The organism is Actinomadura rugatobispora (assembly GCF_042656285.1).
GTDB lineage: Bacteria > Actinomycetota > Actinomycetes > Streptosporangiales > Streptosporangiaceae > Spirillospora > Spirillospora rugatobispora.
Window position 1 is genome coordinate 56827 of the sequence record NZ_JBHSON010000004.1, and the last position, 107910, is coordinate 164736.

Here is a 107910-nt window from a genome sequence, read left to right on the forward strand (position 1 = left end):
TTCTCCTCGTCCGAACGCGCGAGCGCGACGACCACCGGGGCGCCGACGACGGTCAGAGCCGCCGCGCCGATGCCCCCGGCGAACAGAAGCGTACGGCGCCGAATGGCGGCGGGAATCGCGGGAGAGCGAGGCCCCTGTGGCGCGAACCCGGCATTGAACGGCGGAAACGACGCGTCGGGCGGAGTCGCCCCCACACCGCGCGGGGATGCCGCACCCGGGATTTGCCCGGGCGGCGTGAGGGTTTCGTGGTGAGGGACGGGCCTGGGGAATGCCGGAGGGGACTGCCCCTCCGACTGGGCGGCTCTCGCCCTGATGAGACTGGCGATGACGGGCGGCGGCCATTCCCGCGTGTCGGCCGCCTCAAGCCGCTCGAGAATTTCGGTGACCGTGACCCGGTCGGCGGGACTCTTTTGCAGGCAGGCCTCGATCAGGCCGCGCAGCGATTCGTGGACTCCGGTGAGATCAGGTGATCCGTCGATGATGCGTTCCAGCAGCTCGGAATCGTCCTTTCGACCGAAAGGGGGGTGGCCGACGGCGGCGTAGGCGAGCACGGAGCCGAGCGAGAAGATGTCGCTCGCCGGCCCGGTGGGCCATGCCCGGGCCTGCTCCGGAGACATGTACGCGTAGGTTCCGAGCACCCTCCCGTGGGTGGTCATACCCCGGGAGCCGAGAGCACGGGCGATACCGAAATCGATGATCCGGGGCACGTCGGCCGCGAGAACGATGTTGCCCGGCTTCAGATCACGGTGCACGAGCCCGCACTTGTGGATGGCCGCCAGCCCTTCGGCCAGACACGCGCCCAGCGTCTGAACAGTGTCCGGCGGCAACGGGCCGATCGTGTCGACGGCGTCGTACAGGGACGGGCCGTCCACATAGGCGGTGACCATCCAGGGCGGATCCGCGCCGGGGTCGGCGTCGATGACCTGGGCGGTGTAGTGCCCGCCCACCCGCCGTGCGGCTTCGACCTCCCGTGAGAACCGCCGCCGGAAGTCGGGGTCGTCCGCGTACTGGGCATGGATCAGTTTCACCGCGACCCTGAGCCCGGCGCGAGATCGTCCGAGGTACACCTGACCCATGCCACCCCGGCCCAGGCGGCCCAGCAGCAGGTAGTCGCCCACCTTGGCCGGGTCGCCAGGCTGCAAAGAGTCCACCAACGGCCCACCCTCAAGACGTAGGAGCAGCGGCAGGGGAATTCTACTGATCGCCCGGCCCGAGCATGAGGCCATCACCCTACGCCCCTCGTCGCCCGGAAACCTCCACGTGATCTTTTGGCGTGCCGCGATAGCCGATTTCCAGGCCGCCCCGCGTCCATTCCTCAGAGTGGCCCGTCCCGGCCGGGCAGCGCATTGTTGGGCAGTGGACCACTTTGGAGGGTGGTTCAGCGGTCGAAGCGCCAGCGTGTGGCGCCGAAGGGTTCGCTGGTGGCCACTCCGAAAGCGGTGTGGAAGGTGAACCGGTACAAATGCCACGGCGGGGGCCCCGCGCTCTGCGCGCTGTAGGGGGCGGTGAGCGCGTCGCCGTCCACCTCCGCGGGCCAGCCGCCCTCCCGGTACCCGGCCGCGACGCGGGCCAGGATGCCGGAGTCGACGGTCCTGGCCGCCTCGCCCTCCAGGACGAGGTCGACGCCGGTCAGCCGGACGGAGATCGTGCACGCCGGGTTCGCCGCCAGGTTGCGGGCCTTGCGGGTGCCGGGGCCACTGGTGAAGTAGAGGTCGCCTTCCAACCAATAAGCTCCGACGGCGGCGGAGTGCGGACGCCCGTCCGGACGGACCGTCCCAAGGAACAGCGGGACATCCGCCCGGGGCAACTCTGCCGCCAACCGGTCGTGCGCCGTGCTCCATGGCAGTGGACCAGAGCCGTAGATGTCGAGATTGACGGCCTCAGCGGGATCGCGATCGGTCATGTCTCCGCCCCTCCCTCACGAGTACTGACAAGAAACAGACCAGCGCCAGGCCCAGAACTCATCGCTGTAACGCCAACGTGGGCAACCCTCACGCCACAGCATGGACCGGTTCGGGAGGGGTCTCGACGTGGCGCCTTCACAATGGCGCACATGACAGATCCCAAGCCCGGGACGTCCCCACGCGTCCCCAATCGAATCAGGTGTGTGGTCGCACTGCTGGGCCTGCACACCGCCGTCCTTGCCCTCGGCACGTCCGGGTTGTTCATGGACGCCTCGTCCAAGCACGAGCATGGCCAGGACGGTGCGGGCCCGCTCATCATGCTGGGGGTGATGTGCGTCGGTCTGACCGCCGCCCTGGGGCTCAGCGCCGTCCAGGTCATGCGCGGCGTGCCGTGGGGCCGCTACCTCGCGCTCGTGCTGGAGTCGCTGTTCCTGTTCGGTGCGTTGATCCAGTTCACCGTGCTGCTGACGGCGCCGGATCTCATCGGCGGTGTCGTCACCGTCGTCACCCTCGCCGTCATCGGCGCCGTCATCTGGCTGCTGTCAGGGACATCGCGGGAATGGTTCGAAACAGGCAGCGTCCAGCCTCGGTAGGACGCACAGGCGGCCACGCGACGCGACAGGCGCTCCTCCGTTCCTACAGTCGGACTTCCTTCCCGCCGTCCTGCGTGAATCCGGCGACGACCTCTCTGATATCGACCTTTTCCAACTCCTCCACGAGGGTCCCCAGCATTTCCTTCACCCCGACGACCAACTCCCCAACGTTGTCCACATTCACATAGGGGTAGGTCATGAACGCGGAATTGCCTGCGACGGCCGATCGCACCACCTGCTGCACCAAGTCCCCCCACATACGAGGCCGCACCACCACTGACAGGTGCAGCGACACACCACCCTCCGCCATCGCGACATGCGGAGTTCCGTAGGGCATGTACATGACGTCCCCGGGTTCCAGCACCTCGCTGAACAGCGGGTCGCCCAGGTCCTCCCGGGAGAACTGGGCGGCGTCCCCCTTCCGCGTCTCGGGGAGCCCCCACACCTGCCACCGCTTCCGGCCGTGCAGGTGCACCACGAACACGTCCACCGGGTCATGGTGTGGACGGAAGCCCTCGGTACCCGACGGCGTCAGGAAGGCCACCGCGTCGCATCTGGTGGAGAACTTGGCGCCCAGCATGGTCGTCAGTCCCCGCACGCCCGCGTGGAGGTGGTTGATCGTATTCCACGTGATGGTCGCCCCGGACCGGAACAGGCCGAGCACCTGCTCCGCCACCACCGCGTCGGCGAAATACTCCCCCTGCACCCGCAGCAATTTCGTGTAGCTCATGGGATGCACCGGATCGCCGTCCTTGGTGACCCGCACGTAGGGCAGCCGGGCCGTGCCCGACCGCAGGAGCTCGTCCAGGTCGGCGACCGTCAGCAGCTCCGCATGCCGCTCGAGCAACGCGCCTGGCCGCAGGATCGGTCTCTTGTTGAAGACGGAAGAGAAGAACTCGGATTCCTCACCCACGAGTTCGGTGAACTCCGGTACGTACATGGGTCCCTCAACCTCCGGTCCGGCCTAGAGAACAACGGGCAGGGCGTTCGGCGTCCGGTAGATCTTGCCGTGGAAGTACGGCTCCGGAGCCGACGGATCGAGCCGCAGGCCCGGCAGGACGTCCAGGACCCGGTTCACCAGTGCGACGACCTCGAACCTGGCCAGGTGCATCCCCAGGCACAGGTGCGGCCCGTGCCCGTAGGTCACGTGCTGCAGCCCGTCGCGGTGCATGTCGAAGACGTCCGGATCGGCGAACCGCGCCGGGTCCCGGTTGGCGGCGAGGAAGGACGTGTACACCACCGCACCGGCGGGCACCGTGACCCGGCCCAGGGTCGTCGGCCGCCGGGCGATCCGCAGCCCGCCGGCCACGGCGGGTTCCCAGCGCATCACTTCCTCCATCGCCCTCGGCAGCAGCGACCGGTCCGCTCGTACCTCGTCCAGCAGCGCCGGGCGCTGCAACAGGGTCAGCAGCAGGCTCGCCGCGGCCCGGTGGGTCGTCTCGATGCCCGCCGGGATCAGCAGCAGCAGGAACGACACCAGCTCTTCGGTGCTCAACCGGCGGGGTGCCCGGATCGCGAGCAGGTCGCCCAGCAGGTCCGGCCCGCCCCGGTGTGTCGTGACGAGCTCGGCGAAGTATCCGGCCAGTTCCGTCCGCGCCTCGGCCACCTCCCGCCACTCCGAGGACACGTCGATCAGCCGCAGGGCCAGCGCGCAGAACTTCTCCATGTCCGCCTCGGGCACGCCGAGCAGCCCGCCGATCACGCGCACCGGCACCCACGAGGTCAGGTCGGCCAGCAGCTCCGCTCGTCCGGTGAGCCTGCCGACCCCGGCGGTGACGACCGAGTCCACCAGCTCCCGGTAGCGGCGGCCGACGACCGACGACCGCAGCAGCGGCGCGATCAGGCCCCGGTACTCGGAGTGCTCGGGCGGATCGAGTTCCAGCATCGTCCGCCCCGCGAACATGCGCATCTGCGGCGCGTACGCGAGGTTGGAGAACCGCGCCGGATCACCCATCACCTCGCGCACCAGCGCATGCGTGAACACGTAGAACTGCCGGGACGCGGGGGATTCGCCGGTGGCGGGCACGTCGACGGCCGCGACCGGGGTCCCGGCGCGCACCTCGGCGATCAGCGGGTGGATGTCCTGGTGGAAGAGGTCCGCGCCGAGGAACCGCTCCAGCGCCGTCATGTGCCGACTCTCGGGTGCGCCGGGCCGAGCCGGTCATTACCGAGCGCCCGTTCAGTGGCCTCCCACAGTCGCCGCGCCAGCGTGGGATCCCGCCAGCGTTTGAGGCTCCGCACCCGTTTCGTGCCGTTGAACAACGCCCCCGGGTGGTTCACCCCGTCCTCGCCGGTCGCGAGATCGGCCAGGGCCAGGGCGGCGGTCTCGACCGGTTGGAACAGGAAGGGGAACGCCCGGCGGAACGTGCGGTACGGCAGTGATCCGGAGGCGAAGGTGGTCCGCACCATGCCCGGGTGGCAGCACGTCGGGACCGGTCCGGCCGGACCGGTGAGGCCGGCGAGGTGCACCGCGACCAACGCGTTGGCCTGTTTGGACGCCTTGTAGGCACCCCAGCCCGCGCGGCGGCTGCGCGTGCGGTTGAGATCCTCGGGGTCCAGTCCCTCGGCCAGCAGCGAGCCTGTCTGCACGACCCGGCCGCCTGGGCGCGCCGACAGCAGATCCCACACCAGGCCGGTCAGCAGAAACGGCGCCAGATGGTTGACCTGGTTGGTGATCTCGTGTCCATCCCCGGTGAGCTCCCAGCGCGTGGTGTGCACGCCCGCGTTGCTGACCAGGACGTCGATCCCCGGATAGTCCCCGTGCAGGACGCGGGACAGCTCCTCCACGTCGTCAAGGCGCGTGAAGTCCGCGCGCACCGGGCGCGAGGGCGTCGGCGCGACCTCGTCGACCGCGCGGGAGGCCGCGAGCAGGCGTTCCTCGTCGCGGCCGACGAGCACCACGTGGAGGCCCCGCCTGCCGAGTTCCAGGGCGGTCGCCGCGCCGATGCCGGCGCTGGCGCCGGTGACCACCGCAACCGTGTCCGTCATGTGCTCTCCCAGGGGGCTGTTTCGACCGTCCAATGGTGTTCCGTCTGGCCCGCGAGCACGTACCGGTACGGCAGCCAGGCGTGCCCCGTCTCGCCCCAGCCTGTGCCCCAGCTGTTGCGGACGCGCAGGGCACCGCGCCGGTCGTCGTATCCGACGGCGAGGACAACGTGCCGGGCGTGGTGCTCGGCGCCGGGTGGCAACTCGGGGATCTCCCCGGTCTCGCCCGCCGGGGCCTGCACCGGGTTCAGCGGGTAGTCCACCGTCACCGGTGCCCCCGCCGCGAGGTGCTCGCGGACGCGTTCCAGGCGGGCTCGCCCGGAGGTGCCCGCGCCGTCGAGCCTGCGGTAGCCGATGCCCCGGTATGCCTTGGCTTGGACGAAGGCGTGCGCGTCCGGCATCCGGTCGATCGCCGCCGCCGTGAACGGCCAGCCGGCCTCGTCGGGGATGCCGAACCGCCGCCACGCCGCCAGGCACCAGTCCACCCGCGAGCCCTCGCCCCGGATGAAGTCACCGACGATCCGCGAGGTGAAGTAGTTGAACAGCACCGACGGGCGCCGCACCGCCCCGGTGAGCCGATGCGTGTGGAAGGCCGCCAGCGTCGCCGTGACCGCCGCCGCGCACGTCGGGTACCACTGGTGGTCCTCGACGGGCGGGAACGCGGCGGGGTCCAGGGCGACGCGCTCTGGGAGACCGGCGCCGGCGATCATCGGCCGACCGCGGCGAAGTGCTTGTCCCGCACCAGGACCGCTTCGTGGAAGCGGCGCAGGCCGGCCGCGCCGTACTCGCTGTCCGGCGGTTCCTCCAGCGCGAAGGAGCCCGGCGTGGCGCTGCCGCGAACGAGCAGGGCGCTGTCGGGCGCGGGGAGTTGCCGCAGTGCCGGGCTGATGTAGTCGATGGCGAAGCACACGCGGTCGGTCGTCGCCGTGCTCGGGCCGGAGGAGTGGACCGTCGTGGGCGTGTGCAGCGACGCCTCGCCCGGCGCCAGCAGTACGTCGACGCCGGCGGCCTCGTCGATGTCCATGTCCACCTCCAGCCCGTACGGCCCGCCGCTCGCCCGGTGCGGCACGAGCTCGCTGTTGTGCGGGCCGGGCAGGAAACGCATCGTGCCGTTCTCCCGCGTGGTGCCGGTGAGCGCCAGCCACACCCGCACCGCGTTGCCGCGCGGGTTGGTCCAGCCGTAGTGCAGGGCGTCCTGGTGCCAGGCGAGCCGTCCGGCGCCGCCCGCCGGGCGGGTGAACACGGTCGTGGACCACACCAGGACGTCCGGGCCGATGATCCCGGTGACCATGTCGAGCAGCCGCTCGTCACGCACCAGCCTGTCCGCCCACGGCGCCAGCAGGTGGAGCTTCGGCGAGTTCCACCGCTGCGCGACCCGGCCGCCGACCCGGCGGGAGATCTGCTCGTGCCTGCGCACGGCGGCCAGCAGTTCGGCGGCCTCCTCCGGACGCAGCACCGGCACCGGGAAGGCGTAGCCGTCGGCCAGCAGGCGTTCGCGCAGGTCCTGCGCCGCACCGGTCATCCGCGCACCCCTGAGGGGGCCTGTCCGGCCGTGAGATCCGCGCCCATCCGCTCCAGCAACAGCAGTGCGTCCGCGCGTTTGGTGTCCGGTGCGCTCGTGCGCAGGTACGCGGCCAGCGCGTCCACCTCGTCGGCGGCGAACTCCCGCCGCAGCTCGTACAGCACGGCGGCGGCGGTCCGCCTCGGGAAGTACATCTCCTTGGCCACGCGCAGGAACCGCTCTCCCAGCTCCGGGGTCGCCGCGTCCGCGCGCACCGCCGCCGCGATCGCGAACCGCAGGTTGATCAACGGCTCGGACACAGGTTCCAGCGTCTCGGCCGAGTAGGTGATGGCCACCTCATCGTCCTCGTCGGTTTCCCCGGAACGGAAGGCCTCGAAGATCGCGCCGATGCCGACCATGCCGTACGGGGCGCACTCCACCCCGCGCAGCGCGCCCATGCTGGAGGATCCGTAGACCGCCACGCCGGCGTCCAGCGCGCGCAGGATCTCCTTGGGGGAGATGGACAGCGACTGGAAGAACCGGCCGTCGACGATGCCGATCAGGTCCGGCCGCCGGGGCCGTGCCAGCAGCCGGTCCACGTCGCCCTTGCCGACCGGCGGCAGGTACTCGGCGTCGAGCACCCGCGCCGCGTCCGCGTGACTCAGGCTGGTACCGCAGAACACCACCGCGCGCATCAGACCCCCCTCCCCGCGGCCGCCTCGGCCGGGCGGGCCAGGCCGGTGACGGTCTCGTTCCACAGCCGGGCCGCCCGCGCGCCCAGCCTGCTGTGGTCCACCGACCAGGACTCCAGACCGGGGACGATCACTCTGGCCACCGAGGCGGGCACCGTCGGCGGGGACAGGTCCACCACGATGGCCCGGTCGAGTCCGCAGGCCACCAGCCGGTCGAGCAGCAACCGCAGGTCGGCGGTGACGTCGCCGGAGGGGTGACTGGGCACGTCGGCCGCGGTGGTGAGCACGTCGGTCGGCTCCCACCACCAGCCGGACTTGTTGATGGTGGCGGCCCGGTGCACGTGTTGCAGGTGCTTGGGGACCTCCTCGTCGGGGGTGCTGATGTCCTCGCGCATGGCCTGGATGTCCACCGCCCGGCTCTGCGCGCACTCGGTCAGCGCGCGGATCATCGCCACCTCGACGTCGGGGTGCGTGCCGAATCCGCCGTGCCCCTGCGCCTCCAAGGTCGGGCCGAAGGTGTCCACCGTGGCGCACCAGACGCTGGGCACGCCCAGCTCCGAGGTGATGTCCACCATCCGCACCTCGACGCCGGCGGCGCGGAAGCGGGCCGCCACCTCGGCCACCGCGGGTGGCAGCCGGTCCATGTCGAAGTGCGGGTGCCGGGACCGCATCGCCGCGGTCACCGCCTCGGGCTGGCGGGGCACCGATGTCCCGGTCCGCAGCACGCCTTCCAGGTAGGTGGTCACCAGTTCGGCCAGGGTCATCGAGTCGCGTTCGATCAGCTCGCACAGCGCGTGGGTGACCGCCTCCTCCAGGGTGTTGCCGGAGGCGAGGCCGTTCGTGGAGGCGATGTGATAGACCGGCGACTCGTGGTATTGGTCGCTGTAGGTGGTGCCGTGCATGGCGACCATCACAGGCTCCCGCCTGACGAGGTCGTAGCCGGTCAACCAGGACACCGGCAGGTCGTCGTGGTAGCGCGCGTGCAGCCTGGTGTTGCAGTCGGCCGGGTTGAGCACCGCGGTGCCGCCCTTGACCAGTTCGTTGTAGGAGGCGATGGCGGCGGGCGTGCGCGGCTGCCAGGCGGCGAACCGTTCCACCGCCTCCATCACCGCCGACACCTTGGCGTCCACCGGCCGCAGGCCCTTGCCGTTGTAGACCGAGATCAGGTCGCGCGAGCGGGGCGCGATCGCGTTGTACACAGGGATGCCGATGGAGTCCAGCCAGGTGATGTTGGCGACCCGGGTGACCCCGACGTGCCGCAGGTACGGCCAGATCCGGGCCGCGGTCTCCTCGGTGGCCACTTCGCGGTGCGTGCCGCTGCCGGCGAACTTCGGTGCGTGGTCACGAATCCTCACGCCGTCACCTCCTCCAGCGCCGCCGACCCGGCGAGTTCGACGGCGGCACGGCCGTCGCCGGTGTAGTGGTACGCGAGGGTGACCGCGGTGCCGGGCACCACGTCGACCGGCCGGGGGAAGGCCCACCCGGCGGTGAACCAGTGGCTCTTGGCGCAACCGCCCGCCGGGTCGGTGGACAGGGTCGTGCCCGGGGACAGCCGGGCCTCGAAGTGGATCATCACACCGTTCGCGGCCCCCGCCTGGTCGGCGACCACCTCGGCGGTGCTGGTGAACGCGCGGGCGCGATGGTGCAGGTCCACGTCGAACAGCGGGACCGGCGGGGACAGCCGGGCCCACCGCGCGGCGACGTCCGGCGGCTCGTAGAACCCGGCCACCCGGTCGCGGTCGTGCTCCAGTACCGGCGAGAAGTCCATCCCGTAGCGGGCGTTCCACTCCTCGACGTGCTCGGGCACCACCCGGTGCGCCGCGACGAACTCCGGCGGCAGGCGCACCAGGGTCGCGTAGGCGGTGATCACCTCGGGTACCAGTCGCGCGCCGGGGACGAGCAGGCGCTCGCGGGCGTCCTGCACGGTCTCCCAGATGGCCATGTCCAGCGCGTCGTTGCCGACGATGTCGGTGGTGAGCACGTCGGCCTTCTCCGGCAGGTCGACCGAGGACGACCAGTCGCGCAGGAAGGTGATCCGGTCGGCGAAGCCGTTGCGCTCGGCCACCGCCCGTGCCACGCCGATCGACTGCGCGGGCTCGACGGCGTAGACGAGCCGGGCGCCGGCCTGTGCGGCGGCCACGGCGAGGATGCCCGAGCCGGTGCCCAGGTCCAGCACGACGTCACCGGGCTGGACGACCTCCTTGACCGCGCGCACGAACAGCCGTTTGCGCATCGGGTCGTCCAGCATCCGGATGTTCGGGTAGGCCATGCCGTAGCCGCCCATCGGGAACACCAGGTCGGTGAAGCCCAGCCGGTGCTCGGTGGCCAGCACCCCCGCCGAGACCAGCTGGCTCAGGGTGCTCACCGCCTCGTCCAGTGCCCGCGCACCGGCCAGCCTCGGTGCGAGCAGGCGCAGCGCCTCTCCCACGGTGCGCGATCGCCAGAACACGTCCAGCAACGCCAGCGCGTGCGCGCCGAACTCCGACACCACCCTGCCGTGGTGCACGCGGACGGTGTTGGCACTGTCCAGCTGGACGATCAGGTCCGGTCTCCTCATGAGCACCGTGTCCTTGGTGATCATGGTCGCTCCTCTCCCCAGGGTGTTGCCGTACGGGTGGCGATCAGCGCGCGCACCAGCGGGCCGCGGAAGTCGCCGACCGAGCCCAGCTCCAGTTCGGACGTGCTGGTCGAGATCCCCTCCTTGGGGTCGACGACCTGGTGGCCGTCCGCGACCAGCTGGGCGACGTTGCGCCGGGTGGCGGGCTTGTTCCAGGTGATCTCGCTCATCGACGGCGCCAGGATCACCGGACAGCTCGCGGCGGCCACGACGGCGGTGAGCGTGGTGTCGGCGATACCGTTGGCGATCTTCGCCAGGGTGTTCGCGGTGGCGGGCACCACGAGCACGACGTCGGCGCGCGCGGCGACGCCCACGTGCGACCTGGTGCCCTCGGGCAGGTCGGACCAGCCGGTCACGACCGCGCAGTCGGCGACGGCGGTCAGCGACGCGGGGGTCACGAACCGCTGCGCCACCTCCGACAGCACGACGCAGACGTCGGAGATGCCGAACCGGGTGCGCAACCACATCAGCAGGTGCGCGGTGCCCAGCGCGGCGACCGAACCGCTCACCCCGAGCACGATCCGCGCACCGGACAGGTCGATCTTGTCGCCGTTCACCGGTGCGCCACTCCCGCCGGTCGCAGTTCGGCCCAGCAGCGCTCCACCGAGGGCAGCGCGGCGGCGGCGCCGGCCAGGTCGCCGCCGGCCCATACGCCCTGCGCGTAGTGCTCGACGATCCGGCGCGCGACCGCGTCCCACAGCGGCGGGAGGCCGGCGGGCGCCAGGTCGCGGTAACCGTCGAGGAACGCCTCCACGCGCGCCCGCGCCACCGGTGCCGGGCAGTTCACCAACGCCGCGGCCTCCACGATCTCGGCGAGGAGATGTGCCAGATCCCGCTGCGGGTCGCCGATCCCGGCCTCGCGCCACGCCAGCGGCACCGGGCCGTCCGCGCACGATCCGGCGGACAGCCGGCCGTGGACCAGGGTCGCGGGGCCGGAGGCGGGCGGGCGGGCCGCGGCCGCGGCCAACTCCGGTGCGGTCTCCAGCGGAAGCAGCGCCCGATGCGCCCGCACCTCGGCGGCGACGGCTTCCTCCGCCAGCCAGGCGGGGCCACCGCTGCGGTCGGGCAGGGCGGCGCGCAACTCGTCGGTCAGCGGGGTCCGGTGCACCCTGGCCGCCAGCGCGCCCAGTGCACGCAGGGTCCGCGGCCAGTCTGGGTCGTCCTCGGCGAAGGCGGATGTCAGCATGCGGTCGCTGAGCAGTGCCGGGGACGGCACGGCGGGCCACACCGCCACCGCGGCCGAGTACGCCCACGGCACGTGCGCGCCCGGGAAAGCCTCGCGCAGCAAGGACAACTGTGCCCGGCCGAGGTAGTGCGGGCCGGGACGGTGGAGGCGTTCGACCCATTGGAAGCCCGACCGCGTGCGCAAGCACAGCCGATCAGCGATGGGGCCGCGGATGTCGCGGACGCGCTCGGCGCCGGTCACCGCACCGCCTCCTGGTTCAGGTAGGGCGTGCGCACATCCAGTCCGGCCGCCCGGTACCGGGCGGAGATCGCGCCGAACCGCCCGGCCGGGGTGCGCACGCCGGCGTCGAAGGCGTCCAGCAGCCCTTCGGCCACCAGCAGGCTGCGGTGCTCGCCGAAACTCATGGTCCCCTCGGGGAGGTCTGGATCCTGCGCGAACGACATGCCCCTGGCCAAGCGCAGGGCGAAACGCGGGTAGTCCTCACGCAGGTCCGCCTCGTGCGTGCGCCGCAGGTCGGTGAAGAACTCGCGGTGCCGCTCCCAGTGCGGGCGTTCCAAGTAGACGACGAAGGAGTCCCGGCGCAGCAACGACGCGGGGTTGTTGACCGTCTTCGCCTCGAACGCGATCCGGTGCCGGTTCAGCTCGTCCAGCACCGACTTGAGCAGGGCCGGCGCCACGTCGGGGTTGCCGAGGCAGAAGTAGATCCGCACCAGGTCGGCGCTCTTCGGCCTGCCGACCTCCCCGACCACGCAGTACCAGCCCGGCACCCGGTAGGGATGGTCGGTGCGGAACCGGACGCCGACCACCTGCCCGGTCTGTTCGGCGGGCTCCGACAGTTCATGCCGCCGGGCCAGCAACGCCAGGCCGTCGCGGGCCACCACCGCGTCCGGCCCGCGCAGCTCGGTGACGGTCCAGCCGTCGGACCACTGCCCGAAGCCCTCGGCGGCGCGGGAGAGCCGCTCGGCGTGCTCGCCGTCCTCCAGGTCGTGCACCGCGCGGGCGGCGTGGCCGCCGCCGAGGAACAACCGCGCCGAGGGCTGATCGCCCGCGTGGTAGAGCAGGTACACGGTGCGGCACAGGGGAACCAGCAGCGGCCGGTCGGCCGTGGTCTCCAGGTCCCTGGGCGGGGTGAACGCGCCGAGTTCGCGGTGCCGGAACTTCTCCGGCGACTCCACCACCAGATCGGCGGCGATGGCGCGGAACAGGTCCTCGTGATCGGTCACGGCGCACATCCGGTGGACAGGCGGCCGGCCAGCGTCTCCGGGCGGCGGAGCAGGCCCTCGGCGAGCAGCAGGCACAGGTGCCCGGTGCGGCCGAGCGAGCCGAACAGTTCCAGACGGGCCCCGGCATGCTGCAGCAGCACGAGCCCGGCGTAACGCACGACGGCGCGCACCGCGTCACGCCCGCCGGGCGTGCGGGCGAAGTAGGCGGCGGTGAAATGGTCGGCCGTGCGTATGGCTCCGGCGGGCAGCGCGGGACGGGTGCCGGGACTCGAGCGCAGTGCGTGCACGATGAACTGGGCCACCAGGTAGCCGACGTCGTAGCGCGGGTCGCCGACGGCGGCGAACTCCCAGTCGATGATCCGCACACTCCCGCCTGAGCCGAAGAGCACGTTGTCGTCGCGGAGGTCGAAGTGGACCAGCGAGCGTGCGTCCCAGTTCCGGTGGAGCTCGGCGAAGCAGTCCGAGAGCCGCTGCATGGCGCGGATCCAGACGTCGAACTCCGCACCCACGCCCCGGGAGTACTCCTCGACGGTGAGCAGCGTGGTGCGCGGCGCGGGGACGGTCATCCGCATGTCCGGGTCGGCGAACACCTCGGCCGGCCACGGCGCGTCGTGCAGCCCGGCCAGGGCGGTGGCGAGTGCGTCGATCTGGCCCGGGCCCAGCATGCCCGCGCCCAGCAGGTCGCGCAGGCTGAGGGCGGGGTGGACGGCGTCGTAGGCGCGCACGCGTCCGGGAGCCCCCAGCGGCACCGGGCTGGGCAGGGCCCGCCGGGTCGCCGCCGCCAGCGGGGTGGTGTGCAGGAGGTCCAGGATCTCGGCTTCCCGGTCGCCCGTGCGGTCCAGGTCCTCGTCCGGCCACTTGAGCACGATGTGGCGTCCGTCGGCCAACCCGACCAGCGCGACGGGGCGCCGAGAGACGCAGGGCCGCACCCACGCGACCGGGGCGTCGAACTCCAGCCCGCGCACGCGGTCGGCCACTGCGGAACGATCGGCGGTGTGCTCGGCCGGGGGCTTCGGATGGGCGACCGGACGCCGGGTGTGGAAACCCAGCGCCCGGACCCGCATCCGCTCATCGTGATCGATGGTCGGATTCATGCGAAGGCCAGATCAGCAGTGCACGCCGATGGTGACGGCGAAGCCGATGACGCTCTGCTGCACGCCGCTCGCCGCCGTGACGCTGGCCTTTTCCTCGAGAAACTTCTGCAGTTCCTCATCGCTCAGCCCGGAGATTTCGGCGAACGACAGGTCGACCTCGCCCAGCTCGGCGTTCGCCACGTCGTCGGCCTTGATCTGCCGGACCAGTTCCTCGATGTCGGCCTCGGGAACCGACGCGGTCACCGCATCCTCTTTCTTCTCCATGACTCCCCATTCGGCAGGAGCGCGGCGGTCGCGCTCTCCTGACCAGAGTGTCGCCACACGCGGGAGTCGTCCAGATGATCAGTGGTGACTCTTCTAGGAACCATCGCGAGGGCCCCCGGCGGCTTCCATAAAGGCGGCGGGTCGCCGGATGATTCAGGTCACCTGAGCTCGGATGAATCGTACGGCGGCTGCGGGATCATCCGCCCAGAAATCCACCTGGCGCACTGCTCTGCGGCCGCGCAGACCGAGATCGACCTGGTGCTCACGGTGCAGGGCGACAGAAACGTTGGTCGCCCCCGAGACCTCCAAAATCAGCACTCCCTCGACGACCTCCGCGGACCGCCGCATCGAGCGTTGCCGCCGGGAAATGGTGACGGTCTTGATATCGGCGACCGGCACCCGAACATCCAAGAACGAGCAGTAGCGCAGCCGCAACCGGCGAGGGTCGACGCTGTGCGGGTACTTGTGCATCGTCGCGATCAGCGCGAGCAACCAGATGGCACCCAGCACGCCGAGCACGACCAGCACCAGCCGCAGGAAAACCCACGGCACCGCTGACTCCACCAATACGATCTCCAGCGGACTCAGCACGAACAAGACCCACATCATCGGGCGCAGTCCCCTGCTGTAGTGAATTGCTTCGCCGTCCGCGGGCACATCCCGGCTTCCCCTCACCACAAGCCAGAGCGCCCGGATCATCAGCAGGTCGTGCTTGACCACCGAGGCCGCGAAATCCGGCATCACCATGCGCAGCGAGGCGGCCAGCGCATCGGCGCCGTCCACACCCGCCGCCCGCGCCCGGCGCACCGCCCGCCACAACAGCCAGATCTCGAACAGCACCAGGACCAGCAGCGTTCCCTCGACAACGGCCACGACCAGCAAGCCGGCGCCCAGCCCGACGGCCCCGGAGAGCAGCAGGACCACTTCTGCCACGATGACGACCGGGACGATCCACTTCGTCGCCCTGGCCAGGCCCGGCTGGTCCCGTCCGCTTCGCACAACACCCGCTCTTTCTCTGTGAATATCTGGGTCATATGTTTCTCGCTACAATTTCCGGACGCGACTCAATGGTCCACCTACCGCGTTGACGCGTCCCCAGGTATCGACGGTGAAGCCGTCTCCGGTCGCCACGGGCGATTCGGCAGGGCACTGGCCGCCAACCTGATCTCCTCCGGCGAAGCCCAGCCGACCTGCTCGGCCTGGACGCCGCCCGCACCGCCCACCAGGGAGTGCAAAAGCTCAGCGGCTTTCCCGGGGGCGAGGCAGCCGAGCGTGATGCTCAGCGGATCGAAGCGAGCGTGCACCATGGTCAGCCGCTCGCGACTGGTGATCGCCACGCTGCTGCCGCCCGAGCCGGGCAGCAACGGGATGACCTGCTCGTCGTCCACCGCACCGTCCAGCACGACCAGCGTCCTGCTGCCGTGCAACAGCGAGCGGAACAGGGCGGCGCACTCCCGCACGTCCTCGGGTACCCGGTGCGGCTCAACACCCAGCGCCGTCACGAACCCACGCAACACGGCGGCGGGTTCCACCCGCCGCCCCCCGCCACCCAGGTCGGCGAACAGCGTGCCGTCCGGAAACTGCTCGGTCTCCTCGGCCGCCCAGCGCAGCACCAGCGCGGTCTTGCCGATCCCCGTCGGGCCGTGCACCGCCAGGATCGGCACTCCGGCATCCACCGCCCGACGGCTGCGCAGCCAGGCCCGCGCCCTGGCCAGCTCCGCCTCCCGCCCGACGAACCGGTAAGGTCCGGCCGGCAGCTGACGGGGCCGGGGCCAGCGGCCGCGCGTCTGCTGCGCCCGCTCGACCAGCGCCGCCAGTTCGCTGTCCGGGCCCAGGACCTCGTCGCACTGCTCGGCCAGCCGTAGCGTGAGCACCTTCTCCCCACGCTCGATCTTGCTCAGGTAGGTGTGGCTGTAATGGGTGCGCCGCGCCAGTTCACGAAGTGAGATGTTGCGTCGTAGCCGGGCACTGCGCAACTCGGTGCCCAGTGACCGGCAACAGGCCATGACCTCGTCGTCGAGGGCGCTCGACCGTGTTGGCGTCTCCATACGAAATCTTCTTCCCCCAGATGAGATCGTGTGGTTGAGCGGGAGAGCATGTAAGGACATGCGCGACGGCCGTTTGGCCGTCGCACTGCGCTTTTCTCGGAGCCCACCCACCGCTACCGCAAATTTCAGAACACCGATTGGTGCGCCCCAGGAACGGATCTTCCGAGAAGCGGCAAGAGCCTACGTCCGACCCCCATGGCGATCATCTGCAACGCATCCGCGAGAGGTGCACACTCGGGCATAAGGATCTCCGGTTGCCGTTCTCGGGGCACGCCGGGTTTCATGCAACAAGAGGAAGCAGCCCCGCCCAACCACCGACGATGCGGGCCGACGCGATGAACTCCGTATGACGAAAAGGCAGACCAAGCAAGCACAAAAGCGGCCGTAGATCTCGGGGAAGCCTGACCTGGACCCCGCGAACACAGGCCAAATATCGAGATCTACCGTTTTCAACAAAGAAATGGAATTCTCAAGAGACAGTTGATCCCCTGCTGACATCGACAGGACGTGCTCGCAACACGCTCCTGAGAAATATTGACTTCATCGGAACAGTGCGGAAACTCACCCGCCCCTGGGCAGTGGCGGCAGCTTGAGGGGAAGTCACTGAAGCCTCGCCGCGAAACTCAATCCTCCGAGTGTCTGCACTGAAAATTCAGTCTCGGGGGCATGGTGCGGATAGTTCAGGTGTTGCTGAACAAAGGCTTGGATGCTCCACTCCCCTTCCGTCCTCACAGACGGACGCGGACCCCGCGAACGCCCTTCCACCGTTTTCTAATCTGCCGGGCATGGCCGCGCCAGGACAGATACCGGGCATTGAGCGGCCCTCCCGCCTCCAGGCACCGGGTGTGCCGGTCTAGTCACGTGGCCGGGCTCCTGAGTGGCCCCACCGGCTCATGTCTTTCAGCGGCGTCGGGGTCCAGATGTCACGCTGGGTGGGCGGGGTTCCAGGCGCGGTGATCCCGTTCAGTGGCGACTCCTGCAGCCGTACCTTCACCCCAGTCGGGCGGCGAGTCGTCCCGCCACGTGGTGGCCCAGGTTCGTGGCGCGAGCGAACAGGGGTTCGTCCCGCCCGGGTGTCGACGCAGGCCATCGCCGCGGGCGCCATGCCGATGCCGCGGTCGACGACCGCGATGTGATGGCCGGACGGGTCCATCCGCGTCCACACTTCCACCGGCGAGCCGGGTGGCGAGAAGGCGAGCGCGTTCTCGATCAGTTCGGCGAGCAGGTGGGAGATCTCCGCGGTCGTTCCGCCCTTGAGCCGGGCGGGGTCTCCACGCCGCAGCTCGAGCCGTTTGCAGTCCTCGACCTCCGCGAACGCGCTCCGGAGCTGGGCCACTTGACACGGTCGGTCGCCTTGCGTTCCAGCAAATCGGAGTAGGCAGGCTGAGCACCCGCGTTCACGAAGCGCAGGGGAATACTTCCCTGGGGGCCATAGCCCCTCACCCTTCCAGGGGTCAGAGCCTCCACCAAACCCGGGGCGCCCCGGGCATGGACCGCAGCGGTCAGTGCTGAGGGCATGGTGCCGCCGGCTTCGGAGGCCATCGCGGAGTCGGCAACCCCCGATTCTGGCTGCAGACCCGGTCACAGCCGGGTCACAGCTTTGGGCACCGTGGTGTGACTCCTCAGTCGCTAGAAAGTTTGCGGCGATGGATCATCACGGAAGGAGAAGGCCGTGGCCAGGGAACTTCGGACTGATGACGGAGGATCGGACCGGCGTTCGCTGTTGCGGGGCGCAGCCGTGGTGGCCGGTGCCGCCGTGGCCGCGCCGCTGCTGGGCGAGGCGGCCACGGCCCAAGCCGGCGGCGGTGGACGGCTCGGCCACGCCGACACGGCGCCCGGCCAGATCCCGCCGGACACCCGTCCCGGCGGCGCCTACGACCGGTACATCGCAAAGCTGGCCGCCGAGGACAAGTTCTCCGGAGTGGTACTGCTGTCGCACCGGGGCCGGACGGTGCTGTCGCGCAGCTACGGCATGGCCGACAAGGAGAAGGGGATCCGTAACCACGAAGGTGCCGCGTTCAACCTCTACGGGGGGCCGTTCGTCAGCCTGTCCATCGTGCAGCTGGCGCAGCGGGGCAAGGTGAAGCTGTGGGACACGGTGGGCACCTACCTGACCGGTTTCGCCAAGGAGATCGCTGAGCAGGTGCGCGTCCACCACCTGCTCATGGGCACCTCCGGGTTGTCCTTTCCGGAGCACGACCACCAGCGCATCTTCCACAGCGAGCAGGAGCAGCACGAGTACTACCGGCAGTACACCCGGCAGGCGAAGCTGGTCGCCTCCCCCGGCGCGGGTTCGGACAAACCCGGCTGGGGTGCTGATATCACCGTGCAGATCGTCGAGGCCGTGACCGGCATGACGTTCTGGGACTACGTGCACGAGCACATCTTCGAGCGCTGCGGCATGACCGGCTCGGCGTACTACACCAGGCCGCAGTGGCTGGCCGACGAGCACATCGCGCACTCGTACATGAAACAGGCCGACGGCAGCCGGGTGGACGCCGTCCGCAACCTGGACAAGGACACCTCGAGCCCGGGCATAGCGGGCCAGAACAATGCCCGCAACTTCGTCCCGGACGGCGGGTTCGTCACCGCACCGGACATGGTCCGGTTCGCGGAAGCGTTGTACGACGGCACCGTCCTCGCCCGGGTCTGGGCCGACGTGTTCACCTCGGTCAAGGCCCCCAACTTCCGAGGCTCCCCGGGGTTCAGCACCTACGGGTCGACAGCCCACATCGTCGAAGGCCAGTGGGAACTCGCGCGCAGTGGCACCTACCCCGGCAGCTCCACCCACTGGAGCATCTACCCGGACACAGGGTGGGTCGGCGTCGTCCTCAGCAACTACGACGGCGTACCGATGCAGGAGATCATCGGACAGCAGAGGCAGGCCATCACCGGGGCTTCACCCGGCGACGGCGACGGAGGCGGCTGACGCGCGGCCACAGCATGGCTGACCCGCAGTAAGAGGCCCGGGCTGGTAAATCCACCGGCTCGGGCCGGGTTGATTCCGCGGCCGGGCAACCAGATCGCCCGACGAATCATCGTCTCCGGCAGCGGCATCGGTGATCCTCATGCCCGGCGCCGACCCGGCGAACCATGGCTGATCGCCACGGTGTCCGGTGTCGGCGGCGCCGAGCGCCGGCTGGCGCCGCTGCTGGCCGGAATCGCCAGCGCGAGGGTCTCCGCGGTCAGGGGCAGCCGGCCTGGTCGCGGCAGCGTGGCGGCGCACGAGCCGCCCGGCGGGCGCGGCGCGCCCCTTGAGGTTCGTGCGCGCGACGCGCGTGGCCAGCTTGTCGGCTACCGCATCGACGTGACCGATGGCGATGGGGTCAGCAGGTGGGGCGGAAGCGGACGGACGAGTTCGGGTCTGCGGCGGCCGACGGGACGGGTACGGGCATCGCGGCTCTGTCGCGGTGCGCTGCGCTTGCTGCACGCCCGCTTGCGTGGGCCCTCGTCTATGACTCGCGCCGCCCGGGGCTTCGCCCGGTTCTCTTGACGGGAGAGTACTCGCTGATGCAAAGTTGTTTTCAGAAGCGAGACTCTGGAGGAGTCGTGGACCCACAATCCCCCGGCGGGATGCTCGACGAGGTGGCCAGGCTGCGGCGGCTCACCCGCGCCCAGGCACGCGGGGCGGCCGTCCCGCTAGCGATCTTCGGACTACTGACGCTGGTCTCGATCCTGCTGTACTCCCATCCGTTCCAGGCCATGCAGCTGCATCCGGACGGCAGCGGCTCCAGCAAGCCCGGCTCGATGAGCGGCTATGCGGGGCTGAACGGGGTCGACCGGTCGGCAACCCTCTCGATCGCGTTCTGGGTGATCACCGGGCCGCTGAGCTACCTGGCGTGCGCCTGGTGGTACCGGCGGCGGGCCGCACGGGTCGGCCTCACCATGCGATGGCGGCCCTGGGTCTACGTGGGCACGCCGTTGTTCGCCGTCTTCCTGTTCGCCGTGTTCGCCCAGGGCCACAGCCTGCCCAATTCGCCCCCGTTCGACTTCGCGGGGGGCCCGGTGGTCAGTCCGCTGCTGGCGATCGCGGCCGGATTGCTGATCCTGGCCAGGGTCGAGCGGAGCCCGGGCGTCGCGGTCACCGCCCTCGCCTACGGCGGCCTCTGCATCATCATGAACGGCTACGGCCTCGGCCAGATCCCCCCGTGGATCATGCCGCCCTACGGCGGCATGATCGATGGGCTGATCAACCCGGCGCCGAACCTGATCCTGCTGGCCTTCGTCCTGCTGATCGGCGCGCTAGCCGTCCATCTTCGGGCCCGGGCACGGCTTCGTTCGGCCATGGCCGCAGCCCAGAGCCCGGCATGAGCGAGCCTGCCGGCCCTGAGACACCGCACCCGACGCAGGGCCTCAACGACACCGTCCACCACCGCACCCGGCTCGGCATCATGGCGGTGCTGCACGAGACCGACCGCGCCGAGTTCGGCTACCTGCGCGACACCCTGAACCTCACCGACGGGAATCTCTCCCGCCACCTGCGCACGCTGGAGCAGGCAGGCTACATCGAGATCCACAAGGGCTACCACGGGCGCCGCCCCCGTACCTGGCTCAGCCTGACCACCGAGGGTTCCCGCGCACTCGCCGAGGAACTGGCCGCCCTGCGCGACCTGGTCGCCCGGCTCGACGGCACCACAGACAGCAAATGAGCGTGGCCGACGTCCATGAACGCCTGTCCGGGAACCTCCATCAGCCCCGACCACCTGGCCGCAGGCAAGTTCCACGCCGCCTCGATAGGGGGAAACGGACGTTGGCATGTACGGCCGGCATCGACACGAACGTCCGGCGCCGCCGACCTTCCACGGCAAGCCGCATCATCCCGGGTGCCGACAAAGCCACCGATGTGATCACGGCGGCCTGCCAGGACACAGTGTTGGCCGCAGCAGTCAGGGCTGCCCCCAACACACCTTGCGAAGTCCTGGTCGCAGCCGTGCGTGCACGGAGTCCTCACGATTCGACGTCGACGCCCGTGACGAACCGTGCCTGCGGGGAGCAGAGGAAGGCCGCGGCCTCAGCAATGTCGTGCGGGATCCCGGTGTGGCCGACCGGGATCTTCGCGATGAGCTTCTGCTGGGCCCGCCGGTTCATCGAGGCCGGCATCGGCGTGTCGATCAGCCCGGGTGCGATCGCGTTCGCCGTGATGCCGTGCCGGGCGCCCTCCAGTGCGACGGTCCGGGTCAGCCCGACGATTCCGGCTTGGCGACGTGGCCGAAGTTCCCGCGCCAGGTCATCGAGGACGGCGAGAGCACCCGGCCGTAGCACTGCTCCTTCATGATCGGCAGTACGACGCGGATGCCGTAGAAGGCACCGGCGAGGCCGGTGTCGACGACGGCGCCGGTCCTCGTCGGAGATGTCCTCGGCCCGGTTGTCACGGATGACCGGCGTTGTTGACCAGAATGTCGATCGCCCCAGTTCCGTCACGGTACGCCGTATCCACTGCTGGACCTGTGCGGAGGACCTCACGTCGACGGTGGCCGCATGGGCGCGCACCCCGTGGTCCCGCGCGATCTCCTCGGCGACTGCGTCGGCGTCGGCCAGCGGGACACTCGGCCCCTCGGCGGCGAAACGCTCGGCCATCGCATTGCCGAGTTCCCGCGCGGCGCCGCTGATGAAGGCGACCTGGTCAGCGAACCTGGGCATGGCATCCCCTCCGGCCGGTGAAGAACCTCTCGACGTTCTCGGCGACACTCGAGTCGTCCCAGTGCCGGGCGAACACGTCCAGTTCCGCCTGAAGGGCCTCGCGGACCGGCAGGCCTTTGGGGCCACCCCGGCGGCGCGTCAGTTCGGCGGCGGCCGTTCTGGCCTTGTCACGCACATCCACCGCGTGCAGCCATCCCGAGTTCGCGAACCGTTCGGCCGGTATGGATGGCGGTCAGGATGAGCCACCGACCCCGCGGGGCAGCCGGACGCTCGATGCGGCTGCGGGCACGAGCCCGTTGCGGACGATGCGATGACGATGTCACATGCCGGCGCGAGTTCGATCCCACCGGCGACGGCGTGCCTGTGCAGCGCCGCCATTACGGGTTTCGGGCACCGTGCGAGCTCCGTGACGCACGCGGACACCTCGGCCAGGAAGTCGACCGGCCTTCCCCCGTTCCGTTCGATCGCGAGCAGATGCCGCGGATCGGCTCCTGCGCAGAACCCGGCCGCGGAGGCCAGCACACGGGTGCGAGGGTCGCCGATCGCGGCACGCACTGCCTTACGCAGCGTCCGGACAAGTTCGCCGTCCATGGCGTTGCGGCGCTCCGGGCGGTTGAGGATCAGCCGGCGTAGGGGGCCTTCCTGTTCGGTCAGCACCGTCCGGGCCGCGCACAGCAGTCGGCGTCGCACCTTTCCGCTGGGCGTCTTCGGCAGCCCGTCCACGAACCGGATGCTCCGTGGATACGCGTGCGCGGCGTGGCGTTCCTTGACGAACTGGCGGAGTTCGTCGGCGAGACCGGCGCGGGGAGGATGCCCCCGGGCGGGTGACGACCATCGCCTCGATGACCTCTTCCCCGTACCTCGTCGGGCACGGTGAACACGGCGCACTGCGCGAGGACGGACTCCACCTCGAACGGGCCAATGTGTACCTGGCCATGATGATCACATCGTCGTCCCGTGCGGAGAAGGCGAACGCGCTCTCGGTGTCACCGCGCCAGATGTCGCCGGTGACGTACCAGGGTTCGCCGCCCGCGAACCTGCCACCGGAGTCGGGGTCGCCGACGCAGGCCGCGCCCTGCTGTCAGCCGGACTGCCCACCAGGGCCATCCTGCCCCGCGGCGGCACGGCGCCGCTGTTGGACCCGCATCCCTCGCTGCTCGCCTCCCTGGACCGCGAACTCGACAGGCTGGACATCAAGATCGACTGCAAGCGCCGCGCCGGGGACACGCTCGTCTGCCGGAACCGTGGTGCTCACCGGAGTGCGGGTGCGGAGGATGAACGCGGTCATGGAGCCGTGGGTGCGAACCTGCCGCCGTGAACGCGCCCTTTGCAGTGGCCCGGATGCGTCCGATACCCGGCTCACCCCGTACCACGAGTCCGGAACCCGTACCGTCCGCCGCCCGAGCATCGCCCCTCATCGAGAGGTGGACGACAGATCGACCGGCCGATCCAGCGGGGGCAGCGGCGCCCTACGCTCGGCACGTGAGCCACCCCGCACGCGCCGCCGTGCTCGAGGAGAAGACGGTTCCTTCGTCTGGATCGGCGTCCAGGTCGGGCCCCGTCCCGACGACGAGGTCCTGGTCCGCCTACTCGTGACCGGCGTCTACGTCACCGACGCCCCGATGCGCAGGGGACTGATGTCGGTCCCGTTGCGGGTCGTCGTCGGGGCCCGCGCCGCCGCCCAGCGTTGGCGCACGAGAGGGCGCAGTTCACGATGACCGGAGAAGCCCGTCCGCGGGGACATGAACACCACGACCGCCACCCTCTCGTGGCGCCGCGAAGGACGTGATAACCGATGACCAGCCCTGCCACGACGAGCTGGCCGAGCCTGCGGGTCTCGGACTGGACCCCCACCCGCGACACCCTGCACATGTGGACCCAGATCGTGGGCAAGATCCGCATGGCCCACACTCCGCTGGTCAACCACTGGTGGCAGGTGACCCTGTACGTCAGCCCGCGCGGGTTGACGACGTCGGCCATCCCGCACCGCACAGGCGCCTTCGAGATCGAGTTCGACTTCGTCGGCCACCGGCTCGAGGTCCGCAGCAGCGACAGCGGCACGCGGAGCCTCCCGCTCCGGCCGATGCCGGTCGCCGAGTTCTACACCCGGATCCTGGACACGCTCGACCAGCTCGGGATCGAGGCACCGATCCGGCCGCACCCCAACGAGGTCGAGCCGGCGATCCCCTTCGCCGAGGACCACGTCCACGCCTCCTACGACGGCGAGGCGGCCGCCCTGTTCTGGCGACAGTTGCTGCAGGCGAACCGGGTGATCGGCGAGTTCCGGTCGCACTTCGTCGGCAAGGTCAGTCCGGTGCACTTCTTCTGGGGAGGGATGGACCTCGCCTGTACCCGCTTCTCCGGGCGGGCGGCTCCGCCGCACCCTGGTGGAGCACCCAACTGCGGGGACTGGGTCATGGTCGAGGGCTACTCCCGGGAACTGTCCAGCTGCGGGTTCTGGCCCGGCGGTGGAGAGGAAGGCGCCTTCTACTCCTACGCCTACCCCGAACCCGATGGGTTCGCCGATCAGCCGATCGGCCCCGAAGGGGCCTACTTCAGCACCGAGTTCCAGCAGTTCCTGCTGCCCTACGAGGCCGCCCGCGCCGCACCCGACCCCGACCGCGCGGTCGCCGAGTTCCTCCACACCACCTATGAAGCCGCCGCGAACCGCGGACACTGGGACCGCTCCGCGCTGGAAGACAACCCCTTCCGGTGGCATCGAACCCCTGCACCTCAAGGTAACAAGGATGCCTGACCGGGCCGGACCGCTGGCCCCACCGCGGGCTCGATCCTGACCGCTGCCTCGCCGTCCGCGACCTGACGGCCTTACGCGGCCGCTACGCCATCGTCCGGGGAGGCGATGGTGCACGCGAGCCCGAGCAGCTCCCCGTGCAGTCGCGGCCCGGGTACGAGGAGTGACTTCCAGCATCGGGACGGCAGATGAACGATGTCGCCTCCACCGTCCCCGGACACCTGGGAGAACGGGCTGTTCCGGCCTCCTGCGAACACTGAACCGCGGGTCCTCGTTCACCGGTCCCGTGACGACGAGCCCGCGCAGCACTGGGCGACACGGGAGAAAGGACCGACACATGCTGCTGGCGCGGCTCCCGGACGGTCGGGATCTCGAATACGAATCGTTGGGTCCGGAGTCGGCCCCGGTCGTCCTGTTCCATCACGGGATGCCCGGTTCCGCGGTTCCCATGGACACGGTGCTCGCTCCCGTGCTCGAGCGAGGGTTCCGTGTGGTCACCTACTCCCGGCCGGGCTACGGCCGGTCCACCCCCGTCCCGGGCCGGACAGTGGCCGAGACGGCGGCGGACTGTGCTCGCCTGATCGACCACTTGGGTATCGCTCGCTACTGCGGTTTCGGTTGGTCCGGCGGAGGCCCTCATGCGCTGGCGAGCGCCGCGGTGGACGCCCACCGTGTCTCCGGTGTTCTGATCAGTGCGTCGTTCGCTCCCCCCACCGCGCCGGGTCTCGACTTCGTCGCCGGCATGGGCGAGCAGAACGGCATCCAGTTCAGGAGCCTGCAGGAGGGCGATCGGGCGGCACGCGCGGTCGTGAGCCGGATGGCGGCCGCGGTCCGTGGGAACCGGCCCGAGGACGTCACCGCGCAGCTGTCCTCCCTCTTTCCGGATGTGGACGTCTCCGTGATGACGAGTGGCTTCGGCGCGGACAACGCCGCGAACATGGACCACGCCCTGGAGGCGGGGAACGAAGGGTGGCTCGCCGACCTGAAGGCGCTGGGCGGCGACTGGGGCTTCGACCTCGCCGATGTCGTCGCCCCCGTCGAGCTGTGGCACGGGGAGCTGGATCGGATGGTCCCCGTCGCCCACGGCGAGTGGCTCTCCCGCAACCTGACCGATGTCCGAGCCCACCTGGAGCCTGACCACGGTCACGTCTCGCTCACCGTTCAGAAGGTCGGATCGATGCTGGACGCCCTGACGTCTCGTCTCAACCGATGACGTGAGAAGAAGCGTCCGCTCCGGCGGTCAGGTGATCGCCCCGGCGATGGCGAGGACGAGGAATGAGGTCATGTCCAAGGGCTCGCAGGTGCGTCATCGATCATCGGCACACCGCCGGGTCAGTCACCGGCCGTGCTGAACCGCAGGTCGCCCGCGAAGTCGATCCGGGCCAGGTCGGCGCGGGAGGTGATGCCCAGCTTGGTGTAGACATTGGCGAGGTGGTGGCCGACTGTGCGAGGGCTGATCAACAGTTGCGCCGCGATCTCCCGGTTGGTCAGACCGTCCGCGGCCAGCCGCGCGACCCGCAGCTCCTGCGCGGTCAGCCCGGCTGCCGTTGGAGGACCGGGTACGCGGGGGGCGGCCGGTCGTTCGGTCAGGGCTTGCTCGCGCAGCGCCCGCGCCCGCAGTGGTTCCGCACCCAGGCGGTCGAAGGCCTCGGCTGCTCCGGCGAGTTGGAGGCGGGCATCGGCCCGGCGGCGCGCCCGCCGCAGCCACTCCCCGTACAGCAGCAGGGTGCGGGCGTACTCGAACGGATTACCCGCCGCTCCCACGACGTCCAGAGCGGCTCGGAACGAGGCCTCGGCCGCCGATCCGCCCTGGACGAGGGCGCGGAGACGGTGGCCGGCCGTGCGGGCCCACGTCGCACCCGTACGCTGCGCCCACTCCTCCACCATGACGACCTGAGCCTCGACGACGTCAGTGTTCCCGACCTGCACCGCCGCCTCGACGGTGTCCACGGCGGCGAACAGCGCGCAGGTGGGGTGAGCGGCCTCGTGGCCGGGCTCGGCGAGACACAGCAGGTCGTTCAGGGCCTCCTGGGGACGACTGTCGAACAGCGCCGCGCGGCCGCGGTACCAGTACGCCGCGGCGCTGAGCGCCCGTACCCCGCGCGGAACCGAGACCTGCAGGATCCGGGTGGTGTGCTCGGCGACGGCGCGGCTGTCGCCCTGGGCGGCGGCCAACGATCCGAGGGTCGCGTGGCACTGCGTCGCCACGTGATCCGCCCCGGCCTCCTCGGCCAGCTGCAGCCCCTCGGTCGCCGCTGCCTCGGCGGCACCCCACCGGCCCGCACCGAGGTCGAGGACCGCGGTCTGAGAGCGCACCACTGCGAGTGCGGCGAGCTCGTGCCGACGCCGCAGCTGTGCGGCCTGCACACGCAGCACGTCGAGCAGCCCGTCCTCGATGCCCCAGGCCTGGACCAACGGTACGGGCGGGAGCAGTTCCCACGCGGCCGTGCCGAGCCGGCCGACCGTGCCGCTGGCCATGCCCAGGAGGGTGGGGGTGACCTCACCGGTCTCGTCGTAGCAGGACCACCAGTTCCGCAGCACGGGCAACAGCTCCGACAGGGCGGGATCACCGTCGGCGTCCACGGCCCGCACCTGCTGGAGCGCCTCCTGCTGTAGGTCGGGCCGGCCGGCCGACCACGCGGCGCGGACCGCCAGCGTTCCCAGTTCCACCGCGCGGCGGGTCTCGGGGACCACGGCCATGTCGCAGACCAGGTAGCGGTGGGCACGCTCGGGCATGCCGTTGGCGAACTCGAGGATTCCGCGCAATCCGCCGCTCAGCCGGGCGACGGGAAGCTCACCGCACAGGCCCTCGGCGTCCTCGAGCAGCTGCCGCGCGGTCTCGGCCCGGCCGGCGTCCCACGCGGCACGGGCGGCAGCGGCCAGCCTGCGCCCAGCCGCGGCCGGCGTCGGCGAGAGCTCCGCGGCCCGGCGCAGCGTGCGGGCCGCCATCGGACCCGCGCTGCGTCGCAGGCACTGCTCGGCGGCCTGCTCCAGCAGTGTGGCGACGTCCTCGTCCGGCCCGTCGGCGGCGGCGGCCAGGTGCCAGGCCCGTTCCGCGGTGGCGTTCGCCGGCAGGGCGGTGGCCAGCGCCCGGTGCGCGGCCTGCCGGTCCAGGAAGGGGGCGCCGTCGTAGACCGCCGCCCGGATCAGCGGGTGCCGGAACTCCAGCCGGGCCCCCGAGACGCGGAGCAGCCCGGAGCGCAGGACCTCGTCCCAGGTGATCGTGTCGACCCCCCACGCGGTCCCGGCGCGATGCACGACGTGCCGGTCACCCCGGTCCTCGGCCGCGGCCAGCAGCAACAACGCCCGAGCCGGCGGCGTCATGGCCGCGGCCCGGGCGGCGAACGCCCGCCGCAACCGCGGCCCCACCGGCATCAGATCCCCGGATCGCGCGAGCGGCGCGTCACCATCGGGCTCGTGCTCGAGGGTGGGCAGCTCGTGGAGCGCCAACGGGTTGCCGCCCGCCGTCCGGATCGTGTGGTCGATCAGCGCCTCGTCGGCCCCCGGAACGGCGGCGGCCACGAGCTTCCGGGCGTCGTCGTCGGCCAGGCCCAGCACCTCCAGCGCCGGCAACCCTTCCCACGGTCCCGAGGCGGGATCCTCGTGCCCGGTGAGCAGCACCACGACCCGGTCCGTCGTCACGCGTCGCGCCAGGAAGCCGAGACACTGCGCGGTGGCCTCGTCGACCCACTGGGCGTCGTCCACCACGACGAGCACCGGTCGTTCCTGAGCGAGTCCGCTGACCAGCGACAGCACGGCCGCGCCGATGAGGAACCGGTTGGCCGTGTCCCGGCTCAATCCCAGCGCCCCGCGCAACGCCGCGGCCTGCGGGGCGGCGAGCGTCTCCAGCCGGTCCATGACCGGCCACAGCAGCTCGTGCAGCGCCGCGAACGCGAGCCCCGCCTCCATCCGGGAGCCCCGGCACCGCAGCACCGTCGCGTCGGACGCGGCCTCGACGGCGTACTCGAGCAGGGCGGTCTTGCCGATACCCGGCTCGCCCCACAGCACGAGCCCGGAGCCCGCGCCATCCGCCGCCCGATCCAGCAGCCCGTCGAGGGCAGCCGTCTCGGCGTGCCGCCCGAACAGCTCCATGTCCCACCCCAAAATGTCGCGCCGGGCCGCGGTGATATACCCGTTTCGAGGCTACAGCCCGTTCTGGCCATCGGCGGCAACCGATTGACCAGCCGATCCGGGCAAGGCCGCGGTGCGACGACACTCGTTCCCGTGATCCCTCCGTGTGGACGGCTTCCGGCAGGTCGGCTCCTCCGCGACCACGGCCGAGCCGGGGAAGTTCGATCAGCGGTTCCGGTATCACGTCGGCGCCGAGTACGTGATCGTCGCCCCGGGTTCGGGGAGCCGGCGGCCCGCCTTCGACCACGACCGGCTCGCCATCGCCCTGTCGAGTGGCGCCGGGCCGGGACCCACTGGCACCCCGGCCCGCGCCGACGAGCCGAGCGCCCCCGACTAACGCCCGCTCGAGCTCAACGGACCATGCCGACCTCTCCCTCTCAAAGGAGAACCTGGCCAGCCCAGGCGCCTACCAAGCCGCATCAGCACGCACGCCGCGGCGAAGCGACGGACACACGCGCCAGTTCGTCTCGGGACCCGGATCGACCGCCGGCGGCCTGCTGCTGGTCGGCACCGGTTACCTCGTGGTGGAGACCCTCGTCGCTCTGCTCTACGCCGTCCTGGGCTCCCAACTGCGGCGCATCGTGATCTCCGCCCGCGCCGACCGCCTGGTGGCGCGAGTCACCGGTGTCTGCCTGATCGGCTTCGCCGCCTACCTCGGGACGAGCCGGCGACCTACCTGAGCAGGTGGTGTCACGGCGCCACGCTCTTCCTGAACCGTCTCCAGTGGTGCGTCCTGCGCGCAGACATCAGGCTGGGGGGACGTCGCTGTCGGAGAGGATGTGGCCGACGTTGGCGACGAGGGATCTGCTCTTGTCCTTGCCGACGGGGACGAGGCTACAGCGATCGCAGTATGAGGGACAGGCCGTAGTCGAAGCGTTCGTTGAACGAGGCGTCCCCCAACTGCGGCAGCACCTTGGCCAGTGAGGGAAAGCCGCCCGTGCCGACGGCCTCGGCCAGGCGGCCGTCTTCCGATAGTGGGGCCGCCTGTTCTTCTTGGGCCAGCCCCAGCGTGAAGTACACGATGGTCCAGCAGGTCCAGGCCGCTTTCCGCGCGTCGAGGCCGCCGTCGAGCAGGGCCTCGACCATGGTGTCGGCGAAGTGCAGGGTCGCGGGTTCGGCCGCGTAGGTGCCGGTCACGACGGCGGCCCCATCGCGGTGCGCCAGGAGCGCGGCGCGGTAGCGGTGTGCGAGCTCGTGCACCCGTTCCTTCCAGGGGGCGGGGAGATCTCGCGTGGACGCCTCGCCGACGATCGCGTCGGCCATGAGCTCCAGCAGGTGGGCCTTGGACTTGGCGTGCCACAGCACGGTGTTCATCCGTACGCCCAGGCGCTCGGCGATGGCGCGCATCGACACCGCCTCGATGCCCTTGTCCTCAAGGATCTCCAGCGCCGTCCGGACGACCGCCTCTTGCTTTTTGGTCACCGACCAAGTCTATTGTTGGTCACTGACCAAGAGGAGGGTTTCATGGACCAGGTCATCGTGGTCGGAGCGGGCCCGGTGGGACTGTGGCTGGCCGCCGAGCTGCGGCTGGGCGGCGTGCAGGTCATGGTGCTGGAGGCCCGGCAGGAGCGCGATCCGCATTCCAAGGCGCTCACCATCCATCCCCGCACGCTGGAGATCCTGGCCTTCCGCGGCATCGTGGACCGATTCCTGGCCGAGGGCCCGCGCATCCCCAGCGGCCACTTCGGCGGGCTGGACGACCGCATGGACTTCAGCGTGCTGGACACGCCGTTCCCCTTCACGCTGGCGCTACCGCAGGCCCGCACGGAGGAGCTGCTGGAGGAGCACGCGCTCGCCGCGGGCGCCGCGGTACGGCGCGGCCACCGTGTCACCGGCCTCGCCCAGGACTCCGACGCGGTGACGGTGACCGCAGAAGGCCCGGCCGGGCCGTACACGCTGACGGCCTCCTACGTCGTGGGCTGCGGCGGAACGGCCAGTGCCGTCCGCCAGGCGGCGGGCATCGGCTTCCCCGGCACCGGCACCACCGTGTGGGGCTGGCTCGGCGACGTCGTGCTCGACCGGCCCCCGGCGGGCATCGCCAACCTGTCCGGCCCGCACGGCGGCCTGATGATCGCTCCACTTCCGGGCGGCGTCCACCGGATCGTCGGCAGCGACCCCGCCGGTGTCCGGTCCGACCGGCCGGGCGAGCTCACCCTCGACGAACTGCGCGCCAAGGTCACCCGCATCGCCGGCACCGACCACGGCATGGGCGACCCGCGATGGCTGTCCCGCTTCGGCAACGCCACCCGCCAGGCCGAGCGCTACCGGGCCGGCCGGGTCTTCCTCGCCGGGGACGCCGCGCACATGCACTTCCCGACCGGCGGCGTCGGCCTCAACGTGGGTGTCCAGGACGCCACCAACCTCGGCTGGAAGCTGGCCGCGACCATCACCGGGGCCGCAAAGGACGACCTCCTGGACACCTACCGTGCCGAACGCCACCCCGTCGGCGCCGACCTGCTGGTCAGCACGCGGGCGCAGACCGCGCTCATGACGGCGTTCACCCCCGAAGGACAGGACCTGCGGGCGCTGCTCAGCCGCCTCATCGCCACCGTGCCCGAGTTGTCCAGGGAGCTGGCGGAACGCTTGTCGGGACTCGCGGTCGCCTATGACCGCCCTCCGGGTGCGCATCCGCTGATCGGGAGGCGGGCACCCAATCTGCGGCTGCCGGACGAACTGTTCACCCTGCTCCACCCGGGTCGCCATGTGCTCCTGGACCTGACGACCACACCTCACGAAGGATGGCCGGCGGCCGCGCTCATCCGCCCCGACGGCCACGTGGCCTGGGCTGGCGACGACCCCTCCAAGGCCCCGCGAAGCTAGACGGCTCCTCCGGCCCGTTGCCGCCGGGCCGCCGACCATGCCTCACCGGAGGCCACCAGCAAGACTTCCACCGCCGCTGCGCGTGGGCGTACGAAGAACCGAGCCGTCCGGCGAAGGTCAGCCTGCCTCGATCCATCCGCGCCGCGACTGCCCGCCCGGCTACTGCCCACTGCACCATCCGGCACACCGCTGAGCTGATTCTCCCGAGCGGCCCCATCCGGACCACGTGCCGTTGCAGTACAAGCCCGCGACCGATACGGCGACCGATTCGCAAGCGCGGGCGGCCGACGTAGGTTCGGCCACGCTGAAGCGGCCTTTGGCCCACATCCCGATAAGGGAATCGACTACACCACCCGGCACGTCCTCGAGAAGAAGACCAGCAACGGCAGCTATGGAGGGAGCGGCCGGCTGGAGACACCAGCCAGACCGAGTACCACTCCGCCTGGAACGGCCCGGCCCCGACTACCGCTTGCCGGAAGGGCCCCCTTCCACACCTGACGCAGTTCGACCGTCATTGCGCACCGAGACCAAGGACCAGGACATGGCAACCGTCACCGTCGGCACAGAGAACAGTGCCCCCATCGAGATCGCGTACACCGACCGCGGCAGCGGCCAGCCCGTCGTCCTGATCCACGGCTATCCCCTGGACGGGGCGAGTTGGGAGCGCCAGGAGCGGGACATCATTGACGCCGGCTACCGGGTCATCACCTACGATCGCCGAGGCTTCGGGGATTCGACGAAGGTGGGAAGCGGTTACGACTACGACACCTACGCCGATGACCTCAACGTCCTGCTGAGAACCCTCGACCTGCGTGATGTCATCCTCGTCGGCTTCTCGATGGGAACGGGAGAGCTTGCCCGCTACGTCAGCCGCCACGGCCACGAGCGCATCGCGAAGCTCGCTTTCCTCGCTTCGCTCGAGCCGTTCCTCGTCAAGACCGACGACAACCCGACCGGATTGCCCCAGGACGTCTTCGACGGCATCGCGAAGGCCGCGCAGGACGACCGCTTCGCGTGGTTCACGCAGTTCTACGAGAACTTCTACAACCTCGACGAGACGCTCGGTTCGCGCATCAGCCAGCACGTCGTGACCGCCAACTGGAACACCGCCGCGAAGTCGGCGCCGGTCGCCGCGTACGCCGTCGTGCCGTCCTGGATCGAGGACTTCCGCCGCGACGTGGAAGCCGTCCGCGAGAGCGGGAAGCCGGCGTTCATCCTGCACGGGACCGCGGACCGGATCCTGCCGATCGACGCGACCGCCCGACCGTTCCGGGATCTGCTTCCCGAGGCGGAGTACGTCGAGATCCCCGGTGCTCCGCACGGGCTCCTGTGGACGCACGCGGACGAGGTGAACAGGCCGCTGCTCCGCTTCATCGTCGAGGGCTGAGACACCGGTCGCCGACGATGGCCGGCGGCGAGGGAGGAGATCGACATGATGAGGAGCACGCTGCCGGGCGGGCTCGAGGGCTCGCGCATCGGCCTCGGGGCCATGGGGATGTCGGCGTTCTCCCTGCGGTTCATGCCGGCCGGGTGGTCTGTCGACGGTAGTGGACGGTCCGGGCCCCGGCCTGGTGACGTCGTCGCCACCGCGACCAGCGAAGCCGGTGCATGGGACGGACGACGCGCGCGGTGAACGGGCGCTGGGTCTCGTCGCGGGCCGGCATTTCTCCCGGGGCGGGTTCGCGAGCAGGCCGAGGGCCGACTCCTTGGCGTGCCGCCTCGGCTCGGCGGGGGCGAACCGAGGCGGCGAAGCGGCCCATCAGGACCTCGGACGGTCGCTGCCGGCGGGCAGCATCCACGCCGCGCCCCTGCGGACTGGCCGCACGCGTGTCCGTAGCGCCCACAGACCAGGGCCGAGGAGGAGGCGGCCTGCTGTTCGATCGGTCAGGCGGGCTGCTTCTCCATATGTGCGAGGACGCGGTTCGAGATCCGGGCGAGCGTGCCGAGTTCTTCATGGGTGAGGGCGTCGATGAACAGTCGGCGGACGTGTTCGACGTGCATGGGCGCGGCGTCTTCGATCGCCTTGCAGCCGGCCGAGGTGGCGACGATGAACGCTCCGCGTCCGTCGTCGGGACATTCTTCCTTGGTCACCAGTCCGCGCTTCGTCATCCGCCCGACCTGGTGGGACTTCGTCAGGCCCATGAAGCGCATCCGCCCGCCGTCGATTTCGGTGAGTTCGGCCACCACGATGTAGTCGGAGGCGGACATTCCGGAGTCAGCCTGGACTCGGTCCGATGAGCTTCTCCTGCATGCGAATGAAGCTGTCCCAGGCGGCTGTCTGCTCCGAGGTCGGCCAGCGAGACGTTGCGTTCAACGAGATTGTTGACAGCTCTTCCATCCGGCAGGCGTGGCCGATTGTGAATCAATGCTCAGAACGTCCGGGACGCCGCAAGCATCGGATTCGGCTCGCCGCAGGCATCGAGATTTCGATGCACCGCCTGAGGCCCGTGGACGCAAAGCGCTAGAAAGGGAATCCCATGAGCACCGAGAACAAGGCTGGACTCGACGCGCTGCTGACGCCCGAGGAGAGCGTTCTCGTACTGATCGACCACCAGCCGTTCCAGTTCGCCAACCTGAACAGCCACGAACCGACGATGGTCGTCAACAACGTCATCGGACTCGCCAAGGGCGCCAAGGTGTTCGACGTCCCGACCATTCTGACGACCGTTCTGGAGGAGCGCGGCGGCCTCCTCCTCCAGGGTCTGCAGGATGTGTTCCCGGAGCAGAAGCCGATCGACAGGACCTTCATCAACACCTGGGAGGATCAGCGCGTCGTGGATGCCGTCAAGGCGACCGGACGCAAGAAGCTGATCATCGCCGGCCTCTGGACGGAGATCTGCGTGGCGATGCCGGCCATACAGGCCGCGGGCGAGGGCTTCGAGGTCTTCGCCGTCACCGACGCCTCGGGCGGTGTCTCGAAGGAGGCGCACGACATGGCCGTACGGCGCATGATCCAGGCGGGCGTGGTTCCGATCACCTGGCTGGCCGTGATGAGCGAGTGGCAGCGCGACTGGGCCCGCGAGAAGACCATTCCGGCCGCCACCGAGGTCATTCTGCAGCACACCGGTGCCACCGGCGTGGCCTTCGCCTGGGAGACGCAGCTCCTCGCCGCAGGGCGCACCGGAGGCGGCGCCTGACATGACGACCGCCCCGGCTCCCATCCGTATCGGGTACTGCCTCTCGCTGACCGGCTCCCTCGCGGACAACAGCCGGTCGGCCCGTCTCGCCCATGAAATCTGGCGCGAGGACGTCAACGGCCGAGGCGGACTGCTCGGCCGTCCTGTCGAGTTCGTCCGCTACGACGACCAGGGGAACGCCGACCTTGTTCCCGGGATCTACGAGCGGCTGACCGACGAGGACAAAGTGGATCTCGTCATCGGCGGATACGGCACCAACACCCTGCTGCCGGCGATGCCGCTGATGGTGGAGCGGGAGCCAACAACGCGCTTCTCTATCCGAACTACTTCGCCATGATCCCCACCGGGCCGGACCCGAATGCCGCACTCACCGAGGGGTTCTTCGCTCTCGCCGCGGAGCAGAAGCCCCGACCGGAAACCGTGGCGCTCGCGTCCGCCGACGCCGAGTTCTCGCGCAATCCAATTCAATGCGCCAAGACGAATTCCGAGAAGTACGGCATCAAGGTGGTCCACCAGGCCATATATCCGCTGTCGACCGAGGATTTTACGCCCGCCATCGACGCGGTCCCCGAAAGCGGCAGCGATCTGTTGTTTCCGTGTTCCTACCTGGCCGACTCGATCAACCTGGCAGGTACCATCCGTTCTCATCCCTTCCGGCCGAAGATGGTCGGCGGTGCCATGATCGGCCCACAGAACACAGCGGTGAAGACGACGCTCGGCCCGTTACTCAACGGTTTCGTGAACTACGAGTACTGGGCACTGCTGAACACCTATTACCGGTGAACCCGGTGTCGACCTCCTGGGGCACCACATGGCGCCACTCGCCTATGCCCAGATGCATGTGGTCACCCAGGCCGTCGAAGCGACGGGTGGCTTCGACGACGCGAGTCTCTCGGCGTACGCACGGAAGGAACCGTCATGGGCGACGTCCGGCTCGGGGCCAAGGGCGAGTGGTCGGAGCCGCGTGTCCTGCAGGTCAGTTCCAGGGAGTTTCCGGTCAAGAGGTCGGTCAATTCCAGAACGGGACGAGGCAGATCGTCGCGTCCCCACCGGAAGCGTCTTCCGGAGAGCTCGTCTTCCCCTAGGCGAAAGCTTTCGCTGCGGAATGAAGGCGGCTGACCACAACCTTCCGGAAAATCGCTCAGGACTAGGATGTTGCCCATCTTCTCAAGAACGCTCTGGTGTACCAGATTCCCGTGAACGCTCACTTCAACGTGGGGCGCTGAAATTGCGGTGAGCGGATGTTGCCGCACTCGCAGGGTAGACAAGTTGATGCATCCAACTGGATTGACTCAGCGTGGAGCAAGGTCCACGCGGAAGGCACATGGAGGACACGTGGCAGTTGAAGTGAGTGACGTTCCCGAAGCCAAGCGGTACGAGGCCCGGGTCGAGGGAGAGTCCAAGGTCGCGGGCGTCGCGGAGTACATCCGCACGACGGAACTCATCGCGTTCGTGCATACCGAGGTCTCGCCGGAGTACGAGGGCAAGGGGGTCGGGGCGGCACTGGCTCGCACCGCCCTCGACGAGGCGCGCACCGCGAACCTGCGGGTGCTGGCCACCTGCCCGTTCATCGCGGGGTGGATCGCCCGGCACCCTGAGTACCAGGACCTGCTGTATCAGTCCCGCAGCAAGGTCAGCGACTGAACAGCCGGGCATGGCGGCGACGGAGGCAGATATGAGCAGGAGAACCGAGAAGAAGGCATACGAGGGTCAGTCGATCACCGTGACATTCGAGGCCAGGCGCTGCTTGCACGCCGCCGAATGCGTCCACGGCCTGCCAGAGGTCTTCGACCCGGGCGAGCGCCCGTGGATCCGGCCGGACGGCGCCGAGGCCGAGCGCCTGGCCGAAGTGGTGCGGCGCTGTCCCTCGGGTGCGCTGCAATACGAACTCGTGCACGGCGGGGCGGAGACCCCGGACCGGCCCACGCAGATCACGCGCAGTTCCCTCGGGCAGTTGATCGTGCACGGCGAGTTGACCGTGGACACGGCGGAAGGCCCACGCACGGAGACCAGGGTCATTCTGTGTGGCTGCGGGCAGAGCCGCCTTCAGCCGTACTGCGACCACGCGGGGCCCTGCGGTCAGGCACCGTCGGGCTGACCCACCCCCCAGACGAAAGAACCAGGAATCGAGCAGCGGTCATCGATGCCTCCGGCCTCGGTGAGATCCCGGACTCGATCGAACTCGCCGGCGGCCCGGAACGTCTCCTCTCTCTCGTGGCCTTCAACGCGGCCGGGAGCGGTATCCAAATCCACATGACCGAACCGGAAGTCGGCGGGCCCCAGCGCTCAGGGGCATCCTCGCCCTCATCGATGCGGGGCGGCTGCGAGTCCGGATCCAGCGGACGTACCCCCTAGGCGAGGCGGCGGCCGCGCTCAAGGTCAGCAAGTCGGGGCACCCGGGAGGCAAGTTCGTACTGCTCCCTGCGTAAGGGCGCGACACCCCGCGAACAGCGACAGCACGCACTTTCGAGTTCAGTGGCCGGTCAAGGGGCGCACGCCCATGGTCTTGGCGAAGTGGCGGCCGGTCAGGCTGCAGGGTGACGCCACGACCTGCTGCGGGGTCCCGGGTGGCATTCGATGCGGGCCGCTGCCAGTCGGTCATCGGACTCGTGCTTGCCGTTACCGCACGTCGCGCACACTCCGGCCGCTGGTCGGTCAAGCCTGGGACGCGGCGATCTGGTTCACCCGGCTGCCACGTGCCCGCCCCGGGCCGACCACCACTGCCCTCGCCGGCACCGCAGGGCTGGGAGGCGTCCTGGCGGCGCCGGTGGCTGTGGGCCCTGACGCTGTCGGAGGCCTTCGTGCAGGGCGCGTTCATGTCGGCCCGGTGTATGCCCAGCAGGATCTGAGCGGCTCCCAGGATTGGGGCCTGATCAGCCGTTTCCTGGCCGCCGGAAGCGCAGCCGGGGCCCGGCTGGCCGGCCGGATCACCATCCACCGCGTTCGCGCGGGGACCGATCACCATAGGCACCGCCATGCGCCTTTGCCTCTCGTGCTCGGCAGCGTTCTGCTCGGCGCCTTGTTGCAACCACCTAGCCAGGTGTCGAGCGCCAGCGCATGGCGATGCGGGACCTTGGCGTCGTTGACCTGGCATCGACGGTGGGCCGGGTCGACTCCGGTGGTGGACCGGCCGGGGTTTGGTCATGTGGCGCGCCGGGCCTGAGGGGCGTGCGCCCACCGCCTGTTGGGCGGTGGGCGCACGGTTTGGCCGGTCAGGTGGGCTTGCCGCCCTTGCGGGGGCGCTTCTGGCCGCTGGGAATGATCTGTCGGCGGGTGGTGTCGGCCTGGTCTTGGATGGTGGCCAGGATGTGTGCGGGGAGGTGCCGGGCGCGGAAGTGGTCGACCATGCGGTCGAGGGTGGCGTCGGCGGCGGTCTGGTCGCCGGCCTTGGCGTGGACGGTGGCCAGGCGGCGCATGGCGGCGTTGAGGGTGATGCCGTTGAGCCCGCCAGGACCGGTGGAGGCGTCGACGGCGGCGGTCAGCTGGGTGATGGCGTCCTTGGTGGCGGGTTGCCGAACGTGGATCTGGCCGTCGCGGAGGTGCTGGTAGTGGCGGCCGGCGTTGGCTCCCTGGGCGAGGCGGGAGTAGACGGCCAGGGGGTGGCCGGGGAAGCGGTCCGACAGTTCGGCCAGGGCGTCGTTGCCCGCCTGCAGGGCGGCTGAGTCCGACCCCAGCAGGGCCATCAGGGTCCCGGCCTGGTCGCCCATGAGCAGTTCGCCGGCGTCCTGGTCGTCGCCGGTACGCGGCAGCCGGATCCGGATGGTCAGGTCGGGCGAGACCACGCGGGAGCCGTCGGGCGCGATGTAGAGGGCGCGGACGGTGTAGAGGCCGGGGTCGGTGAAGTACTGGCCGTCGGCGCCCGATCCCAGGTAGGCCGAGTCATACAGGGCGGGCTGGTCGGCGGTCAGCGTGGTCAGGGTGTCGTCGCCGTGCCCCTTGCACTCGCGGGCCAGCGGCCGGAACAGCCGGGTGGCGCCGGAGGGGGAGGTGATGGCGATGGCGAGGTATTCGCTCTTGGGCGACAGGTCGCGGTGCACGGTGACATCACGGCCGTCGCGGGCGAGTTTGATCTCGACGGTGACCGGCTCGCCATAGGCGAACGGCCGGGCCGACAGGGTGAGGGCCAAGCCGGAATCGTCGACGATCGGGGCGTCCATCGCGGCCAGCGCGGCGTCCTGGGTGTTGTAGGCGGCGCTGCCCTGCGCTGCCCAGTTGGCCCCGCCGGGAATGATGTCGTAGCGGAAGGCGTGCCGCAGGTGGGCGAGCTCGTTGGCGGTGAAAGTGAACGGGAACCGGCTCCAGTAGACGTCCCAGCCGCTACTGCCGTCCTCGGCGATGTACAGGTTCCAGTAGTTCATCCATGACAGGTCGCCACGGCCGTCTCTGGGGCCGAGCGGGGCCCCGGAGACGTTCTTCTGCCACGAGTGCTGCAGGTTGAAGCAGTGGCCGAGCTCATGCACGTACAGGCCGAGTTGGAAATAGCCCGCCTGGTCGCGGATCTGGTCGTAGAAGACGGCCATGCCCTGCCGCTGCTTCCCCTCGGAGACATCGAACATGACGCCCGTGCTTCCGTTGACGTGCAGGCTGGCCACGAACGTCCACAGCTTCCACTGCTCGGTCTCGGCGTGGCCGGAGAAGTTGTTGACCATCGCGGTGTGCAGTTCGGAGTCCGACCACTTCAGGTCGGCGCCGGAATCGGCGGTGCCGACCTCGTTGACCGTGCCCGCGGTGCGCATCTCGATGCCCGCCTCGCCGAGGGCGGAGGCGATGGTCAGCCGCCGGTCGACGTAGTCGGGCGGGCCCGCCACCGCATCGTCGGCGGTGTTGTAGGAGGCCAGCGCGGCCCGCCCGGCCATCGCGTCGATCTCCACGTCGACGGTGCGCAGGTACGCCGACTCGTAGGGCAGGTCGTAGACGCCGGTGTTGCCGTCGTCGTAGCGGAACTCCACCCGCAGGTTGGGGTTGGGGGAGGTCTCCGTCACCCGGGGAATGGTGATCTTGGCGGTGCCGGTGCTGGTGCCGTTGCCGATCGGCGGTTTCCATTGTGTGTTGCCGGAGGCGGTCACCTCGGTGGCCGAGGCGGCGATCACCGGTGCGCTGACGCGGAAGGAGGAGTGGAAGTTCTGCGTCGCGCCGTTGGTGGCGTAGAAGTCGCCGCTGAACTGCCGCGTCGCACCGAGGCCGTCCAGATCGACGCGCACGGTGACCGGGTGGGGCGGGGCCGAGGTGAACCGGCCCACGATCGGCTTGTACTGCGTGGTGTAGGGCGCGGGCAGCGCGGCCAGTTCGGTCATCAGCGAGGTGAGCGCGCCGGTCTTCTCCGCGCCGGTGTTCCAGTTGAACACGCACCCGTTGCCGCCCTTGATCAGCAGGCTGCGCTTGGCGCCCGACACGCTCGGCAACGGCAGTACGTGATCGTAGTCCCGCAGCCACTCGGCCGGCAGTTTCGCCCAGCCCGCGGTGGGCTGCGCGCCGTCGTAGATCCGGCACTCCCGGGTGCAGCCCTTGACCCAGTCGATGGTGGCGACCCGGTCGTTCTTGAACACGTAGGTTGTCCACGACGTCGACTCGACCGTCGAATCCATCAGCAGCGCGTCCACGCCCTCGCGGTAATTGGCGGGAAGCAGCGTGCCCCAGGCCGGGGCGTTCGGGGCGTGCTTGAGATCGGTGACCGGTTGCTCGCTGCGGACCTTGGTGTCCCAGTGGTACCAGCACACCCGGTCGCCCTTGAACAGCAACATCTGCCAGGACCCCCCGGTCATCGGCAGCATCAGCGCGCCCTCGCAAGCGCTCTTGTACGGCTCGGGAATGCCGTTCAGCTTCCCGCTGTGAATGGTCGCGGCACCGATCGCCCCGTTGTGCTCCAGGCCCGTCACGCTGGTCTGCGCCATCTGATCGCCGCGCAGGAACATCGCCTTCCACGCCCCGGTCGGCAGCACCAGCGCCGAGTTGTACCCCGTATTCTTGATCCGCATGAACCCCACGATGACCAGCCCCCTTGCTGTGTCCCCCGGCCCCCGGCGGACCGGACCCACACACCGTCCCCTCCGCCCACCCGAAAGGGCAACCCGCCCTCAAGAGCACCACAACAACAGACCGAAAAACCCAAGCCCAAAAACCACTTACATGCCCGGGTAGGGGCGGTCGGCCGTCCCACCACCGAAGCAATCCGGCCACCATGTCGGTGAACCACGACCGATTCCACCCAAAACAATGTCGGCAAGCCGACGCGACGCGAAAACTGGATCACTTCCCATCTGCCCCGGTACGCCTATCCGAAATAACCGCCCAATCACCGAGCATGGTCAATTAGGTATTTCGCCCCACCCCAGGGCGAGGCTGCGGGGACGCATGTCGCCTGGAGCGACCCGTGGGACCGGCCACCAAGCCACACCCACCACAGACCGACACCGGTCATTGACACAGCCGGGCCACTGACCACTCAGGGCGCGCCGGCACCACCCTCGGCGACCGCAGACCCCGGTCTTCATCGAGGCGGAGAGCCTGCCCGCCCTGCTCGCCTACGCTCGCGCCCCGGCGACATCCCTCGACCGGCTGGGCCGCAACATCCCTGAGTGCCTCAACCCGATCCACGAGCTCCGCGAGCGGGACATCGGCGTGCGCCGGCGGACCGAGACGTGCCATTGGTCGGCCCGGGCGAGTATGTCTCGGAGAGCGGCCTCGGCGTGTCTTTGTCCTCGTTTGATGGGCAGGGGGCGGATCAGGTGGAGGGTCACCGATCGTCGGGCCCGGTCCAGTTCCACGTCGGGCGCGCTGCCTGCACCTCGGCGACCTGGTCCCGGAACTGGCCATAGCGCGGTGCCTACTCCCGGCTTCCCCGCACGTCCTGGAGGAACGGGCTCTCACCAGGACCTAACGCTGAATACCGATCCCTTAGCAACGGCCGGTCGCGCCGGGGAGGTGGAGCCGGGGTGTTCAGGCCTGGGCGGCTAGTAGGGCTTGCAGGTCGGCCACGACCTGGTAGGTGGTCGCCGGATGAGGGCGGGAGCCGCTCCAGTGTGCAGAAGGCGTGCGCGGCGGCGACCAGGGCGATGTGGTGCAGGCCGATCCAGGTGCGCCCTTCGAAATGGGGCAGCCCGAGAGCGGTTTGAGTTCGCGGTAGTCGTGCTCGACGCGCCAGCGGATCTCGGCCAGGCGCACCAGTTTGGGCAGCGCCGTGTCGGTGGGCAGTGTCGACAGCCAGTACTTGGCCGGTTCGTCCTGGCCCGGCGGACTCTCGGCCAGCAGCCAGCACACTGGCAGCACCTGCCCTTTGCAGTCCTCGCGGATCGAGCGACCGGCCCTGGCGGACCCGCAACGCGACAAACCGCGAGCGCAGTTCGCCTTGGCCCCGTCCCGCCAGACGAGGGTGCGCAAGCTGCGGCGCCCGGAGCGCCTTGTCCCGGGCCGAGCACCGCGGCCGCCGGTAACGCGGCACCGGCGGCCGTCCCACCCTCCGTCCCCGGCGGGCAGAGGCGGTGCGCCGGGCACCGGCCGGCAACAGCGCGGTGTCACCGCGGACGCCGACCACGTAGGCGATGCCGCGCTCAGAACGACCAGCAACGTGTTCGCATTCGCGCCCGACCGCCGCGTGATCGTTGCCTCCATGCCCGAAGGCGACAGGTTCGCCCCCGCCATCAGCCACTGGCCGAGAGGGGAGCCGCTATGGTGATCCGCGCCTACATCCATGGCGAGTTGAACGAGGTGGTGTGGGAGGCAACGTTCACCTCGCACCTACCGGCCGAGTTCACCGCTGCCTTCCTGGTCGGCCTGGCCGCAAAACCCCACTCGCCCCCGAACGCGACGAACCGGCACCACCCGCACTCACCGACCAGTGAACCTCCAACGGCGGCCCGGTCACCCGGGCCACCGACCCACCCGGCCAGATGTCCGGTTTGAGTGGATGGAAAGGGTGCCCCAGAAACCGTGATCGTCCCGGCTCGGCCCCGCGAGCCAACATGGGAAAGAAACGGGCGGGGCACAGCGAGGTGTTCTCGCGTCTGAGCTGGTCACGGTGGGTGGTTCGCGTGGGACTCGAACCCACAACCTACGGATCAAACGCCCGCTGGGACCGTATCAATCCGGATCTTGAAGGCCGGGCAGTGCCGTTCTGTCCGCACCTGGCCCAATTCCGGTGCCAGGCCGTATCGCCGCGTGCCGTCCCGTACCGATCCCGCCGAGCCAACAACGAGCCAACAACGAGCCAACACCGATGATGACACCCAGGTGGGCTCCCGGAGATCCGCGAGACTCAGGCCCAAGCCACTCACGGTCGGTGCGGGTGGCCTCGGGCTTCAGTGCGGCCAAAGCGCGTGGGCGGCGGCCGGCCGGCCGGGTTCTCTCGGGCGACGGCTCCGGTCCGCGGGTCGAGGAGGTCGCGGTTCGCTGTCGGGTGCTCGAAGTCGAACAGGTGGGTGAGGGCCAGAGGGAATGCCTCGCACACCATTTCCTGGGCGGACCGCCTTGGCGGTGCGTGGCAAGGCCGCAGCGGCAAGGGGCTCATCGCCCTCCTTGGGAGCGGTCCCGTTCGTTTGATCAACGGGCCTTGCCGGTCGGCCGCGTGGACCGCGAGCAGGGCGATGAGCGCCGCGTAGCCGAACCCGCCCGCATAGCCGCCCACCTGGTGCAGTCCCGCCTTTGGCCAAGGCCATGGGCAGGCCGCTCAACGCGGCCAGCGGGACGTCGGCCACGGCGGTAGACCCATCCCTTGAATCGGGGAAGGCGTCGCAGGACCAGCACCACCGCGCAGGGCTTCCAAAGGCCCAGGACGGCAGCGGCATAGGGCGGGTAGCTCAGCTGCTGTTCCAGGACATCGCGGACGTAGTCGATCCGCGGGAGGTCCCCAAGCCGCCCGCGAACGACTCGGCCGCGTTGATCGCGGTGGCGGCGCAGTACACGATGCTGCGACTGCGCGGGTAGATGGAATCGACGGCGCGAATCATCGGGTGCTGTGCTCCATGCCCCGTGCGCGTGTCGGCGCGGCGCTGCTGTCCCCCTGCGGGCGTATGAGGTCTTTCCAGCTGGCCGGCCAGTTCGCCAGGGCGACCATGGTCATGATCACCAGGTGGACGGGGGCCGAGACCTCTTCGTACAGGGCCGCGTCATCGATGAGGTGCGTGGTGACCGCGGCGGTGAGGAGGAAGACCAGCCCCGCGGCACCGATGAATCTGAACCGTTTGGATGGGATGACCAGCAAGATCGCACAGATCAGTTCGATGGCGCCGGCGACGAATCTGAACCAGGCGGGAAACCCCCACTCAACGAACTTCACCGAGTACGCCGGGCCGAAGAACGTCGGGCCGGGCCAGAACTTGGTGACGAAGCCGACGGCGAATTCTGCGGCCAGGACCCAGTAGAAGGCTGTGCGCAGCCAAGACGGGATACGTGCGGACATGCTTCCTCCGATGGGAACAGGTCACACCCGCGACGTTTCGCGAGTCATAGACATTGACTGGCTGCGACGGAGGAATGTGACCGATGAACGAGCACGATTTTCTGACCGACCGGTTCGAGGAGCATCGCGGGCGTCTGCGTGCGGTGGCCTACCAGATCCTCGGCTCCGCGGCCGAGGCCGACGATGCCGTCCAGGAAGCCTGGCTCAGGTTCAACCGGTCCTACACCAGCGAGGTGGAGAACCTGCGCGGGTGGCTCACCACCATCGTCGCCCATGTGGCGCTGACCATGCTGCGCTCACGCACCGCCCGGGGCGAGGATCCATTGGACGTGGCCCTGTTTCAACCAGCCCAACGCAACGGACGACACAGACATCGATCCCGAGCACCATGCGATCTTGTCCGACTCGGTGGGCCTCGCACTACTGGTGGTGCTGGACACGCTGGCTCCCAACGAGCGCCTGGCCTTCGTGCTGCACGACGTCTTCGCCGTGCCGTTCGAGGAGATCGCTCCCATCGTCGGCCGGACGCCCGCCACGGCCCGAAAACTCGCCAGCCGAGCCCGACGCCGCATCCAGGTCGCGGCACCGTCCCCCGGCACCGACATGGCCCGGCAACGGGAGATCGTCCGTGCTTTTCTCTCCGCTTCACGACGCGGCGACTTCAACGCGTTGCTCGATCTGCTGCACCCAGACGCCGTACTCCGCGCCGACAACGCCGCCATCGGTCTGGGCTCCTCTGGGCTTGCCCATGGCGCCTCGGCGGTCGCCGACACCCTCTCCGGCCGCGCCCTCCACGCACGCCTAGCACTGATCGACGGGGTCCCCGGCGCAGTGTGGACTCAGGCCGGCCGACCACGCGTGGCCTTCGCGTTCACGACCTTCGCCGGCAGAATCACCGAGATCAAACTGATCGCGAACTCCGAGCACCTCCACACGCTCGATCTGGTGATGATCAACGCCTGATCGGTACCAGCGGTCTCGGGGACATCGCGGTCGTTTTACCCTCATCCAGCGCCGCCGGGGCCCGTTGAAACCATGATGCGCCGCCTGAACACCGGCACGTGGGGGAGCAGCAATCGCCCCAGCACTCTGAACGCCCTCGGGCGGCGCCGAAGCCGGCCGTGTCGGAAACGATCGAGTCCAGGGCCTGAGCTGGACCGCTCAAGTCGTGTTCCGACGTCCACGACCCGTACCGCCAGATCTCGGACGTCGGCCGCGAACCCGCGCGTTGATCTGTTCGATGCCAAGGTCGGCGGCGAGCGAGGTTCAGGCCTCGCGGCCGGAGCGACGCGCGACGGAGGCGCCCAACGGGGCTTGCTCCGATGATGGCCATGGCGGTCATGGTGCTCTCTTCCAATCGGTGATGCGCGGGTAGCGGGCAGCGCCGTCAGCGGCGCAGGAGTCTGAGGATGGTGGTGCGGGCTGTGTCGGCGACCATCGGCTCGACGTAGCCGCTGTGGCGGCCGTACTTGGTGCGGTACGCGTTGTCGACGCGGTCGTAGACCGCCGGGTCGTCCTCCTCGGTGAAGGTGACGTCCCGGCTCACGCCGCCCGCGGGGACATGGCCGCCATGGGTGAAGCGTGCGTCGGTGAACCAGGCGCCGCGGCTGCCCCGCCAGGACCGAACGAACAGGTCGTCGCCGTCGCGGACCACCCAGATGGTGGTGGGTGCGCGGTGGGTGCCGTCGCGGCGTCGCGGCGTCACGGCGCGATCCGGTTCAGGTCGTCGTTGGTCCAGTTGGTCATGGTGTTCCCCTTCACGGTGTCTCTCCAAGGTGGATGATCGGCGGCCCGACAGCGAGCCCGCCCACAGCAGCAGCGCGGCGAACAGCAGCGTGTAGCCGTCCACCACCCACTGCAGCCCGGTGATTCCGCCGCCCAGGTCCCGGGTGATCGAGGGCAGGGCCACGTTCACGATCACCGCGTCCAGCGTGATCACAAAGAACCCGAGCACCGCGGCGGCCGGCGCCGCCCGCGAGCCCGAACGCTCCAGCCCGCCGCAGCCGCTGGTCGCGGGACGGTCCACGACGCAGTTCGCAGAGCAGCACATCGGGCGGCGCAGCCAGCGGTTTGGACATCAGGGAAGCTCCACACCGATAGGGCTTGGGACGATCGGGTGAACCCCGGCCGGATGGCCCACCGTCCCCCTGCTCGCGCAGCGAGGGACCGTCCACCAACCGCCATTCCCCCACGTAATCGCAGGTCACGCAGATGCGGCAGGTTCTGGTCCTCCGGGTGACAACAGAACCCCCAGCTTCACCCTGGCGGCCAGAGCGTGGTGGTCGTGGACAACCGGAGCGAAGTGCGCGAGTTCCTGGCCACCCAACTTCCTGGCCACCCGACGCGCCGAGCAGCCTGCGCCGCGAAGAGGTCGCGCTCCTCGCCGGGTTCAGCATCGACTACTACACCCGGCTGGAGAAGGGGAACCTGAGCGGTGTGTCGGAATCGGTCCTGGACGCCGTCGCCCGCGCCCTGCAACTCGACGAGGCCGAACACGCCCACCTGCACGATCTGGCCCGCGCCGCCAACACCCGCCCCGGACGCGCGCGCCCCGCCGACGGCGGCCGCAGGTGCGGCCCAGCATCCAGCGGCTCCTGGATGCCATGGCCACCGCGTCCGCATTCGTCCGCAAGGGGCGCCTGGACGTCCTAGCCACCAACGGGCTCGGCCGCGCTCTCTACTCACCCGCCTTCGAGGGAACGCGGACACCACCGGTGAACCTGGCCCGCTTCGCCTTTCTGGATGCGCGGGCTGCCGACTTCTATCCCGACTGGGACGAGGCCGCCGACACCACTGTCGCGCTGCTGCGCGCCGAAGCCGACCGCGACCCCCACGACCGCACCGTGTCGGACCTGGTCGGTGGACTCGCCACGCGCAGCGATGAGTTCGGCGCCCGCTGGGCCGCGCACAACGTCCGGCTGCACCGCACCGGCCATAAAACGCTTGCACCACCCCGCCGTCGGTGACCTTGACCTGGCCTTCGACGCCCTGGCGCTGCCCAACGAGCCAGGCCTCACCCTGACCGCCTACACCGCCGAGCCCGACACCCGCTCGGAAGAAGGACTCCGGCTGCTCGCCAGTTGGGCGGCCACCCTCGCCCCGCCCTCCGGCACCGAAGCCGACACTGAGGGCGACAGGCAGGCCGCCAACCAAGCTGAGGCTACGACCAGACAGCCGAACCGGGCAGTCCCTGAACCATCGCCCCCAGGGACGATCGCTTGCCCCTGAGGTCGCCCGCTACGCCGAGAACCCGTGGAGCTCAAGTCCGTCGCCCCAACCGCCAAAGCGCCGACACAGGCGTTCGCCGGCGACGTCTATGTCACCCCGGTCTACAAAGGAGAAGACCCGTCACGGATGATCGTCAGCCTGGTCAGGTTCACTCCGTGCGCGCGCCATCTGGCACTCCCACGCCGTCGGGCAGACCCTGCACGTCACCGAAGGGATCGGCCTGGTCCAGACCCGCGACGGCAAGACCATCGTCATGCGGCCCGGCGACACCGTCTACACCCCGCCCGGTGAGGAGCACTGGCACGGCGCCATCATCGACAACTTCATGAGTCACCTGGCCTTGCTCGAAGGTGTTGACGGCGGCAACGGAACCACCTGGCTCGAACCCGTCACCGACGAGCAGTACAACGCCGCCAAGCAGCGGTGAACCGACCGACCATCAACCAGCCGGCGACGAACCGTGAACCCGGTGGGCGATCGAGGAATGCCTCCAGGCCGCCAAGAACGAGGACCACTACCAGGTCAGACGCTACGCCGGCTGGCACCGGCACATCACCCTGGCCATGCTCGCCCCCGCCTACCTCGCCGTCACCGCCGCCCACGCCCCAAAAGCACCCGTGGCCTGGCCCCCTCAACCCAGCCGAGATCCGCCGTCTCGTGGCACACCTGACCAGCGCCGCCCACCGCACCCTCGCCCACGCACTCGCCTGGTCCGACCTCCGCCGCACGCTCCAGGCCCGCACGTCGACACGGCGTCCCCAGGCCCGAGTTACCGGGTTGATTCACCAGGTCACCTGTAGTGAGTTCAAGCCGAACACCACGCTGAGGACCCGGAAGTCCACCTGCTCATACGGCTCGGCCAGAGCGAGGCCGGGGAACCGCTGGAGCAGGGCGGGGAAGGCGATGCGCATCTCCATCCGCGCCAGCGGCGCCCCGAGGCAGTGGTGCACACCATGGCCGAACGCGACATGACCGGCGACCTCCCGGGTGACGTCGAGTCGGTCCGGGTCGCCGACCAGGGCGGAGTCACGGTTGGCGGCGGGAAGCGAGCAGATCACCAGCGTGCCCGCGGGGATGACCTGCCCGGCGATCTCCACCTCGGTCGTGGTGGTGCGTGGCGGAGGGGACTGCGAGATGGACAGCCACCGCAGCAGCTCCTCGACGGCCGGCTCGACCCGCGCCGGGTCCTCGCGGATCACCGCCAGCTGGTCCGGGTGCCGCAGCAGGGCCAGGATGCCCAGTCCGAGCATGTTCGACGTGGTCTCGTGCCCGGCCAGCAGCAACTGTCCGGCGACACCGATGAGCTCGTCGGTGCTGAGATCGTCGGCATGCTCACGCACCAGCATGCCGAGCAGGTCCTGGCCCGGGTCGGCCTGCGCGCGGGCGACCAGGTCGGCCAGGTAGGCGCGCTCCTCCCGCCGCACCGCGGTCAGCTCCTCTGCCGACAAGGAGGTGTCCAGCAGTTGTGCGGAACGATCCTGGAATCCGGCGCGGTCGGCGTACGGCACGCCCAGCAGCTCACAGATCACCAAGGACGGGACCGGTAGGGCGAAGTTCGCCATCAGGTCGGCCGGCCTGCCGGCCCGTTCCAGATCGTCCAGGGCGGTCTGCACGATCTCGACGATCCGCGGTTCGAGCCGGCGTATCCGGTGCTGGGTGAACTCCGAGGTGAGCATTCGGCGCAGCCGGGTGTGCTCGGGCGGGTCCAGCCCGATCAGTTGCCCGGCGCGCATCCTGGCCAGCTCGTCGGGGTGCAGCGCGCCGGCTCCGCGGAGCGGGGTCAGCGCGCTGCTGAATCGTGCCGGATCCGCGAGCACCCGGCGGACGTCCTCCTGGCGGCATACCAGGTATCCGGGCAGCCCCCAGGGCGTCTCCACCCGGACTACGCCCTCGCCGTCGCGGGCCCGGGCCAGTTCCTCGGCCGGATCGAACCCGTTCCGCCGCATCTGCAGCGGCACTTCGTTCGGCTGCGTCATCGTCCATCCGTCCTGTGATCGATATTCAGCGGTCAGTCCGATCGGGGTTGGGAGGGTTATCGCTCATATCCAGGAGACGAATGAGTAGCTGCTTGAGGGACGCTCCTCTCCGCCAAAACCTCCGCACCACACCGGCGGCAAGAACAGCGTGCTCGTACACCGCCGGTGACAGGCCTGCTCGATCGTTGATTGGATGTCAGGCGAGGTCCGGGGATCCCCGTCTCCTGCCCCGCCCGGGATGGTCACCAGCCGTACGGACCGAATCGTCCCCAACCGACGAACGCCGCGAGCACCAACAAGATGGCGGTGACCGGCACTCCGGACGGCTCCTTACGGCGGACGTGCATGGCCACCGCCAGGAGCATCAAGGTCGCCAGCCCGGTCCCGGCGATCGGGGTCAGGACGGGGGCGATTCCGATCGCGGCCGGCGCGATCAGTCCGATCGCGCCGAGCAGTTCCACGACACCGATGAATCGCAGCGTTGCCGGAGAGACGTCCTTTACCCAGGCGTACTCGCCAGCTAGTTTGTTCTTCGGCTGGGTGAGTTTCTCCAGGCCGGACATGACGAAGATGGCCGCCAGGAGCGCCTGAACGATCCACAGGAACACGTTCATCAAAAGTCTTTTCTGTTGGCGTGAGAATCTTTTCACGAGCCGTCGGAGGTCACCCTCAGGCTCTCCGCCGCCAGGTCATGAAGGGCCTGCGGGGATCACTCCGAGCTGTCGCATCTGCGCGAGGACGTCGACGACCCCCCAGGTCTCGGTGACCCGCCCGTCCTCGAATCGAGCGATCATGATCTCCTTCCAGGTGACGGTCTTTCCGGTGGGCGGGATGCCCATGTACTCGCCCTGATGAGTTCCGCTCACGGTGTTCCTGGAGACGACTTTGTCCCCCTCGGCGATCACGTCCTCGATCGTGACGTGCAGGTCGGGAAAGGCACCGAGGAGCTTGGTGAACACCTCTTTGATCGCCCCGACTCCCGTCATTCCGATCGGCAAGGGAGTGCGGATCACAACGTCCGGGTCGAAGACCTCGTCGAAGGTCGCGGAGATGAGGTCCGCATCACCGCTGTTGACCGCCTGGCTCCCGCGGTGCCACGTCGCCTTGTTGATCGCCGTCTGGCCTTCTGACATGTGTTTCTCCTTGGATCGCCATGAACTTTCAGTGGTGGCCACGACTCACGGTGAGATCTGGCCGTCGGTGCGCGACGGCCCGTCGACCACTCGACGCGGACGGCGGTTGGAACGCCGCGGGGACGGCGCGTGGCGTTCCGCCGATCGAACAGGTCACCGATCCGCAGCTCTCCCCGCCCGCTGCCAATGCCACGAGCGTGGCATTGGTACGGACATCACCTACGTCGCCTTAGGTCCGGCCGTCTGCCGCCGATCACCACGGGATGGCCTGGACGAAGACACCGGCCCCGCTCCTCGTGCGGAAGGCGGGAGAAGTAGTCGCTCATATCCAGGCGACGAACGAACACGCCTCCAGGGGACGACCCGGGTCAGAAAAGTTCGAGGCGGCGGGTCAGGAACCTTCGCTCGGGGGGTGAGGTGGCCAGGTCGAGCGCCCGGCGATACGCGGATCTGGCCTCTGCGTCGCGGCCCAGACGCCGCAGCAGCTCGCCCCGGGTCGAATGGAAGTAGAGGTAGCCGTCCAGGTCGAGGCCATCGACCGCGCGCAGTGCCGTGGCGGGGTCGCCGGCCTGGGCGAGCGCCGCGGCGCGGTTGAGCTCGACCACCGGCGAGCCGGTGAGTTCGACCAGCCTCTGGTACATCGCGGCGACCTGGGTCCAATCGATCTCAGCTCGCGTCTGCAGCGAGGCGATCGCGGCCTGGACGACGTAGGGGCCGCGCCCGCCCAAGGCGATCGCCCGATCGAGCGCGGCCCGCCCAGCCGCGATCTGGCGCTCGTCCCAGAGCGAACGGTCCTGATCCTCGAGCAGCACGAGATCGTCACCGGAGAACCGGGCCTGCCGCCTGGCCTGGTGGATCATCATCAGGGCGAGCAGCCCATGTGCCTCCGGCTCGTCCGGCATGAGCGCGGCGAGCACTCCTCCAAGATGGATGGCTTCGGCGCCGAGGTCGATCCGACCGCTGTAGCCCTCGTTGTAGATCAGGTAGATGACGGCCAGCACGGCATCGAGACGGTCCGCCAGCAGATGTGCACTGGGCACCGCGAACGAGATCCCGGTCGCCTTGATCTTGGCCTTGGCCCGGGACAGGCGGCGCTTCATGGTCTCTTCGGAGACCAGGAAAGCCCGTGCGATCTCGGCGGTCTCCAGGCCGCCCAGGGCCCGCAGCGTAAGCGCCACCTGCCCCTCCAGCGGCAGCGCCGGATGGCAGCAGGTGAAGATCAGCTCAAGTCGTTCGTCCTTGATCCCGCTCTCGTCGAACTCGTCCATCGCAGCGGCCTCCGGCACCGTCAGCAGGGGGATCTTCTCGGCCAGGGTGCGCTCCCGGCGGATCCGGTCGATCGCCCGGTTGCGGGCCGTCGTCACCAGCCACGCACCCGGGGTGTCCGGCACGCCCGACACCGGCCAGCGCTCCGCCGCGATCGCGAACGCCTCCTGCGCGGCGTCCTCCGCCTTGTCGAAATCACCCAGGAACCCGACCAGCGAGGCCAGCACCCGGCCCCATTCCTCCCTGAAGGTCTTCTCAAGCACGCTCAGGGCCGGACCAACGGCCGTACCTCAACGGTGCCGCCGAGCCGGGCGGCCGGGATGCTCGCGGCCAGCTCAAGCGCCTCGTCCAGGTCGGCCGCCTCGATGATGCCGATTCCGCCGAGCACCTCCTTGGTGTCCGCGAACGGACCGTCGGTCATCAGCGTCCGGCCCCCGACCACGCGCACACTGGTCGCCGTCTCGACCGACTGCAGTTGCGCGTGGACGACGCAGCGGCCGTCATCGGCCAACGCACGATAGTCGGCGTCGACCACGTCACGGTCCGCATCGGACAACCCGTCATGGGAGCCGGGTTCGACGTAGATCAACAGGGCGTACTGCATCACAACCTCCAGGGCATTGGACTCTCACCCCTACGACGAACCAGCAGCCGCACATGGGACATCACCGACGCTCCGAATTCCGCCCCGGGCTCGTCGCCGATCCGGTGCGGGTCCACCCGGCCCCCGCCGCGGTCAGCATGTCGTTCCCGGGCCAACCGTCAGTTCGCGGGAGGAAGCTCCCCACCGGGACTCGGTATTGCGGTGGTGGCCTACTTCGTATGGAGGGTCCGCTGGCCTTGCCGGTACTCCTTTATGGCTGCAGGTCGTCGGCTCGTGGTGGCGGCTCAACCTGGGCGCATGGGAACTTCGAGGCGTGCAGGTGGGGTGTACCGGCGGTGCGGCTGTGAGGATCCGCAGACCGGTCGAGGGGTGGGCCGGGAGTGCCCGCGGCTTCAGGCTGAGCGCGGCCACGGGAGTTGGTATCTACGCTGGAGCTCGGCGCGGGGCTGGACGGGAGGCGTCGGCGGGTTCGGCGGGGCGGATACCGCTCCCGTTAGGCCACAGAGGAGGCGTTGGCGCGGTTGCGCGGTCCGACCTAACCGTGGGGCAGTGGCTGGCGCGATGGCTGCGCGAGCATCCGGGTGCCGCCTCAACCGTGGCCGGGTATTTCGGCCACATCCGCCTGTATCTGGCCCCGCATCTGGGTGGACTCCTGCTGGGCGAACTGACGGTGGAGCACGTGCGGGGAATGTTCGCGGCGATCGTCCACGACCACCAGGCCCAGGGACGACCGATTCGGCAGGCGACGGTGAACCGGATCCGCTCGACGCTTCGCAGCGCTCTGAATACCGCGCTCCGGGAAGGGCTGATCGCCGAAAACCCGGCGGCACGGCGGCCGCGGGCGGTGGTGTGGACCGACGCCCGCGTTGACGGACCGGGGAGCGGCCTGCGGTGGCAGTGTGGACCGCAGAGCAGACGCTGCGTTCCTGCATGCGATCGGCGAGCACCATCTCTACGCCGCCTATCATCTGATCGCGCTGCGTGGGCTGCGGCGTGGTGAGGCAGCGGGTCTGCGCTGGGTGGATGTGGATCTAGAGCACGGCACCGCGGTCATCTGTCAGCAGCTGCAGAGGCGGTACGGCCGTCTTCAGGCGTGCCCGCCCAAGACCGCGCACAGCGCTGGACCGCACCACCATCGCCGCCCTGCGGGCGCACCACGACCAGCAGCGTGCCGAGGCCGCCGCCCACGGGGACCGCTATCGCGCGACAACGGGTATGTGTTCACCAACCTCAACGGCGATCCGGTCTCCCTGGGGCGGCTCACGCACCTCTTCCAGAAGATGCTGGCCCAGCACCGGCTGCACGATCTCCGGCACGGCGCGGCCACGCTCGCGCTGGCGGCGGGGGTTGAGCTGAAGGTGGTGCAGGAGATGCTCGGGCGCTCCAGCATCGGGCTAACCGCCGACACCTACACCAGCGTGCTCCCCAAGGTCGCGCACACCGCCGCCGCCGAAACGACCGCCACACATGTGCTGCGGGCTGGCTGGCGAGTGCCCGGAACCAAACGGCGCCGACGACCTGCCGTGCTCAAGCGGCCCACCGCCGCACGTGCCGATAGCCGGTCGGCCGCGGCGCTTGCTGCGTGATTGAGAGCCTCCGCTCCCCCTCCTGTGACGTCTCCGCGGAAAGGGCCAACCGAACATCAGATCGCGCCCGGCGCCGAGGAGGTGGTCGGACGCCGGATCGCTGCTGCCCGGTCGCCGGTCTGATGGTGAGTCCCGTGGGACCCGGCGAGGCGTGTCTGAAGCCTGCTGTTCGTGGCCTCAGGTCGGCCTCAGGCGGGCCCCAGGCATGATCACGGGGATGCCCGCCTGGACGCGTTTGGGCTGGTCACACGGGGGTGGGTCGCGTGGGACTCGAACCCACAACCTACGGAATAAAGCCCACTGGGATAATTCCGGGGCGGCGTTTATGGTGCCGCGCCGTACCGTTCTGTCCGCGTCCGGCCCCATTTCGGTGCCAGGCCGTGTCACCGCATGCCGTCCCGTACCGATCCCGCGGAGCCAACAACGAGCCAACATGGCTGTCCGCGGCCGGCGTCACCGTCCTCCGTTGCTCTCCGGAGCAAGGAGTCCGCCACGAAACCAAGGTTCCTGATCGCGGCACAGGCGGCCACGGATGTCGGCGTCCAAGTCGGCCTGTCCGACCCGCCACATGCCGTAGGCCCTGCCCCGGAGATTTCGCATGTCGCGTCAAGCATCGTGGCTCATCGCTGCCGACCCTCAACGGCAAATTGCACCCGTCGCCCGCCCACCGCTGTGGCCGCCGCGGGGATCACCTCTGGAACGACATCGGGGGCACGTCGTCGGAGGGACCTCATGGTGGGCTGTCGCCGACGCACCACCAAGCGTATAAAAATCGGTGGCGTCGGAACAATTGGACATGTCGACTGCGCAACACGATTCTCAACGCCAAGGGCGGCTTCATCCACCCAGTGAAGGCAACTTCGCCCGATCATATTGAGAACCGATCGATTTCCAACGGGTGCCACCCGCGGCCCTAGATCGTTCTCAGCGTCAAATGGCTGTCCGTCGGTCTCCTGAGGACGCCTCGACCGAGACGGCGATGCTCTTCGGCGAGCTGTACCGGCAGCGGCGGCAAGTGGGGGTTTCGCGCCGAAACGACCAGGTCATCGACCTGTGGGGCGTGTTCTCCGTCGATCTACGACGCTGACAACCCGACCGAGACCGCGATGCTCTTCGGCGGGCTGTACCAGCAGCGACTACTGGTAGAAGCGCTGCGCCGTCGGGCCAGGGGTACGCCTCGGGGTTGGTCGGCATCGCCATGGACTTCTGTGTCAACGTCGGCGGCGCTGACAGGTCGGCGCTCAGGCGGCCCCTGCTTGCACATCGGGGCCTCCTGTCGCACGTACCTGCCGACTACGGCGAATGGAGGCGAAGTGTCCGAGCACAGCAACCCCGCAGAGGAGCCGACGCCACGGCGCGCAGGCCGGGGAGACGACACCACCAAGCTGCTGATCGTGGTCAATGCGGCCCTTATCGGCGTGCCGGCCGCCTACGCCACGTCCCAGTCAGTGCCGGTCACCGTGATCGCCGCGGTGGTCGCGATCGTCCTGGTCTTCCTGAGTAGCCGACACCGGTGAGTGCCTGGAAAGCCGTCTCAAACCTGCCGGAGGCGGCTTTGTGGCGGCTGTCGCCGGCCGATGTGGAGCTGCTGGTCACCCTGCCCGAGGAAGAGCCGGCCAAGCTCGACGCCATCGCCTCCCGAGGCGCGCGAGAACGTTATTCTCCATTTTTGATGATGTGCTTATCAATGACCTCCGGAGGTACGGTGAGGCGGCTTTCCACCTAGCCGTACCTCCGGGAGCATGATGAGCAATGAGATCGTCGCGCCCATTCTGCCGTGCGTCGACATCGACGAGATCGTCGACTTCTACCGCATGCTCGGTTTCGAGCGCATCTACCGGCAGACCCGCCCCAACCCCTGTGCAGCCGTCCGGTACGGCGCCATCGACCTGCATTTCGCCGGCATTCCCGGCTTCGACCCTGAGCAGTCGTATGGCTCCTGCATCATCGGCGTGGACGACACCGCCGAGCTCTTCGCGGAGTTCGCAGCGGGCATGCGCGCGGTGCACGGGAAACTGCTGCTGTCGGGCATCCCCCGCATAACCCGCCCGCGCCGGCGCAAGAACGCCGGGAACTCCTCGGGCTTCAGCATCGTCGACCCCGGCGGCAACTGGATCCGTGTCTTCCAGCGCCAGGACACCGACGCCCCGCCTCCCGCGACCGACCCCCTCGCCCGCGCCCTGGAGAACGCCGTCGTCCTCGGCGACTCCAAGGGCGACGTCGGCCAGGCCGCCAAGATCCTCGACGGCAGGCTCGCCAAGTCCGACTCCGCGACACCGGTCACCACCCTGGCCGAGGCGCTCGTCTACCGCGCCGAACTGGCGCTCCGCCTCAACGACACCGACCGCGCCGAAACCGTCCTCACCCGACTGCGCGCCCTCGCCCTGACCGACGCCCAGAGCGAATCGCTCACCACGACCCTCGCCACCGCCGCCGAACTGGAGCACGACATGGGGTGCCGTTAACCGCCCTGCCATGGGCCGCAGGTCCGGCTCGTGGGAGGACTTCGAATCCACCTGGCGGCTGGTGTATCGTCCAGGCGCCGGGCACAGATTTGCATAGGCAAGTTCCCCGGCGGGGAAGCACAAGGGCCTCCTACCTGCTGAACGATGGCCAATCGCGTCGGTAGGAGGCCCTTCCTCCTGCTAGAGGAGGCCGCCGGGACCGCCCCGGAACGTCTGCCAGACGATCCAGATGCCGAGCTTTGCCATCTCGATCGTCGTGCGAATCTTCCAGAAACGTATTTCGGGGTCCCGCTTCGAACGATCACCCATGGGTGCTCGCTCCCTTCCCCGGCCAGTTGGCCGATGCTCGCGTCGCCGGTCCATCCGGCAATTGCAGCGGATGGGAAGCTAGCGAGCCGGATCGGAAGCTACTGGCTCCCCCGGTTGCAGGGCAACCTGACCACTGGCCACTGGGGACGACCAGCGTCACAACAACGACGCCGCGTTTGTTGGGCTCTACAACGCGAGTGACGCTGAGATACGCTGCAGTTTATGCGTCGCTACGACGCTAAAAATCCCCCCAAAACGGATGGGATCACGCTTTGACCAGGTGAAACAGGTAGTACAGCGTTAGTTCAAATTTTGCTCGGATGCTGAAATTCTGACGATCCAGCCGGTCATCGGGCCGATCCTCGGACCTACTCGCCTGGTGCCAGGGTCCAGCCATCCTCGAATCTTCCCCGCCCTCCGGGCGGGGGAAGAACTCGTACCAACCATTTCGCTTGCTCAACCGACCACGCGGCACAGGAGGTGGCACCCGAGCAGCCGGCCAGGATCGAGCCCTGCTGGGCGTCACTGGCCGATCTACGGCACTGGGCCGACCTGACCGGCCCAGCAGGCGGCGGCCGCCTGGTTCGAGTTCTCCCGCTGGTCGCTGCTGCGCGCGGAGAAGAGCGGCCGGATCCCGATGTTCCACCACCGTGCGGTCTTCATCGCCAACGCCGTCGCCGCCTACGACCGTCCCTGCGGCATCGTGCCGGGCGCCCTGCGACGCACCGAACTCCGCGCCCAACTCGTCGGCCTGCTGCTGGCACCGCCGCTACTTTGCGCTGCCGCCCGCACCCGCAGCTCTCGACCACTGCCGCGCCCTCGCCGCCCGCACCACCGCCCACCCCCAGGCCGACGCGCTCGCCCCGGACGACGCGCCGCACACCGGAGAGCATCTCGCCCGTCCTCTTCCCGCTCGTCCGCCACCTCACCGCAGCGGGCGGCGGCGCCGCACTCGCACGGCGCATCCTCGGCATGTGAGCACGTGCTCCGTTGAACGCCCGTGCGATCAAGGGAGCAGAAGAGCCCAGCCTGGCGGGGTCTCTAGTCAGACACAGCAGGGCCTGGCTCGAACGCCCACCCACCGCAGTGGCCGCATCTGGTGACCTTGCGGTGGCGCCACGCCAGGTAGCCCTCGACGGTCAGACTGACGGGCCACATGTGCGAGATCCAAACGAGTACAGCGAGTACAGCATTGAGTCTTGGCCAACGACGAGGAAGTTGGTTTCGTCGTTGCAGTCGCAGCTGAGGACTCCACGCACTCGTCCTGCCCTGTTGAACCCGTAGAGGACGGCGCCGCCGAGTACGAACACGACCACGCCGGCGCAAATGCTCATGCCACCACGGTAGGTGCAATGTCTCTAGCCGACCGAGAGTGTCCCGATAACGGCAGTGGCCGGCTGTCGCCCAGAAGGTGACCGCCTTGCGGATGCGCGTGTTGCAGCTGGCGCTCGCGCGGTCACGGACTTGGAAGGCAGGACAAGCTCAGCCGAGAAGTCTGGCGATGAGTTCCTCGCGCGCGCAGACGCCGGTCTTGCGGTAGATCGATTTGAAGTAGTCGTTGACGGTGTGGGGAGACACCTCCAGACGCCGGGCGATCTGTTTGGTGGCCATGCCCTGCAGAACGTGCCCGACGATCGCGCTTTCCCGAGGGGACAGGCCATGCCACAGCGCCATCGCCGGCAGCAGTTCGGTGCCGGTTGCCGGTTGGATCGTCACGGCCACCGCGCCTGGTCCTGCGCCGATCATGGGCTGGGCACGCAAGGCGATCCATCCGCGCCGGGTGGGGACGCGGGTCAGGCGGGGCGCACCCGTCCCGCGCGTCGCCTGGGTGAGGTTCCAGACGGTGCTCTCCAGCAGCGCATGCGGCTGGACGAGCGCGGCGGTGGACACGGCGGCGGGCACGGTCCCCAACTCACCGATCCAGTCGCGCACGGACGGGGTGGCGGCCACGACCGTCTCGTCGGCTCCGACGACCAGCACTCCCGGTGGCCGGTCCAGACTGCTGGGCTCCAGCGGCCGGCCGGACACATAGCGCTTCATCGCGGCGACAACGCTCCTGCCCAGCCGCTGGACGCGCGCCGCCTCGACCGCCGAGAACGGCCGGGCCCTCCGTGCGCGTACCAGGACCAGGCCGCCCCAGGTGACCCCTGCGCCGACCAGCGCGACACGCAGTTCACTGCCGACGCTCTCCCCGGCCATCACCGCGCGCATCGAGGGACTGCGGCAGGGCCCGGGACCATCGGTATTGAGCACCGCCGCACGGTGCGGGCCATCGACCAGCCGCTCAAAGGTGACGGGATGCTCGCCTTCCGATCGGTCGCCCAGAGTCAGCCGGCGGGCGGCCGCAGGGCTGTAGCCGTGCTCTCTGGCAAGGAAGGACCCGGCGCCGGTGACCGGGTCCACTGCGGCGAGCATGTACCCGTCGTGCGGCACCACCCGCCCGATCCACTGTGAGATCGCCGTACCCAGCTCCGCATTGGTGCCGGCCTCTGCCGCAGCCCCGATCACCGCGGCGCTCGCTCCCCCTGTCACCCGGGCAGTATCACGCGACACGCTGATCGGTATCCCTGGCCCACCGGCCTGGCTCTCTGGGAGGCGACGGGAACGTCACCATCACGACCCGGCAGGACCGGCCCGCCTCACCAGCGCACCAGAACCAACAACACGAGCCGGAGGGTGAAGCAGCCGACGTATCACGGCCACCCCCTAAATCAGGGGGTACTGCGGCCGCCTGCCGATGCGCGAGCGTGGCTGGTGCACGGAGCCCTCACATACAGGAGGCATCATGACCATCAAGCTCAAGCTCGCCGCCGCCGCCCTCACCCTCGCTGCAGGGACAAGCGGCCTGGCCCTGGCCCCCAGCGCCGCCCTCGCCGCGCCCGCGGCACCGACCTCCGCGCCGAGCAGGGCGCTCGCCGCGCCCGCCTTCAACGCCAGCGGCACCTACCAGCTCTTCCAGAGCAATGGGGCCGCCCCGCGGGTCAACGTGACCCAGGACGGCAGCGGCAGGCTCTTCGGGTCCGCATCCTTCGGCGACACGGTCGGGACGATCGAGGAAGGAGCGGTCGAGGGCACCTCCATCTCCTTCACCATCGGATGGTCCAGCGGGGCCCGGGGACGCTACGTCGGCTCGCTGGGCTCCGACCGGCGCCTGACCGGCGTCACCTTCGACCTGACCCATCCCTCCAGCCAGGCGACCTGGTTCACCAACCGCACCTTCTGAGACCAGCACTCACTGTCGACCGCGTCCCGCCAGGCCCGGGCATGAGCAAGAACAAGGGTCCGGGCACATGGTCGGGGGACGCGCGGGCCGCCCCTGCTCCCTTGATCGCCGTCTGTTCAGGCGTTCTCTCCCGGACGCGTCCCCAGGGCCAAAGCGGAGATCTCGGCGCAGGTCACGGGGCGTACACAGCGGCGCTGCTCCCTTGATCGCCCGCCTGGTCAAGGGAGCAGGACCTGGGGACTCCCTGGATCATCCGAGTGGTTACCGGAGCGGCGCGCCCTGGCAAGCCCCCAAACGGACTGGGGAAAGGGGGTCGCCGGGATGCACGGGCTGCCGCGGTTGGACGGTGATGCGCTGCGACGCACGCGGCACGCCCGCGGTCGGCGCCTGGATGCACTGGCGGCGACCGTGGGCAGCGGCACGACCCGCCAGCAGCTGATCGACTACGAGCCCGGTGCGCGCCGCCCCGATCCGCCCCGGCCAGCGGCGCTGACCGGGGCGCTGGAGGTGCACCCGAGCAACTGGCCGGGATCGAGCCCTGCTGGGCGTCACTGGCCGATCTACGGCACTGGGCCGGCCTGACCGCCCAGCAGGCGGCCCCCTGGTTCGAGTTCTCCCGCTGGTCGCTGCTGCGAGCCGAGCAGACCGGCCGGATCCCGATGTTGCACCACCGCGCTGTCTTCATCGCCAACGCCGTCGCCGCCTACGACCGCCCCTACGACATCGTGCCGGGCGCCCTGCGACGCACCGAACTCCGCGCCCAGCTCGCCGGCCTGCTGCCGGCACCGCCGCCCTACTTCGCACTGCCGCCCGCACCCGACGCCCTCAACCGCCGCCGCGCCCTCGCCGCCCGCACCACCGCCCACCCTCAGGCCGACGCACCGCACACCGGAGAGCATCTTGCCCCGCCCTCTTCCGGCTCGTCCGCCGCTTCGCCGCGGCGGCCGGGGCAGGCGCCGCGCTCGCACAGCGCATCCTCGGTGTGTGAAGCGCGCGTGCTCCGTTGAAGGCCCCGTGCGTATCAAGGGAGCTTCAGCCTCAAGCCGCGGTAGTGGCCCGCGGGGAGGATCGGAACGGCCAGTAGCGGCTCGTCCGCGAGGATGGGGCGGGCCCCCGTTGGCCGTCGTACGGCCAACGGGGGCTTCTGCCCCTGGTGACACGGACCTGAGTCTCGGGCCTCATCGGCTGGCCAGAGGGCTCGGTCGCCATCAGCATCGTTCGGTTGCTGCTCAAGCTCCGCAACCCGCCCGCCTCTCCACCGCCCCCGGCCGAAACCCGCCTGGTCAATTCCCGGCTCCGAGCCCCGGCTCCGCGGGACGCTCCTCGACCCACGTGCGCTCGTCGGTCCATGCCACCGGTTGGAGGTCGTCGAGCGTCATGCCGCGGACGCCGGTCATCACCGTGCCTCGCAGGTTCGCGCCGCTCAGGTCGGCGTCGAGCAGGTCCACACCGTCCAGGCGGACGCCGCGGAGGTCGGCGTCGACAAGGTCCGCACCGCTCAGATCCACCTCGTGCAGGGTCACGTCGCAGAGATAGAGGCCGTGCAGGTCCGCTTCGCGCAGGTCGGCGCCGCTCAAGTTCGCGCCGATCAGGACCGTGCGGCTGAGGATGGCGCCTTCCAGCCTCGCGCCGCTCAGGTCGGCGTACGCCAGATGGGCGTTGCGCAGATTCGTGTGGCGTAGGTCCGCCTCGCACAGTTCCGCCGCGTACAGGTGGGCGTAGCTCAGGTTCAGGCCGCCGAGACGCGCCCGGCTGAGGTCGAGGCCGCTGAGGTCGAGCCAGTGGTGCTGGCGTGGCACGCGGCCCAGCGCGGTGAGCGCAGCCTGCACATCGGCCTCGGGTCCCGCCGTCTGCCGGGGGCGGGGGACCGTCGGGAGCATCAGCCGGTCGTCCAGCCGGGAGGCCGGGGCGCGGCGGCGGACGAACGCCTCCAGCGCCCGCGCCGGCCCTTCGAGCGGGGACGGCGAGTCGTCGGCCAGGCGCATCAGCGCGTCGATGCCGTCCAGCCGGACGCCCATCTCCGCCGAACCGAGCCGCTCCACCGCCCGCGCAAGTGTCCCCACCAGACCATGATCGGACATAGCCGTCGTGCCGTCATGACGGTACGACGGCATGACGGCGGTTGCTCTACGGCTGGCGGGTGCGCAGGCGGCGGCCACGCTACCGACAGGCGTCGCTGCAGTAGCGGCGGGACGTCCGGTCGGGGCGGGCTGCGGCTGGTGGTCGCAGCCGGGGCCGGCGCACCCCGGCCGCTGGCGCTGCGTGGCGATGGTGATCTGGTCGGCGAGCGCGGCCAAGCGCACGGCCTCGGGGTCGGGTGGGGCAACTACTCCAGCGAGGCCCGCACCGCACGGCGGAGCTGGTCAGCGATGTCCTCCAGGACCTGGGCGGCGGGCAGCAGCCGGGCCGAGCGTCCCCGGATGCGCTGCGGGTGTTCCAGTCCGGCAGCGCGGCCGCGGCGACCCGCCGGGCCAGCTCGACGCACCGCTGCGACAGCGCCTCCAGCTCCTGCGAAGCCGACGGGTTGGTCCGACCCAACCGGGCGATCTCCTGCTCGGTGCCCGGGCGTTCGGCCAGGCGCCGCCGCGTCAGCTCAGCCTCGGCCGCGCGGGCCAAAGGCTTCAGCTGCCGCACGAGCTCGTCGATGACGTCGAGATCCACCGACGCACAAGCCGTGCTGAAGAATCATCCGGGCGCGTTTGGTGGTGTAGTCACTGCGCTTCAGCGCACCACGCACCTGCCCGCTTGTTGGCCATGTACAAGCCGACGGCCGCCGATACGGGCGACCTGACCGCCGCCCGCTCCCACGGCATCATCGACGCGCTCACCCAACGGGCGATCGCGTGCTACGCCGACAAGGGATACCTCGGCGCCGGCAGCGCCATCGGCACGCCCTACCACCGCCACAAGCACCGCAAGTTCGGCCGCCGCAAGAAGCTGTTCAACCGGCACCATGCCAAGACCCGCTCCGTCGGGGAGCAGGGCGCCGCCGCCCTCAAACGCCGGCACATCCTGCGCCACACTCGCTGCTCACCAGCCCGGCTGACCACCATCGTCCAAGCAATCCTCACCCTGCACCATCACGCCAGCCGAGGTTGGAAACAGTTCCATGGTCACCATCCCTCGCCACCTGGCCGAAGCGGGCATGCCCGACACCGTGTTGGGCGTGCTTCGCAACGCCGGGTGCCGCATCGAAACCGGCACCGGCAACGTGTTCGCGTTCGCGCCCGACCGCCGCCTGATCGTGGCCTTCATGCCCGAGGCGACAGGTTCGCCCCCGCCATCAGCAACCTGTCCGTATGGGAACCGCCACGGGTGATCCGCGCTTACATCCATGGCGAGTTGAACGAGGTGGCAGGGGAGGCAACGATCACCTCGCAGACACCGGCCGAGTTCATCACCGCCTTCCCGGTCGACCTGGTCCGCAAAACCCCACTCGACCCCGAACGCGACGAACCGGCACCACCCGCACTCACCGACCAGTGAACCCCCAACAGCGGCCCGGCCACCCGGGCCGCCAACCCACCCGGCCAGATGTCCGGTTTGAGTGAATGGAGGCGGCGCTCGGAAACCATGATCGTCCCCGGTCCGGCCCCGCGAGCCAACATGGGAACGAAACGGGACGGAACGGATGGGGAGCAAAGCGGAGCGTTCTCGCGTTTTCCCTGGTCAAGATGGGTGGGTCGCGTGGGACTCGAACCCACAACCTACGGATTAAAAGAGCGCCAACGGTGGTGCCGCGTGCCGTTCTGTACGCGTTCAGCCCCATTCCGGTGCCAGACCGTGCCGTCGCGCACCGATCCCGCCGAGCCAACAACGAGCCGGCATGGCTGTTCGCGGCTGCTGTGCGGTCGAAGCCGAATCCCACTATCCCGGCAAGGGCACTCCGGTTCCGATCCAGGCAGGCGACGTCGCCACCATCGACCGGTACGGCTACATCCGCATCGTCGACCGCACCGAAGGATCTCGTGAAGTCCGGCGGCTCATGGATCTCCTCGGTCGAACTCGAGAACGAGATCATGATCCACCCTGACGTGGTGGAACCGGTGGTCATCGGCATTGCCGACTCCCGATGGGGCGGGTGTCACGTCCCGGATGCGGTTCTGGGGTGCTTCTACGGCGCGGGGGTGCCATGGCACTCCGCCTCGACGTCAGAGACTCTCTTGCCGTCGTGCGCGGCCGCCGGTCCGGGGGGGGCCATGGGCGAACGGAGCGGCCTGGATGTCGTAGAGCACGCGGTAACGGCTGTCCGGGTCGGACAGGAGCTCGTGCGGGGTGCCGCTTTCGACGAGGCGGCCCTTGTGGAGAACATGGACGAGGTCGGCGTGCTGGACCGACGCCATGCGGTGCGTGATGAGCACGACGGTCTGGCCGCGGTCGGCCACCGCGCGGATGTGGTTGAAGGTGTGCTCCTCGGCCTTGGCGTCCAGGGCGGCGGTGGGCTCGTCCACGATGAGGACGTCGGCCTCGCGGTAGTGGCCGCGGGCGATCCCCAGGCGCTGCCACTGGCCGCCCGAGAGTTGCACGCCGCGGACGAAGGTGCGCGAGAGCAGGGTGCGCCAGCCGTGGGGGAGGTCGTCGACGAAGTCGGCGCCGGCGTCCTCGGCGGTCGAGAACAGCCGCCGCTCGTCGACAGGGTGCCCGGTGCGGGAGATGGCGACGTTGACCGCCGCGGTCATGGGCCAGCGCACGTGGTCCTGCTGGATGAGGGCGAAGCGGGCGAAGATCTCGGCGCGGTCGGCGGTGGCCGCGTCGACGTCGTCCCAGTGGATACTGCCGGTGTCGGCCAGATACAGCCCGCACAGGAGTTTCGCCAAGGTGGTCTTGCCGCTGCCGTTCTCGCCGACCAGGGCGACGATACGGCCGGTGGGCACGGTCAGGGTGACGTCGTGAAGAGCAGGATGCGGGCTTCCGGGGTAGGTGAACGTGAGGTTCCGCACCCGGATCGCCTCCACCTTGCGCGGCAGCGGACCTCCACCCGTGCGGATCAGGTGTCGGGCGGATTCGGCGAGGAACCGGCGCAGGTCCGCCACGTGCAGCGATTCGCGATGCAGGACGTTGATCCGGCTGACCAGGTTCTCCAGCGCGGTGGAGCCCTGGCGGATGGCCAGGACCGCCGTGCCCGCGCCGGCCAGGGCCAGAGCGCCCGACCACAGCAGACCGGCGAGGAGACCGTAGGTCGCCACGGCGATCAGGCCGGTCAGGGAGGAGGCGGTGATTCTCAGGCGGGCGGTGAGCCGGGCGAGGCGGTCCTGCTCCGCTTCCTCGGCCTCGGACATCAGCCGGTGGTGCTCCAGGAGGAAGGGACCCGCGTCATGGACCCGGACCTCGGCGGCGGCGTCGGTGCCGGTCAGCAGATCGGCGACCGTGCCCGCGGCCCGGTCGTACTGCAACCAGCGGTGAAAGGACTCGTACCGGTGCCTCGCGACGGTCAGCGTCGCCCACATGCCCGGCAGCACCATCACCGCGAGCATCAGCACGAGCAGCCAGTGCAGCCGGGCGAGTACCCCGCCCATCGCGGCCAGTGAGAACAGCAGGCCGATCACCGTGACGGACTGCTCGACCATCCGGCGCGCGGAGACCGCCGACAGCTTCGCGCTTTCGAGCAGCCGGTGGAAGGCGTGGTCCTCAAGGGCGACCATCTCCACGCGGCTGGAGCGCTCAAGGTAGCTATGGCGCACCAGCCGCTCCACGCGCGGTCCCAGCGGCTCGCTGAACCGGGCGGAGACCGCTGTGCACACCGCGCCGACCGCGGCCACGGCGGCGAGGAGGACCGCGATCGGGATCACCGAGCGGAGCCGGGCGTCCATCGTCCCCCCGGCGAGCAGCGCGGCCAGCGCGGCGTTGACGCCGAGCAGTCCCACCGCCCGCGCGGCCCCGCGACACAGCTCGGCCGCCAGCACCGCGAGGACCGCTCCGCGGTCCGCCCGCCAGGCGAGACCGGCCGCCGCACCCAGCAACCGGGGCAGCGCCGCGACGCTCTGCCGGGCACCGAGCTTGAACCAGTCGCCGTCGTGCCGCGTCCAACTCGCGTCGTACAGCAGCCGTCCTCCGAACAGCTGCTCCTCCGAGGCCGACGGCGGCGGCCCGTCCCCCGCCGTCCGCCGGGACCCGCGCCGCGCGGCCCATCGCTTGCGCACGAATATCTCCTCCGGGGGGCCGGGCATATCCGGCTGCTCGGACATGCCCGGCCGGTCGGTGACGCGCCGGGAGAGCGGACGGGCCGTTACGGTCGAGCCGCCCTCAGCAGCAGCCGGGGACAGGCTGGTTGTCCGACCACATCGTTATAGGGCATGTGCACGACGAGCCGTTCACGTTGCAGCAGCTGTAGAGGCCGGTGGGACCGGCGCTCGGGGTGTGCTGATCGAGAATCGCCGACACGCGGATATCGAGGTCGAAAAGGTCCTCGTCGTCGGGGGCGAGGGTGATCGCTTCTGTGGTCAACTTGCCAATCCTTTCCTGTGGGGCCGGGAACCTGTCCTCAGGTTATCTGCGCCCGGTTGCCGGGTGGTGTTGCCGCAATGTGGCGAACGTCGGCAGCGCATTACCAACGGCATCGGTGTACGTCAGGTGTACGTCACCCACTCGGCGCGGATCGTCCCCCCGGCGGGCGGTTCCGGATGGCCCGAAGAGCGAGTGTCCCCAGGTCACGGCAGCGGATCTCCCGTTCCCTGTCCACCCCCAGAAGCCGGATCGCCTGGATATGGGCGAGGCTCTCGATGATGTTCAGCTCACTCACGGTGAGCCGCCCCATTTCGCGGAGGAGCCGGATGTGCTCGCCCGCTTCCCGGACGGCGTCGTGCTGTTGCGCGAGAATCGGCTCCAGGGCCGCCCGGTAGCCCGCCGCGCGCACATCCGGGCGAAATTCGCCCGGGGCGAGTACTTCACACAGCAGCGGGCGGATCTCCCGGAAGCGCTCCCGCGTGTCGTCGAGCATCTTCCGTTCGGCATTCCGCGGGCGCGGAAAAGGAAAAGAGGGAAGGCCCCAGCTCAGATACAGCGCATGGATCGAGGCGCTGCAGATGATCTCGGTGTCGAAGGCGGCCGGTTCCGCGAGCGCGAGCCGCACGAGATCGACGGAGACGTCGCTGTTGCGGAAGAACACGGTCTCCAGTCTGTCGATGGCGTCCGGGCCGCCGTACCGTTCGACCTCACGGTCGTAACTGGTGAAGGCGAGGTCGGTCGCCAGCCCGGCCGCGACGAGCCCACGCCCCCAGGCGGCGCATCCGGTCATGAGCTCCGCCGCCCCGTCGGGACGCCGTGCGCGAAACCGCAGCCGCAGGTGGGGCAGCGGATCGCCGTAGCGAATGAAGAACCAGCGATCGATCAGTCCCGACTCCCGGATCTCCTGCACGAACGCGTGCAGCGGTCCCGCGATGACGGCGTCGTGCTGGTCGGGGGCCGAGTAGAGCTTCAGGTGGATCCACTGGTCCCCCGGGAGCCAGCGGCGGGTGACGGGCGGGGGCCGCACGGCCGGGGGCTCCGCGGTGCGGAGCGGCTCCCGCAGCCGCAGGGGGACGGTGATCTCCGAGTGGTAGGGGCGGCCCGCGCGGTCCCGCACCCACAGTTCACGAGGACCGGGATACGCCTCGTGCAGGGTGATGGACCGCGACCACGCGTCCCGTCGCCGCCGCACCACCTCGCGATGCAGCTCGTCCACCCACAGAGGATGCTCCAGGTCGAGCAGCAGCCGGTTGTCGAACTCCGTGAGGTAGACGTAACGGGGGACATTCCACGTTTCGCGCCAACTCCGGCAGGCATGGAAGAAGTCGTCGGCCGTCGCGTCGCCGTCGGGGAAGCTCGTCCTGCCGATCGTCCATTTCGCCAGGTGCACCACCGTCCTGCTCCTGGTGAGGCGGGGAAGGAACGGCGCCTCGCTGAGGGGCCCCCAGTCGAACATCGCTCCCTGGGTGAATCCGTCCGCCGAGAACTCCAGCAGTGCGCGGCACACGTTGGGGGCCTGGACCCAGGAAAGGGCGTGGCTGTGCCCCACCGAAAGCCGCCGGCCCAGCCTCGCGGAGCGCAGGTAGAAGTGGGTGGCCGTCGCCCCGAGCAGGATGTCCTCCAGCGCGATCCGCCGGTCCGGCGGCAGTGTGGGCTCCATGTTGACGGCGATCTCGTAGGGACGGACTCCGGGATGCCTCGCCACATTCGAGCCCGCCCATCCGGGCGGGTGGTAGTTCAGCTCCGCGAAGGCGATATCCGGCCGCAGCTCCTCCTCGGCGCGCGAGTGCTCGCGAAGCCCACTGACCAAGCCCTCGCCGAGGAGATGGCCGAACCGGCCGAAGCCCTGCATTCCCCCGGTGTATCCGAAGGCGCCCACGACGAGCCGCCAGTCGCCTTCCTCCATCGCACGCGGCCCCTCCGCGGCCAGTTGGAAGTACAGATCGAGCGACGTCCTGGGACGGCACACAGGGTCGTCGGGACTCCACGCGGCCAGTCTTCGGAACCAGTCATCGTGCAGTTCGACTTCTCGCAGCCCGTGCCGCGACGCGTGGGACGCGAGCTCGATCAGCGCGCGGTCGCGCGCCGCGGTCGGCTCGGCGGCCCCGGAGGGCAGCGGCAACTGGCGCGGCGGCGCGTGGTAGCCGTTCGGAGGACCCAGTCCGGTCTCGGGTCTGAGAGCGTCGAGCAGGGGCAGTTCGGAGTCGGTTCCGTAGTGTTCGAGGAACCTGTGGTGATATTCGGCGATGTGCCGCGGTCGCGGGCGGACACACCCGAGGCGCATCAGCGTCTCGGCGGCGTCCGCCGCGGCCGAGGCGATGTCTCCGGACAGTTCGGCCGTCGCGGCGAGCGCCGTGTCCTGCCGGTACGTCGCCCCGGTGAACCCGGGTGTCAGGTCGCGCTGGTGCGCCGACAGCGCTTCGAGTGCCCCCGTGGTGGCCCGGCCCCCGCGGCGGTCCACCTCGTCGGTGAGCCGCCTCGTCTCCCGCAGGCCGAGCACGACGTCCGGGCTGATGTCGAGGCGGGTCAGGCGCTCCATGAGGTACTGCTCGGGCACCGGTTCGGTCAGGGACGGCCTCAGGCCGCTCTGCAGAATCCGCAGCTCCCACAGCCGGTTGAGCAGCACGCGGATCTTCTCCTGGGACACCGTGGGGAACAGGTCCGCGAGGCCGGCGACCAGCTCACCGAACGCCGGGCCGGCGTGAGCGAGGTCCAGGGCCGCCTCGACCGGCCGGTTCAGCCTGATCTCGACCCGGTCCCCGGCCCGCCCGGACCGGGTGTCGTGCCGGAAGAGGACGAGGACCCCTCCGGCCCTGTACGCGAGATCGTTGACGCGGACGGGCAGCCGATCCCGGACCTTCTCGTCGTCCTCGACCTCCTTCATCACCGTGTGCAGCCAGGCGCCGTCGGCCCGGGTCCGGGTCAGGAGGACCGGGTCGTCGTCCAGCAGCACGGACGTCCGCTCGGTGAAGGCGCCCGCCGACACCCCGGCGAACAGCCCGTAGGGAGTCGGCCGTGTCGACATGCGGGTGAGATAGCGCAGCAGCGCCGAGTACGTGCGGTCGGCCTTCCGGCGCCCTGCCCCCTCCCCCTCCCGCGTCTGCTCGACGGCCCTGCCGAGGGCGGGACTCGCGACGTGCAGCGCCTGCCTGACACGGGCCTGGCCGGCCAGCGCCAGCAGGGCCCTCCGGCCCTCGGCCCGCCGCTCGCCCAGCGAGCCGTCCGACGACTCTGTGCACGGGGCCTCCGCCTCATCCGCGGCGGGTGCGCCGAGATTCTCCAAGGTGTGCGCGTGCAGAACCGGAGCGCGCAGCATGAAGAAGCCGGATGACACGTACAGCGACTTCCCGCCATGGTCTCCGCGGGCATGGCGGCCGTCCGCCGTTCGCACCATGTGCTCGCCTCCCAAGATGCTCAGTCCACCAGCAGGGCGCGGGCCCAGCCGGGCGGGGCGGCCGACGGCGCCGACATCAAGGCCAAGGCGACGCCCGCGGCCCCTTCGAGCAGTCCCGGGTTGTCGACCCACGTTCCCTGCGGCGCGTCCCCCGGTTCGGGCGCCGCGACCGGCGCCAGGTAGTCCCGGATCACGAACGGCGATCGGGGATCGCACCGGCCGAGCAGTTCCTCGGTCAGGACGGGGAGCGCGGCCCTCGCCGGATCCGAGTCCGTGCGGTGCGCGAACTTCCGGCACACCAGAACCAGTCCGGCGAGGCCGTGGCAGAGGCCGGGGTACACCGGTGCCGCACCTCCACCGAGGACACGCCGGAGCGTTGCCTCGAAACCCTTGACGGCGACGTCACGTACGGAGTCGTCCGCGAGCACGTCGGCCGCGTCGAGCAGCGCGGAGCAGATCCCCGGAGAGCCGTAGCAGTACGTGGGCCCGCCGATGCTCGACATGTGCGGGGTGACGGCCCCGGACTCGTCGAACGGCATGACCCTGGGCCAGAAGAGGCCCGACGAGTTCGTCTGGACCACCGAAACCAACTGCGTGGCCAGTCTGTGGATCGCTTCGCGCGAGCCTCTGGGACGGTGGCCGCCGGACCACGCCCGGCTCAGCGCGGCCAGGGGACCGGGAATCCCGTGGGCCAGCCCGAGATCGACGTAGCCGTGCGGATACTTGCCGAGATCTCTGGGCGGCTGGTTCTCCGGCGGAATGCACCAGGGCGCCCACCGGTCCTTGTCGTGATCGAGCTCGCACAGACCGATCAGCTGCTCGGACAGTTCGCGTACGCAGGGGCCCATGACCGGATCGGCGGGCGACACCGAACTGAGGCTGCCCAGAGTTCCGGCCGCTCCCGAAATGGTGTCGTAGACACGGAACGAGAGGGAACCGGCCGGCCGCCGTGACATTTCACCGACCTGTTCCCTCATCTGCCCGTGCAGGGTGTGCAGGCTCTTGGCGTAGCGACGGTCGTGGGAGGCGAGATCGCTGAGCGCCAGCGCCAGCCCGGCGGTGCCGTCGGCGATTCCCGCGCTCGTCACAGGAGCCTGGCGGGTGCAGGCGACGGCCTGCCGCAGCCACCTGCCCGCGTAGAGGATCCAGTCGTCGGCGGCCCGATCCAGCACCCGCGCGGCATGCGAGAAGGCCAGGGCGAGTCCTGTGGCGCCCCCGTACATCGACACGCCGTCGTCCCAGATGGGCCGGCTCGCCTCGTTGCGGACCGTGGTCGCGGCCTCGGACACCGCGTCCCTGTCGGCCAGCCTCAGCATGATCTCCCTGGCCGTGGCCCGGGCCTCGGCGCCCAGCGGTTCCGGCAGCAGCGGGCTGTCGGCGGGCCGCGGGCCGGCGGCGCGTGCAGCGCTCACAGCGTCACCCCCTGCAGGATCTTTTCGTGGAGCAGCGTCGTTTCGCGGTGGGGGTCGAGGCCGTACTCGGCGGCCGCCGTCCGCCGAAAGCGTGCGAAGACATCGAGCGCGTCGAGCGGCCGGCCGTCGAGGTAGAGGGCGATCATGAGCAGCCTGTGCATGGACTCCCGGTGCGGATACGCGCTGACCATTCCGGTCAGCCGCGGTATCACCCCGGAGCACTGCCCCATGCCTATCCGGACGGTGACGAGGTCTTCGTATGCCTTCAGTTTCGCCTCATTCAGTCGTGCCGCCTCCGCCTGCAGGGCGGGTGCGGCGGGTATGCAGTCGAAGGCCAGCCCGCGCCACCGCCCCAGGGCCTCGGACAACAATGTGGCCGCGTGCTCTCTCCGACCGTCCGACAGGGCGGTTCCCGCGGCGTCCGTAAGGTGCTCGAACTCGAGGGCGTCCAGAGAGTCCGCGGTCACCGACAACCGGTATCCGGAAGCGATCGTCGTGAGCTGACTGCTCGGCAGTCGCAGCCCGCGCCTGATCCTCCAGACATAGCCTTGTATCGTTTTACGTGCGGTGAGGGGCGGCATTCCGGGCCACAACTCGTCGATGAGTTGCTCGCTGCTCACCACGCAATTCGCCTTTGCGAGCAGCACACCGAGGACCATCCGGTGCCTGGCCGCGGCCAGGTGAATGGGCATGGTGCCACGATGGACCGTGAGCGGGCCGAGCACACCGAAGCGCAGCGGGCCCTCTTCCTCCCGCACGCTCGACTGCATCCTCATCCACCCCCGATTTCTCATCGCGCCCATGTCATTTTTCACCGGAAGAGCCACAACGCGGTCGCGATCACATTTTTCGCTCGAGTTCATTTCCTTCATTTACGTAAGCCCTACTCAAGAGTGTGCACGCCGCGGCCGAGCCTGTCTTACGGATGAGTGCACAGGTCTTCAGTCTGTGCGCATCAGCGTGTACTCCTGGCGGAATTGGCGCGGTGAGAGGCCGTAGGCGGCGCGGAACACCTGGCTGAAGTGCGCGGGCCCGGAGAATCCCCACCTGGCTGCGATCGCGCTGATCGGACGGGCGGCCAGCCCCGGGTCGGCCAGGTCGCGTCGGCACCGCTCCAGGCGGCGCCGGCGGATCCAGCCGGCCACGGTGAGCTCCTCGGCGCGGAACAGCGCGTGCAGGTAGCGCAGCGAGATGTGATGCGCCGCCGCGATCGCGCCCGGGGTCAGGTGCGGATCATCAAGGTTGTCGTGGATGAAAGCGTGGATCTGGGCCAGCAGTGCGCGCCGCCTGGTGTGGAGTGGCAGCGCGCTGTGGGCGTCCAGTGCGCCGGCCAGCGCCACGGTCAGCACATCGAGCGCGACCGTGGACAGCCTGGCGGTGTCGGCCGGGCTGAGTTCGGCCATCTGCCGGGCCAGCTGCAGCAGGAACTGCGAGGACAGCGCACCGATGCCCCGGTCACCCGGGACGCGGACGCAGGTCAGGTCCCGCAGGCCCCGCTCGGGCAACGGCAGCGACGAGCGCGGGAACCGCATGGCCAGCGACTGAGCCGCCGGGGGCTCGGGCGCGAACCTGGTCAGGCAAGGGCGCGAGCTGTCGCGCAGGATCAGATCCCCGGCACGGAGCGCCGCGCACCGGCCGTCCTGCTCCCCGAACACGCGGCCGCGCACGGCGAAGGTCACCAGGAAGTCTTCGGGATCCGACTGCCGGATCAGCTTGGGTGTGCGGTGCACCGACAGCGGCGTCGAAGTCAGTAGTGCCACCTCCACGAGGCCGAGCCGGGCGAAACCGGCCCGGGCATGAAATTTGTTTTCCAGGTTCGGCTCGCAGAGCACTTCAAGGGGTACCCACATTTTCGAGCTCACCTCGTGCCACATGGCGAACCGATCTTCCGCCGAGACGCCGGCGGTGGTGACCACGTCCATAGTCCAATCCATTTTCGACACCGTGCTCACCATTATCGGAAGGCGTTCCTGCCTCGTCGTCGGACGCTCGGCGTAAGTGCCTGTACGTTGTCCGGCGTACAGGCGACACCGAACCCATACCGGCGTCACACCGGGATTACCTATGGTGATATCTCCGGGGTGGGCGGAACCGTTGAATCCAGGGAGGTGATCTTGGTGGCGAAGTACATCATCGCGGGCGTCGGGCGCCTGGTGGGGATGAAGCAGGGGCGCATGGGCGGCCGCTACACGTGGCACGCGAGGAAGTGGTGACACATCCGATCGCGGACCGGGCGGCCGGCACCGCACGACAGCGCCGCGTGACGGCGGCACGGCTCCATCGGCCCGGGTGCAGGTTTGTACGGCGCACCCGGGTAGGAGAGTTCTCGGAAGGGAGATCCAGCCCGTGGGCACGACCCTTCGCCGTCCTGATGGCCCCAGGGGCCGGTTCATGCTCGGAAATACCTTCGACTACGACCGCGATCGCATCGGGTTCCTGAGACGTGCGCAGCAGCGGTTCGGTGACGTGTTCCGCTTCAGCGACGACACGACGGTCGTGCTCGACCCGGAACTGATCCATGAGATCTTCGTACGTACCAACAGCGATTTCTTCGCCGAGAGCCCGGTCTTCGCCCGCCGCCGAACGGTCGCCCGGCGGTTCCAGGACGACGCGCCGAGGACGATGATCTCCCGGCACAAGAGCTGGCAAGGAATGAAGCGGTCAGTGGTATCCGCACACGGCGCGCGCCTGGTGAGGAATTTCGACGCCGTGATGGCGCAGTGCGGCGACGATGACGTCGACGTTCTCTCGGTGATGAAGGCGTTCTCGGCGCGGGCAGTGGCCGATTTCTGTATCGGGGGCGACGGCGCGGACGCGGAGGCGGTCGCGGAGGCGGTCGCGGAGGCGGTGAGCGCGGCGGCCGGAGCGGCGGCCGAGATCATGGACAGGTCGGTGACACCGCCGTTCTGGCTCCCGCAACCCACGGTGCTGCGGGTGCATCGGACGAGCCGCCGACTCGCTCGCCGTCTCGACCGGGTGATCGCCCATCGGAGCGCCTCGGCCGCCGCTCCGGTGCCGAGGGACTTGCTCGACGTTCTCCTGGCACCTCACGGGCGCTGCCTGAGCGAGGAGGCGATACGAGATCTGCTGGAAGTCGTCCTCCGAGCCTCGCACGGCGTTCCCGGCGCCGCGTTGGCCTGGGCGGTGCGCGCCTTCGCCCAGGATCCGGGACTTCTCGAACGGGTACGCGCGGAGGCGGGACCCGCACGTGCGGCGGCGGCCGGGGCGCCGGTGGCCGCGAGCGACCTGCCGTACACCGAGGCCGTCGTCAAGGAACTGCTGCGCGCCTACACGCCCACCTGGCTGATGGGCCGTGTCGTCGGGCGGCCGACCAGCCTCGGCCCCTGGGAGTTCCTGCCTGGCGAGCAGGTCATGTTCAGCCCGTATCTGGTGCACAACGACCACCGGTGGTGGAGTGCCCCGGACCGGGTGCGCCCCGAGCGATGGCTGATCGCCGAACAGCCGCACGCGCGGTACGCGTACTTCCCGTTCGGTGCCGGCGCCAGGGTCTGCCTGGGCAGCCAGCTCGGCCTGCTCCAGTTGACGCTCGCGATCGCCCGCTTGGCGGACATCTGTGACATCGATGTGGTCGATTTCCCTGGGACCGTGCATCCCCGTGCACTGTTCGAGCCGAGCGGTCTGCGGGCCCGGTTCCGGCCGGCGGCACGATAGACGATGATCACGTCCTATCCCGATGGATCAAAGGAGAGATGGCGGTTCATGCAGGCCCCGACGTGACCCCCGACATACCTGGAACCCGACCTCCGTGCCCTCGACCGCGATCTCGTCCTGGTCGTCCGAGAGTTGCAGTTCCTTTCCACGGCCGCGGACGCGATCCCCGTGCGACGCGTCCGGGGTGGACCTGCCAGCCCTGCGGGCGGGCGACCTGGCGGCGCTGGCCGACGTGGTGTGGGACGAACGCACCATCTGGCCTGCCGGGTGGCGCGAACACATCCGCGCCCGCTCCGATCCGGTACCGGGTCCGTGGCGGCACCGGGCGCGACCCCGCCGAGGTGACGGTCACCTGATGGCCCCCACCTGGTTGCTCCTGCGCGGACCCCATCCGATCGATTTCCAACCCCTGCTCAGCCACTGCACCCGGGGCCGTCGATCGTGGGCGGCGCCAGCGATCTGACTCCCAGAGGGAGACGCCGCGCCGTGCTGGTGTGACGGGCTACGACGCTCAGGCCACCTGGGAGGTCATTTCCGCAGCGGCTGCTGGACGCACCGCCGCCGAACTCCAGGCCAAGTCCCGCCACGCCCACCTGGCCGGCCTCGGCGCCTGCGTCCGCCTCGGCGAACAAACCTCCGCCCGCGTCACCGCAGACACCGATCCAGCCGCCCGCCGACACCCCCGCTGACCGTCGGCCTCAGCCGCCCTGTCGCTACTGGTCGTTCCGATCCTCCTCGTGGGCCTGTCGGTTCCAGGTCCGTGGGGCTGCCTCATTCCAGGCCGCGGTGAACACCGTGGCGGTCTGCTGGGCGGTCAACTGGCCGAGCGGGATGGTGTCGCCGAACTCGCGGCGCAGCCGCCGCAGCCATGAGCTGGCTGCGCCGCCACGACGAGCACCAGGAGGGTGACCTGCCCTGACAGGGAACGCATAGCCGGCCGCTAGGCGGGATCCGGTTCTCTCGTGTGGACGGGTCGCGGGGGCGAATCGGGTCACAGGACGTGGGGAGGCCCCGCGCGAACTTCCTGCACGAGAGGGGAGCACCGGGTGAAGAGAATCGGCGCACTCGCGACGCTGACGCTGCTGGGCTCGGCGGCGTTCATGCTCACGACGGCCTCGCCGGCGGCGGCCCAGGAGGTGTGCGTGTACGAGGGGGCCGACAAGGCCTGCCTGGACACCGGGACGAGGGTCGCCAGGGTCTGCGACAACGAGGCCGACGGCAACGGCGTCTACGGATGGTTCGGCGGCGACCGCTACCTGTGGGACGCGAACGGGTCGGCGGGCGGGTGCAGCTACAAGTCGTACCCGACCGCGAGCTCCGTCCAGGTCTGCGAGGACGTGTACCCCGGCATGTTCCTGGACCCCTGCTCTGGCGACTGACGGGCCGGTCGCCGGCATCGAGGCGGGGTCGGCGCCCGTTGTAGGGGGTGAGGTGGTCGTACTCCGCGCGCCTGCTGGGAGAGCCCGGCCACCAGTTGGTGAAGGAGGGCGCCCTCCGGGCGCCAGCCGGTGGCCGGGCTCTGTCACACCTTGGCCTGGAAGGTGCCCGGCGCGATGAAAACGAACGTGAGCACGCGGCGCCGGCCCGAGCGCAGGGCTCGGCTGTCACTTCTCGTTCGTTCTGGCGATCGCTCATCGCTCTGACCTGCCATTCGCCACGTGTCCATCCGTCCGCCGGACGGTCAGAGCGCTGGGGGCCGTCTCACTGCATACCGGCGATGTTCGCCTGCGGCACTCTGCCCTCAGGGGCTTCAGGCATCGAACGTGCAGCCCGACTTCAGGGAACTGGTTCTGTTGTCACCGACCCTGTTGTTGGACAGGTCTCGGTCCTCGCGGAGCGGCCCAGAATTGCCGGTCCGCCTCCAGATGCTCCTGTCCCCCTTGTAGTTCTTGTACCGGTAGAGCGTCACCCAGCAGCGCGCAGGGACCTGGATCGAACTGATGCTGTCGTTGATCTTGGCGCCGTCTGGCCAGCGGAAATCGGCGAGTTTCTTGATGTTGCCCGCGATGCACGCGTGCTGGCCGCCGAAGTTCTTCTTCTGGTACACGGCGACCCTGTTGATACCGCAGATCGCCGGCGCGGCCGACGACTCCACGGCGTGCGCGGTCCCGGCGGACGCCAGCGCGAGCGTCGCGCCGATGCTCGCCACAGCCCCCATCCACATCACTTGGGACATTCGTCAGATCCCTTCTCTCGGGTTGATTCATGCTGCATCGCAGGTGCAGTCTCCGACGCATCCTTCCGCTGTACCGACGGCAACTCGCACGTGCGAGAGAAGCCGCGGCTCTGCAATGGCCAGGCGCCCTCTGCTCCCGGCCGTGCAACTCGACTTGGAGTGCGCATTGAGGGCTCCCGTCTCCTCCGCCCTCGAGCGAGTCACCCATAAGACGCCGGGCCCCACCGTTTTGTGACACCACCGGGCACCGGGACTATCCGGCCGGACTTTCACGCTTGGCAGCCACACCGCTGGTCAGGGCCCTCGCTCCGGTTCGTGTCACCAGGCGCAAGGTAGAGCGCCCGCACCGGTCAGGGCTTCGCAGGACCGTCTCGCAGAACAGCCCGGTTGTGAGGGGAGTTCTGCGAACGGCGACCTGGGTGAACGGCGCGTGGGGTGGACGCGGCGCTGACCTCGCACAACCGGTCATTCATGAGACCACGAAGCGTCACCGCAATCACGCACAGCCACTTTGCGGCCGGTGGCACGGACCCGAGTGCAGGGCCTACGGCATCGTGCTGGGAGCCCTGCGACGCACCGAACTCCGCGCCCAGCTCGTCGGCCTGCTGCTGGCACCGCCGCCCTACTTCGCGCTGCCGCCCGCACCCGACGCCCTCAACCGCTGCCATGCTCTCGCCGCCCGCACCACCGCCCACCCCAGACCACCGCGCTCGCCCCGGACGCGCCGCACACCGAAGAGCATCTCGCCCCCGCCATCTTCCGGCTCGTCCGCCACCTCACCGCAGCGGCCGGGGCCGGCGCCGGGGAAGCTGCTGATGATCTCGGCGTCGGGGTGCTGGGCGAATGCCTCCTGGACGGCTTCGGCCAGGTCGTGCTCGGCGGCGCAGGCGGCTTCGAGCTGGCGCAGCAGCGCGGTCAGCCGACGGCCCATGGCCTGTTCGACCAGGTCGGGCAGCCGCATGTGCTCGGCGCCGAAGATCCGTCGGAGCCGTTCGACGTCCTGCTCGATGTGGCAGGCCCGCCCGGCTCGTTTGAGGGCGGCGCGCAGCTGCGCGCGGGTGAGCGCGGCCGCACGGGCCGGGGTGGGCGCCAGGGTGAGGATGACGCGGGCCTCGGCCTCGGTGACCCCACCGTTGCGCAGGTGCGCGAACGTCTCCAGCGCGGCGGCGTAGTAGTCGTGCAGCAGCGACCGGATGCGCCGGCCGAGCTGGAGGCGGTCCCAGACCGCGTCCTGCTGGGTGCGGGCCAGCACGGTGATCGCTTGCGCCGGCTCGGAGTCGGCGGGCAGCGGGCGGTGCGCGGCCATGTCGGTGCGCAGAATGTTGGCCAAGGTCAGCGCGTCCTGCGCGTCGGACTTCTTGCCTGAGGCGCCGTGCCGGTCGCGATAACGGGACACGGCGTAGGGGTTGATGGCGAACACCTGGCGGCCGGTGGCGCGCAGGCAGGCCGCGCGGTCGCTCGATTGCGACCGGGATCGGGTCGTCGGCCTGGTCACCGACGGAGGCCGGCAGCTTCAGCAGCGCGCGCAGGCCGGTGGCGTCATTGGTGATGCGGGCCTTGGCGACCCGGGTGCCGTCCTGGTCGACGACGGCGATGTCGTGGCGGCGTTCGGCCCTGTCGATCCCGCAGAACAGTGCGGCCAACGCTTCTCCAATCAGCGGACAGTCGGTCATCGGTGCAGGTCAGAACCACAGCGGAGACGCGTGGCCCGCTAATGGAAGGACTCGTCGGTCCGACATCCGATCAGTCGTTCGCGACCCCGGCGATCCGCGGGGTCTCCTTCCGCCGCGAGAGCTCACCGGCTCGGCCGCGTGTGGGAGGTCAGCCCCGCGAACGGGCTCGAACCACGAACACCACGCTTGCCCAACCACCGCCGCCGCGACGGGAGAATGCCGGGACGGCCGGTCTGGTGACAGGCCTCTGATCTGGCACGGGGCCTTCCGCGAATCAGGCTCATCGCCCGGCATCCACCGGCCACGACGCCGGAAAGTTCGGGGTGAGCAGACGCCGACCCGACCGGTCTGGGGACAGGCATCTGGTGCCCTCGCCAAGTCAGGCTCTGCGGCCGACGCCCGCTCACAAGATGCGATTAGCCGCAAAGCGAGCACGGCCAGCCCTGGTCGCTGCTGCTCAGGAGGAGGTTTGTTCGTCGTCGTGGTCGGCGAGGTGGCGGTAGAGGGTGGCGTGGCTGACGCCGAAAGCCGCTGCGACTTGCTCGACCGGTTGGCCGGCGGCGAGAGCGGCCCGGGCCGTGGCGAACTGGTTTCGGTCGGGCTGGCGGGGCTGGCCGGGCTGCTTGCGCTGGGCCTCATTGACATCGTCGAGTACGCCGGCACCAGGGGGAGTCGCGAATGTCTGCACGTAGCCGATGGCTGCCCGCAGGGCGTCTTCCAGCGGGGCGATGTCGCGGGCGACCTGGGCGAGGAGCATGCCGCCCTGAAAGGCGGAGAGCAGGAGGTAGGCCAGTCGGGTCGGGTCCGTCTCAACACCGATGCGGCCGAGCCTCTGCATCCGTTCGAGTCCATCTCGGAAGATGTCGCTCCACTGCTCGAACGCGTTCGCGAGTTCCGTGCGAACGTCAATGTCGGTCTTGATGATCTCGCTGGCGAGCGAACCGAGGCTGCAGCCTTCCTGGTAGGAGCGCTCGTAGGCGATAGAGAAGCCCGCCCATTCCCGAAGCGAGTCGAGGCTTTCAAAGTGGGTAAACCGCTCACTGCGATGGAACGTGAGGACGCGCTCGGCCTGCCACTCGATGACCGCGAGGACAAGGCTCTCCTTGGTCGGGAAGTAGTGGTTGAGCTGTGATCCGCTGATGCCTGCCGCGCGACGGAGCTGCTCGTTGTTCGTCGCGTGGACGCCCTTGGTGTAGATGAGCTCCGAGCGTGCTCGAGGATGCGGGCTCGGGTCGCCTGCCCCTTGTCCGTGAGCTTCTGCGGCACCCGGGCTTCCGTTGTGGCTTCCATGACACACACGATTACCCAGATTGGGCCTGTCAGCCCACATTCGCGTCGTATTGACTGCCGCGATTGGGCTGACAAGCCCAGAACGTGGCGCCGAGAGCCGGCGAGCACGAGATATACGGAGGCACCCATGAAGGCAATCGTCGCGATGGATCAGGCCGCGGAAGCAGCCGGGATCACCCTCGCGGAGCGGCCTGAGCCGACGCCGGCGATCAACGACGTCGTCGTTGAAGTCCACGCGTCGGGTTTCGTCCCCGCGGAGTGGGAGTGGCCCTCGACGTGGGTCGATCGCTCCGGTCACGATCGCGCCCAGGCGATCATCGGCCACGAGTTCGCCGGTGTGGTCTCCTCCCTCGGCTACGGCACGACGGGACTCTCGCTGGGACAGCGGGTGTTCGGGATCACGGACTGGCATCGCGATGGGACGCTGGCCGAGTACGCGGCCGTGGAGGCACGCAATCTTGCGCCGCTGCCGGGGAACGTCGACTTCACGGTGGGTGCGAGTCTGCCGATCTCCGGCTTGACCGCGTGGCAGGGCCTGTTCCAGCACGGCCGCCTTCAGGCGGGGCAGAGCGTCCTCGCACACGGCGCCGCCGGCGCCGTCGGGTCAGTGGTGACGCAGCTCGCCCGGGAGTTCGGCGCCTACGTCATCGGTACCGGTCGGGCGGCGGACCGCCAGGCGGCGCTCGACTTCGGCGCGAACGAGTTCCTCGACCTCGACCATGAGGATCTCGGCGACATCGGCGGGGTCGACCTGGTCTTCGATGTCATCGGCGGTGATATCCAAAGGCGTTCGGCGAGCATCATCCGGCCTGGCGGGACGCTGGTGTCGGTGGTCGGACCCGTTGAGGCTCGCCCTGTCGACGGCTTGGCGGTCGACTTCGTCGTCGAGTCCGTTCCGAGCCAGCTGGTGGAGATCGTCGACCGGGTGCGAGACGGGCGCCTTCGCACGCACATCGGAACCGTCGCAACCCTCGACGACGCCATCCCCGCGCTCAACCCGACCGAGCGGCGCAAGGGCAAGACCATCATTCGCGTGCGTCATCATGGCCAAGACCGGGCGTAAGAGCCTGCGGTCAGTGCAGCGCTACTTCGAACCCGGCCTGGCCCTGCGCTTGCCGGGAATTACGTCCGTTCAGGTGAGAGCTGCAGCGTCTGGTGGGCTCCGGGGCCGGGCTTGATCAGTCGCTGGGCAGGTCACGGTGCGGCGGTCGGCACGGGATGACGAGCGGTTGTGCTCTTGCGACTGGCCTATTCGACTGTGGCGAACGCGTTCGCGGTCCTTCGTCCGCTGCCGGTGACCGATCGGGAGAAGGACACCGAGATCTTGGTGCTGCGGCATCAGATCACCGTGCTGGAACGCCGGCTGGACGGGGCGAAGGTGCGGTTCACTGCTGCGGACCGAGCACTGCCGGCTGCGCTGCTGCACGGGTTGCCTCCCAGAGTGCTACGGCGGATACGGCTTCCGGTACGGCCCGATACGGTGCTGCGCTGGCACCGGGACTTGATCGCTGGCCGGCACGCTGCCCAGTCCAGGCCCAAGCGGCCGGGCCGGCCACCGACCGCGCGTTCTGTCCGCTTGCTCGTTCTGCGTCTGGTACGGGAGAACCCGAGCCGGGGGTACCGGCGGGTGCACGGCGAGTTGCTGGTGCTCGGTGTCCAGGTGGCCGCGTCCACGGTCTGGGAGATCCTCAAGGACGCCGGGATCGATCCGGCACCCGAGCGTGCCTCGACCACGTGGGCCGGCTTCCTGCGCTCCCAGGCTGAGGTGCTGCTGGTGCGACTTCCTGGAGACCGTCACATTGACGGGTGCGCGGATGTACGTGCTCGCGGTGATCGAGCATCACACCCGCCGGATCCGGGTCCTGGGCGCCACCGCTCACCCGACCGCCTCGTGGGTGAAACAGGCCGCCCGAACCTGGTCATGGACCTGGAAGACGCCGGCTTCCGCGCACGGTTCCTGATCCGCGATTGGGACGGCAGGTTTCCCGAACTCTTCGACGCCATCCTGGGTGATGCGGGCATCCAGGTGGTGCTGACCGGGGTACGGATGCCGAGGATGAACGCGATCACGGAGCGGTGGGTGCAAACCTGTCGGCGTGAGCTGCTCGACCGGACCCTGATCTGGAAGCAGCGGCACCCGCTCCTTGCCCTGCGCGAGTTCGAGGTCTTCTATAACGAGCACCGGCCACATCAGGGCATCGCGAACGCACGCCCGTTGCATCCGTTGCCCCCGGCGGTCACCGATCCGGCCCGGATCGCGAGCCTGGACGTACGAAGACACGGACGTTCGGGCGGATCCTCAACGAGTATCGGAATGCCGCTTGACCTGCATGGACGAAGTTTTCGGCATACGCAGGGCCGCGTCGCCGTACGTGCTCACTCCAGGCGCCAGAGAGCGATGGTGTTGTCCTGGACGCCGATGGTGGCCATGGTGCGCCCGTCGGGGCTTAGGGCGAACTGGTTGATGGTCCTGGTTCCAGGCCTGGTGACGGTGACGCCGCGGCGGGGGTGGTCCACGGTGGGTGGGGTCCCTGGGATGGTGGCGGTGGCCCGCTTCTTGTGGGTGGTCGCGTCCCAAAAGTGCAGGCCCGAATAGTCGGAGGTCACGACGGTGCGGCCGTCGGTACTGTAGGCCAGGCCGGTAACGGCGCCGATGTGGCGGCCGAGCGGGCTCCCCTGTGCCTTGCCGGTGGCGGCCGCGAGGAAGCGGACCCTGTCGAACACGCCCGCCTCAGTGGCGGTGTCGAGGGCGACAGTGGCGCCGTCCGGGCTCAACACGAGGTGCTCGCCACCGCCGAAGTCCTCGGGCGACTTGGCCCGCTCCCTGCGGGCGGCCACGTCCCAGACCCGAACGACCTCCTCACCGGTCTCATCCACGCTGACGAGCGTGCTGCCGTCCGGGCTGAAGACCATGATCTTGGCGTCTACCGGCCGCAGGGGTTCGCCGGCCGGCCTGCGGGTGACCGGATCGTAGAAGCGGATCCCTTCATCGCCGAAACCGCTGGTGGTGAAGTACTTTCCGTCCGGGCTGAAGGCGACCGCCGAGAAGTTCTGGACGAAGGCGTCTTCGGACCTGGCGATCTCCCCAAGCGGGCGCAGGGTGGCGGCGTCCCACAACTGGGCCCGCTCGTCGCTGCCAGTCGCCAGCGTGCGGCCGTCGGGCCTGAAGGCCACGGTCTTGAAGATGACGTTCGAGCTTTTGAGTGGTGTGGCCCGCTCCTTATGGCCGGCCACGTCCCACAGCCGCAGTACGCCGTCCTGGGATTCGATGGAGGCCAGGGTCGTACCGTCCGGGCTGAAGCGGAGGCGGCCGATCGCGCCACGGTGACCCTTGAGGGTGCCGAGCCTCCGCAGGGTGGGGCGCGCCGGGATGGCGGTGGGCGGAGGTGTACGGAGGAGCGGGGCGGTGCTGGACGCGGTGGAGCCGGGGCGGGCGCCCGTGGCGGCCCGCTTCGCGTTGTCGCTCCCGCGATCACCGGAGCCGCCGCTGAAGACCACGACCCCGGTAGTAACGGCACCAGCCACGAGGACGGCGCCCCCGACGAGGAGACGGCGTCGCGCGGCCAGTCCGCCCCCCGCCGCAGATTGCCCCGGCGGTGCGGCGACTGCCTGCTGCGCCGCTTGCGGGGAGGCGTCTGTCTGGGCTGGTGGCGAGGGCTGCGCGGGCTGAGGAGGTACCCGGGGTGTGGCGGCCGGCTCTTCGCGGGGCTGGCCGCCTTCGGCACGCTTCCGGTCGTTCCCGGACCCCGCGTCGTGTGGCTGCTCGTCCATCTCGCCTCTCCCGTGCGGGTTTCGCTTGATCTCGATGTTCTCGACTCACGGTAGGAGGGCGGCGCCGGGACCGGTCCCAACTCTGGTTGGGACGGCAGGATCTGGCAGGTGAGGGGTTGAGCGGGCCGTGCATTGCGGTTGGAAACGGTGTAGGTGCCGAATACTCGGCCACGCTATGCGACCTGTTGGTATTCGTGTAGGAGGCCACCGAGGCGGTCTTGCCGGGTGACCTTGTTCTCGGTGTCGACCGGGTCGGGGAGTGCCCGTAGCGGGCAGGCTTGGTGCAGCGCACGGTGTGGACGCTGCTCATTGAAATGGGTTTCGTACTCGGACAGGGTCTTGCGCAGGTGCGCGGCGTTCAGGATGAGCATCGGTCGAGGAGTTCGCGGCGGATGCTGCCGACCCACCGTTCCATGATGGCGTTCATGCGAGGCGCCTGCGGTGCGGTGGGCACGATGCGAATGCCTTCGGAATGGAAGTGGAGTGCCCCGGCTTCCGTGATGGGAGCCAAGCCAGGAGGAGCTCGTGCCGCCCTGGCCCGAGGCTGTGCTGTCGTCCTCGGTAGGCCAGTCTGTGCCCGCCCAAGACCACGCATGGCACCCGGGTGATCGCACTGGACCGTACGACGGTGGCCGCATTGCGTGCCCATCGCGCCCGGCAGCAGGCGGAGGCGGACGCCTACGGCGAGGGTTACCGCGACAGCGGGCACGTGTTCACCAACCTCAACGGCGACCCGGTCGCCCCGGGGCGGCTCACCCACGTGTTCCAGAAGCTGATCGCCGAACATGATGTACTGCCGATCCGGCTGCACGACCTTCGCCACGGCGCCGCGACACTGGCGCTGACGGCCGGAGTCGAGCTGAAGGTGGTGCGGGAAATGCTGGGACACTCCAGCATTGTGCTGACCGCCGACACCTACGCCTCGGTGCTGCCGGAGGTCGCGCACCGCGCGGCGGAGCAGACCGCCGCGCACCTGCTGCGCGCCGCGGGCGTCGTGCCGGGGACCACTCGGCGCCGCGGCCGTGCCCCGGCCCGCCGTCGGCGCTCTGCGCGAAGGCGCACCCGGGCGGGCCTGGTGCGGCGCAAGGTGACGGCCCGGAGCCCTGAACCGTCCCGGCCGCGCACTCGCGCACGGCCGCCCAGTCCCGTCCGCACACGCACTGCGGCCACTGCGTGATCGAGAGCACGTGATCGAGAGCATCCGCTCCCCCGTCCCTGCCTGACGACCTGCGAAAGGACTTACCGCACATCGGAGGCGCGTCAGCCTCGACGAGGTCGGCGCGCGGGGACCGCCTTGCTCGCGATCAAGCAGCGGGACGTGAAGGGGCGTGGCGCCGACGTGTGCGGTGTCCTGGCCCCAGGGTGGTCTCAGGCTGGCCCCAGGCATGATCGCCGCCGGGGTCGATCGGGAGCATTTGGGCTGGTCACGGTGGGTGGGTCGCGTGGGACTCGAACCCACAACCTACGGATTAAAAGTCCGGAGCTCTGCCAATTGAGCTAGCGACCCTCGAAACTTGCCGTTCTACCTGGGCTTTCTCACCTGGCCACAAGATCCTTCCGATAGCTCATGGGTGACTCAGCTTAGGATTCTGAGCCCGCCAGGGCTCGCACCGAGTCTAGAGGGCACCGCAGCCCACCGCATCCCAGTACCAGCCCGGCAGAGCTCACACCGAGCCACAGGGAGCACGCATGACCGGAGCCGTCGTCCCCTTCGACCCCCACCGCCGACGCCGCACCAGCCGCCGCCCCCAACCCGCCACTCCCCCTGGACTCACCTTCGGCGCGGCCATGAACTCCTGGACCCTCGCCCTCCAAGCCCGAGGGCGCAGCGACCGCACCATCGGCGAATACGTGGCCACCATCGAGATCTTCACCGCCTGGCTCGACGCCAACGACCTGCCCGACGACGTCGAAGCCGCCACCGCCGAGCACATCCGCCGGTTCCTGACCCACGAGAACGGCCGCGCCTACAACAAGGACAACGTCCGCAAGACCACCCAGCCCGCCACCGCCGCCAAGCACTTCCGCAATCTGCGCGCCCTCTTCAACTGGCTCGTCAAGGAAGGAGAGCGCACCACCCCCTCCCCCGTCCACTCCGAAGACCAGCCTGACGCCCCCAAGAAGCACCGCGCGGCCCTGACCGACGAACAGATGAGCGCCCTGCTGGCCACCTGCAAGAAGCGCACCTTCGAGAACCTGCGCGACGAGGCGATCCTGCGCCTGCTGGTGGACTCCGGCCCCCGCCGCTCAGGCATCGCCGGCATCCGCCACACCCCGGATGACGACGCCACCAACGACCTGTACCTGGCCCGTTACCGCATCCGCATCGTCCTCAAGGGCGGCGACGAGCACCTCATCCCGATCGGGAAGAAGACCGCTCTGGCCATCGACAGGTACATCCGGGCCCGCGCCCGCCACCCGGCAGCCGAGGAGCCGTGGCTGTGGCTGGGGCAGAGGGGCCGGCTCACCGGGTCGGGGATCTACCAGATGGTCCGGGAACGCGGGGCCATGATCGGGGTCCCCGGCCTGCACCCGCACCGGTTCCGGCGCAAGAGCGTCACCGAGTACCTCAACGCCGGCGGGAACCCGATCGACGCGATGTACAACTTCGGCTGGAAGTCGATGGCGATGGTGGACGAGTACACGCGGGAAACCGCGCGTGAGCGAGCGGCGGAAGCTCACGCGCGGCTGTCCCCGGGGGACCGCTACTGAACCGGTCCGGGCAGGTCAGGAGCCGGGGTGTCGGCGACGGTCGGCGTTTGCACCGGCGCCGGCACCTGCGACTCGGAAGGTGTGGGGATGTCTGCCTCCTCGACGGGCCGAACGTCCAGCTCGGCTTCTCGCGTGGCTCGCGTGCGCCAGGGCTTGGGGGCCGGTGGCGCGCCTTTCGGTGCGGGCGTCGACTGGCCCTGAGAGTCGGCGGCCGGGCTGGCGGAAGTGGCTGTGGTGGTGCGTGGGGGCTCCGCAGAGGCCGGCGCTGATGGAGTCACGGCGATGACTCGGGTGGACGTGATGATGGATTGGTCTGGCGCGGGTGCCGTTTCGGTTGGCGTGGCGCGTTCCAAGGAATCAGCGAGCGTCGCGCTCATGACGACGAGAACACCGGAGACGGCGAGGAGCACGGTGACCGCTGCCGCGCCGCCCCGGAAGCGCCTGGAGGGCAGGGGGGCCGGGTGGAGCCCGCCCCGCTCGGGTAGGTGGGAGATTTTCGAGGGGCGGGGCTCGGCTTCACCGAACCGCTGCAGCGTGTCCTGGGTGCCCTGCCAGTACGCCGCCCTCGCGACTCGCCGGATCCTCGGACCGTGCTCGGTCCGTAGGACGACCAGGAGTCCGACGGCCGCGGCGAGCAGGAAGGAGTGGGTTTCGCCTGACGGCTCCTCGAAGAGGAGACCGGCGATGGATCCGCTCCAACAGAGTGCGCAGACGGCGACGGTGACGTGGCGCAGCTTGATCATGACCCTCCCAGCGCGTGGCCGTGTAGATCGGCGTTGTCCCCCTCGGGGCGGGTCTGGCTGGGGGGAAGCCCCGCCCCGTCCGATCTTCCGTTTCGGTTGTTGACCTACCGTCTAACAAATGCACCGAAATGTCACTGTCCGGATTAGGACAGTAACGCCACGTCGTTAAGGAGTGTCCGAACCCGCAACTCTCCGAAAAGATTTACCCGGCCGCTGACTGATCGTCACGGCCCTCGCCATGCCCGCGGCCACCATGTCGGCGGCCGATGAACATCACGAGCTTCTCCAGGATCGTCCTGTTCTGGCGCTGGGTCTCGCTGTACTCCCGCAGGAGCTCCTCGACCACCGCCCGGTCCTCACCCGACAGGCGGCCGATGACTTCCTGCACTTTGCTGTCGAACGCCTCGGTTCCCGCAGCGGCCTGGAGCTCGATCTCCTCCAGGACCTCCGCGGCCTCATGTAGTCGCCGGTCGCCGGGTTGGTACTTATAGAGCCGTTCGGCGGTGATGCCGACGGCGCGTGCCATGTGGGCGATGGTTTCGGCGGGGGCGCGGTTGCCCTTGCCGCCTTCGATCTGGCTCCATCGCTGGTGACTGATTCCCGCCTCGTCGGCGGCTTCCACGATGGTGAGGCGGCGGGCGCGTCTGGCTCGCCCGATGAGCGCGGCCTCTGGGTAGGCGGGTGTGCCCATGGTCGTTAGCTCTCGTTAGCTGAAATTAGCTCGCCCTCACTTTAGAGATCGTTCCCCGGTCTGTCACCTACCCCCGAGGGGCCCCTCTGGCCTGCCACAAAGCCACATGAAGCCAGGCAGTTGCCATTAGCTCTAATTAGCTCTAATCTCGTCGCATGACGTCCAACGAGGGGGCCGTAGACGTCCCCTTCCACGACCGCCGGAAGATCCGCCGCGAGCGGATCCTGGCCGGTCAGAGCCAGGCCGAGACCGCTCGCCGCGCAGAGATCAGCGCCGCCCACCTGTGCAACATCGAGCTCGGCAACGTCGCCAGCCCCTCCCCCGAGGTCCTGGGACGCATCGCCGACGCCATCGGCTGCACCATCGCCGACTTCGAGCGCGACACCCCCACCCGCACGAACGTGGCGGAGGTGGGTTGACATGCCGGCTCGGGACCCGAAGGCGCGCAGCGAGATCGCCCGCACGGCCGCGCTCGTGAACCTCGCCAAGCAGGCGAACTGGGTGGAGATGACCGCCCCAGCCCGCCGCAAGTCGCCGGTGACGTTCGAGTACTGGCTCGACCGCACCAAGACCGAGCACCCGGATGCGCCGCCGCGGCAGCAGCAGCGGATGGCTGAGGCGGCATGGCGTGCCCGGCAACGGCAGAACTCGAAGAAGGCCGTCGAGGCGCGCAAGGCCAAGCGTCAGCCGAAGCCGAAGGCGGGTGCGGCGTGAGCGAGCAGATCGATTACGAGGCGGGCCGGCTGGCGCGGCAAGACCAGCGTTGGCAGGACGCCCAGGCCGCGTACGTCGCCGAGTACGAGGACGTCGACCCGGACGTGGCGTTTGTCGAGCGCGTCAAGGCGGCCACGCGGATGCGGGTCATCGAGCGCGAGTACGAGAACGACGGCCGCCCGGCGGCCTGACAAGCAGACGGGGCCCCCGGGCCGTGCCAGCGGCCGGAGACCCCTAGCCCCACCACCCAGTCACTGCAATGGAAGGCAGGGCATGAAGACCAAGACTAGGCCCCTCACCCTCGCCGACGCCTTCGAGGCGATGGCGAACGTGGAGCTCCAGGAGCAGGACCGGGACGAGAAGCTCGTCACCGTCCCCGCTATCCAGAGCGTTCTGGAGCCGCTCACCATCCACCTGCTGCCGGACGGCCGGGACCTGTGGTGGGGCGAGTTCAAGCGCTGCCTCGTTGCCCGGCAGCGGGCCGAGAACGGGGATGCGCCGTGGCATGACGGGGCGGGCGTCGACTGGGACGCGCGGGTCGCCGAGGCCCTGGAGCGGCTGACCGGAGGCGACCGGTCATGACCCTCAACACCAGCGTCTACGTCCTGGACGAGATCAACTACAAGTACGTCTGGGTGCGCGCCAACCAGCTCATCGGAGCCACCGAGGCGACCCGCTTCCGCAACGAGCAGGTCAAGACCTGGCAGAACGGCGAGGGTAAGCCCGAGCCCGGCAACGCCTGGAGCATCGGCAACAACGCTGGCCAAGGCCTGTGCGCGCTGCTCGACATCCACTACCGGCCCGACGCGCCGCTGCGCGCCAAAGACGGCGGGTGCGAGTGGTACTGCGACCCTGACTGCGAGGACGAGCACCGCAGTCGCGCGTGCTGGCTGGAGGTGTCCTTCGACACCGGCTACGGCCACCGCGACCAGCAGGGCCGTGGCTGCGGTGACCTGCACGCCTCTCTGGTCGCCGATCTCGGCAAGTGGCTGGACGAGCGCGGTGTGCGGTGGCTCTGGGAGAACGAGTTCACCGGCGAGATCCACTCCGGCTATGAGCGGCTGATCGATCTGTGCACGAGCGGCTTCGAGGCCACGGCGTGGTTCCGCAGCACTGTGCTCCCGGCCATCGAGAACGGCGGTGTGTGATGCCTGCCCCCGACGCCCTCACCATCCCACCCCTCGCACTCGCCACCGCAGGCATCGCCACCACCTACCTCACCCCCCACCGCCTCACAGGTGCCCTCACCACCTGCCTCGCCCTCGCCGTCCTCATGTGCGAGGCCATCGCCTACCACGACGACGCCAGCGCCGCCGTCTACCTGGCCGGCGCGGTCATCGCCGCCCAGGTCGCCGGGACCGCGCAGGACGAGACCACCACCGACCAGGACGGAGACGCCCGATGAAGTTCACCGACGAGCAGCTGCGCGACTTCGCCCGCAAGGTCGTCCTCTCATGCACCGAGGACATCGACTACATGGGCGTCGGCGAGAAGTTCGGACACAACTGGGCGCACCTGTCCGAGCAGGAGTTCGACGACGTGCAGAGCCGGGTGCACGACCTCGCCACGTCGTCGACCGTCACCGTCTCCTGGCCCGGCGACCAGGACGCGGATGCCGAGGTGAAGCGACTCCGCGCCGAGGTGGAGCAGCTCACCAAGCGCGCCGAGTTCGCCGAGGCCGCCCACGACCAGCGCCTCCAGGAAGTCGACGCTCTCACCCGCGCCCTCCACGACACCCGGGCCGAGGCAGCCGAATTGGACCGCCGCCTGAACGCGGAGGAGGAGGGCCGGTGAACACCGCCATCGCCGCCCAGCTCAACGCCGCCGCCGACCACATCACCGAACACGGCTGGACCACCGGCGACTGGCACGAGCCCACCATCGACCACGCCAACCCCGGCCACTACCTGCCCATCAACCAGTCCCGGCTCTGCGCCCTCGCCGCCATCAAAATCGCCTGCGGCCAGGACGCCGACGACGCCGAACTCACCCCCGCCACCCGCGCCGCGGCCCGCGCGTTCGCCGACCACCTCGGCCTCAACGTGCCCGCCGATCACGACGACGAGGACGGGGCGCTCACCGAGGCCATCGGCGGCTGGAACGACCGAGACGGGCAGACGCGCGAACAGGTCATCGCCGCGCTCCGCGCTGCGGCCGGCGCCCTGACCGCGGGGAGCCCGGCATGACGCTCACCGAGAAGGCGCAGTGGATCGCCTCGTTCATCGCCGCCGAGGTCATGACCGTCCACGACGGCATCAACCTCCTCATCGAGGAAGCCCAGGGGCGCCTCACCATCGTCGGCGCCGCGGACATGCTCGCGCGCTCGGGCCTGGACGACTGGACGCCGCTGCGCCGACGGGACGGCAGGTGGTGGAAGCGATGAGACGCCCCGGCCTCCTGAACTTTCTCAGCCCCCGTGCCGGCGCCGGGGCGGCATCCCCGGCGCCGGCGGCCGACACGAACTCCCTGATGAAAGAGGTATCGGCAATGACCATCATCCCAGACCCCAAGCGGGCCGCCTACGCGCAAGGGCTCCGCGACCTGGCCGACTTCCTGGAAGCCCAGCCCGAGGTCCCGCTCCCCTCCTACCCCAGGGTGGGCCCCCTCCTGTGGGGCGACGACGAGGACAAGCGCGCGGAGGTCGAGCGGATCGCGTCCCTGCTCGGCGTCACGCCGCGCAAGGAAGCCTCGCAGCACCTGGCCAGTCGGTATTTCGGTCCGGTCGTCTACGAGGTCGTGGCCATCACGGCGGAGGAGATGGAGCGGCACCGCGCGCTGCACTCCTACCGCGACAACGTCCAGCCCGAACCGCCCGCGCTCGCGGAGGAGCCGGCGGACGCGGAGCTGGTGGAGGCGGACGCCGAGCTGGTGGAGGCGGACGCGGAGGCGGCGGCCGAGGCCAGCGTGTCCCCGGTGAGCTACGACGCCGACGAGGTCGTCGAGGGCGGTGGCCAGCATGGCTGAGCCGACCATCATCGTCCGCCTGGACGGCGGCCCGAAGAACGTGTCCGAGTACGGCCCGTTCACCACCCGCCACCAGGCCGAGGCGTTCGCGGCGTTCATGTCGGCGGAGGTCGACCCGGCGCGGGTGTTGGAGGCGTGGGGCGTGGACCCGGAAGGGCTGCTGTCGCCGGTGGGTCCGCTGCTGGCCTGGTACGCGGACTCCAAGGAGCGCCCGGTGCCGCGCCGTCCCGCAATCCACCTGGCCGTGACCAAGATCGGGGAGCGGCCGTGAGCGAGATCAAGCCGGTCGGCTTCTACTGCGACCACTCCGACGAGCCGCTCGGGAAGCGCACCCACGAGGGGTGGGCGTGGACGGCCGACGACGACATGGTGTGGCAGCGTCAGCCGGACGTCATCAGCTCCCATCAGAGCGCGGAGCGGGCGGCCACCCGGAGGTGCCCGCGCGCGGTGCCGGTGTACGCGGTGGACGTGCCCGCGCTGCTGGCCGAGCGGGATCGGGCGCGCGCCGATGCCAAGGGATGGCACGACACCTACCAGCAGCAGGCGAACGCGGACGACGAGTTCTTCGGCGTGCTGCTCGACCTGCTGCCCGGCGCGGCCGACGAGGGCGCGGACGCCTACGACCAGATCCCGCGCGGCATCGAGAAGCTGAAGGCTGAGCAGGACCGCCTCGCCGAGCAGGTACGCCAGGCGATCCAGGCAGCCGAGGACCGGGCGGCCAAGATTGAGTTCAACGACGCCTTCGAGCGCGGGCAGGCGACCGGACTGCGCGCCCTCGCAGCCGGTCTGCGCTCCGCCCTGCACAACGGCGAGGCCCGGTCATGACCGCCCTGCTGTCCCGCACCCGGCGCCTGCTGGACCGGCTGCTGCCCGGCACGCCCGCCACGCCCCGCCTGTGCACCATGTGCGGCCGCACCGCCCGCCGGCTGAGCCCGGCGCATCACGCCGACATCGGGTCCAAGCGCACGCCGACGTGCCGCCGCTGGGGCTGCCCCGGCGAGCTGTGGCACGCCGAGGACCTGGCCGCCCGCGAGGAACGCCAGGCCACGCGGGACCGGCGGCTGCTCGCGCAGTACCCCGCCGAGTACGAGGGCACCCCGCCGCGCATGGCCTGGGACGGGTGGTGGCGATGACCGAGTTCAAGCCCGGCGACATCGTCAACATCACCGTCGAGGGCGCGAGCGTCGTGGAATGCAAGGGCGGCTCGCTGGCCTACGAGTACGTCCTCGTCCCGCATGACGACGAGGAAGAGGTCGTCTACGCGGAGACCTCCATCCGTCTCAGCGACGCGGTGACGGTCGAGCGCGCGGACCCGGAGTGGTGGCCGCCGCAGCCTGGTGACGTGCTGCGGTTCGAGGGGCGGCGGCTGTTCGCCGTGGCGCGCGGGTCGAACGTCACGCTCGTGTCCGCCTTCTGGGCCGAGGAGGGCCTGGATCCGCAGGAGTCGTGGGAGCACCGCCACGACCTGACCCTCGTGAACCGCGAGTACCCGTCATGACCGGGCACCTGCCGCCGACGGCCGCCGAGGACGCCGCCATGCGCGCCCTCCTCGGCGACCCCACCCCCGACCACGACCCCGGCGCTACGCCCCTGGACCGCATCCTCACCGCCGCCGCACCGCGTGACCGGTTGCGGGAGCGGCTGCGGGCGGCGCTGACCGGCGCAGACCTGGAGGCCCTCGGCCGGGCGGCTGTCGCCCGCGTCGAGGCCGCCATGACCGAACGCAAGAACGGCGCCCCGGGGGTCGAGCCCGGGACGCCGCCACATCCGACGGCTGCAAAGGAGCCGACGAACATGCACACCCTACAGAGCGAAGCGACCCCGCGAGGCAGGCAGATGGCGGCGGCGTTCGCGCTGTTCCACCTGCTGGAGGCGCACGTCCCCGACGCCGAGTGGACCACGACCAAGGACGGCGAACTCCACGGCCTGGTCGCCGAGCCCGAGGACGCCCCCGCGCGGGCGGCGATGCGCCGCTACGCCACCTTCTTCAAGGTCCGCTTGCGCGCCTTCCAGGGCCGCGAGCACGGGCTGGCGTGGGTGCACCTGGAGGTCACCGCCACCTACCGCGGCACCCGCGTCACGGTCTGGACCCGCGTCGACGTCCGGCCCGTGAACGGCGGTGCGGCATGAGCAGGAAGCGCGAGAAGACCTACACGGGCCCGAACCGCGCCCGCGAGCAGCGCCTCCGGGACATGGGCAAGCTGGCGAAGACCCAGGCCGGGAACGCAGGACGCCGGGCCTCCTATTCGCCCGAGATGCTTCGCGAGTTCATCGCGGCACAGATCTGCCCGTGGTGCGGCGCGGGCCCCTACAAGATCCTGGCGATGCACACCGGGCGCCTGCACGGCGTCGACCGGCGCCTGGATCGCGCTGATGGGCCCGGACAAGGCCGAGCACCTCGCCGCGTGGCTGACGCGCGAAGCCTCCTACCTCGGACGCATCGAGAACCCGGCCCGCCAGGAAGAGTTCGCCGACCGCCACGCACTCGCCTTCGCCCGCTCGATCCTCGGCGGTGCCCAGTGACCGCCCCGCAGATCACCCCCGAGATGGTCCAAGAGGTCGCCGCCTACCGGCGCCCCGTCGCCGCACGCATCGCCGCCTACGCCACCTGCCGCTTCGCCGGACTCCGCGTCATCGACGCCTGCCGCGAGACCGGGATCAACGAGGCCACGGGCCGCAACTACGACAAGACGCTGCCGCTGCTGCGCGCCCGCTTCGACCTCCCCGAACCGCCCAAGGCGGGGACAGCGCCCTCCTACGCCGACCCCCGCGAGGCGGGCGGGCGGGGCGGCCACCAGAAGAACCACGTCGCGCGCGGCATCACCCGCCCCGACTGCCCGCACTGCCAGGAGGCCAGCCCGTGACCCCGTCCGAAGAGATCAGGACCGCTGCCCGGCGGCTGCGTGACCTGGGCGAGCGCGCCCAGCGTGTGCTGGAGCGGGAGGTCCGCCACTGGTCGGAGCTGAGCGTCGTGCTCAACCCCGAGCGCCCGCACGGCTCACCGATGGTCTGGTCCCAGCTCACGGCCGCCATGCCGCCCGTGTTCGCCGTCGCCGTCGCCGAATGGCTGGAGTCCTGGGACGGCTTCGACCAGCCCGAGACCGCGCCGCACGCCGACGACTGGAAGCACGCCCTGCAGATCGCCCGTCTGGTCAACCGCGCCGTCGAAGGAGGCACCCGATGACCGAGCAGCGCATCCCGCCCTACGCCCACGCCCTCATCCTCGCCGCCGCCCAGGAAGACCGCGACGTCACCACCTGGACCGCCCGCGAAAAGGAACTCTCCGACGCCTACACCGAACACCAGAAGCGCGCCACCGCCGAACGCGACCGCATCGAAGCCCGACTCGCCGCCGCCCGCCGCGAGACCGAGCAGCAGCTCAACGCCCTCGACCAGGAGGGCCGCCGGATCGCCTCCGACCTCGCCGACGCCGCCCGCCGCAAGGACCGGCACGTCACCGACGCCGCCGAAGCCCGGCGGATGGTCACCGACTGGTGCACCCGGCACGGCATCGACGCCACCGCCCTGCCCGCCGTCGACACCGGCCCCCTGCCCGCCGTCCCGGCCGAAGTCGCGGAGCGCCGGGACCTGCTCCGCGCCCTCACGCAGGAGGCCGTCGAAGCGGGCACCTACGGCGAGCCCGCCGACCCCGAATCCTGGACCGTCCCCGGCGACCTCGTCACCCACGCCACCGGAGGCCACCCCACCATCGGCGAACCCGTCGCCGGCCACGCCACCACGACCACCACCACCGACCTGCCCGGGAGGTCTTCCTTTCGCCCGGGTGACGGCCGTCCTGCGCAGGGTGACCCGGGCAACACCATCACCGACCCCGCCCCGGCACGCGAAGACCTGAACGGAGACGACCAGTGAGCTACGAGATCACCGACCTGGGCGGCGACGTCACCCTCACCACCATCGACTACGCCACCGAGACCGGCCCGTTCTGGTACGTCGTCATCGACGACACCCCCGTCCTCCCCGAGAACCCGCTTCCGCTGGAGCTGGCGGTCCGCCGCTTCCGGGAAGAGGTCACCGAGGCCACCGACGGCGACGTGGTGGATCTGCGCCAGTGCACCGCCGAGGACCTGAAGTGGGCGGGCATCACCACCGCCGACCAGCGCCAGAACGGGGGCGAGACGGGTGCCTGAGCCGACGATGACGCCACGGGAATGGGTCGCCGCCTTCCTGGCCAGTGACGACGAGCTCCGCGAGATCCAGGCGCGGCAGGCCATGGAACAGAACCGCGAGGTCGTTCGGCTCCGCAACGAGCGGGACGAGGCCCGCGCCGAACTGGTGGCCCAGGCCGTCCGGTGGACCGAGCACTTCGACCGCGCCGCCGCCGAACGCCGCAAGGTCGAACGCGACCGGGACGCCGCCCTCGCCGAACTCGCCCGGCTCCGCAGGGGCGGTGGGACTGATGGCTGAGCCCTACTGGAACGGGGGCGACGTCCAGCTGTACGTGGGCGACAGCCGGGAGATCCTGCCCGACCTCGGCATCACCGCCGACCTGATCGTGGCCGACCCGCCGTACGCCGAGACCTCCCTGACGTGGGACCGGTGGCCCGGCAACTGGCCGCTCCTCGTCCGTGAAGCCGCCCGGTCGATGTGGTGCTTCGGGTCGATGCGCATGTTCCTGGAGCGTGGCCACGAATTCACCGGCGCGGGCTGGAAGCTCAGCCAGGACGTCATCTGGGAGAAGCACAACGGCAGCGGGTTCGCCGCCGACCGGTTCAAGCGGGTCCACGAGACCGTCACGCACTGGTACCGGGGCGACTGGCGCGACCTGCACCACGAGGTGCCCCGCGTGCCGCACCTCGGCCCCGACGAGACACGCCCCACCAAGCGGCGCTCACAGCCCGCCCACACCGGAACCGTCGCGGCGCGCGGGTGGAGCGACGACGGTACCCGCATGGCCCGCACGGTGTTGCGGATCCGTTCCGCCCACCACCGCGCCATCCACCCCACCGAGAAGCCCGTCGAGCTGCTGGACCTGCTGATCCGGTACGCCTGCCCGCCCGGCGGCATGGTGGTCGACCCGTTCGCCGGGTCCGGCTCCACCCTGGAGGCCGCCCGCCTCACCGGCCGCAAGGCGATCGGCATCGAGGCCCACGAACCCTACGCCGAAGCCGCCGCCCGCCGCCTCGCACAAGCCCCGCTGGGGGCGTCGTGACCGGGCTCCACTTCGCCGTCGCCGTGCTCGCCGCCCTGGGACTGGTGGCCGCCTACGCGGTCATCGCCTGGCGGCGGGCCGGCGACACCCTCACCCGCATCACCGGCACCGGCCCGCTCTACGACGACTGCGGCTGCTCCGACGGCCGCTCCTACGGCGCCACCGGGAGGCGACCCGAATGAGCAAACGCCAGCTCCAGCCGTGCGGCACCCACGCCGCCTACGTCCGCCACAAGTACCGCGGCGAACCCATCGACGACGCATGCGAGGCCGCGCACCGCGCCTACTGCGCTGCCTGGGCCCGCAAGGCACGCGACCGGTACCCCACGGCCACGTGCACCGCCTGCGAACGCGAGCGGCTGATTCTGCGCTACGGCTGGTGCCAGTCGTGCGTTTCCCGCTGGCAGCAGGCCGGACGCCCCGACACCGGGCCACCGCCGCTCCGCCGCATGACCAGCACCCGCGCCGTCGAACTACGCGAGGACTTCACCTGGCTCCTGGAGACCGGCGAGTCCGTCGAGATGGCCGCCGAGCGCCTCGGTATCGCAGCCGGCACCGCCCGCGACTGGCACCAGCGGTGGCGGAAGGAGGCTGCGGCATGACCGCCCGCATCTGCTCCAACTGCGACAATCCCCGCCAGCCCAGCACCGGCGGCCACGGCTGGTGCAGCACCTGCTACCACCGCTGGTACCGCGCCGGCGCCCACGAAGGAGAACCACCGCCGCCCCCACGCCACGGCCCCGAGCACTCCGCCATGCTGCGCGAGGAGGTCGTCTGGCTCGTCGAGGGCGGCACCTCGGTCGCCGATGCCGCAGCCCGCGTCGGCATCACCGTCGACACCGCCCGCGCCTACATCCCGCCGACCGCGCCCCCGGCCGAGTGCGCGCACGACGGCTGCACGGCCACGGCCGTCCACCGCAAGTGGTGCACTGACCACAAGGACGTGCGCCGCCTCTACCAGGAGTTGCGCGCCGGAGGCGTGGGCCGCCACGACGCCGCCCGCCGCATCGGCGTCGGGATCTCCAGGACCTACGTGTGGGAGCCCGGCCAGCGCGGCCAGGGGCGTCCACCGGCCCCGTGCGGCACCGACGCCGCCTACCACCGGCACCGCCGCAACGGCGAACCCATCGACAAGGCGTGCCGCACAGCGCACTCCGCCCGGGTCGCCACCTACATCAAGACCTCCACACCGGTGCCGTGCACCGCATGCGGCGAGCCGCGGCCCCTTGGCACCGGAGGGCACGGCTACTGCATCGCCTGCTACGGGCGCTGGCACGCCGCCGGGAAACCAGAGACGGGACCACCGCCGCCGAGCAAGGGCCCGGCCGCCTCCGTCGAACTCCGCGAGGAGTACTTCTGGCTCCGCGACGGCGGCGAGAGCATCCCCGAGGCCGCCCGCCGGGTCGGCATCAAGCCCAGCACCGCCGACACCTGGGAACGCAAGCGCAAGGCGGGCGCCCTGTGACCGCCACCGACCGGCCCGGTCCGCCCCCGAGCTCTCACGGGGACGGACAGGGCGCCCCCTGGGACATCACCGGCAACGAAGCCCCGCTCACCACCGCCGACATCACCGCGATCCTCCAGACCGCCTACCCGCCCCGCGCCGGGCACATCCGCTGGACCCGCGCCGAGCAGCTCATCCGCGACCACACCACCCCGCAGTCACGCGCGGCGATCCTGGCCTGGGCCGACCGGCAGCGCGTCCCCGTCCAGGACGCCCTGTTCGAGGAGGTCGCATGAAACCGCCCCTGGCCTACTACGGCGCCAAGGTCACCATCGCCCAGCAGATCGCCGCGCTCTTCCCCGACCACGAGCACTACGTCGAACCCTTCGCCGGGTCCCTGGCCGTCCTGCTCGCCAAGCGCCCATCCCGCATGGAGACCGTCAACGACCTCGACTCCCGGCTCATGGCCTTCTGGCGCATCCTCCGCGACCGGCCCGCCGACCTGCAGCGCGTCTGCGCCCTCACCCCGCACGCCCGCGCCGAACACATCGAGGCCTACCAGCCCGTCCCCGACGACCACCCCGACCCACAGCTCGAGGAAGCCCGCCGCGTCTGGGTCCTGCTCTCCCAGGGCCGCGGCGGCACCCTCCGCCGCACCGGCTGGCGGTTCTACATCGACCCCGCCGGGTCCGTCACCTCCATGCCCGGCTACCTGAACGGCTACCTCGACCGAATGGCGGCCGCCGCCGAACGCCTCGCCCGCGTCTCCCTCGAATGCCGCCCCGCCCTCGAAGTCCTCGAGGCCTACGGCGCCCAGCCCGACGTGCTCATGTATGTCGACCCGCCCTACCTCGGCTCCACCCGGGCGCGGAACTACCGGCACGAGATGGGCTCCGACGCCGAGCACCGCGAACTGGCCGCGGCCCTCGAGGCCTGCCGCGCCACCGTGATCCTGTCCGGCTACCACTCCCCGCTGTACGACGACCTGTACGCCGGCTGGCACCGCCACGAGATCCACACCGGCACCGGGCAGGCCAACCAGTGGTCCCCGCGCACCGAGGTGCTGTGGTCCAACCGGCCGTTCCCCGTCGCCGACGGCCTGTTCGACACGGCGGTGATCGCATGACCGCCCACTCCACCGGCACCGGCCACCTCCCCCAACTGGCCGCCGTCTCCTGGGCCTGCACCTGCGGCCACGCCCACGTCCTGGACTACGGGCCGTCCGCGCCACCCGACTGGGCCCTGCGCGTCGCCGCCGCACAAGCCCACACCCACACCACCATCGCCAGCCTTCGCGCCCTCACACGCCCCCTGGAGACCCGATGCAACCCCGAGTCATAGGGCTGGACCTCAGCCTCGCCGCCACCGGCATCGCCCGCGTCGACGGCAGCCTGGACATCATCACCACCGGGCCGGGCGACCACCTGGGCGACCAGCGCGACCGGCTCCGCCACATCACCGACGAGGTCATCGCCCGCACCAAAGCCGGGCTGTTCGAGGGACCCCACCTCGCCGTCATCGAGGGCCCGTCCTACAACTCCCGCGGCGCCGGCACCTGGGACCGCGCCGGGCTGTGGTGGCTGGTCGTCGACCGCCTGTTCCACGAGTGCGTCCCGGTCGCCGTTGTTCCGCCCGCCGCCCTCAAGCGCTACGCCACCGGCCGCGGCAACGCCACCAAGGCCGACATGCGCCTCGCCCTCTACCAGCGCGAACACCGCGACGTCCGCGACGACAACATGGTCGACGCCCGCTGGCTCGCCCTCATGGGCCTGGACTGGCTCGGCTTCTCGCCCATCCTCCTGCCCAAGACCCACCGCGACGCCATGACCAAGATCGACTGGCCGGAGGTGGCGTGATGGCCAAGCGCACCATCACCTGCCGCTGCTGCGGCCGACCCGGCCCCCACCGCGGCCACGGCTACCGCGAAGCCTGTTACCGCCGCTGGGCGGCGGCCGGCCGCCCCGCCTCCGGCCCGCCCATGCCCCGCGAACCCTCCGAATGCCCGCCCCGCCCCGGGCACAACGCCGCCGCAGCCCGCCAGCAGTACAAGGAACTGCGCGAGGCCGGGCAGACCCGACTCGAAGCCGCCGCGCAGATCGGCATCTCCTTCACCACCTCCTGGCGCTACGAAGCATGGCTCCGGGACGAGGTGATGAGCCGATGACCCCCACCAGCCCGACCCGCACCAACGCCGGCATGCGCACCGACCTCGAACAATCCGGCCGCCACCTCCTCGCCGGAACCGGCACCACCTACGGCCACGCCGAACCCGACGACCGAGAGCGCGCCCACCTGCTCATCCGGCGTCTCGCCAACCGGCACCAGTGCACCGCGCCCGCGGCCGTGAGCGCCCTGGTGTGCCTCGCGCTCGGCGCCGGACCCGTCGCCAGTGCTGCGCTCTGGCCGGCCGCCGTAGCCCTTCTCAAGCCCGGCTCCATGTGCGAGCGGCCCGCCCGGCACGCCTCCGACGTCACCGATGCCCTCATGGCGCTGCGCGTCCTCGGTCTGGTCGAAGACGCCTGCCCCCAGGTGCACCGCGACTTCCGCGGCAGGAAGATCCGCACCGCGACCTGCCCCGTCTGCAGGCGCACCAAGAAGATCGGCCGCACCGGCAACCTGCACAAGCACGACCGCGGTGACGGGACTCCCTGCCCTGGTGGGGGAAAGCGGCCCGCCGAGGGGAGTGCGGCGTGATGGCTCAGACCTCAGTCGTCGCCGGTGGGCAGCAGCAGCCGGCGCACATGCTCGCGGGTATACCCGGTCTCTTCGACCAGCTCAACCTGCCGGACGCCGGCGTCACGAGCCGCACGGAGCGTCTCTCGCAGATGCTCGTGAGCCTCGTCGAGCCGCCGCTGAGCGGTCTTGCGGCGTCGTACGGCGTTCCGGACGTCGTTCATCGCCTGCTCCTGATCCACGGGGTCATGTTCGCACACACGGATGTGGCCACCCGAAGGGTACCTCACGAAAGCCACTTGCATGTGGCCACATCGATGTGGCATAACTGTGATGCGACGCCCCCGCAACACCACGTCTCGCACAGCAGCCAGCAGCCAAACAGCAACGGAGTCGCCCTCATGACCGACGCCCACATCGACCTGCCCGGCGACCTCGCCGGATGGGTCGCCATCCTCCGGCAGTGCCGCACCAAGCGCGCCGAACTCGACCAAGTCGAAGCCGCCGCTCGCGAGAAGATCCAGGACGCCCTCGGCGACCAGACCGAAGGCCGCATCGACGGCAAGCCCGTGGTGCGCTGGACCCACACCGCCCCGGCCCGCCGCCTCGACAAGAAGGCCCTGACTGCGGACCACCCGGACCTGGTGGAGAAGTACACGGTCATCGGTGAGCCGGGCCGCCGCTTCACCCTCCTCGACCCCGAGGACGGCGCCTAATGGACGCCCGCACCGCGCTCGCCTGCCCGTACTACGCGGGAACCGGCGACCTGAAATGCGCGTCCGGATGCCGCACCGAGCCCGCTTGCGTCACCGAGGAACCGACCGACGGATGGAAAGTCCCGGAGGCGTCCGCGGTGAACGACGCGCTCGCCTACGAGAAGCTCATCGGCCGCCACATCACCGTCACCTACGCCGACGGTCGTGGACTCTCCGGGATCCTCCTCGACATCGACAAGGCGGACACCCCCGACAAGGCCGTCCTGGTCATCAACACGATCGGGGGCATGGCGGGAGCGCCGGTCAGCATCATCACCGAGGTCACCGAGAGCAGCTCCACGCCGGTCATCCCGCCGCGCAAGCACATCAGCCGGGACCCGATCACGCTCACCCTCCCGCACAACCAGGTCGCCTTCCTCGCCGACCTCGTCGGTGGCACCGGCGACTTCATCTGGGGGCACCTCTCTAAGCACCACGACGTCACCGACGTCGGGGCTCTCTACGACGCGCTCAATGAAGCCACCTCCGCCAATGGCTCCGCCGAGGGCGGCGAATCATGAGCGACCTGCACGCCGAGCTCCTCCGCGTCGTCGAAAACGCCATCACCAACCACCCGCGCAGCCTGCAGAAGCGCATCGGCCCGAGCGAGATCGGCGACCCCTGCGCCCGCAAGATCGCCTACAAGCTCGCAGGCATGGGCGAGGTCAACCCCCGGCGCAACGTCCCCTGGAAGCCCACCGTCGGCACCGCCGTTCACGCATGGCTCGAAGAGGTCTTCCACCTGGCCAACAAGGACCTCCCCACCTGGGCCGTCGGCGACAACCGTTACTGGTGCGAAGTCCGCGTCGACGTCGGCGAGATCCTCGGCGAGACCATCACCGGTTCCTGCGACCTGTTCGTCGGCGACCCCGCCAACCCGGCCATCGGCGGCACCGTCGTCGACTACAAGATCGTCGGCGACGACCAGCTTCGCAAATACCGCAGCCAGGGCCCCGGCGACCAGTACCGCGCCCAGGCCCACCTGTACGGACGCGGCTGGACCCGCCGCGGCGCCCGCGTCGACCACGTCGCTGTCTGGTTCTTCCCCCGCAACCAGGAACTCCGCCAGAACTACTTCTGGACCGAGCCCTACGACGAGCAGGTCGCCGTCGACGCCCTCACCCGCGCCGAAGGCATCGCCAAACTCACCGGCCAGCTCGGCACCGCAGCCGCGGCCCTCCTCCCGGCCACAGAGAACTGGTGCACCTACTGCACCTACTTCAAGCCCGGCAGCACCGACCCGTCGGCCGGCTGCCCCGGCGTCATCGACGCCACCACCCCATCCCCATCCCTCGCGGCACTCATCGCGAAATAGCACAGCAAAGGAGAAGCACCAGCATGACCACGGCAAATGACTTCCTCATGGCGGGCGGAACCACCTCCGCGAAGTTCCCCGCCATTGGCACCACCGTCACCGGCACCATCGCCCGCGAGCCGGAAGTCCAGCAGCAGAAGGACTTCCAGTCCGGCGAGCTGAAGTACTGGAACGACGGCAAGCCCATGCAGCAGCTCATGATCGTCCTGGCCACCGATGAGCGCGACCCCTCGGTGCCCGACGACGACGGCGAGCGCGCCGTCTACGTCAAGGGCCAGATGCAGAAGGCCGTCAAGGAGGCCATCCGCAAGTCCAGCGCCTCAGGGATCGCGGTCGGCGGCACCCTGACGATCACTTACACCGCCGACGGCGAGGCCAAGCGCGGCTTCAACCCGCCCAAGGTTTACACGGCCACCTACGCCCCGCCCAGCGCCGCCACCGACTTCCTCAACAGCGGCAACAGCCAGGAGCAGCAGCCCGCCGCCCCGCAGGCGGCCCCCGCTCCGGCCGCGCCCGCGGGCGTCACCCCCGAAGCCCTCGCCGCCCTCGCCCAGCTCACCCCCGAGCAGAAGGCCGCCCTCGGCATCGGCTGACGCCCCGGCCACAACTCCACGACCCCGGCCCCGCCACCAGCCTCCCCGGTGGCGGGGCCACACCCGACCACAACCATGTGACACGCGAGGTGCAAGTGACCGACCAGCCCGCCCCCCGGACCGAAGCCCTGCTCAACGCAGCGCAGGCGCTCGCCGCAGCGGGCTGCTCCACCGTCCCCGCACGCACAGACGGCAGCAAAGCCCCAGCCGCGTTCTGGAAGACCTACCAAACCCAGCGCGCCGACCCCGACCAGCTCAACCGCTGGTTCACCACCGGCGCCTTCGACGGCCTCGGCATCATCACCGGACAGATCTCCGCCCCCGGCGGCGCCTACCTGGAGATGCTCGAACTCGAAGGCCGCGCCGTCCACGAGCACCTCATCGAAACCTACGCCCAGGCCCTCACCGACCACGGCCAGGAAGAGCTGTGGACCCGGATCACCGGCGGCTACCTCGAAACCACACCCTCCGGCGGCCTCCACATCCTCTACCGCGTCACCGCCGACCAGCCCCGCGGAAACACCAAGCTCGCCCGCCGCCCCTCAACCAGCGACGAACTCACCGCCTGGAAGACCACCCAACAGGCCGGCATCGATACCGAACCTGACCCGCAGATCCGGGCCCGGCGGCAAGCCGCGCTCGACAACATCACCCGCGGAGAGCAGGTCCCCCAAGTCCTCATCGAAACCCGCGGCGAAGGCGGCTTCGTCATCGTCGCCCCCTCCGGCGGACACACCCACCCCAGCGGCCAGCCCTGGGTACTCCTCGTCGGCGGACCCGCCACGATCGCGACCATCACCGAAGAAGAACGCGACACCCTCCACGCCCTCGCCACGCTGCTCGACACCCTCCCCGCCCCCGAACCCCCAGCCGCGCCCCAGCGCTCCCCAACAGGCCCACGGGACGCCGATGAAGACCGGCTCCGCCCCGGGGACGACTTCAACGCCAAGGCGACCTGGAGCGAGATCCTGGAGCCGCACGGGTGGCGCCGCACCCGCAGCTACGGCGACGCCACCGGCTGGTGCCGCCCCGGCAAAAGCGGCCCGCACGTCTCCGCCACCACCGGCCGCTCCGGCACCGACAACCTGTACGTCTTCTCCTCCTCGACCATCTTCGACACCGAAGAGCCCTATTCGAAATTCGCGGCATACGCGCTGCTCGAACACGCCGGGGACTACGCGGCGGCCGCCAGGGCGCTCGCTGCCCAGGGGTACGGGGACCCGCTCCCGCACGGCGACGAGGACCTCCACGAACTCATCGCCGACTACCAGCCGCAGATCAACGGGCCCTTCACCCCCGCCAACCCGCGGCCGAGCATCGAGGGAAACCTCGCCACCGTCCACGAACTCCACCCCGGCGCCCGCCCCGACACCGCCCACCTCGCCACCACCGGCACCACCTACCGGTACTCCGACGACCGCCTCGCCCTCACCCTCGTCGCCCAGTTCGGAGACCGCATCCGCTACTGCCCCGACCGCGGCAACTGGCTCGCCTGGAACGGCACCCGATGGAACTGGTGCGAACGCGGCGGCGGCCCCGTCCGCGAATACGCCAAACAAGTCGGCCGCTCCCTCCCCGAAGACGCACGCCCCGACATCTCCTTCAAACAACGCGCCCTGTCCGCGGCCGGCGTCACCGCCGCCCTCGCCCTCGCCCAAACCGACCCCCACATCGTCGTTGGCATGAACGACATCGACAGTCACCCCTGGGAACTCAACACACCCGGCGGCATCGTCGACCTCCGCACCGGCAAACTCGGCCCACCCGACCCCGAACGACTCCACACCCGCATCACCCTGTGCACCCCCGACCCCGCCGCAGACCCATCCGCCTGGCACACCTTCCTCCACGTCACCTTCGGCGGCGACGACACCCTCACCACCTACCTGCAACGCCTCATGGGCTACTCGGCCACCGGCTACATCGGCCCCCACGTCCTCCCCTTCTCCTGGGGATCAGGAGGCAACGGCAAAGGCGTCTTCCTCGAAACCAGCCAGCACATCCTCGGCGACTACGCCACCACCGCCCCCGTCGGATTCCTCATGGCCTCCCAGTTCCAAGGCCACGAAACCGAGATCGCCCGGCTCGCAGGCGCCCGCATGGTGCTGTGCTCGGAGGTCAACGAAGACGACCGCTTCGACGAAGCCAAAGTGAAACAGCTCACCGGCGGCGACACCCTCACCGCCCGGTTCATGCGCCAAGACCACTTCACCTTCGAACCCACCCACCATCTGTGGCTCATGGGCAACCACCAGCCATCCGTGCAATCGGGCGGCCGGGCGTTCTGGAGGCGCCTGCGGCTGATCCCCTTCACACACGAAGTCCCCGACGACCAGATCATCGACGACCTCCAAGGAATCCTCACCCGCGACCACGGCCCCGCCATTCTGAACTGGATCGTCCAAGGCGCCGCCATGTTCGCCGACCAAGGACTCAAACCCGAACCGGAAAGCGTCACCGCCGCCACCGAGAACTACAAGAAAGAACAGGACACCGTCGCCCGATTCGTCGAAGAGTGCTGCCGGGTCGGCGGTGGCGAACAAGTCCAGATCAAGGTCGCGATCGTGCGGGACGCCTACGAACGGTGGTGCACCGCGGTCGGTGAGAAGCCGGTGTCGGCCAAGAAGCTCACCCAGGAGCTGTCCAAGCACGGTGCAGGCCGCGGCCGCGGGCCGGGCGGGGGAGCGCGGGTCTACAGCAACCTCACCGTCATGTCGGTCGAGGGCGACGACGAGGGCGGCGATGGGGCGCGTTCGGATGAGGGGTGGTTCCGATGACCAACCGCTGTTACCTGTCCGTTATATATAACGGGATGTGTGACAGATGTGCGGACCACATCTGTCACGGGGTCTCACCTGCGAAAACACCCCGAATATCACTCTCTGTTATGACAGATCGAAATCGCATCTGTCATGGGTCTGACCTGGGAAAACTCCATGATCGTGACAGATGTGACAGGTTTCAGCCCCCTATTCCACCCACGTGCGCGCACACGCGCACGCACGCACACGCGCGGCTCGGGAACCCGGAACAACCTGTCACCTGTCACAGACCACCCCTCCAGACAGGTGAAACGCCAGGTCAAGCCCCTGTGACAGATCCGCCGAGAGCCCTTCACATCTGTCACAGCGCCACCCCGAATATCACGGCAAGGTCACGGCGACACCCGACGCAGACACAGCCTGTGGAAAACCTGTGGAAGACCGGGGGCTGGTCATGACCATCCCCACCTGGCTCCTCCGCACCCGAGGCGACGTCTTCCGCACCGCCGCCCTCCGCACCTGCCCCCACTGCCACCACCCGATCCTCACCGGACTCGACGACGACACCGCCGCCCGCAGCGTCCGAGCCGACCCCACCCCCATCACACCCCTCGGCGAAACCCTTGCTCTCCTCGCCGGCCGCGCCACCTTCGACCTCCAAGCCGTCTACGGCCGGCGGGAAATGTGGCGCCGCGACCAATGGCACATCCAGAGCGCCCGCAGATGGCCCGTGCTCCCCGAACACCGATGCGGACAGCCCCTCAACGACCACATGGAGAAAAGCCCACAGCGGCGCCGGTACGTGTGCCCGACCGAACCGCCCTTCTGAGAAAGGAAAAGCGAATGAGCGTCACCGTCATCCTCACCTTCGACACCACCCACTCCAAGGAATGGGTCCTGCGCTCGGTCATGGAAGCCGTCGGCGCCCTCAACGACCACGCCCCCAGCAGAGTCCACGCCTACACCGACGACGAGATCGACCAGGGCCCGGCAGTGCAGATGGTTGTCATGCCCGAGGCCGACGGTCTTGCGACGGCCAGCGGCCCGGTTTTCGTGAATGCCACCGAACGCGCCGACGAGCTCGCCCGCAACACCGGCGGGCTCGTGGTCGACCTGCCCGTTGGGGCCGACCACCGCAAGGGGAGCGGGCGGTGAAGGGCGCCGTGACCAGCGACCCCATCGACTGCAAGCGCTGCGACCAACCCCATCCACGGTGCTCAGGCCACAACAAGCAGGGCGCCCCGTGCATGCGGTGGCCGAAGCGCGGGGCGAAGGTGTGTCCGCGCCATGGGGGGCATGCGCCTCAGGTGCGGGCGAAGGCGGCGCAGCGTGTCGCCGAGGAGCGTGTCCGCCAGCTCGCGGACCGGTATCAGCCGGCGGCGGCGCCGGTGGCTGATCCGCTTCTGGCGTTGCTGACCCTGGCTGGTGAGATCTCGACCTTCAAGGACTTCATCGGCGGCCAGGTCGCGGAGCTGCGCGCGGAGTCGTGGCGGTACGAGGGCGCGCAGGCGGAGCAGCTGCGCGCGGAGATCGCCTTGTATGAGCGGGCCTTGGATCGCACGGCGCGGGTGCTGGTGGACATCAACCGTCTGGACCTGGAGGCGAGGTTGGCGGCGGTGTTTGAGCGGGTGGCGCCGATGGTGGTGGCTCTGGTGGAGGGGCTGCTCTCGGATGCGGACCTGAATCTGTCGGAGGGGCAGCGGGAGCGGGGGCGGCGTCTGGTGGAGGCGCGGCTGGTGGAGTTGACGCGGGGGGTGGCATGAGCTACG

General features: G+C 69.8%; 127 protein-coding genes, 1 tRNA gene and 5 pseudogenes (2 of these 133 cut by a window edge). 80 read left to right on the forward strand and 53 right to left on the reverse strand.

Translation table 11 applies throughout. From position 1 onward, the window contains the following. Both ACFPZN_RS03495 and ACFPZN_RS03500 read right to left on the reverse strand, forming a co-directional pair. Positions 1 to 1151, reverse strand: the 5' portion of a protein-coding gene (locus ACFPZN_RS03495) for a WD40 repeat domain-containing serine/threonine protein kinase (RefSeq protein WP_378280050.1). The gene continues 901 nt to the left of window position 1, outside the view; 1151 of the gene's 2052 nt are visible here — the first part of the coding sequence; its start codon is at positions 1149 to 1151; its stop codon lies off the left edge, out of view. Positions 1152 to 1378: 227 nt separating this feature from the next. Continuing rightward, positions 1379 to 1903, reverse strand: coding sequence for a pyridoxamine 5'-phosphate oxidase family protein (locus ACFPZN_RS03500; protein ID WP_378280052.1), 525 nt, complete (start codon positions 1901 to 1903; stop codon positions 1379 to 1381). Between the two features lie 204 nt (positions 1904 to 2107). Between ACFPZN_RS03500 and ACFPZN_RS03505 the strand changes: the two genes are divergently transcribed. After that, positions 2108 to 2497 (forward strand): hypothetical protein, encoded by a 390-nt coding sequence (locus ACFPZN_RS03505; protein ID WP_378280054.1) that lies wholly within the window; start codon positions 2108 to 2110, stop codon positions 2495 to 2497. 43 nt (positions 2498 to 2540) lie between these two features. Here ACFPZN_RS03505 and ACFPZN_RS03510 read toward each other — a convergent pair whose 3' ends face one another. From ACFPZN_RS03510 to ACFPZN_RS03585, 16 genes are all read right to left on the reverse strand, one after another. Then, positions 2541 to 3437 carry a JmjC domain-containing protein gene (locus ACFPZN_RS03510; RefSeq protein WP_378280056.1) on the reverse strand — a complete coding sequence of 299 codons (897 nt, stop codon included), beginning with the start codon at positions 3435 to 3437 and terminating at the stop codon, positions 2541 to 2543. A 24-nt stretch (positions 3438 to 3461) separates the two neighbouring features. After that, entirely contained in the window at positions 3462 to 4625 is a 1164-nt protein-coding gene (locus tag ACFPZN_RS03515) for a cytochrome P450 (RefSeq protein WP_378280058.1), read from the reverse strand. Beyond that, complete coding sequence (locus tag ACFPZN_RS03520; protein WP_378280060.1) at positions 4622 to 5485, reverse strand: SDR family NAD(P)-dependent oxidoreductase; 864 nt, start codon at positions 5483 to 5485, stop codon at positions 4622 to 4624. The genes ACFPZN_RS03515 and ACFPZN_RS03520 overlap by 4 nt, the downstream gene beginning before the upstream one ends. Further along, on the reverse strand, positions 5482 to 6192 hold the full coding sequence (locus ACFPZN_RS03525; protein ID WP_378280062.1) for a C1 family peptidase: 711 nt from the start codon (positions 6190 to 6192) through the stop codon (positions 5482 to 5484). Before ACFPZN_RS03525 ends, ACFPZN_RS03520 begins: the two co-directional genes overlap by 4 nt. Beyond that, complete coding sequence (locus tag ACFPZN_RS03530; RefSeq protein ID WP_378280064.1) at positions 6189 to 7004, reverse strand: phytanoyl-CoA dioxygenase family protein; 816 nt, start codon at positions 7002 to 7004, stop codon at positions 6189 to 6191. The genes ACFPZN_RS03525 and ACFPZN_RS03530 overlap by 4 nt, the downstream gene beginning before the upstream one ends. After that, the gene (locus ACFPZN_RS03535) at positions 7001 to 7678 is read right to left on the reverse strand and encodes a TfuA-like protein (protein WP_378280066.1); all 678 of its coding nucleotides are present in this window, start codon (positions 7676 to 7678) and stop codon (positions 7001 to 7003) included. The genes ACFPZN_RS03530 and ACFPZN_RS03535 overlap by 4 nt, the downstream gene beginning before the upstream one ends. Next, positions 7678 to 9030, reverse strand: a complete 1353-nt coding sequence (locus ACFPZN_RS03540; protein ID WP_378280067.1) for a YcaO-like family protein — start codon at positions 9028 to 9030, stop codon at positions 7678 to 7680. Before ACFPZN_RS03540 ends, ACFPZN_RS03535 begins: the two co-directional genes overlap by 1 nt. Then, a complete protein-coding gene (locus tag ACFPZN_RS03545; protein WP_378280069.1) occupies positions 9027 to 10256 on the reverse strand; it encodes a 50S ribosomal protein L11 methyltransferase in 1230 nt (409 codons plus the stop codon). The genes ACFPZN_RS03540 and ACFPZN_RS03545 overlap by 4 nt, the downstream gene beginning before the upstream one ends. Next, on the reverse strand, positions 10253 to 10849 hold the full coding sequence (locus tag ACFPZN_RS03550; protein WP_378280072.1) for a flavoprotein: 597 nt from the start codon (positions 10847 to 10849) through the stop codon (positions 10253 to 10255). The genes ACFPZN_RS03545 and ACFPZN_RS03550 overlap by 4 nt, the downstream gene beginning before the upstream one ends. Continuing rightward, complete coding sequence (locus tag ACFPZN_RS03555) at positions 10846 to 11718, reverse strand: hypothetical protein (protein ID WP_378280073.1); 873 nt, start codon at positions 11716 to 11718, stop codon at positions 10846 to 10848. The genes ACFPZN_RS03550 and ACFPZN_RS03555 overlap by 4 nt, the downstream gene beginning before the upstream one ends. Beyond that, positions 11715 to 12701, reverse strand: a complete 987-nt coding sequence (locus ACFPZN_RS03560) for a T3SS effector HopA1 family protein (protein ID WP_378280074.1) — start codon at positions 12699 to 12701, stop codon at positions 11715 to 11717. The genes ACFPZN_RS03555 and ACFPZN_RS03560 overlap by 4 nt, the downstream gene beginning before the upstream one ends. Next, positions 12698 to 13795, reverse strand: coding sequence for a phosphotransferase (locus tag ACFPZN_RS03565; protein WP_378280075.1), 1098 nt, complete (start codon positions 13793 to 13795; stop codon positions 12698 to 12700). Before ACFPZN_RS03565 ends, ACFPZN_RS03560 begins: the two co-directional genes overlap by 4 nt. A gap of 12 nt (positions 13796 to 13807) precedes the next feature. Further along, positions 13808 to 14059 (reverse strand): thioviridamide family RiPP peptide, encoded by a 252-nt coding sequence (gene tvaA / locus ACFPZN_RS03570; protein WP_378280077.1) that lies wholly within the window; start codon positions 14057 to 14059, stop codon positions 13808 to 13810. A gap of 153 nt (positions 14060 to 14212) precedes the next feature. Continuing rightward, on the reverse strand, positions 14213 to 14983 hold the full coding sequence (locus ACFPZN_RS03575) for a hypothetical protein (RefSeq protein ID WP_378280079.1): 771 nt from the start codon (positions 14981 to 14983) through the stop codon (positions 14213 to 14215). A 152-nt stretch (positions 14984 to 15135) separates the two neighbouring features. Beyond that, the gene (locus ACFPZN_RS03580; RefSeq protein WP_378280081.1) at positions 15136 to 16107 is read right to left on the reverse strand and encodes a helix-turn-helix domain-containing protein; all 972 of its coding nucleotides are present in this window, start codon (positions 16105 to 16107) and stop codon (positions 15136 to 15138) included. 853 nt (positions 16108 to 16960) lie between these two features. After that, positions 16961 to 17443, reverse strand: coding sequence for an ATP-binding protein (locus tag ACFPZN_RS03585; RefSeq protein ID WP_378280082.1), 483 nt, complete (start codon positions 17441 to 17443; stop codon positions 16961 to 16963). A gap of 336 nt (positions 17444 to 17779) precedes the next feature. Between ACFPZN_RS03585 and ACFPZN_RS03590 the strand changes: the two genes are divergently transcribed. The 3 genes from ACFPZN_RS03590 (at position 17780) to ACFPZN_RS03600 (ending at position 20756) form a co-directional block, all read left to right on the forward strand. Next, positions 17780 to 19036 (forward strand): serine hydrolase domain-containing protein, encoded by a 1257-nt coding sequence (locus tag ACFPZN_RS03590; protein WP_378280084.1) that lies wholly within the window; start codon positions 17780 to 17782, stop codon positions 19034 to 19036. Between the two features lie 620 nt (positions 19037 to 19656). Then, positions 19657 to 20418, forward strand: coding sequence for a hypothetical protein (locus ACFPZN_RS03595; RefSeq protein ID WP_378280086.1), 762 nt, complete (start codon positions 19657 to 19659; stop codon positions 20416 to 20418). Continuing rightward, complete coding sequence (locus tag ACFPZN_RS03600; RefSeq protein ID WP_378280088.1) at positions 20415 to 20756, forward strand: winged helix-turn-helix domain-containing protein; 342 nt, start codon at positions 20415 to 20417, stop codon at positions 20754 to 20756. Before ACFPZN_RS03595 ends, ACFPZN_RS03600 begins: the two co-directional genes overlap by 4 nt. Before the next feature lie 298 nt (positions 20757 to 21054). Here the strand turns inward: ACFPZN_RS03600 and ACFPZN_RS03605 are convergent, their stop codons facing one another. Together ACFPZN_RS03605 and ACFPZN_RS03610 are read right to left on the reverse strand one after the other, a co-directional pair. Beyond that, entirely contained in the window at positions 21055 to 21747 is a 693-nt protein-coding gene (locus ACFPZN_RS03605; RefSeq protein ID WP_378280090.1) for an SDR family NAD(P)-dependent oxidoreductase, read from the reverse strand. 138 nt (positions 21748 to 21885) lie between these two features. Next, a complete protein-coding gene (locus ACFPZN_RS03610) occupies positions 21886 to 22635 on the reverse strand; it encodes an enoyl-CoA hydratase/isomerase family protein (protein ID WP_378280092.1) in 750 nt (249 codons plus the stop codon). A 907-nt stretch (positions 22636 to 23542) separates the two neighbouring features. On the opposite strand from ACFPZN_RS03610, the gene ACFPZN_RS03615 reads away from it, so the two are divergent. Then, on the forward strand, positions 23543 to 24502 hold the full coding sequence (locus ACFPZN_RS03615) for a DUF5996 family protein (protein ID WP_378280094.1): 960 nt from the start codon (positions 23543 to 23545) through the stop codon (positions 24500 to 24502). Between the two features lie 334 nt (positions 24503 to 24836). Next, entirely contained in the window at positions 24837 to 25712 is an 876-nt protein-coding gene (locus ACFPZN_RS03620; protein ID WP_378280096.1) for an alpha/beta fold hydrolase, read from the forward strand. Positions 25713 to 25831: 119 nt separating this feature from the next. Here ACFPZN_RS03620 and ACFPZN_RS03625 read toward each other — a convergent pair whose 3' ends face one another. Further along, on the reverse strand, positions 25832 to 28591 hold the full coding sequence (locus ACFPZN_RS03625; protein WP_378280098.1) for a helix-turn-helix transcriptional regulator: 2760 nt from the start codon (positions 28589 to 28591) through the stop codon (positions 25832 to 25834). Positions 28592 to 28736: 145 nt separating this feature from the next. Between ACFPZN_RS03625 and ACFPZN_RS03630 the strand changes: the two genes are divergently transcribed. Continuing rightward, the gene (locus ACFPZN_RS03630) at positions 28737 to 28967 is read left to right on the forward strand and encodes a hypothetical protein (protein WP_378280100.1); all 231 of its coding nucleotides are present in this window, start codon (positions 28737 to 28739) and stop codon (positions 28965 to 28967) included. 184 nt (positions 28968 to 29151) lie between these two features. Continuing rightward, the gene (locus tag ACFPZN_RS03635) at positions 29152 to 29310 is read left to right on the forward strand and encodes a hypothetical protein (protein ID WP_378280102.1); all 159 of its coding nucleotides are present in this window, start codon (positions 29152 to 29154) and stop codon (positions 29308 to 29310) included. A 154-nt stretch (positions 29311 to 29464) separates the two neighbouring features. On the opposite strand, the gene ACFPZN_RS03640 is transcribed toward ACFPZN_RS03635, so the two are convergent. Continuing rightward, on the reverse strand, positions 29465 to 30052 hold the full coding sequence (locus tag ACFPZN_RS03640; RefSeq protein ID WP_378280104.1) for a TetR/AcrR family transcriptional regulator C-terminal domain-containing protein: 588 nt from the start codon (positions 30050 to 30052) through the stop codon (positions 29465 to 29467). Positions 30053 to 30094: 42 nt separating this feature from the next. Between ACFPZN_RS03640 and ACFPZN_RS03645 the strand changes: the two genes are divergently transcribed. Beyond that, a complete protein-coding gene (locus ACFPZN_RS03645) occupies positions 30095 to 31450 on the forward strand; it encodes an FAD-dependent monooxygenase (protein ID WP_378280105.1) in 1356 nt (451 codons plus the stop codon). Positions 31451 to 31991: 541 nt separating this feature from the next. Further along, on the forward strand, positions 31992 to 32837 hold the full coding sequence (locus ACFPZN_RS03650) for an alpha/beta fold hydrolase (RefSeq protein ID WP_378280107.1): 846 nt from the start codon (positions 31992 to 31994) through the stop codon (positions 32835 to 32837). Positions 32838 to 33334: 497 nt separating this feature from the next. Here ACFPZN_RS03650 and ACFPZN_RS03655 read toward each other — a convergent pair whose 3' ends face one another. Further along, the gene (locus ACFPZN_RS03655; RefSeq protein ID WP_378280109.1) at positions 33335 to 33658 is read right to left on the reverse strand and encodes a MarR family winged helix-turn-helix transcriptional regulator; all 324 of its coding nucleotides are present in this window, start codon (positions 33656 to 33658) and stop codon (positions 33335 to 33337) included. 269 nt (positions 33659 to 33927) lie between these two features. Here ACFPZN_RS03655 and ACFPZN_RS03660 point away from each other — a divergent pair, with 269 nt between their 5' ends. From ACFPZN_RS03660 to ACFPZN_RS03685, 6 genes and pseudogenes are all read left to right on the forward strand, one after another. Beyond that, complete coding sequence (locus tag ACFPZN_RS03660; RefSeq protein ID WP_378280111.1) at positions 33928 to 34587, forward strand: hydrolase; 660 nt, start codon at positions 33928 to 33930, stop codon at positions 34585 to 34587. Position 34588: 1 nt separating this feature from the next. After that, positions 34589 to 34924 carry an ABC transporter substrate-binding protein gene (locus ACFPZN_RS03665; protein ID WP_378280113.1) on the forward strand — a complete coding sequence of 112 codons (336 nt, stop codon included), beginning with the start codon at positions 34589 to 34591 and terminating at the stop codon, positions 34922 to 34924. Beyond that, positions 34921 to 35370: an ABC transporter substrate-binding protein gene (locus tag ACFPZN_RS03670; RefSeq protein WP_378280115.1), complete on the forward strand. Its 450-nt coding sequence runs from the start codon at positions 34921 to 34923 to the stop codon at positions 35368 to 35370. The genes ACFPZN_RS03665 and ACFPZN_RS03670 overlap by 4 nt, the downstream gene beginning before the upstream one ends. A gap of 552 nt (positions 35371 to 35922) precedes the next feature. Beyond that, the gene (locus tag ACFPZN_RS03675) at positions 35923 to 36231 is read left to right on the forward strand and encodes a GNAT family N-acetyltransferase (protein ID WP_378280117.1); all 309 of its coding nucleotides are present in this window, start codon (positions 35923 to 35925) and stop codon (positions 36229 to 36231) included. Positions 36232 to 36262: 31 nt separating this feature from the next. Then, the gene (locus tag ACFPZN_RS03680) at positions 36263 to 36685 is read left to right on the forward strand and encodes a (4Fe-4S)-binding protein (protein ID WP_378280119.1); all 423 of its coding nucleotides are present in this window, start codon (positions 36263 to 36265) and stop codon (positions 36683 to 36685) included. Positions 36686 to 36854: 169 nt separating this feature from the next. Next, a pseudogene (locus ACFPZN_RS03685) lies at positions 36855 to 37016 on the forward strand (zinc-binding dehydrogenase); the annotation flags it as partial. 783 nt (positions 37017 to 37799) lie between these two features. Here the strand turns inward: ACFPZN_RS03685 and ACFPZN_RS03690 are convergent. The 4 genes from ACFPZN_RS03690 to ACFPZN_RS03705 all read right to left on the reverse strand — a co-directional run bounded on the left by ACFPZN_RS03690 (position 37800) and on the right by ACFPZN_RS03705 (position 43981). Beyond that, the gene (locus ACFPZN_RS03690; protein WP_378280121.1) at positions 37800 to 40562 is read right to left on the reverse strand and encodes a hypothetical protein; all 2763 of its coding nucleotides are present in this window, start codon (positions 40560 to 40562) and stop codon (positions 37800 to 37802) included. 961 nt (positions 40563 to 41523) lie between these two features. Continuing rightward, positions 41524 to 41844 (reverse strand): hypothetical protein, encoded by a 321-nt coding sequence (locus ACFPZN_RS03695; RefSeq protein WP_378280123.1) that lies wholly within the window; start codon positions 41842 to 41844, stop codon positions 41524 to 41526. Between the two features lie 1535 nt (positions 41845 to 43379). Further along, positions 43380 to 43529, reverse strand: a complete 150-nt coding sequence (locus ACFPZN_RS03700; protein WP_378280125.1) for a hypothetical protein — start codon at positions 43527 to 43529, stop codon at positions 43380 to 43382. After that, positions 43526 to 43981 (reverse strand): DoxX family protein, encoded by a 456-nt coding sequence (locus ACFPZN_RS03705; RefSeq protein WP_378280127.1) that lies wholly within the window; start codon positions 43979 to 43981, stop codon positions 43526 to 43528. Before ACFPZN_RS03705 ends, ACFPZN_RS03700 begins: the two co-directional genes overlap by 4 nt. 83 nt (positions 43982 to 44064) lie before the next feature. On the opposite strand from ACFPZN_RS03705, the pseudogene ACFPZN_RS03710 reads away from it, so the two are divergent. Both ACFPZN_RS03710 and ACFPZN_RS03715 read left to right on the forward strand, forming a co-directional pair. After that, positions 44065 to 44226, forward strand: a pseudogene (locus ACFPZN_RS03710) (sigma factor); the annotation flags it as partial. 151 nt (positions 44227 to 44377) lie between these two features. Next, on the forward strand, positions 44378 to 44944 hold the full coding sequence (locus tag ACFPZN_RS03715; protein ID WP_378280129.1) for a sigma factor-like helix-turn-helix DNA-binding protein: 567 nt from the start codon (positions 44378 to 44380) through the stop codon (positions 44942 to 44944). A gap of 424 nt (positions 44945 to 45368) precedes the next feature. Here the strand turns inward: ACFPZN_RS03715 and ACFPZN_RS03720 are convergent, their stop codons facing one another. Further along, positions 45369 to 46007 (reverse strand): DUF2255 family protein, encoded by a 639-nt coding sequence (locus ACFPZN_RS03720; RefSeq protein ID WP_378280131.1) that lies wholly within the window; start codon positions 46005 to 46007, stop codon positions 45369 to 45371. 185 nt (positions 46008 to 46192) lie between these two features. Here ACFPZN_RS03720 and ACFPZN_RS03725 point away from each other — a divergent pair, with 185 nt between their 5' ends. The 5 genes and pseudogenes from ACFPZN_RS03725 to ACFPZN_RS56750 form a co-directional block, all read left to right on the forward strand. Continuing rightward, positions 46193 to 46633 (forward strand): helix-turn-helix domain-containing protein, encoded by a 441-nt coding sequence (locus ACFPZN_RS03725; protein ID WP_378280133.1) that lies wholly within the window; start codon positions 46193 to 46195, stop codon positions 46631 to 46633. Continuing rightward, entirely contained in the window at positions 46585 to 46947 is a 363-nt protein-coding gene (locus ACFPZN_RS03730; RefSeq protein ID WP_378280135.1) for an MmyB family transcriptional regulator, read from the forward strand. Before ACFPZN_RS03725 ends, ACFPZN_RS03730 begins: the two co-directional genes overlap by 49 nt. Continuing rightward, positions 46862 to 47209 carry an MmyB family transcriptional regulator gene (locus ACFPZN_RS03735; protein ID WP_378280447.1) on the forward strand — a complete coding sequence of 116 codons (348 nt, stop codon included), beginning with the start codon at positions 46862 to 46864 and terminating at the stop codon, positions 47207 to 47209. Before ACFPZN_RS03730 ends, ACFPZN_RS03735 begins: the two co-directional genes overlap by 86 nt. A 253-nt stretch (positions 47210 to 47462) precedes the next feature. Further along, positions 47463 to 47636: a cupin domain-containing protein gene (locus tag ACFPZN_RS03740; protein WP_378280137.1), complete on the forward strand. Its 174-nt coding sequence runs from the start codon at positions 47463 to 47465 to the stop codon at positions 47634 to 47636. Positions 47637 to 47676: 40 nt separating this feature from the next. Next, positions 47677 to 47879, forward strand: a pseudogene (locus ACFPZN_RS56750) (IS701 family transposase); the annotation flags it as partial. A 112-nt stretch (positions 47880 to 47991) separates the two neighbouring features. On the opposite strand, the gene ACFPZN_RS03750 reads toward ACFPZN_RS56750, so the two are convergent. The 5 genes from ACFPZN_RS03750 to ACFPZN_RS03770 form a co-directional block, all read right to left on the reverse strand. After that, positions 47992 to 49185 (reverse strand): cytochrome P450, encoded by a 1194-nt coding sequence (locus ACFPZN_RS03750; RefSeq protein ID WP_378280139.1) that lies wholly within the window; start codon positions 49183 to 49185, stop codon positions 47992 to 47994. Positions 49186 to 49427: 242 nt separating this feature from the next. Further along, complete coding sequence (locus ACFPZN_RS03755; RefSeq protein WP_378280141.1) at positions 49428 to 49799, reverse strand: DoxX family protein; 372 nt, start codon at positions 49797 to 49799, stop codon at positions 49428 to 49430. Positions 49800 to 49874: 75 nt separating this feature from the next. Beyond that, positions 49875 to 50360 (reverse strand): ester cyclase, encoded by a 486-nt coding sequence (locus ACFPZN_RS03760; RefSeq protein WP_378280143.1) that lies wholly within the window; start codon positions 50358 to 50360, stop codon positions 49875 to 49877. 326 nt (positions 50361 to 50686) lie between these two features. Beyond that, the gene (locus ACFPZN_RS03765) at positions 50687 to 51847 is read right to left on the reverse strand and encodes an RNA polymerase sigma factor (protein ID WP_378280145.1); all 1161 of its coding nucleotides are present in this window, start codon (positions 51845 to 51847) and stop codon (positions 50687 to 50689) included. A 2-nt stretch (positions 51848 to 51849) separates the two neighbouring features. Further along, positions 51850 to 52188 (reverse strand): YciI family protein, encoded by a 339-nt coding sequence (locus ACFPZN_RS03770; RefSeq protein WP_378280147.1) that lies wholly within the window; start codon positions 52186 to 52188, stop codon positions 51850 to 51852. A gap of 541 nt (positions 52189 to 52729) precedes the next feature. On the opposite strand from ACFPZN_RS03770, the gene ACFPZN_RS03775 reads away from it, so the two are divergent. From ACFPZN_RS03775 to ACFPZN_RS03800, 6 genes are all read left to right on the forward strand, one after another. Beyond that, positions 52730 to 53188 (forward strand): hypothetical protein, encoded by a 459-nt coding sequence (locus ACFPZN_RS03775; protein WP_378280449.1) that lies wholly within the window; start codon positions 52730 to 52732, stop codon positions 53186 to 53188. Continuing rightward, positions 53088 to 53774 (forward strand): tyrosine-type recombinase/integrase, encoded by a 687-nt coding sequence (locus tag ACFPZN_RS03780; protein ID WP_378280149.1) that lies wholly within the window; start codon positions 53088 to 53090, stop codon positions 53772 to 53774. Before ACFPZN_RS03775 ends, ACFPZN_RS03780 begins: the two co-directional genes overlap by 101 nt. A gap of 934 nt (positions 53775 to 54708) precedes the next feature. Next, positions 54709 to 54861, forward strand: coding sequence for a hypothetical protein (locus ACFPZN_RS03785; RefSeq protein ID WP_378280151.1), 153 nt, complete (start codon positions 54709 to 54711; stop codon positions 54859 to 54861). Positions 54862 to 55087: 226 nt separating this feature from the next. After that, complete coding sequence (locus ACFPZN_RS03790; protein WP_378280153.1) at positions 55088 to 55291, forward strand: hypothetical protein; 204 nt, start codon at positions 55088 to 55090, stop codon at positions 55289 to 55291. Then, positions 55288 to 55500 (forward strand): hypothetical protein, encoded by a 213-nt coding sequence (locus ACFPZN_RS03795; protein WP_378280155.1) that lies wholly within the window; start codon positions 55288 to 55290, stop codon positions 55498 to 55500. The genes ACFPZN_RS03790 and ACFPZN_RS03795 overlap by 4 nt, the downstream gene beginning before the upstream one ends. A 16-nt stretch (positions 55501 to 55516) precedes the next feature. Further along, positions 55517 to 56239 (forward strand): VOC family protein, encoded by a 723-nt coding sequence (locus tag ACFPZN_RS03800; protein ID WP_378280157.1) that lies wholly within the window; start codon positions 55517 to 55519, stop codon positions 56237 to 56239. A gap of 180 nt (positions 56240 to 56419) precedes the next feature. On the opposite strand, the gene ACFPZN_RS03805 is transcribed toward ACFPZN_RS03800, so the two are convergent. The 3 genes from ACFPZN_RS03805 to ACFPZN_RS03815 all read right to left on the reverse strand — a co-directional run bounded on the left by ACFPZN_RS03805 (position 56420) and on the right by ACFPZN_RS03815 (position 59056). Continuing rightward, positions 56420 to 56548: a hypothetical protein gene (locus ACFPZN_RS03805; protein ID WP_378280159.1), complete on the reverse strand. Its 129-nt coding sequence runs from the start codon at positions 56546 to 56548 to the stop codon at positions 56420 to 56422. Between the two features lie 534 nt (positions 56549 to 57082). Then, a complete protein-coding gene (locus ACFPZN_RS03810; RefSeq protein WP_378280161.1) occupies positions 57083 to 57211 on the reverse strand; it encodes a hypothetical protein in 129 nt (42 codons plus the stop codon). 819 nt (positions 57212 to 58030) lie between these two features. Then, positions 58031 to 59056, reverse strand: coding sequence for a helix-turn-helix transcriptional regulator (locus ACFPZN_RS03815; protein WP_378280163.1), 1026 nt, complete (start codon positions 59054 to 59056; stop codon positions 58031 to 58033). A 277-nt stretch (positions 59057 to 59333) separates the two neighbouring features. Between ACFPZN_RS03815 and ACFPZN_RS03820 the strand changes: the two genes are divergently transcribed. The 3 genes from ACFPZN_RS03820 to ACFPZN_RS03830 all read left to right on the forward strand — a co-directional run bounded on the left by ACFPZN_RS03820 (position 59334) and on the right by ACFPZN_RS03830 (position 60778). After that, positions 59334 to 59771, forward strand: coding sequence for a hypothetical protein (locus tag ACFPZN_RS03820; RefSeq protein ID WP_378280164.1), 438 nt, complete (start codon positions 59334 to 59336; stop codon positions 59769 to 59771). 321 nt (positions 59772 to 60092) lie between these two features. Then, a complete protein-coding gene (locus ACFPZN_RS03825) occupies positions 60093 to 60353 on the forward strand; it encodes a hypothetical protein (protein WP_378280166.1) in 261 nt (86 codons plus the stop codon). Positions 60354 to 60430: 77 nt separating this feature from the next. After that, positions 60431 to 60778 carry a hypothetical protein gene (locus ACFPZN_RS03830; protein WP_378280168.1) on the forward strand — a complete coding sequence of 116 codons (348 nt, stop codon included), beginning with the start codon at positions 60431 to 60433 and terminating at the stop codon, positions 60776 to 60778. Between the two features lie 276 nt (positions 60779 to 61054). On the opposite strand, the gene ACFPZN_RS03835 is transcribed toward ACFPZN_RS03830, so the two are convergent. Continuing rightward, positions 61055 to 61834, reverse strand: coding sequence for a pentapeptide repeat-containing protein (locus ACFPZN_RS03835; protein WP_378280170.1), 780 nt, complete (start codon positions 61832 to 61834; stop codon positions 61055 to 61057). A 263-nt stretch (positions 61835 to 62097) separates the two neighbouring features. After that, positions 62098 to 62256: a hypothetical protein gene (locus tag ACFPZN_RS03840; protein WP_378280171.1), complete on the reverse strand. Its 159-nt coding sequence runs from the start codon at positions 62254 to 62256 to the stop codon at positions 62098 to 62100. Between the two features lie 269 nt (positions 62257 to 62525). Between ACFPZN_RS03840 and ACFPZN_RS03845 the strand changes: the two genes are divergently transcribed. Then, entirely contained in the window at positions 62526 to 63257 is a 732-nt protein-coding gene (locus ACFPZN_RS03845) for a transposase family protein (RefSeq protein ID WP_378280173.1), read from the forward strand. A 340-nt stretch (positions 63258 to 63597) separates the two neighbouring features. Next, a complete protein-coding gene (locus ACFPZN_RS03850) occupies positions 63598 to 63804 on the forward strand; it encodes a hypothetical protein (RefSeq protein ID WP_378280175.1) in 207 nt (68 codons plus the stop codon). 118 nt (positions 63805 to 63922) lie between these two features. On the opposite strand, the gene ACFPZN_RS03855 is transcribed toward ACFPZN_RS03850, so the two are convergent. From ACFPZN_RS03855 to ACFPZN_RS03880, 6 genes are all read right to left on the reverse strand, one after another. Further along, positions 63923 to 65911, reverse strand: a complete 1989-nt coding sequence (locus ACFPZN_RS03855; RefSeq protein WP_378280177.1) for an ABC transporter ATP-binding protein — start codon at positions 65909 to 65911, stop codon at positions 63923 to 63925. A 103-nt stretch (positions 65912 to 66014) separates the two neighbouring features. Continuing rightward, positions 66015 to 66215 (reverse strand): hypothetical protein, encoded by a 201-nt coding sequence (locus tag ACFPZN_RS03860; protein ID WP_378280179.1) that lies wholly within the window; start codon positions 66213 to 66215, stop codon positions 66015 to 66017. Positions 66216 to 66348: 133 nt separating this feature from the next. After that, positions 66349 to 69609: a lantibiotic dehydratase gene (locus ACFPZN_RS03865; RefSeq protein ID WP_378280181.1), complete on the reverse strand. Its 3261-nt coding sequence runs from the start codon at positions 69607 to 69609 to the stop codon at positions 66349 to 66351. A 20-nt stretch (positions 69610 to 69629) separates the two neighbouring features. Further along, positions 69630 to 71021, reverse strand: coding sequence for a lanthionine synthetase C family protein (locus tag ACFPZN_RS03870; RefSeq protein ID WP_378280183.1), 1392 nt, complete (start codon positions 71019 to 71021; stop codon positions 69630 to 69632). After that, positions 71018 to 71791 (reverse strand): AfsR/SARP family transcriptional regulator, encoded by a 774-nt coding sequence (locus ACFPZN_RS03875; protein ID WP_378280184.1) that lies wholly within the window; start codon positions 71789 to 71791, stop codon positions 71018 to 71020. The genes ACFPZN_RS03870 and ACFPZN_RS03875 overlap by 4 nt, the downstream gene beginning before the upstream one ends. A 171-nt stretch (positions 71792 to 71962) precedes the next feature. Then, positions 71963 to 72943, reverse strand: coding sequence for an AraC-like ligand-binding domain-containing protein (locus ACFPZN_RS03880; protein WP_378280186.1), 981 nt, complete (start codon positions 72941 to 72943; stop codon positions 71963 to 71965). Between the two features lie 424 nt (positions 72944 to 73367). Here ACFPZN_RS03880 and ACFPZN_RS03885 point away from each other — a divergent pair, with 424 nt between their 5' ends. Both ACFPZN_RS03885 and ACFPZN_RS03890 read left to right on the forward strand, forming a co-directional pair. Then, positions 73368 to 74693, forward strand: coding sequence for a cytochrome P450 (locus tag ACFPZN_RS03885; protein WP_378280188.1), 1326 nt, complete (start codon positions 73368 to 73370; stop codon positions 74691 to 74693). Between the two features lie 1046 nt (positions 74694 to 75739). Beyond that, positions 75740 to 76072, forward strand: coding sequence for a hypothetical protein (locus tag ACFPZN_RS03890; protein ID WP_378280189.1), 333 nt, complete (start codon positions 75740 to 75742; stop codon positions 76070 to 76072). 371 nt (positions 76073 to 76443) lie between these two features. Here the strand turns inward: ACFPZN_RS03890 and ACFPZN_RS03895 are convergent, their stop codons facing one another. The 3 genes and pseudogenes from ACFPZN_RS03895 to ACFPZN_RS03905 form a co-directional block, all read right to left on the reverse strand. Next, positions 76444 to 76842, reverse strand: coding sequence for a peptidase inhibitor family I36 protein (locus tag ACFPZN_RS03895; protein ID WP_378280191.1), 399 nt, complete (start codon positions 76840 to 76842; stop codon positions 76444 to 76446). Between the two features lie 817 nt (positions 76843 to 77659). Beyond that, a pseudogene (locus ACFPZN_RS03900) lies at positions 77660 to 78524 on the reverse strand (IS110 family transposase); the annotation flags it as partial. A 475-nt stretch (positions 78525 to 78999) separates the two neighbouring features. Then, positions 79000 to 79872 (reverse strand): LmrA/YxaF family transcription factor, encoded by an 873-nt coding sequence (locus ACFPZN_RS03905; RefSeq protein ID WP_378280192.1) that lies wholly within the window; start codon positions 79870 to 79872, stop codon positions 79000 to 79002. Between the two features lie 87 nt (positions 79873 to 79959). On the opposite strand from ACFPZN_RS03905, the gene ACFPZN_RS03910 reads away from it, so the two are divergent. Then, positions 79960 to 80895, forward strand: coding sequence for an NADP-dependent oxidoreductase (locus tag ACFPZN_RS03910; RefSeq protein ID WP_378280195.1), 936 nt, complete (start codon positions 79960 to 79962; stop codon positions 80893 to 80895). Between the two features lie 993 nt (positions 80896 to 81888). After that, a pseudogene (locus tag ACFPZN_RS03915) lies at positions 81889 to 81987 on the forward strand (hypothetical protein); the annotation flags it as partial. A 221-nt stretch (positions 81988 to 82208) separates the two neighbouring features. Here the strand turns inward: ACFPZN_RS03915 and ACFPZN_RS03920 are convergent. Further along, positions 82209 to 83603, reverse strand: coding sequence for a WD40 repeat domain-containing protein (locus ACFPZN_RS03920; RefSeq protein ID WP_378280197.1), 1395 nt, complete (start codon positions 83601 to 83603; stop codon positions 82209 to 82211). 173 nt (positions 83604 to 83776) lie between these two features. Next, complete coding sequence (locus tag ACFPZN_RS03925) at positions 83777 to 83974, reverse strand: hypothetical protein (protein ID WP_378280199.1); 198 nt, start codon at positions 83972 to 83974, stop codon at positions 83777 to 83779. Positions 83975 to 84207: 233 nt separating this feature from the next. Between ACFPZN_RS03925 and ACFPZN_RS03930 the strand changes: the two genes are divergently transcribed. Beyond that, complete coding sequence (locus tag ACFPZN_RS03930) at positions 84208 to 84780, forward strand: tyrosine-type recombinase/integrase (protein ID WP_378280201.1); 573 nt, start codon at positions 84208 to 84210, stop codon at positions 84778 to 84780. Between the two features lie 257 nt (positions 84781 to 85037). Here the strand turns inward: ACFPZN_RS03930 and ACFPZN_RS03935 are convergent. Beyond that, a tRNA-Lys gene (locus ACFPZN_RS03935) sits at positions 85038 to 85110 on the reverse strand. 182 nt (positions 85111 to 85292) lie between these two features. Between ACFPZN_RS03935 and ACFPZN_RS03940 the strand changes: the two genes are divergently transcribed. Continuing rightward, positions 85293 to 86315, forward strand: coding sequence for a tyrosine-type recombinase/integrase (locus ACFPZN_RS03940; protein WP_378280203.1), 1023 nt, complete (start codon positions 85293 to 85295; stop codon positions 86313 to 86315). Here ACFPZN_RS03940 and ACFPZN_RS03945 read toward each other — a convergent pair. Then, a complete protein-coding gene (locus tag ACFPZN_RS03945; protein ID WP_378280205.1) occupies positions 86309 to 87058 on the reverse strand; it encodes a hypothetical protein in 750 nt (249 codons plus the stop codon). The two genes, ACFPZN_RS03940 and ACFPZN_RS03945, sit on opposite strands and share 7 nt — an antisense overlap. Before the next feature lie 202 nt (positions 87059 to 87260). Next, complete coding sequence (locus ACFPZN_RS03950; protein ID WP_378280206.1) at positions 87261 to 87749, reverse strand: helix-turn-helix domain-containing protein; 489 nt, start codon at positions 87747 to 87749, stop codon at positions 87261 to 87263. 155 nt (positions 87750 to 87904) lie between these two features. On the opposite strand from ACFPZN_RS03950, the gene ACFPZN_RS03955 reads away from it, so the two are divergent. From ACFPZN_RS03955 to ACFPZN_RS04105, 31 genes are all read left to right on the forward strand, one after another. Then, positions 87905 to 88168, forward strand: a complete 264-nt coding sequence (locus tag ACFPZN_RS03955) for a helix-turn-helix domain-containing protein (RefSeq protein WP_378280208.1) — start codon at positions 87905 to 87907, stop codon at positions 88166 to 88168. A 1-nt stretch (position 88169) separates the two neighbouring features. Further along, on the forward strand, positions 88170 to 88463 hold the full coding sequence (locus ACFPZN_RS03960; protein WP_378280210.1) for a hypothetical protein: 294 nt from the start codon (positions 88170 to 88172) through the stop codon (positions 88461 to 88463). Next, entirely contained in the window at positions 88460 to 88654 is a 195-nt protein-coding gene (locus ACFPZN_RS03965; RefSeq protein WP_378280212.1) for a hypothetical protein, read from the forward strand. The genes ACFPZN_RS03960 and ACFPZN_RS03965 overlap by 4 nt, the downstream gene beginning before the upstream one ends. An 82-nt stretch (positions 88655 to 88736) precedes the next feature. Then, entirely contained in the window at positions 88737 to 89045 is a 309-nt protein-coding gene (locus tag ACFPZN_RS03970; RefSeq protein ID WP_378280214.1) for a hypothetical protein, read from the forward strand. Next, the gene (locus tag ACFPZN_RS03975) at positions 89042 to 89611 is read left to right on the forward strand and encodes a hypothetical protein (RefSeq protein WP_378280215.1); all 570 of its coding nucleotides are present in this window, start codon (positions 89042 to 89044) and stop codon (positions 89609 to 89611) included. Before ACFPZN_RS03970 ends, ACFPZN_RS03975 begins: the two co-directional genes overlap by 4 nt. Then, positions 89611 to 89868: a hypothetical protein gene (locus ACFPZN_RS03980; protein ID WP_378280217.1), complete on the forward strand. Its 258-nt coding sequence runs from the start codon at positions 89611 to 89613 to the stop codon at positions 89866 to 89868. The genes ACFPZN_RS03975 and ACFPZN_RS03980 overlap by 1 nt, the downstream gene beginning before the upstream one ends. Then, positions 89865 to 90257, forward strand: a complete 393-nt coding sequence (locus ACFPZN_RS03985) for a hypothetical protein (protein WP_378280218.1) — start codon at positions 89865 to 89867, stop codon at positions 90255 to 90257. Before ACFPZN_RS03980 ends, ACFPZN_RS03985 begins: the two co-directional genes overlap by 4 nt. Continuing rightward, positions 90254 to 90649, forward strand: a complete 396-nt coding sequence (locus ACFPZN_RS03990) for a DUF6197 family protein (RefSeq protein ID WP_378280220.1) — start codon at positions 90254 to 90256, stop codon at positions 90647 to 90649. The genes ACFPZN_RS03985 and ACFPZN_RS03990 overlap by 4 nt, the downstream gene beginning before the upstream one ends. After that, positions 90646 to 90846 carry a hypothetical protein gene (locus tag ACFPZN_RS03995; RefSeq protein WP_378280222.1) on the forward strand — a complete coding sequence of 67 codons (201 nt, stop codon included), beginning with the start codon at positions 90646 to 90648 and terminating at the stop codon, positions 90844 to 90846. The genes ACFPZN_RS03990 and ACFPZN_RS03995 overlap by 4 nt, the downstream gene beginning before the upstream one ends. Before the next feature lie 104 nt (positions 90847 to 90950). Next, positions 90951 to 91427, forward strand: a complete 477-nt coding sequence (locus ACFPZN_RS04000; protein WP_378280224.1) for a hypothetical protein — start codon at positions 90951 to 90953, stop codon at positions 91425 to 91427. Then, complete coding sequence (locus ACFPZN_RS04005; RefSeq protein WP_378280225.1) at positions 91420 to 91698, forward strand: hypothetical protein; 279 nt, start codon at positions 91420 to 91422, stop codon at positions 91696 to 91698. The genes ACFPZN_RS04000 and ACFPZN_RS04005 overlap by 8 nt, the downstream gene beginning before the upstream one ends. Then, positions 91695 to 92252 carry a hypothetical protein gene (locus ACFPZN_RS04010; RefSeq protein ID WP_378280227.1) on the forward strand — a complete coding sequence of 186 codons (558 nt, stop codon included), beginning with the start codon at positions 91695 to 91697 and terminating at the stop codon, positions 92250 to 92252. The genes ACFPZN_RS04005 and ACFPZN_RS04010 overlap by 4 nt, the downstream gene beginning before the upstream one ends. Further along, on the forward strand, positions 92249 to 92560 hold the full coding sequence (locus tag ACFPZN_RS04015) for a hypothetical protein (RefSeq protein WP_378280229.1): 312 nt from the start codon (positions 92249 to 92251) through the stop codon (positions 92558 to 92560). The genes ACFPZN_RS04010 and ACFPZN_RS04015 overlap by 4 nt, the downstream gene beginning before the upstream one ends. Next, positions 92557 to 92925 (forward strand): hypothetical protein, encoded by a 369-nt coding sequence (locus tag ACFPZN_RS04020; protein ID WP_378280231.1) that lies wholly within the window; start codon positions 92557 to 92559, stop codon positions 92923 to 92925. Before ACFPZN_RS04015 ends, ACFPZN_RS04020 begins: the two co-directional genes overlap by 4 nt. Next, positions 92922 to 93557 carry a hypothetical protein gene (locus ACFPZN_RS04025; protein WP_378280233.1) on the forward strand — a complete coding sequence of 212 codons (636 nt, stop codon included), beginning with the start codon at positions 92922 to 92924 and terminating at the stop codon, positions 93555 to 93557. Before ACFPZN_RS04020 ends, ACFPZN_RS04025 begins: the two co-directional genes overlap by 4 nt. A gap of 243 nt (positions 93558 to 93800) precedes the next feature. Beyond that, on the forward strand, positions 93801 to 93950 hold the full coding sequence (locus ACFPZN_RS04030) for a hypothetical protein (RefSeq protein WP_378280235.1): 150 nt from the start codon (positions 93801 to 93803) through the stop codon (positions 93948 to 93950). Further along, positions 93947 to 94291, forward strand: coding sequence for a hypothetical protein (locus ACFPZN_RS04035; RefSeq protein WP_378280237.1), 345 nt, complete (start codon positions 93947 to 93949; stop codon positions 94289 to 94291). The genes ACFPZN_RS04030 and ACFPZN_RS04035 overlap by 4 nt, the downstream gene beginning before the upstream one ends. After that, positions 94288 to 94611 (forward strand): hypothetical protein, encoded by a 324-nt coding sequence (locus ACFPZN_RS04040; protein ID WP_378280239.1) that lies wholly within the window; start codon positions 94288 to 94290, stop codon positions 94609 to 94611. Before ACFPZN_RS04035 ends, ACFPZN_RS04040 begins: the two co-directional genes overlap by 4 nt. Then, complete coding sequence (locus tag ACFPZN_RS04045; protein ID WP_378280241.1) at positions 94608 to 95300, forward strand: hypothetical protein; 693 nt, start codon at positions 94608 to 94610, stop codon at positions 95298 to 95300. Before ACFPZN_RS04040 ends, ACFPZN_RS04045 begins: the two co-directional genes overlap by 4 nt. Next, positions 95297 to 95578, forward strand: a complete 282-nt coding sequence (locus tag ACFPZN_RS04050; RefSeq protein ID WP_378280242.1) for a hypothetical protein — start codon at positions 95297 to 95299, stop codon at positions 95576 to 95578. The genes ACFPZN_RS04045 and ACFPZN_RS04050 overlap by 4 nt, the downstream gene beginning before the upstream one ends. A gap of 7 nt (positions 95579 to 95585) precedes the next feature. Beyond that, positions 95586 to 95855: a hypothetical protein gene (locus ACFPZN_RS04055; protein ID WP_378280244.1), complete on the forward strand. Its 270-nt coding sequence runs from the start codon at positions 95586 to 95588 to the stop codon at positions 95853 to 95855. Next, entirely contained in the window at positions 95848 to 96600 is a 753-nt protein-coding gene (locus ACFPZN_RS04060) for a DNA-methyltransferase (protein WP_378280245.1), read from the forward strand. The genes ACFPZN_RS04055 and ACFPZN_RS04060 overlap by 8 nt, the downstream gene beginning before the upstream one ends. Then, the gene (locus ACFPZN_RS04065) at positions 96597 to 96782 is read left to right on the forward strand and encodes a hypothetical protein (protein ID WP_378280247.1); all 186 of its coding nucleotides are present in this window, start codon (positions 96597 to 96599) and stop codon (positions 96780 to 96782) included. The genes ACFPZN_RS04060 and ACFPZN_RS04065 overlap by 4 nt, the downstream gene beginning before the upstream one ends. Continuing rightward, positions 96779 to 97201 carry a hypothetical protein gene (locus ACFPZN_RS04070; protein ID WP_378280249.1) on the forward strand — a complete coding sequence of 141 codons (423 nt, stop codon included), beginning with the start codon at positions 96779 to 96781 and terminating at the stop codon, positions 97199 to 97201. The genes ACFPZN_RS04065 and ACFPZN_RS04070 overlap by 4 nt, the downstream gene beginning before the upstream one ends. After that, a complete protein-coding gene (locus ACFPZN_RS04075; protein WP_378280251.1) occupies positions 97198 to 98064 on the forward strand; it encodes a hypothetical protein in 867 nt (288 codons plus the stop codon). The genes ACFPZN_RS04070 and ACFPZN_RS04075 overlap by 4 nt, the downstream gene beginning before the upstream one ends. Next, positions 98061 to 98339, forward strand: coding sequence for a hypothetical protein (locus ACFPZN_RS04080; RefSeq protein WP_378280253.1), 279 nt, complete (start codon positions 98061 to 98063; stop codon positions 98337 to 98339). Before ACFPZN_RS04075 ends, ACFPZN_RS04080 begins: the two co-directional genes overlap by 4 nt. After that, positions 98336 to 99169 carry a DNA adenine methylase gene (locus ACFPZN_RS04085; protein WP_378280255.1) on the forward strand — a complete coding sequence of 278 codons (834 nt, stop codon included), beginning with the start codon at positions 98336 to 98338 and terminating at the stop codon, positions 99167 to 99169. The genes ACFPZN_RS04080 and ACFPZN_RS04085 overlap by 4 nt, the downstream gene beginning before the upstream one ends. After that, positions 99166 to 99384: a hypothetical protein gene (locus ACFPZN_RS04090; protein ID WP_378280256.1), complete on the forward strand. Its 219-nt coding sequence runs from the start codon at positions 99166 to 99168 to the stop codon at positions 99382 to 99384. The genes ACFPZN_RS04085 and ACFPZN_RS04090 overlap by 4 nt, the downstream gene beginning before the upstream one ends. Continuing rightward, complete coding sequence (locus ACFPZN_RS04095; RefSeq protein ID WP_378280258.1) at positions 99366 to 99899, forward strand: hypothetical protein; 534 nt, start codon at positions 99366 to 99368, stop codon at positions 99897 to 99899. Before ACFPZN_RS04090 ends, ACFPZN_RS04095 begins: the two co-directional genes overlap by 19 nt. Then, positions 99899 to 100207, forward strand: a complete 309-nt coding sequence (locus ACFPZN_RS04100; RefSeq protein WP_378280260.1) for a hypothetical protein — start codon at positions 99899 to 99901, stop codon at positions 100205 to 100207. Before ACFPZN_RS04095 ends, ACFPZN_RS04100 begins: the two co-directional genes overlap by 1 nt. Beyond that, entirely contained in the window at positions 100204 to 100737 is a 534-nt protein-coding gene (locus ACFPZN_RS04105) for a hypothetical protein (RefSeq protein WP_378280262.1), read from the forward strand. The genes ACFPZN_RS04100 and ACFPZN_RS04105 overlap by 4 nt, the downstream gene beginning before the upstream one ends. A gap of 11 nt (positions 100738 to 100748) precedes the next feature. Here the strand turns inward: ACFPZN_RS04105 and ACFPZN_RS04110 are convergent, their stop codons facing one another. Next, positions 100749 to 100958 carry a hypothetical protein gene (locus tag ACFPZN_RS04110; protein WP_378280264.1) on the reverse strand — a complete coding sequence of 70 codons (210 nt, stop codon included), beginning with the start codon at positions 100956 to 100958 and terminating at the stop codon, positions 100749 to 100751. Positions 100959 to 101117: 159 nt separating this feature from the next. Here ACFPZN_RS04110 and ACFPZN_RS04115 point away from each other — a divergent pair, with 159 nt between their 5' ends. The 9 genes from ACFPZN_RS04115 to ACFPZN_RS04155 form a co-directional block, all read left to right on the forward strand. Further along, positions 101118 to 101432 (forward strand): hypothetical protein, encoded by a 315-nt coding sequence (locus ACFPZN_RS04115; RefSeq protein ID WP_378280266.1) that lies wholly within the window; start codon positions 101118 to 101120, stop codon positions 101430 to 101432. Beyond that, entirely contained in the window at positions 101432 to 101992 is a 561-nt protein-coding gene (locus ACFPZN_RS04120; protein WP_378280268.1) for a hypothetical protein, read from the forward strand. The genes ACFPZN_RS04115 and ACFPZN_RS04120 overlap by 1 nt, the downstream gene beginning before the upstream one ends. Beyond that, positions 101989 to 102786, forward strand: coding sequence for a hypothetical protein (locus tag ACFPZN_RS04125; RefSeq protein ID WP_378280269.1), 798 nt, complete (start codon positions 101989 to 101991; stop codon positions 102784 to 102786). The genes ACFPZN_RS04120 and ACFPZN_RS04125 overlap by 4 nt, the downstream gene beginning before the upstream one ends. 23 nt (positions 102787 to 102809) lie before the next feature. After that, on the forward strand, positions 102810 to 103379 hold the full coding sequence (locus ACFPZN_RS04130) for a hypothetical protein (RefSeq protein WP_378280271.1): 570 nt from the start codon (positions 102810 to 102812) through the stop codon (positions 103377 to 103379). Positions 103380 to 103474: 95 nt separating this feature from the next. Beyond that, entirely contained in the window at positions 103475 to 106156 is a 2682-nt protein-coding gene (locus ACFPZN_RS04135; protein ID WP_378280273.1) for a phage/plasmid primase, P4 family, read from the forward strand. Positions 106157 to 106595: 439 nt separating this feature from the next. Further along, positions 106596 to 106970, forward strand: a complete 375-nt coding sequence (locus ACFPZN_RS04140) for a hypothetical protein (RefSeq protein ID WP_378280275.1) — start codon at positions 106596 to 106598, stop codon at positions 106968 to 106970. Positions 106971 to 106984: 14 nt separating this feature from the next. Further along, positions 106985 to 107296 carry a hypothetical protein gene (locus ACFPZN_RS04145; RefSeq protein ID WP_378280277.1) on the forward strand — a complete coding sequence of 104 codons (312 nt, stop codon included), beginning with the start codon at positions 106985 to 106987 and terminating at the stop codon, positions 107294 to 107296. A 152-nt stretch (positions 107297 to 107448) separates the two neighbouring features. Continuing rightward, positions 107449 to 107904: a hypothetical protein gene (locus ACFPZN_RS04150; protein WP_378280278.1), complete on the forward strand. Its 456-nt coding sequence runs from the start codon at positions 107449 to 107451 to the stop codon at positions 107902 to 107904. Further along, positions 107901 to 107910, forward strand: the start of a protein-coding gene (locus tag ACFPZN_RS04155; RefSeq protein ID WP_378280280.1) for a hypothetical protein. Its footprint extends 434 nt past the window's final position; only the first 10 of its 444 coding nucleotides appear in the window; its start codon is at positions 107901 to 107903; its stop codon lies beyond the right edge, outside the window. The genes ACFPZN_RS04150 and ACFPZN_RS04155 overlap by 4 nt, the downstream gene beginning before the upstream one ends.

What these genes read in the sequence shown, in the direction of transcription:
- ACFPZN_RS04015 (WP_378280229.1), top strand. Translation starts at nt 92,249, where the DNA reads ATGACCGCCCTGCTGTCCCGCACCCGGCGCCTGCTGGACCGGCTGCTG.
- ACFPZN_RS04105 (WP_378280262.1), top strand. Translation starts at nt 100,204, where the DNA reads ATGACCCCCACCAGCCCGACCCGCACCAACGCCGGCATGCGCACCGAC.
- ACFPZN_RS03910 (WP_378280195.1), top strand. Translation starts at nt 79,960, where the DNA reads ATGAAGGCAATCGTCGCGATGGATCAGGCCGCGGAAGCAGCCGGGATC.
- ACFPZN_RS03520 (WP_378280060.1), bottom strand. Translation starts at nt 5,485, where the DNA reads ATGACGGACACGGTTGCGGTGGTCACCGGCGCCAGCGCCGGCATCGGC.
- ACFPZN_RS03740 (WP_378280137.1), top strand. Translation starts at nt 47,463, where the DNA reads ATGCGGCCCGGCGACACCGTCTACACCCCGCCCGGTGAGGAGCACTGG.
- ACFPZN_RS03980 (WP_378280217.1), top strand. Translation starts at nt 89,611, where the DNA reads ATGCCTGCCCCCGACGCCCTCACCATCCCACCCCTCGCACTCGCCACC.
- ACFPZN_RS03565 (WP_378280075.1), bottom strand. Translation starts at nt 13,795, where the DNA reads ATGAATCCGACCATCGATCACGATGAGCGGATGCGGGTCCGGGCGCTG.
- ACFPZN_RS04085 (WP_378280255.1), top strand. Translation starts at nt 98,336, where the DNA reads ATGAAACCGCCCCTGGCCTACTACGGCGCCAAGGTCACCATCGCCCAG.
- ACFPZN_RS04130 (WP_378280271.1), top strand. Translation starts at nt 102,810, where the DNA reads ATGACCACGGCAAATGACTTCCTCATGGCGGGCGGAACCACCTCCGCG.
- ACFPZN_RS03535 (WP_378280066.1), bottom strand. Translation starts at nt 7,678, where the DNA reads ATGCGCGCGGTGGTGTTCTGCGGTACCAGCCTGAGTCACGCGGACGCG.
- ACFPZN_RS03525 (WP_378280062.1), bottom strand. Translation starts at nt 6,192, where the DNA reads ATGATCGCCGGCGCCGGTCTCCCAGAGCGCGTCGCCCTGGACCCCGCC.
- ACFPZN_RS04140 (WP_378280275.1), top strand. Translation starts at nt 106,596, where the DNA reads ATGACCATCCCCACCTGGCTCCTCCGCACCCGAGGCGACGTCTTCCGC.
- ACFPZN_RS03805 (WP_378280159.1), bottom strand. Translation starts at nt 56,548, where the DNA reads ATGGGTGATCGTTCGAAGCGGGACCCCGAAATACGTTTCTGGAAGATT.
- ACFPZN_RS03845 (WP_378280173.1), top strand. Translation starts at nt 62,526, where the DNA reads ATGTACAAGCCGACGGCCGCCGATACGGGCGACCTGACCGCCGCCCGC.
- ACFPZN_RS03730 (WP_378280135.1), top strand. Translation starts at nt 46,585, where the DNA reads ATGGCCACCGCGTCCGCATTCGTCCGCAAGGGGCGCCTGGACGTCCTA.
- ACFPZN_RS03925 (WP_378280199.1), bottom strand. Translation starts at nt 83,974, where the DNA reads ATGCTCATCCTGAACGCCGCGCACCTGCGCAAGACCCTGTCCGAGTAC.
- ACFPZN_RS03810 (WP_378280161.1), bottom strand. Translation starts at nt 57,211, where the DNA reads ATGAAGACCGCACGGTGGTGGAACATCGGGATCCGGCCGCTCTTCTCC.
- ACFPZN_RS03770 (WP_378280147.1), bottom strand. Translation starts at nt 52,188, where the DNA reads ATGCAGTACGCCCTGTTGATCTACGTCGAACCCGGCTCCCATGACGGG.
- ACFPZN_RS03670 (WP_378280115.1), top strand. Translation starts at nt 34,921, where the DNA reads ATGATCCCCACCGGGCCGGACCCGAATGCCGCACTCACCGAGGGGTTC.
- ACFPZN_RS03825 (WP_378280166.1), top strand. Translation starts at nt 60,093, where the DNA reads ATGCACGGGCTGCCGCGGTTGGACGGTGATGCGCTGCGACGCACGCGG.
- ACFPZN_RS03625 (WP_378280098.1), bottom strand. Translation starts at nt 28,591, where the DNA reads ATGGAGCTGTTCGGGCGGCACGCCGAGACGGCTGCCCTCGACGGGCTG.
- ACFPZN_RS03750 (WP_378280139.1), bottom strand. Translation starts at nt 49,185, where the DNA reads ATGACGCAGCCGAACGAAGTGCCGCTGCAGATGCGGCGGAACGGGTTC.
- ACFPZN_RS03545 (WP_378280069.1), bottom strand. Translation starts at nt 10,256, where the DNA reads ATGATCACCAAGGACACGGTGCTCATGAGGAGACCGGACCTGATCGTC.
- ACFPZN_RS03945 (WP_378280205.1), bottom strand. Translation starts at nt 87,058, where the DNA reads ATGATCAAGCTGCGCCACGTCACCGTCGCCGTCTGCGCACTCTGTTGG.
- ACFPZN_RS03920 (WP_378280197.1), bottom strand. Translation starts at nt 83,603, where the DNA reads ATGGACGAGCAGCCACACGACGCGGGGTCCGGGAACGACCGGAAGCGT.
- ACFPZN_RS04025 (WP_378280233.1), top strand. Translation starts at nt 92,922, where the DNA reads ATGACCGGGCACCTGCCGCCGACGGCCGCCGAGGACGCCGCCATGCGC.
- ACFPZN_RS03655 (WP_378280109.1), bottom strand. Translation starts at nt 33,658, where the DNA reads ATGTCCGCCTCCGACTACATCGTGGTGGCCGAACTCACCGAAATCGAC.
- tvaA (WP_378280077.1), bottom strand. Translation starts at nt 14,059, where the DNA reads ATGGAGAAGAAAGAGGATGCGGTGACCGCGTCGGTTCCCGAGGCCGAC.
- ACFPZN_RS03515 (WP_378280058.1), bottom strand. Translation starts at nt 4,625, where the DNA reads ATGACGGCGCTGGAGCGGTTCCTCGGCGCGGACCTCTTCCACCAGGAC.
- ACFPZN_RS03700 (WP_378280125.1), bottom strand. Translation starts at nt 43,529, where the DNA reads ATGATTCGCGCCGTCGATTCCATCTACCCGCGCAGTCGCAGCATCGTG.
- ACFPZN_RS04000 (WP_378280224.1), top strand. Translation starts at nt 90,951, where the DNA reads ATGACCATCATCCCAGACCCCAAGCGGGCCGCCTACGCGCAAGGGCTC.
- ACFPZN_RS03820 (WP_378280164.1), top strand. Translation starts at nt 59,334, where the DNA reads ATGACCATCAAGCTCAAGCTCGCCGCCGCCGCCCTCACCCTCGCTGCA.
- ACFPZN_RS03705 (WP_378280127.1), bottom strand. Translation starts at nt 43,981, where the DNA reads ATGTCCGCACGTATCCCGTCTTGGCTGCGCACAGCCTTCTACTGGGTC.
- ACFPZN_RS03645 (WP_378280105.1), top strand. Translation starts at nt 30,095, where the DNA reads ATGGACCAGGTCATCGTGGTCGGAGCGGGCCCGGTGGGACTGTGGCTG.
- ACFPZN_RS04005 (WP_378280225.1), top strand. Translation starts at nt 91,420, where the DNA reads ATGGCTGAGCCGACCATCATCGTCCGCCTGGACGGCGGCCCGAAGAAC.
- ACFPZN_RS04090 (WP_378280256.1), top strand. Translation starts at nt 99,166, where the DNA reads ATGACCGCCCACTCCACCGGCACCGGCCACCTCCCCCAACTGGCCGCC.
- ACFPZN_RS04145 (WP_378280277.1), top strand. Translation starts at nt 106,985, where the DNA reads ATGAGCGTCACCGTCATCCTCACCTTCGACACCACCCACTCCAAGGAA.
- ACFPZN_RS04030 (WP_378280235.1), top strand. Translation starts at nt 93,801, where the DNA reads ATGGGCCCGGACAAGGCCGAGCACCTCGCCGCGTGGCTGACGCGCGAA.
- ACFPZN_RS03985 (WP_378280218.1), top strand. Translation starts at nt 89,865, where the DNA reads ATGAAGTTCACCGACGAGCAGCTGCGCGACTTCGCCCGCAAGGTCGTC.
- ACFPZN_RS03800 (WP_378280157.1), top strand. Translation starts at nt 55,517, where the DNA reads ATGATGAGCAATGAGATCGTCGCGCCCATTCTGCCGTGCGTCGACATC.
- ACFPZN_RS04100 (WP_378280260.1), top strand. Translation starts at nt 99,899, where the DNA reads ATGGCCAAGCGCACCATCACCTGCCGCTGCTGCGGCCGACCCGGCCCC.
- ACFPZN_RS03875 (WP_378280184.1), bottom strand. Translation starts at nt 71,791, where the DNA reads ATGCAGTCGAGCGTGCGGGAGGAAGAGGGCCCGCTGCGCTTCGGTGTG.
- ACFPZN_RS04075 (WP_378280251.1), top strand. Translation starts at nt 97,198, where the DNA reads ATGACCGCCCGCATCTGCTCCAACTGCGACAATCCCCGCCAGCCCAGC.
- ACFPZN_RS03620 (WP_378280096.1), top strand. Translation starts at nt 24,837, where the DNA reads ATGCTGCTGGCGCGGCTCCCGGACGGTCGGGATCTCGAATACGAATCG.
- ACFPZN_RS04045 (WP_378280241.1), top strand. Translation starts at nt 94,608, where the DNA reads ATGACCGAGCAGCGCATCCCGCCCTACGCCCACGCCCTCATCCTCGCC.
- ACFPZN_RS04115 (WP_378280266.1), top strand. Translation starts at nt 101,118, where the DNA reads ATGACCGACGCCCACATCGACCTGCCCGGCGACCTCGCCGGATGGGTC.
- ACFPZN_RS03725 (WP_378280133.1), top strand. Translation starts at nt 46,193, where the DNA reads ATGCGGCAGGTTCTGGTCCTCCGGGTGACAACAGAACCCCCAGCTTCA.
- ACFPZN_RS04055 (WP_378280244.1), top strand. Translation starts at nt 95,586, where the DNA reads ATGACGCCACGGGAATGGGTCGCCGCCTTCCTGGCCAGTGACGACGAG.
- ACFPZN_RS04020 (WP_378280231.1), top strand. Translation starts at nt 92,557, where the DNA reads ATGACCGAGTTCAAGCCCGGCGACATCGTCAACATCACCGTCGAGGGC.
- ACFPZN_RS04060 (WP_378280245.1), top strand. Translation starts at nt 95,848, where the DNA reads ATGGCTGAGCCCTACTGGAACGGGGGCGACGTCCAGCTGTACGTGGGC.
- ACFPZN_RS03580 (WP_378280081.1), bottom strand. Translation starts at nt 16,107, where the DNA reads ATGGAGACGCCAACACGGTCGAGCGCCCTCGACGACGAGGTCATGGCC.
- ACFPZN_RS04120 (WP_378280268.1), top strand. Translation starts at nt 101,432, where the DNA reads ATGGACGCCCGCACCGCGCTCGCCTGCCCGTACTACGCGGGAACCGGC.
- ACFPZN_RS03605 (WP_378280090.1), bottom strand. Translation starts at nt 21,747, where the DNA reads ATGCCCAGGTTCGCTGACCAGGTCGCCTTCATCAGCGGCGCCGCGCGG.
- ACFPZN_RS03865 (WP_378280181.1), bottom strand. Translation starts at nt 69,609, where the DNA reads ATGGTGCGAACGGCGGACGGCCGCCATGCCCGCGGAGACCATGGCGGG.
- ACFPZN_RS03905 (WP_378280192.1), bottom strand. Translation starts at nt 79,872, where the DNA reads ATGTGGGCTGACAGGCCCAATCTGGGTAATCGTGTGTGTCATGGAAGC.
- ACFPZN_RS03735 (WP_378280447.1), top strand. Translation starts at nt 46,862, where the DNA reads ATGAGTTCGGCGCCCGCTGGGCCGCGCACAACGTCCGGCTGCACCGCA.
- ACFPZN_RS03665 (WP_378280113.1), top strand. Translation starts at nt 34,589, where the DNA reads ATGACGACCGCCCCGGCTCCCATCCGTATCGGGTACTGCCTCTCGCTG.
- ACFPZN_RS03600 (WP_378280088.1), top strand. Translation starts at nt 20,415, where the DNA reads ATGAGCGAGCCTGCCGGCCCTGAGACACCGCACCCGACGCAGGGCCTC.
- ACFPZN_RS03940 (WP_378280203.1), top strand. Translation starts at nt 85,293, where the DNA reads ATGACCGGAGCCGTCGTCCCCTTCGACCCCCACCGCCGACGCCGCACC.
- ACFPZN_RS03955 (WP_378280208.1), top strand. Translation starts at nt 87,905, where the DNA reads ATGACGTCCAACGAGGGGGCCGTAGACGTCCCCTTCCACGACCGCCGG.
- ACFPZN_RS04095 (WP_378280258.1), top strand. Translation starts at nt 99,366, where the DNA reads ATGCAACCCCGAGTCATAGGGCTGGACCTCAGCCTCGCCGCCACCGGC.
- ACFPZN_RS03970 (WP_378280214.1), top strand. Translation starts at nt 88,737, where the DNA reads ATGAAGACCAAGACTAGGCCCCTCACCCTCGCCGACGCCTTCGAGGCG.
- ACFPZN_RS03510 (WP_378280056.1), bottom strand. Translation starts at nt 3,437, where the DNA reads ATGTACGTACCGGAGTTCACCGAACTCGTGGGTGAGGAATCCGAGTTC.
- ACFPZN_RS03995 (WP_378280222.1), top strand. Translation starts at nt 90,646, where the DNA reads ATGACGCTCACCGAGAAGGCGCAGTGGATCGCCTCGTTCATCGCCGCC.
- ACFPZN_RS03950 (WP_378280206.1), bottom strand. Translation starts at nt 87,749, where the DNA reads ATGGGCACACCCGCCTACCCAGAGGCCGCGCTCATCGGGCGAGCCAGA.
- ACFPZN_RS04070 (WP_378280249.1), top strand. Translation starts at nt 96,779, where the DNA reads ATGAGCAAACGCCAGCTCCAGCCGTGCGGCACCCACGCCGCCTACGTC.
- ACFPZN_RS03530 (WP_378280064.1), bottom strand. Translation starts at nt 7,004, where the DNA reads ATGACCGGTGCGGCGCAGGACCTGCGCGAACGCCTGCTGGCCGACGGC.
- ACFPZN_RS03660 (WP_378280111.1), top strand. Translation starts at nt 33,928, where the DNA reads ATGAGCACCGAGAACAAGGCTGGACTCGACGCGCTGCTGACGCCCGAG.
- ACFPZN_RS03830 (WP_378280168.1), top strand. Translation starts at nt 60,431, where the DNA reads ATGTTGCACCACCGCGCTGTCTTCATCGCCAACGCCGTCGCCGCCTAC.
- ACFPZN_RS03975 (WP_378280215.1), top strand. Translation starts at nt 89,042, where the DNA reads ATGACCCTCAACACCAGCGTCTACGTCCTGGACGAGATCAACTACAAG.
- ACFPZN_RS03680 (WP_378280119.1), top strand. Translation starts at nt 36,263, where the DNA reads ATGAGCAGGAGAACCGAGAAGAAGGCATACGAGGGTCAGTCGATCACC.
- ACFPZN_RS03960 (WP_378280210.1), top strand. Translation starts at nt 88,170, where the DNA reads ATGCCGGCTCGGGACCCGAAGGCGCGCAGCGAGATCGCCCGCACGGCC.
- ACFPZN_RS03615 (WP_378280094.1), top strand. Translation starts at nt 23,543, where the DNA reads ATGACCAGCCCTGCCACGACGAGCTGGCCGAGCCTGCGGGTCTCGGAC.
- ACFPZN_RS03850 (WP_378280175.1), top strand. Translation starts at nt 63,598, where the DNA reads ATGGCTGTTCGCGGCTGCTGTGCGGTCGAAGCCGAATCCCACTATCCC.
- ACFPZN_RS04125 (WP_378280269.1), top strand. Translation starts at nt 101,989, where the DNA reads ATGAGCGACCTGCACGCCGAGCTCCTCCGCGTCGTCGAAAACGCCATC.
- ACFPZN_RS03690 (WP_378280121.1), bottom strand. Translation starts at nt 40,562, where the DNA reads ATGCGGATCAAGAATACGGGGTACAACTCGGCGCTGGTGCTGCCGACC.
- ACFPZN_RS03785 (WP_378280151.1), top strand. Translation starts at nt 54,709, where the DNA reads ATGGCTGTCCGTCGGTCTCCTGAGGACGCCTCGACCGAGACGGCGATG.
- ACFPZN_RS03500 (WP_378280052.1), bottom strand. Translation starts at nt 1,903, where the DNA reads ATGACCGATCGCGATCCCGCTGAGGCCGTCAATCTCGACATCTACGGC.
- ACFPZN_RS03880 (WP_378280186.1), bottom strand. Translation starts at nt 72,943, where the DNA reads ATGGACGTGGTCACCACCGCCGGCGTCTCGGCGGAAGATCGGTTCGCC.
- ACFPZN_RS03755 (WP_378280141.1), bottom strand. Translation starts at nt 49,799, where the DNA reads ATGAACGTGTTCCTGTGGATCGTTCAGGCGCTCCTGGCGGCCATCTTC.
- ACFPZN_RS03650 (WP_378280107.1), top strand. Translation starts at nt 31,992, where the DNA reads ATGGCAACCGTCACCGTCGGCACAGAGAACAGTGCCCCCATCGAGATC.